This is a genomic window from Novosphingobium sp. fls2-241-R2A-195 (assembly GCF_030209485.1).
Classification (GTDB): domain Bacteria; phylum Pseudomonadota; class Alphaproteobacteria; order Sphingomonadales; family Sphingomonadaceae; genus Novosphingobium; species Novosphingobium resinovorum.
In genome coordinates this window covers 55,684-168,574 of record NZ_JARVRY010000012.1, presented here as the reverse complement: position 1 = coordinate 168,574, position 112,891 = coordinate 55,684, and the positions used below count along the sequence as shown (strand labels likewise).

The window sequence follows — 112,891 nt, the reverse complement described above, 5'->3', positions numbered from 1 at the left end:
GCACCGACTGCAGGCCGGAGAGGTGCGAGACGTCGGGGATGTTGAGGTCGAGAAGCACGAGGTCCACGTCGCCCGCGTCGTCCAGCACCCGCAGCGCCGCTTCGAGGCTGTCCGCTTCGAGGATCGTGCAGTCGGGGAAGGCATCGTCGAAGATCGAGCGTAGCCCGTCGCGAACCAGCGAATGGTCGTCGACGATCAGAACGCGGTCGGGTGCCCCATATTCGCCCATGTTGTTTTCCGTGACGGCGAGTGTTTCCATGTCTTTATCCCGGGGAGGGATGGCGCGCCAGCGGTAACCGGCGCGCCATTTTGGGGTTGCGTTACTTGGGGATCTTGAACACCCAGAGCATACCGCCCTGGCTGATTTCCTTGAAGGTCTTGGCCACTTCGCCGCCCCACAGCGGCACCGCGCCGCCCCAGCCGGACATGACGCCGACGTACTGCTCGCCGTCCTGCTCCCAGGTGATCGGCGATCCGACCACGCCCGAGCCGGTCTGGAACTTCCACAGCTCTTGGCCCGTCTTGGCGTCGAACGCCTTGAGGTAGCCTTCCGGGGTGCCGGTGAAGACGAGGTTGCCGTGGGTGGTCAGCACGCCGCCCCACAGCGGAGCCTTGTTCTTGTATTCCCACACGATCTTGCCGGTCTTGGGATCCATGGCGCGCAGCACGCCGATGTGGTCCTCGGCGATCGGCTTGATGGTGAAGCCCGCGCCCAGGTACGCCGCGCCCTTCTTGTAGGCGATCGGTTCGTTCCAGATGTCCATGCCCCAGTCGTTCGAGGGGACGTAGAACAGTTCGGTGTCCTTCGAGTACGCCATCGGCATCCAGTTCTTGCCGCCGAGGAACGACGGGCTGGAGAACACCGGCTTGCCCTTTTCGGTGCCGCTCGGCGCGCCCGGACGGCCCGCGTCGATCACGTTGGGACGGCCGGTCTTGGGGTTGATGCCGTCGGCCCAGGTGGTCTGCATCACGAAGCGGTTGGCGGAGATGAACTTGCCGGTGGTCCGGTCGAGCACGTAGAAGTAGCCGTTGCGGTCCGCCTTCGCGCCCAGCTTCATCGCCTTGCCCTTGATCGTGGCATCGAAGGGGATGAACTCGTTCACGCCGTCGAAGTCCCAGCCGTCATGCGGGGTGGTCTGGTAGTGCCACTTGATGACGCCGGTGTCGGCGTCGATGGCGAGTGTCGAGGAAGTGTAGAGGTTGTCGCCGGGGCGCAGGTGGCTGTTCCACGGCGCCGGGTTACCGGTGCCGAAGTACACGAGGTTGGTGCCCGGATCGTACGTGCCGCCCAGCCAGGTCGCGCCGCCGCCGGTCTTCCACAAGTCGCCCTGCCAGGTGGCATTCAGCTTGCCGGTCATGCCGTTGGGCTGGCCGTTGAGGGTGCCGATGTGGCCTTCGATGACCGGGCGCTCCCAGATCAGCTCGCCGGTATCGACATTGCGCGCCTGCACCGCGCCGACGACGCCGAATTCACCGCCCGAGTTGCCGGTGATGACCTTGTCGCCGACGATGAGCGGCGCGGCGGTGGCCGAGTAGCCGGCCTGATAGTCGCCGGTCTTCTTGTTCCACACGACCTTGCCGGTGTTGCGGTTGAGCGCCACCAGATGCGCGTCGAGGGTGGCGAAGATGATCTTGTCGCCATGGATGGCGGCGCCGCGGTTGACCACGTCGCAGCACGGCATGATCGCGTCGGGCAGGCGGGCGTTGTACTCCCACTTCTTCTCGCCGGTGCGCGCATCGAAGGCGAACAGGCGCGAGTACGAGCCGGTGACGTAGATGGTGCCGTCATAGACCAGCGGCTGCGCCTCCTGCCCGCGCTGCTTCTCGCCGCCGAGCGAGGAGGCGTAGACCGGGAGCAGCTTGGCGACGTTGCCGGTGTTGATCTGGTCGAGCGAGCTGAAGCGCTGCTGCCAGGGCCCCATGCCATACGTCAGCACGTCGCCGGGGGTGTCGGCGTCCTTGAGCAGATCGGCGCCGGTCGGGCCATCGGCGGCCGAGAGCGGTACTGCCGCGAGGCTGCTGGCTGCCGTCAGGGCTGCGAGTATATGTGTCAAACGCCGCTTCATCCTGTCCCTCCGTTTTTGGGTATTCGGCCGGGGGTGCGTGTCTCGGGAAAATGCCCCCGAACCCCGATCGTCGCCGTGCAGCCTAGGACTGTAAGAGGGGCGGCAAAATTGCACCTTGGGAGGATGGGATTTGCTGCGTCCTAGCGCGCATCCTCGCGGCCCCCTCCGCACATTCCCATACACATCGTCATTGCGAGCGCAGCGAAGCAATCCAGGGCAGTCTTGAACCGCCCTGGATTGCTTCGCTGCGCTCGCAATGACGAAAGGGGGGAGTAGTGACGAGGTGTTAATTGGCGGGCGGAGCGTGATGACCACATGTTCCGGTCATGAAGCGTGATTTTCAGCCTGCGGTCTACATCATGGCAAGCGGGCCGAACGGAACGATCTACGTCGGCGTCACTTCCAACTTGCGCGTGCGGGCATGGCAGCATCGCGAGGGCGTCGCCGATGGTTTCACCAGCAGGTATGGCTGCAAGGCGCTGGTATGGTTTGAACTGCATGCGACGATGGAGCATGCCATTCTGCGCGAGAAGCAGCTGAAAGCGGGGTCTCGTACCAAGAAGCTGGCACTGATCGAAACGCTGAACCCGACATGGCGGGACATGTTCGAGGAACTGGTGCTGTAGTGTCCCGGTCCTCTCTATTCGCTCCCACCCTTCGTCATTGCGAGCGTAGCGAAGCAATCCACGGCGGCCCAATACTGCCCTGGATTGCTTCGCTGCGCTCGCAATGACGAAGGGTGGGGGGATGGCGAAAGGAGGAAGCCAGCACGACAGGCCCCGGTTCGGGGGGCGCCGGTCGCAGTCGGCACCCCCGTCCCCCTCCGGAGCTTTACGCGGTCTGCGAGGCCAGCGCGGGTTTCCACTCGACGCCGTACCGCGCGAAGATCGCCTCCATGCGGCCGTCCTTCGCCATGGCGGCGAACTGTTCCTCGATGGCGAAGCCCAGGTTGCGGCTGTTTTCCTTCACCGCGATGCCGATGTCCCAGCCGGGCGAGAGCATTGCGGGCAGGAAACCCTTGCGGCGCGCGATGCCCGCGTCGGGCGCGTCGTGCAGGGCGGCCTCGATCTGCGCGGTGCTGGCGACGGCGGCGTCCGCCTCGCCCTTGCCGACGGCCATGACCGCCTCGTAGCCGGTGGGGACGTGGACCACGTCCTTCGACAAGGCCCCGCCCGCATGGCCGAGCAGGTAGAAGTCGGGGATCGAATCGAGTTCCGCCGCGATCCGTTTGCCCTTCCAGCGCACCGGCATCGCCTCGCAGTCCGCTGCCTCACCACAGGCCGCGCCGAAACTCTCGCGGTAGTAGGGGGCGAGGAAGGTGACGTTGTCCTCGCGCGCCATCAGCTGGCGGTCGAAGGGGACGTGCAGCATCACGTCGCAGGGCTGGAAGCCGAGCAGCCCGCCGCGCCAGATGACATTGCGCAAGTCGTCGGACAGATCCTCGTCCGCCGTGAACAGCGCGATGTCGGCGCGCACGCCCAGCTTCTCGGCAAGGGCATGGGCGAGATCGACGTCGATGCCGAGGGGCTTGCCCTTCTCCTCCCACGACCATGGGCGGTTGTCGGTGTAGAGGCCGACGCGCAGCGCGCCCAGCGCCTTCACCTTCTCCAGCGGCGCGGCGAGAAGCGACGCGGGCCGCAGGGACGCTATCGCCCCCACGGCTCCCAGACCCCTGAGAAGGGACCGGCGGTCCACCGCTTATTCGTCCGTGTGCTTGGATTCCAGCCAGGCGCGGATCGCCCAGCCGGCCTTCTGGCCCAGCACGTCGCCGAAGGGCGGCATATAGACCTTGCCGTCATGCGCCGAGCCGTGGCGGAAGCGCTCGACGAACCATTCGTCGCCCGACGAGCCCAGTTCGAGATAGCGCAAGTCCGGCGCGATGCCGCCGGAGATCGCTTCGAGGCCGTGGCAGCGCGCGCAGTTCTGGCCGTAGGCGGACTGGCCGATGGCGATCGCCTTCTCGTTCTTCGAGTAGGGGTTCTCGGTCTTCCACACGTCGTTGCCGCCTTCGATGTCGGGCAGGGCAGAGGTGTCGACCGGCTGCGGCACGACGTCGCCGTGCGCGTAGAGATTGGTGCCGATCGAAAGCGAGGTGATGGCGGCGGCGACGGTCAGGACCGCGCGGCCGATGCGAATGGTCATGGATCAGGTGTCCTCTGCGACTTCGGGTTGCGCTTGGCTTCTATTCCCGAATGTTGCTTTCGGATAACCTTGGGTCCGGGCGGGTGACCAGTTGGCCAATGGTACAAGACCAAGGTCGCATTGCCGTACGCACGGGAAGGCGTAGGTTTCGGGCCATGGAGAGAAGCCTGAAGATTGTCGCGCTGGCGCTTTGCGCCCTTTATGCGGCCCCGTCTTACGCGCAGGATGCCGATGGTGCCGTCACGCGCGCCTATGTCAGCAACGAGCGGTCCTCGACCGTCACCGTCATCGATCTGGCGAGCGGAAAGGCCGTGGCGCAGTGGCCGGTGGGCAAGCGCCCGCGCGGGATCACCATAACGCGCGACGGCAAGTACGTGCTCGTCTGTGCCAGCGCCGACAATGCGGTGGAAGTGCGCGATCCCGCCACCGGCGCGCTGGTGGCGACCTTGCCTTCGGGCGCGGACCCGGAACAGTTCTTCGCGTCGCACGACGGAAAATTGCTCTACGCCGCCAACGAGGACGACGGCGCGGTGACCGCGATCGACCTCTCCGCGCGCAAGGTCGCCTGGCAGGTGACTGTGGGCAAGGAGCCCGAAGGCGTCGCGGAAAGCCCGGACGGCAAGTGGCTGCTGGTCACCAGCGAGGAGGATAATTCGGTCGCCTGGATCGACCTCGCCACCCACACCGTGACCGGGGAGACCGAGACCGAGGCGAGGCCCCGCCATGTCGAGTTCACGCCCGATGGCAAACAGGTCTGGATCGCGGCGGAAGTGGGCGGAGTGGTGCAGGTCGCCGATGTCGCTTCGAAGGACGTCGTGAAGACCATCCGCTTCGCCCCGCCGGGTGCGCCGGACTACAAGGTCATGCCCTGCGGCATCCGCTTCACGGCGGATGGCAAGACGGCGGTGGTGGCGCTCGGCCGGGCGGACAGCGTGGCGCTGGTGGACGTGGCGAGCGGGGAGGTGCGCGGCTACGTCAAGGTCGGCGGACGGCCGTGGCATCTCGCGATCCTGCCCGGCGGGGGTAGCGCGCTGGTCGCCAACGGGGCGAGTGATGACCTCTCGCTGGTGGACCTCGCGGCGATGAAGGTCACCGCGACGATCCCGGCGGGCGAGGGGCCGTGGGGCGTAGCGCTGGGGCGGTAATCCCCTCTCGTTCGTCAATTAATCCCCCCGTTTCGTCATTGCGAGCGGAGCGAAGCAATCCAGGGCGATTTGCGCGGCCCTGGATTGCTTCGCTCCGCTCGCAATGACGAGGTGGTGGGAATGACGAGGTGGTGGGAATGACGAGGTGGTGGGAATGACGAGGTGGTGGGCGGGTGCCATCCTCCCAAAGTACCACTGCCCAAAGTCCAATTTCGCGCCGCCCGCCCCGGCCGCATGGTCCACCTCAGTCGCAGGAATAGACGACAACTTCCAACGGGGGACGGATCCATGATTTCGCGGATCATTTTACGCGGCGGTGCCGCGCTGGGCGTACTCGCCCTGGCTATAGCACCTGCCTACGCAGGCAGCAGCGAAGCGCTTCTGAAGCGCCTGCACGAAAAGGGCATTCTCAGCGACGAGGACTACACCGAGCTGCTCGCGCAGGAGCAGGCCGAAGCCTCCGCACCCGCTCCGGCCTCGGCACCCGCCGCAGCCGCACCCGCCGGTGACCCCGGCCTCTACGTCAAGCGTACCGAGAGCGGCATCGGCCTCGAAGTCGGCCCGGCGACGATCAAGTTCTCGGGCTCGGTCAACGGCTTCTACGTCCACGACAACCCGGCGAGTGCATCGGCCTCCACCGCCGTCACCGGCGGCGTCGCCAGCGTCGGCACGCGCAATTCCAGCGCGGTGCGCAACGGTCTGCTGCCGGGCTTCCTCAAGGTCGAGGTGAGCACCAGGCAGGAGGGCTGGGACATCGGCGCCTTCTTCGGCATGTACCCGGGCATCAACTCGGCCGCATGGGGCGCGCTGGGCGCCAACAACGGCGGCCAGCCGACCGCGCTGGCGACGGCGGGCATCGATTTCCGCCAGACGTACCTGACCTTCGGCAAGCCCACCGTCGGCACTTTCAAGATCGGCCGCGACATCGGCCTGTTCGGGTCGGAGGCGATCCTCAACGACATCACGCTGCTTTCATCCGGTACGCCGGGGGGCAACGTGGCGCCGGGCAACACGACGCTCGGCCGCATCGGCGTGGGCTATATCTACACCGACTTCCAGCCGCAGATCACCTATACCTCGCCCAGTTTCGGCGGCGTGCAGGCATCGGTGGGCGTGTTCCAGCCGCTGTCCTCGCTGACCGGCCCGGCGCAGGAGAACTCGCAGCCCGGTTTCCAGGGCAAGATCACCTATGACGCGACGCTCGGCGGCGTGGCTTTGCGCGCCTGGGCGGGCGGCGTGACGCAGCGCCACAACGAGATCACCGGCCAGAGCTACACCGGACAGGGCCTCGACTTCGGCGGCAAGGTCACGGCGGGTCCGATCACGGCGGTCGGTTACTACTACACCGCCAAGGGCCTCGGCACGACGGTACTGGGGCTGCACGACACCGACGGCTTCGGCAACGCCCGCAAGAGCGACGGCTTCTACCTTCAGGCGCTCGCCAGCTTCGGCAAGTTCGCGGTGGGCGGCAGCTATGGCGAAAGCTCGTTGCATTATGCCAACGCCGCCGACGCGCTGGCCAGTCCGAACCTCGTCGACACCAATTCGAGCTGGGTCGGGCAAGTCCGCTACAGCCTGACCAGCTGGGTCACGCTGATCGGCGAATACACCCATTCGAAGGCCAAGGCGCATTCCGGCAACGCGGCGTCGAGCGACGCCCTCGCGCTGGGCGGCATCCTGTTCTTCTGATGCACCGCCTTCGTCATTGCGAGCGACCGCAGGTCGCGCGGCAATCCAGCGGCGGATCAATGCCGCCTTGGATTGCTTCGCTTCGCTCGCAATGACGAACGGAGGGGTAAGCTCGCTGATTTGTTTTCCCATCACCGGAAGTCGCAGCCATGATGGAATATCGTAAGTTACCTCCGGAACGCCCGGCCGAAGCGGGGCCGCACGGGAGGTCAGACCCATGAACACCATGAAGTACAACGCCGGCGCGCGCACGCTGCACTGGATCATCGCATTGCTCATCATCGGCAACCTCGCCAGCGGGCTGCTGCACTTCGCGATACCCGTCCACAAGGCGATCGGGCTGACGGTGTTGGTGCTCTCGCTGGCGCGGCTGGGCTGGCGCGTGGCGTGGAAGGCGCCGCCGTACCCGGCCTCGATGAGCCGCGCGGAAGTCGGCCTCGCCCATGCGGTGCACGGGGTGCTCTACCTGTTCATGATCGCGATGCCGCTGTCGGGCTGGATCATCGCTTCGGCGGGCAAGTACCCGCTGTCGTGGTTCGGGGTGTTCGAGTGGCCCAAGCTCGCGGTCGTCAAGGGCAGCGCGATCTTCAACGCAGGGCACGAGTTCCACGAGATCGGCGGCTGGGTGCTGCTGGCGCTGGTGCTCGGCCACGTCGCGGCGGCGCTGCGCCATCATTTCATGCTGAAGGACGGCGTGCTGCGCCGGATGTTGTAACGGTGCAGACCCTCCCTTCGTCATTGCGAGCATAGCGAAGCAATCCAGGGCGGTCTGCTCGGCCCTGGATTGCTTCGCTATGCTCGCAATGACGAGGTGGGGGTGCCAAACGGGGAGGGCGCCGCAAAGGCGCCACGAGGGATGCGAAAGACAAGTCTTATCATCGCCGGGCTGATGGCCTCGGCCTCGCCAGTTCTGGCCGAGGAAGCGCCCATCGTCGTCACCGCGCCGGGCGGCGCCATCGACCTCGACGAAGCGCGCGAGATCGACCCGCAGGCGCTCGACATCGCGGGCAAGCGCGATCTGGCCCGCGCGCTGGAACGCAGCGTGCCGGGCCTGACGCTGGCCGAATCGACCGGCAACCCGTGGCAGGCGGCGATCACCTGGCGCGGGTTTTCCGCCTCGGCGCTGCAGGGCGCGGAGCAGGGGATGGCGGTCTACCTCGACGGGGTGCGCTTCAACCAGCCGTTCGGCGACGTCGTGCTGCTCGACGCGATGCCCGAAATGGCACTGGCGAACGCGCAGCTCAACGATGCCAACCCGGTGCTGGGCCGCAATGCGCTGGCGGGCTCGCTGCTGCTGACCACGCATGACGGGTTAAGCCTCTCCGGCCTGCGCCTGCAGGCGGACGTGGACACGGTCGGCAGCGTGGGCGGCAGCGCTTCGCTGGGGCTGGGGGACAAGGCCGACAACCTCCTGATCGTCGCCGAGGCGCGGCATGATGACGGCTGGCGCGTCGCCTCGCCCTCGACGCTGAAGCGCGTGTTCGCCAAGGGCGTCCACGATGCCGGGACATGGGGGATCGAGGTGCAGGGCCTCGCCGCCGACACCGATCTTACCGGCAACGGCGTCGCCCCGGTCGAACTGCTCGCCGCCAAGTGGAACGCGGTGTTCACCACGCCGGACGTCACGTACACCCGCTTCGCGCGGCTGGTCGCGGCGCCGTGGATCGCGGCGGGCGAGACCGGCCGCATCGAACTGCGCACCCACTGGCAAACGCTCACCCGCAAGAGCGCCAACGGTGACCTTGCCGACTTCGACGCCTGCGAGGACGATGCAAGCTATCTCTGCCTCGGCGAGGAGCCCTTGCTGGCGAACGGCGCCCGCGTGGTGAACGACCCGGCGGTGGACGACTACGCCGTGTTCAACCGCGGGCGAGAGCGCACCCGCAGCGGCGGTGCCATGCTGCAGTGGCTCGACGAGCGCGAGACCGAGAACGGCACCCGCCGCTTCGCCGTGGGCGCTTCGTGGGAACGCGCGCGCACCGGCTTCACCGCTACCACCGAACTGGGCGAGCTGGAGGAGGACCGCTCGGTCGAGGGCCTCGGTCTGCTGCTGACCTCGGAGGAGGGCGGCATTACCCCGGTCGACGTCGTCACCCGCATGAGCGACCTGGCGCTTTTCGCCAGCGCCGAAGTTCCGCTGACCTCCGCGCTGACGGTCGAGGCCGGGGCGCGATGGTCGCGCAACACGGTCACGCTGGACGACCGGCTGGGCGATGCGCTGGACGGTAGCCACCGGTTCAGCCGCCTCAATCCCTCGATCGAGTTCGACTATGCGCTGGGGGCGGATGTGCATGCGACGGCGGGCTTCGCGCTCACCAGCCGCAATCCGACGCCGGCGGAGCTGTCCTGCGCCGATCCGGAATCGCCCTGCACGCTGGCGAACTTCTTCATCGCCGATCCGCCGCTCAAGGCGATGACCGCGCGCAACTGGCATGCCGGGCTGTCGGGCGGCGCCAATGCTTTTGGGGCAGCGCTGGCATGGCGGGTGAACGGCTGGCGGTCGGACACGAAGAACGACATCCGCATGATCGCCTCGGAAGTACGCGGGCGGGCCTATTTCGCCAACCTCGGCGAATCGCGGCGGCAGGGGATCGAGGCCTCGGCCGATTGGCAGCAGGGCGGCTGGCATCTGTCGGGCAGCTATGCCTTTACGGATGCGAAGTTCCGACAGGACTTCGCGGTGTCGAGCCCGTCCAACCCCGAGGCGGACGAGGACGGACTGGTCGAAGTCCAGCGCGGGGACCGGCTACCCGGCGTGCCGCGTCATTCGGTGAACCTCTATGCGGGGCGGGCCGGAACCGGCTGGGAACTGGGCTTCGCGATGCGGGCGCGCTCCGGGCAGGTGCTGGGGGGCGACGAAGGCAACGACAATGCGAAGACCCCGGCCTACGCGGTGTTCGACATGATGGGCCGGGTGGAAGTCGCGCCCGGGATCGAACTGGCGGCGGAACTGCGCAACATGTTCGACCGGCACTATGTGACGATGGGCACGTTCTCCGAGATCGACGAGATCGACCTCGCCGAAGCCCCCGGTGCGGACAATCCGCGTGCCTATGCTCCGGGAGCGCCGCGCAGGCTGACGGTGTCGGTGCGGGCGCGGTTCTGAGGGCGGCTCGGCCCACCCCGTCCTCACCCCCCACCTCGTCATTGCGAGCGTAGCGAAGCAATCCAGGGCGGTTTACGCGGCTCTGGATTGCTTCGCTACGCTCGCAATGACGAGGGGCAAAAGCGCTCTCTCACAACCTCGGCAGCAACCGCGCTTCAAGCCCCGGATAGAGATGCGAGACGCTGCGCTGCAATTCGTAGCGCGCCGCCTTCAGCCCGGCGAACCGCGCGGGTATCGGCAGTTCCCCCGCCTCGGTCATGTCGAGCCCGTCAGCCACCGCCTGCGTCAGCGTGGCCTCCAGCCAGTCCAGCCAGTCACGCGTCTGCGCGATGGCGCCGCCGTCCCGGTCCAGCGGCCCGTGCCCCGGCAACAGCAGCCCATGCTGCACCGCCGTCAGCCGATCGAGCGCCGCCCGCCACTTCACCAGATCGGCATGCGGGGTCGAGGGCGCCCGGTCGTGAAACACGAGATCACCCGCTAGCAGCGTCCCCGTCGCCTCGTCGAGCAGCACCAGATCGCCCGCCGAATGCCCCTGCATCGCGAACAGCCGGAACCTGCGCCCGCCGAACAGGGCCTCCCCCTCCGCCACGTCGCCGAGCGGCAGGACCACATGGGTGCCCTTCATCCAGTCCGACAGCAGCCGGTACATGGCATCGGAGAACCCCTCGCCGTCGCGCTCCAGATCGGTGCGGGTGGCGGGCAGGGCGTGGACGATGGCCGGGTCGAAGGCCGCCGCCCCCAGCGCATGATCGGGGTGCAGGTGGCTGACGTAGACCCGCCTCACAGCCTTGCCCGTCACCGCCTGCGCCAGCGCGCCGAGCGCCTTGCCATGCTCCAGCGAGACGCCCGGATCGAACAGCACCGCGCCCGCGTCGGTGGCGATGATGGCGCTGTTGGCGATCATGCCGCCGTTGTCGAACAGGATCGGCGCATCGGCGCCGCGCACCATCCATACGCCCTCGGCGACGGGCTCGGCCTTGGGGGCATAGGCTCCGGCGAAAGTCTCGGCGCGGGCGGCGACGGGCAGCGCCAGTGCAGCGCCGATCAGGCTGCGGCGGGTGAGGTTCACTTGGCGGTCAGCGCCGCGCTGCGCGGGGTGACCACGCCGTCGAACTCCAGCCCCGAACTGTCGCGCGCGGCGATCGAGAGCGGCCCCTTCGCATCGTCGACGATGAAGGTGAAGGCAGGGTCTTCGGCCACCGCTCCGAAGACCTGGAGGTCGGCGAGGGGACTTCCGGCGGAAGAGGTCACCGTGACCCGCTCGATGTTGTAGGCGGGGATGTTCTCGACGAGGCCGGTGTCCATCGGGTGCCGCAATGTCACCCTGAGGCGCGTTTGGGTGCCGCCCAGTGCCCATGCCGCACCGTGCATTTCGCCGAGGTGGTCGGCCCAGTCGCCCTTGACCCGGCTGACCGGCGGGGCCGAGCAGCCGCCGCCCGCCGCATCGATCCAGTTCCCCGAGACGTGCCACACCCCGTCCGCCGTCAGCACCGCCGCGCGCACCGGGGTGCGCTGGTCGAGCTTGATGCGCGTCGCCAGAAACGGCGCGGCGGCGCGGGGAGCATAGTCCACCGCGACCGGGATCGGGTTGAGGTCGGCGAAGATCAGGATGCGCTTCACGTCGGGAAGGGCGCGCGCATCGACGGTGACGGGGAAGACGCGCTGATTCTCTGCGATTTCAGGTATTTCGACCTTCACGGCAGGGTCGAAGCGTACTGTGGCGCTGCCGAACAGACGCTCGGCGTGATACTCCCACATCGGCGATTTCAACGGGTCTGCGGGCAGCGCGAAAGCGGCCGGGATCGGCGCGGCGAGGGTGGCGATGAGGGCCAGCAGGATCTTCTTGCGGATCATACCAAGGGCCAATGTAGGCCGGGCCTCGGCTACGTCATATTGGACCTTGGGAGGAGCCATGAAACGCATCGGACGAAGGCTGGCGCTGGGACTGATTCTGGCCGGAATCTGCGCCCCGGCAGCGCGGGCCGCAGACGATTTCGACGCCGATGGTTACCGCGCCGCCCGCTACCGCGCGCCGGTGGACCGGCTGCCCGCGCCCGCCCGCCGGATCGCGTTGGAGGACGCGCTCGGGCTGGACGAAGCGCTGTTCATCGACGTGCTTCCGGTCGAGTCCGGCCACCGTGACCCCGCGACCGGGCAGTGGCGCCTCAGCCAGCCGCACGAGACGGTGCCCGGCGCGCTCTGGCACCCGGAGACGGGGCGCAGTCCGGTCGATCCGGTGCTCTGGCGGGGGCTGGAGGGGGCGGTCGCCACGGCGCGCCGGGGGAGGCCGCGCCTGCCGGTCGTGCTGTTCTGCCGCACCGATTGCTGGATGGGCTGGAACGCCGCGCGGCGTCTGGCGAAAGGCGGCGTGCGCCACGTCTACTGGCTCGCCGAGGGGATCGAGGGCTGGCACGCCGCAGGCCGCGCACTGGTGCAGGCGGAGCCGGTGGTGGTGGCGCCGGGTTCCTGGCTGCCGCAATGATAACGCAGCGTGCGCGTTGACATCCTTCGACAAGCTCAGGATGAGCGGAGTCGCGTGCCGTGCCCCCCTTTATCCCCGCTCAGCCTGAGCTTGTCGAAGGCCCCGCGTGCAGGGATTCGCGCCGTTCACTCAAGAACGATGAGAGATGAAAAACCCGCCCGCCGCTGGGTCGCGGCGGACGGGCCCCTTGAGAGTCGGTCGTGAAACTCAGCGCTGCTTCTTGAGGTAGTCGATGATTTCCTTGCGCTTCGCCGCGTCCTTGAGGCCGGGGAAGCTCATGCGGTTGCCGGGAACCAGCGCGCGCGGATTCTCCAGCCACTTGTCGAGCGTGGCGTCGTCGAGCGTCAGGCCCGACTTCTTCACCGCGTCCGAGAAAGCGAATTTCCCCTGGCCCATCTTGTGACCATAAGTGCCGAACAGGTTCGGGCCGAGCTTGTTCGGCGCGCCCTTGGCAACGTTGTGGCATACCGCGCAGCGTGCGAACGAGACCGGCGGCGCGGCCGGAGCGGCGGGGGCGGCCTCTGCGGTCGAGGTCAGCGCGGCCTGCCCGCCCAGGCAGGCCACCAGCGCCAGCGCTCCCGCAGCGGCGAGGCCCATGCGCTTCTGCCTGATGTTCATGTCGTGTCTCCCGTTATGCCTGTCCTGTGGCCTGTCGCTTTCGCACGGGGCATGGCGGGTCGATATTGGACTTTGGACCGGGCCGGTATTCGACCAAGGGGCATCGTACGAAGCGGCATCGTACCAAGGGTCACTTGTCCGCCTCCGCCCCGCAGGCGCAGTCTGGCGCCGGGCAAAAGGGGGAGCGGACTTGCTGAACGAGCACGAACTGCGCCGCATGGTAGTGAGCGAGATGCACTTGCGACGCTGGCCTCTGGTGCGCGCGCCGGCGTCGATCGTGCAGTTCGTGCGGCTGCTCGATCCGGCCGATCGCGAGGAGGAACTGGTGGCGATGCGCGCGCTGCCCTCGGCCGGGCCGATGGAGCCGTGCAGTCGGCCTCGCCATCTTTCCGGGACCCTCGCGCCGGGGCTCGCCTTCACATGGGAGCGGCACAGCGAGGCGAGCACGACGACGCTGTTCGTGACCGGCGGCGCGGCGATCCGGCCCGCTCTCACCGATGCGCTCGCCTGGGCGGGGAGCCTGCCGGGCAAGGTCATCCGCGCATCGCGCGTGCAGCTGGTCGAGGATGAGGCGGCGGCGCTGGCGCTGCTGCCCGAACTCGGCTTCGCGGCGGACGACCTTGTCACCTGCTACATCGGCGATGCGCCCGGAGAGCGGCAGGCGCGGATCTGGTCGGACTTCCGGCTGCGCGAGGACGGCTTCGGGGTGATTCTCGCGGCGGCTTGCGGGATGGCGCCCATTGGCGGGGGCGGTGCGCTCTCGCGCACGGTGCAGCGGCTGCAGGAGTTGGGCAACTACCGGAACCTCGCGCTGCTCGGCCTGCCTGTTGCGCGTGAGGGCTGGCGCGCGCTCGACCGGATCGAGGCGATGCTGGGCGAAACCAACCGCGCCGTCGCCCGCCCCGAAGTCACCGACGATGATCTGCTGGAGGACGTGACCCGCCTGTCGATGGAACTGGTGGCGCAGGCCAGCGCCTCCGATTTCCGCATGAGCGCGACCGCCGCCTACGCCACCATCGTCGAGGAGCGGCTGGCCGAACTCAACATCGCCGCGATCCCGGGGCAGGTCTCGCTGGCGGACTTCACCCAGCGCCGCTTCCTGCCCGCCGTGCGGACCTGCGCCGCCCACCGCCGCCGGGCCGAGCAGCTGTCGCAGCGCACGTCGCAGGCACTGGCGCTGCTGAGGGTGCGAATCGAGACGCGAATCGAGAACCAGAACGGCCTGCTGCTCGCCTCGATGGAGCGCAGCGCCTCGCGACAGTTGCGCCTGCAACAGCTGGTGGAAGGGCTCTCGGTCGTCGCGGTGAGCTACTACGCGCTCGGCCTGATCGCCAAGGTACTGGAAGGCGTGGAGGAACTGGCGCCACGGATTCACGCGCATGTCGCCATGGCGGCGCTGGCTCCGCTGGTCCTCGCAGGGGTGTGGCTGGCGATCCACCGGATGAAGCGCCGGATACTCGGCCCGGAGGAAGGAAAATGACGTTCGGTGAAAATAATCTGCAAGACTCACTTGCCGGGTCCGGATTCGTGCGCTAGTGGCGCGCTCCTGCCCCGGAGCGGATGCAAATCCAGCTCCAAGATTTAGCGGTCGTGGCGGAATTGGTAGACGCGCAACGTTGAGGTCGTTGTGGGCGAAAGCCCGTGGAAGTTCGAGTCTTCTCGACCGCACCAGGCAGTATTCGAACAGCACTGATCATAGCCTTCGGGCTCCCCTCGCAAGAGGGGGATCAGCTGTTCGCGTGCCTCCTCTCTCTACTCGTCATTGCGAGCGCAGCGAAGCAATCCAGAGCGGTTTACGCGACTCTGGATTGCTTCGCTGCGCTCGCAATGACGAACGTGGGGGATTGAGCTGGGCACGGGCATCATCCCAGCCGATGCTCCGGAATAACCAGCGAAACCCTCAGGCCCGGCTGCGCATCGGCGAATTCCAGCGCCGCGCCGTGAGCTTGGGCGATCGCCGCGACCATGCTGAGGCCCAGCCCGTCGCCCGGCACGCCGCCCGAATCCCTGCCGCGATAGAACTGCTCGGTTATCCGCGCCGCCTCGTCCGCCGCAAGGCCGGGGCCGTCGTCGCGCACGCTGAGGTCCAGCCCTTCTGGCCGCCGCGTCGCTGAAATTTCGATCCGGCGACCCGCTCCGGCATGCTTGAGCGCATTGTCGAGCAGGTTCGACAGCGCCTGGAACACGAGGTCGAGGTCGAGATCGGCCACCAGAGGCCGCCGCGCCGAAAGCACCAGTTCGATTCCCAGCCGCTCGGCCTCGGGCTGGTAGAACTCGGCCAGATCCTCCAGTAGTTGCACCACGTCGGTGCGTTGCAGTTCGAGCGGATGGCGCCCGTTCTCCAGCCGCGAGATGCGCATCAGTGCGGAGAGGATCTGTTGCAGCCGGTTCGCCTCGACGATCGCGTCGGAGGCCGCCACGCGCATCGTCAGGTCGTCGCCCGCCGCCTGCTCCAGCCGTTCCAGCCGCCCGATCAGCCGCGCCAGCGGTGTGCGCAGTTCGTGCGCCGCGTTGTCGGAGACGCGCTGCACTGCCTGGAACAGCGTCTCGATGCGCGAGAGCATGTGGTTCAGCGTCTCGCCCAGCCGGTCGAAGTCGTCGCCGCTGCCGCGCACCTGCACGCGGCCGGTGAGGTCGCCTTCCATGACCTGCCGCGCGGTCAGTGTCACCGCCTCGATCCTGCGGCCGATGGCGAGGCTCATCAGCCAGCCGATGCCGAGGCCGAGCACCACCGTCACGCCGAAGATCCAGATCGCGGCGAAGTGCAGGATCTCGGCCTCGCTGGTCAGTTCCTCGACGTCGCGGCCGACCAGCAGCCGGGTGCCGTCGGGCAGCATCTGGTCGAGCACGAGCGCGTCGTAGTCGATCTCCACGCCGTCGACGAAAGTGTCGGCCTCGATCAGAGACATGCGTTCGATCGAACGGGCGGGCCAGCCGGGCAGGTTGGAGGTGACGACATGGCCTCCGGGGGCCAGCAGGGCGTGGAACGCCTTGGCACCGTCCGAATGCTGCGCGCGGCGGTCGAGTGCTTCGGCCGTGGCGCCGATCCCGTGGGCCTCCTCGATGGCGCGCAAGGTTTGCGCCTCGCGCTCGACCATGTGGCGGGTCTGGTCCATCGGCACGACCACGCGCAGCCAGTACCCGGCCCCCATCAGCAGAGCCACCGAGAGGCAGAACAGCCCCGCATAGATCAGCGTCAGCCGGAACGAGAGCGAGCGCAGCAGGCGGCTCATTCGGCTCTCAGGGTGTAGCCGACGCCGCGCACGGTGTGGATCAGGTCGGCCTCGCCCTCGGCGGTGATCTTCTGACGCAGCTTGCTGATGTGCTGGTCGATGATGTTGGTCTGCGGGTCGAAGTTGTAGTCCCACACGTTCTCCAGCAGCATCGTGCGCGTCACCACCCGCCCGGCATTGCGCGCGAGATAGGCGACGATGCGCAGTTCGCGCAGGGTGAGGGGGATGCGGCGGCCCGCGCGTGTCACCGTGTGGCCGCCGAGGTCGATCTCGAGGTCGGCCACGCGCAGCACGCTGGCCGCTTCCGCCACGGGTGCATTGCGGCGCGCCAGCGTTTCCAGCCGGGCGAGCAGTTCGGACATCGCGAAGGGCTTGGCCATGTAGTCGTCGCCGCCCGCCCGCAGGCCGCGCACGCGCTCGTCGACGTCGCCCAGCGCGGAGAGGATCAGCACCGGCGTCGCGTCGTCAGTGGCGCGCAGGGCGGCGAGCACCTTGAGCCCGTCCAGCGTGGGCAGCATGCGGTCGAGGATGATCGCGTCGTAGCACTCGCACGTCGCCCGCACGAGCGCGTCGCGGCCGTCGGCGCAATGCTCGACGACGTGCCCGGCCTCGCGCACGCCCGCCATGATGTGCGCCGCCAGCGCGGCATCGTCCTCGACCAGAAGTATCTGCATGTGGGGTGAGCCTTATCCCGGAGAGGGCGCGGCGTCGAGTTGGGGTGAGTGCGGCAGGGCGGCGTGGGCAAATTGCTGCGGTGGCTGTTTACGCCCCAAGGCCGTCGTTCATATACCATCGTCATCCCTGCGAAGGCTGGGACCGCTATGACCATGATGAGTGCTGTCGGCTGGGCACTGGGAGCTTCATCCCGCCTCGCCGAAACGCCGCGACATGACGATAGCGGTCCCCGCCTTCGCGGGGATGACAGAGATGGTTCTGGGGTGAACGTTAGTTCCCCACATTTTCCGCCATTCGGGCTGTCGGACCGGCGACCCAACATGGGCAAATCTACATGAAGGCTCCACGGTCGCTCCACCTCGCTACGGCAATGGGGCACAATGCCCCCCAAAAACGCCCATTCCCGCATCCATGTTCTCGCCATCGGCGGTGCGCATCAGTTCGGCCATATCGTGCCGGTCGCCTGTGAACTTGCCCGCCGCCATCCGGGGCAGGTGCGCCTGTTCGTGTCGACCGAGGCCGAAGTGGCGGCAGCCATGGCCTATGCGACACAAGGTGCAGCGCCAGAGGTCGTCGTCATGCACTTGCCCGCCGCAGCCGCGCTGCTGCCGACCTCGATGCACAAGTCCGCGCGCCTCACGCTCTGGGCGAAGCGGCTGCGCGATGCGGCGATGATCCTCTGCGCCGAGCGGACCTCCACCATGCTGAGGCGCCTGCCGGGGGATTGCCCGCCGATCCTTCACATCCCCCACGGAGCGGGCGACCGCGCGGTCGGTTTCGAGCCGCGCTTCCGTCTGTTCGACCACGTTATGCTGGCCGGTCGCAAGGACCGCGACCGCCTCGTCGAAGCGGGCTTCCTGCGGCCGGAGGACTGCACCGTGACCGGCCCGGTCAAGCTGGCGAGCGTGCTGGGCGAAAGGCTGGGGGGCGCGCAGGCGAGGCCGCCGCTGTTCGATAACGCCCGGCCGACGATCCTCTACAACCCGCATTTTTCGAAGAAGCTCTCCTCGATCGAGGCGTTCGGGCGGCGCCTGATCGCGGCGGTGGCGGCGGACGGGCGCTACAATCTCGTCGTCGCGCCGCACGTACGGCTGGCCAAGCGCTGGTCGGCGGCGAAGCGGCGCGCGTGGGAGGCGCTGGCGATCCCGGGGCAGGTGATCGTCGACCTCGGTTCGGCGCGCTGCAACGACATGACGTATACGCTGGGCGCGGACCTCTACGTGGGCGACGTCAGCAGCCAGGTCTACGAGTTCCTCGTCCGCCCGCGCCCGTGTCTGTTCGTCGATGCGAGGGGCGTGGACTGGCGGGACAGCGAGGACTACGCGATGTGGCATTTCGGCGAGGTGATCGCACCGGACGCGGACCCCGTCGCCGCGATCGAGCGCGCCTTCGCCACGCACGGTGCCTACGTCCAGTGGCAGCGCGAACGCATGGCCTATACGATCGACGGCATCGCCTGGCTGGCTGACGGCACGCCGACGTTCGGTGCGCACTGCCCGGTGCAGGAGGCGGCTGACACGGTGGAACGGTTCGCGGGGCTGAGGCCGAAGGCACTCGCGGCGGTGGCCTGATTTCCCTTCGTCATTGCGAGCGTAGCGAAGCAATCCAGAGCGGTTCAGCGCGGCCCTGGATTGCTTCGCTACGCTCGCAATGACGAGGTGTGGGGGACGAAGTTTGGACGAGGTCTGGGAGGGCATCGAAGGGCGCTGTGGACCTGCCTTCAGAATGGGAACATAATAAGAACGTAATTCCCGATTCGTAAGGCCCGTCCCATGTCCCGCCCTCAGGCCCCCGCCTGTATCGAAGATCCGCCCCCGGGCACGCTCCCACGCCTCGCCCGGGCGCAGTTGCACGAGGTCCATGCCAGCGCTGCGGACTGGGCCTCGGCGCTGGCCTTCGCCTTCGGCATGGTGGACGCAGAGAAGGCGCGCCCCGTTCTCCTCCTGCGCCCCCGCGGCAATGGCGCGGGTTTCGTGCCGTGCGGGGAGGGGCTGCGCGCGCTTGGCGTGGACCCGGCGCGGCTGGTGATCGTCGATGCCCGTAATGATGCCGCCCTGCTGCGCGCGGGGTTGGACGCGGCACGCAGCAGCGGTCCGGCCGCAGTGCTGATGGAAAGCTGGGGGGCGATGCGCGAATACGACCTCGTCGCCAGCCGCCGCCTGATCCTTGCGGCGGAAGGCTCGCGCATCCCGGTGGTGATCCTGCGCGGAGATGCCGAGCCGCGCTCCAGCGCCGCACACACCCGCTGGACGGTTTCCAGCGCCCCCTCCGCCCCGCTGGAGATGCGCGCGCCGGGGACTGCGACGCTGCTCGTCGAACTTGTACGCAGACGCGGCGGCCCGGCCGGGCAGCGCTGGCGGCTGGAATGGAATGAAGATCATGGCGGTTTCCGCGAACTCCCCCTCGATACCCGGCCCGCCACCGAAAAGCGCGGGCCGCCGCTACCTGGCGCTGTGGTTCCCCTTCCTGCCGTGCGAGCGCGCGCGCCGCTCCGGCGTACTGCCTGACGCGCAAGGCCCGCAGGCCCAGGTCGCGCGCGATGGGCAGGCGCTGCGCCTTGCAGCAGTGGACGTGATGGCGATGCGGCAGGGCCTGTCCTCCGGCATGACCCTCGCCGACGCCCGCGCGCGCTGCCCGGACCTCGCCACCGCAGCCCACGATCCCGTCGCCGATGCGCGCGTTCTGGAGCAGCTGGCAGGCGCGATGATCGCCTTCACCCCGCTCGTCGCGCTCGATGCCCCCGATGGCCTGCTGCTCGACGTCACCGGCTGCGCGCACCTGTTCGGCGGGGAGGAGGCGCTGGTGCGCCGCGTGGTGAAGGAGGTCGGTCCGACTACCCGCCACGCCCTCGCGCTCCATTCCGCCGCCGCCCGCGCGCTTGCGCGTTTCGGTGGAGGGGCTGACGTGCGCACCCTCCCGGTCGCCGCGCTGGAACTGGACGAAGGCGCGCTTTCCGGTCTGCGCCGCGCGGGCCTCGAGACGCTGGGCGACCTTGCCGCGCGGCCGATGGCGGGGCTGGCGGCGCGCTTCGGGGAGCTTGCGGTCAGCCGCCTGCGCGCCATTCTGGGAGAGACCGGCAGCCCGGTCATCCCCGTGCGCCTGACCGAGCCGATCCGGCTGGAGACGCGCTTTCCCGAACCGCTCGGCCGCACCGACGATGCGCTGGAGGTGGTCGAGGACATGCTCACGCAGGCCGCGCGCACGATGGAGCAGCGCCAGTTGGGCGGGCGGCGCTGGGCGGTGACGCTCCACCGCAGCGACAACCAGCGGCGGCGGCTGGTGGTGGAGACGGGCCTTGCGGTGCGTGATCCCGCCGCCGTCATGCGCCTGCTGCGCGAGCGGATCGACACGCTTTCCGACCCGCTCGACCCCGGCTTCGGCTTCGATGCGATCACCCTGGCGGTGCTCCACGCCGATCACTTGCCCTCGCGCCAGATCCTGCTGGAGAGCGGCAAGGAAGAAAACGCCGATAATGTTTCGGCGCTGGTGGACCAGCTCAGCGTGCGGCTGGGCGAGGACAGCGTGCGCCGCCTGATCCCGCGCGACCGCCACTTGCCCGAGAAGGCGCAAGCCCTCGTCCCCGCGCTGCGCCTGCGCGGTGCCGCATGGCCGGAGCCCGAAGACATGCCGCCCCGCCCGCTGCTGCTACTCGATCCGCCGCAACCGGTCGAGGTGATCGCCGGTGTCCCCGACAGCCCGCCCCAGCGCTTCCGCTGGAAGGGCCGCCTCCACGACGTCACGCTGGCCGAGGGGCCGGAGCGGATCGGCGCGGAATGGTGGCTGAAACGCGGCGGCCACATGCCCGGCGCGGCTGGCGAGACGCGCGACTACTACCGCATCGAGGACGGCGCGGGCCGCCGCTACTGGATTTTCCGCTACGGCCTGTTCAGCGAGAAGCCCGACCCGCGCTGGTACTTGCATGGCCTGTTCCCGTGAACTTCGCCGAACTGGTCACCGCCACCAACTTCAGCTTCCTGCGCGGCGCCTCGCCGGGGGAGGAGATGGTTGCGCGTGCGCTGGCGATGGGCATGACCGGCATCGGCATCGCCGACCGCAACACCGTGGCGGGCGTGGTCCGCGCCCACCGGGCCTGGAAGGAGATGGGGCGGGCGAAAAGCGGGCTGCGCCTGCTCGTCGGCGCGCGGCTGGTCTTCGCGGACGGCACTCCGGACGTGGTCGCCTATCCGATGACGCGCCACGGCTGGGGCCGCCTGACGCGCCTGCTCACCGTGGGCAACCGCAAGGCGAAGAAGGGCGAGTGCGAGCTGCATCTGGCGGATTTGCTTGAATACGCGCAGGATCTCGCGCTGATCGTGATGCCGGGCAGTGGCGATACGGAAGAGACGTTGCTGGCCACTTTGCAGGCACTGGCCGTTCTCTCGCATCCCGCACTCGCATCCGTACCCACACCTCGTCATTGCGAGCGCAGCGAAGTAATCCAGAGCGGTTTACGCGGCCCTGGATTGCTTCGCTGCGCTCGCAATGACGAGGGAGGGGGCCTGAATGCAGGCGATCATGAGGTAAAGCGCGGCGGTCAGGTCAAGCTCTGGCTCGCCGCCACGATGCCGCGCGCGGGCCGCGATGCGCGTCGGCTGGCGCAGCGCATGGCGCTGGCCGCCCGCGCGGGCGTGCCGCTGATCGCCACCAACGATGTGCTCTACGCGACGCCGGAGGACCGCCCGATGCAGGACGTCCTCACCTGCATCCGCGGGGGTCTGACCGTCCAGACCGCCGGCCGCCGCCTCGCCGCCAATGCCGAGCGGCACCTCAAGCCTCCCGCCGAGATGGCCCGCCTCTTCCGCGCCTGCCCCGAGGCGCTGGCGGCGACACAGGACCTCATGGCCTGCGTGCAATTCACCCTCGACGATCTCAAGTACGAATACCCGCACGAACCTGTCCCCGAAGGCTGGGAGCCGCAGCCCTGGCTGGAGCACCTAGTCCTTGAGGGAGCGAAGGAGAAGTTCCCGGATGGCCTGACACCTGAGTATCAAACGGTGCTGGATCTAGAGTTCAGCCTGATCCGGTCGAAAGGCTATGCTTATTACTTCCTGACTGTCCACGACATCGTCCGGCACGCACGCAGCCTGAAACCACCAATCCTGTGTCAGGGACGCGGCAGTGCAGCCAATTCGCTGGTCTGCTACTTCCTTGGTGTCACGCCCATCGACCCGGTCGACCAGAAACTGCTGTTCTCGCGCTTCCTGTCTCCGGGGCGTGACGAACCGCCGGACATCGACGTCGATTTCGAGCACCAGCGGCGCGAAGAGGTGATGCAGTACATCTACAACCGCTATGGTCGTGAGCGGGCGGGAATCGCTGCCACGGTCATCAGCTATCGCCAGCGCAGCGCCATTCGGGAAGTGGGCAAGGTGCTGGGCCTCAGCGAAGACGTCACCGCGCGCCTGTCCGGAACCGTATGGGGCAGTTGGGGAGGAGATGAGCTGCCGGAGAACCGCCTGACCGAAGCGGGCTTCGATCCTGCCAATCCCGAAGTCGAGCGAATGCGCGACATGGTCGGGCGGCTTCTCGGCTATCCCCGTCATCTGTCGCAACATGTCGGCGGCTTCGTGCTCAGTGAGGGACGGCTCGACGAACTGGTGCCCATTCACAATGCGGCGATGCCCGATCGCACTTTCATAGAGTGGGACAAGAACGATCTCGAAACGCTGGAACTGATGAAAGTCGATGTTCTGGCGCTCGGCATGTTGACGGCGATCCGCAAGAGTTTCGACCTGCTGCGCCATCACCGGTTGGAAAATCTGACGCTGGATACCGTCCCCAAGGAGGATGGGAACACCTATGCCATGCTGCGCCGGGGCGACAGCATCGGTACGTTTCAGGTGGAAAGCCGAGCACAGATAGCGATGCTTCCGCGCATGAAACCCAAGAAATTGTACGATCTGGTCATTCAGGTCGCGATCGTGCGACCGGGGCCGATCCAGGGCGGAATGGTCCATCCTTATCTGCGCCGCCGCAACGAAGAGGAAGCGGTCGAGTATCCGGGGCCTGATGGAGAAATAAAAGACGTTCTCGAGAAGACCTTAGGGGTTCCGCTGTTTCAGGAACAGGCGATGCGGCTGGCGATCGTGGCTGCCGGTTTCACGGCCGAGCAGGCGGATCGGCTGCGCCGCTCAATGGGCACCTTCAAGGCGAACGGCACCGTGGAAGAGCACCAGTACGCACTGGTGGAAGGCATGGTCAAGCGCCGCTATCCACGCGAATTCGCCGAGCGCTGTTTCCAGCAGATCAAGGGGTTCGGCGAATATGGCTTCCCCGAAAGCCATGCGCAGGCATTCGCTTGGCTCGCTTACGTTTCGTCGTGGCTGAAGTGCCATTATCCGGCGGTGTTCACATGCGCGTTGCTGAATAGCCAGCCGATGGGATTCTATGCCCCCGCACAGCTTGTGGGTGATGCCAGGGATCATGGCGTCGAGGTGCGTCCGATCGATATTCTGGTGAGTGCATGGGACAACACGCTGGAAGGTGAGCGCATCCTGCGCCTTGGCCTCAGGCAGATCGGCGGGTTCAAGGAGAACTGGGCGGAGGCGCTGGAGAAGGCCCGCAAGATCGCCCCCATCGTCAGCCTCGAAGATGCCGCGCGCCGGGCGAACCTGCCTTCGCGCGCCTTGCGGCTGCTGGCGGATGCCGACGCGCTCGGCTCGCTGGGGCAGAGCCGGCGGCAAGCGGGGTGGGAGGCGCGGCGGGTTCCGGCGGTGCAGCTGCCGCTGTTCGCCGCGCTCGATGCGCCCGAACTGGCGAAGGAGCCCGACGCCGCGCTCCCGGCGATGGCGCCGTCCGAGGAAGTCGTGGCGGATTACCAGACGCAGCGGCTATCGCTGAAGGGCCACCCGATGCAGTTCCTGCGCGCGCATTTCGAAGGGCAGGGTGCGCTGACTTGCGCTGGGGTCAACGCCGCGCGCGACGGTCTCAAGGTGCGCGTCGCCGGCGTGGTGCTGATCCGCCAGCGGCCGGGCAAGGGCAACGCGATCTTCATCACGATCGAGGACGAGACCGGCGTGGTCAACGCGCTGCTGTGGGCGCGCGAGTTCGAGAAGCAGCGCCGCGCGGTGATGGCCGCCCGGCTGATGGTGATCGACGGCGAAGTGCAGCACAGCAAGGAAGGCGTCGTCCACCTGATGGTCGATCGCGTGACCGATGCCAGCGAGGCGCTGTCCCGCCTCTCCGCGCCGCCCGCGCTGAAGCCGGAGCCGATGCCGGGCGATGCGGTGCGCCATCCGGTCTATGATCCGAACCGCCCCACCTCGGGGAATGCGACACGCGGCCACCCGCGCAACGTGCGCATCCTGCCGCGCTCCCGCGACTTCCACTAAGCCGCCCACCCTCGTCATTGCGAGCGCAGCGAAGCAATCCAGGGTAGTTTGACGCCGCCCTGGATTGCTTCGCTGCGCTCGCAATGACGGACTGGGCTCAGTAGATGTCCCGCAGATAGCGGCCGCCCTCGGCCATTTCCTCCAGCAGCGCATCGCCGAGCACGGCCCGCAGCGCCGCATCGACGGCGGGCGCCATGCCCAGCAGGCTGCCGCAGACGAGGATCGTGGCCCCGTGCTCGACCGCCTCGCACAAGGCATCGGCAACTTGCGGGATCACCTCCTGCACGTAGCGGCCGCAATCGGGATCGCGCGACCAGGTGCGCTCCAGCCGCGCCAGCGTGCCGTCCGTCAGCCAGCCTCGCAGTTCGGCGTCGAGGAAGGCATCGTGCTCCCGCGAACGCTCGCCCAGCAACAGCCAGTGACCGGCGCTTCCGGCAGCCTTCGCTTGCCGCAGATGTCCGCGCAGACCCGCAAGGCCGGTGCCGTTGCCGATGAGGATCAACTGCCGCTGCTCTTCGGACACCCGGAAGCCGGGGTTGGCATGGAGCCGCAGCGCGATCTCCGTCCCCAGCGGCGCATGCGCGGTCAGCCAGCCCGAACCGAGGCCGAGGTTGCCGTCCTCGCGGCGGACCTGCCGGATGATCAGTTCGATGCGCCCATCGGTCGGGATCGAGGCTATCGAGTATTCGCGGTGCGGCAGCGGGCGCAATCCGGCGACGATCTCCTCGGGCGTCCTTGCGAGGACTTCAGGCAGTACGGATTGGCCGATGTGGGCGGCCAGAGTGCGGTTGTGGACTTCCTGAGTGCCGTTGAGTGCCGCTGTGTGCAGCAGCGCCGAGACCGCCGCCGGATCGTTGCATGGGCGGATTTCCGCGATGTCTCCGGCCTGCCATTCAAGCGTTTCCCCGTCCAGCGGCTCAAGCACGACGAGGAATGCCGGACCGCCCTGACTGCCCGGATTGAGCAGTTCCCGCCCGGCCAAACGCCAGCGCCCGTAGCGCGCCGGGGCGAAGTCCGCCGCCATCGGATCGGCGCCGAGCGCGGTCAGTTGCTGCTGCCATTGACGCTCGGCATCGACGTCCTCGCCATCGATCTCGATCGTGTCGAACAGGCGGCGTCCTCCGCCCGCGTGAAGCCAGCGATCGACCTCGTGCCCGAAGGCGCAGAACTGCGGATATTCGCGGTCTCCGAGCGCGAGGACGGCATAATCGAGGTCCTGCGTGACGGGCGGCGAAGCCATTGTTTCCCGCGCGAAACGGCGGGCGCGGTCGGGCGGCTCGCCTTCGCCATACGTGCTGACGACGAAGAGCGCGCGGCGGGTTTCTGCCAGCACCGCGCCATCGATCGACGACAGCGGCAGCACTTTCGCACCGCCCAGAACCGCCGCCGTCTGCCGGGCCAGCCGCTCTGCGCCGCCGGTTTGGCTGGCATAGGCGACCAGCATGTCGCCGGTGTCCGCCGCGTCGTTGGCGACCAGCCCCTCGACTTGCGCCAGTGCGCGCTTGCGGCGCCGCCGGGCGATGTAGAGCAGCAGCCCGGTGACGGTGAACAGCGGCATGGCAAGGCTGGTCACGAAGATGGCGATGCGGCCGGGAAGCCCGAAGATGGCGCCGCGATGGACCTCGAACATGCTCGTCGCGACGACCTTGCCGAGCGCGCGGTCGGCATAGCGGTCGGCTTTGAGCAGGCGTCCGTCCGCAAGGTCGATGCTGAGATTGTCAGTCATGCGGTCATGCCGTGCGCCAGCCAGAAGTACGCGGAACGTCGCTTTTCTGCCACTTTCGGGCAGGTTCACCGAGACCGAATCAAAGTGTCCGCCGGTCTCGCGCTCCACCGTCTGCCACGCCCGGGCGAGCAGCAGGGCAGGTTGCGGTTCCGCTTCGTCCTTGTTCGCCCCGCCCTCGCGCTCCGCCGAACCGGTAAGCACGATCTGCGCGCCTTCGCGATACCATTCGTAGGACCACCATAGCCCGGTGAGCGCGCTCAGAAGGTAGGCGATCACCACCCAGCTGCCGATGATCACGTGCAGTTCGCGGTAGAGGTTGCGCCCGCTCTTGCGCCAGTCGAGCACCAGCCAGGCGCGCCAGTCCAGCGCGCGCCGGGGCCAGCGCAGATAGAGCCCGGACAGGGCGAAGAAAATCAGCGCGATCGTCGAGAATCCGGTGATCTGGCGACCCCAGCCCTTCGACCCGCCGGGCAGGGCGAGCCAGCGGTGGATGTCCTCCACGGTACGGAAGAACCCGGCGCCGACCGGCTGGCCAAGCAGGCGGCCGTCACGCGGGTCGACGTAGCTGCGCTCGCCGCGCCGCTCGCCAGGTTCGGGTGCGAACTGCACCTGCCAGGCGCGTGTCGGGTCGGCTTCTACGGTGAGCCGCTCAACCTTCAGTCCCTGACGAAAGGCGGAGGCGCGGCCAATCATCGTGTCGGGCGAAAGTGCGGGATTACGGCCCGTTCCGAGAGTCACGATGCCCGGGCTGAGCACGCGCATGATCTCGTTCTCGAAGCTCAGGGTGGCTCCGGTAAGGCCCATCGCGGCCAGTACGAGGCCTGCGGTGATGCCCAGGAACCAATGGATCTGGAACAGAATTCTGCGCGTCACTTCGACCATGCCCCCTATGCGGGGCACGCGGACCGGCGCTCCCCCTGGAGAAAGCACGTGCCGGTTGGCATTGCGGGCTTTCGTTTCCTCTCGTGCCGCCTTCGCTAATGCGACCCAATTGCAATTTCAAGTAATTTTGGCGCTTTTACGCGGCTTTCCGTTCAGCGGTCGAAGGCTCGGACCAGGCGGCGGACGGGCGTTTCGTTCGCCCGAGAAGAGCTTGGCGGCGCTCGAGATACCGCAGCGGGACATAGGCGTCCTGCCGGGCGACGGCGCGCAAATGCTGGATTTTCAGCAGCAAAACGACTGCTCCCGCAGTAACCACGCAGGCTTGCCAACGCATATCATCCAGACTGCCGAATTTCGCAGCGTGCAGACATTCCAGCAGTGTCGTGAAGGCGAGGAGCGTGCCGACGAGGTCCGCAGTCCGGATTTTCGGCGCCGCCATGGTCAGGATGCAGAGGCTCACGACGAAACCGGCGGCGGCGGCTGAGGCTGAGCAGTCCATCTGCAGCACCGCCCAGGCGAGGCCTCCGGGGCAAAGGGGTGTTGCGGCTCGGGCCGCGATTACCAGATGCCGTGGCGTGATTGTGGGAAAGCTCATGGCTTGTCCCTACCCGCGAATTCTGAAGATCGGGTTTAGTACCCGAATCCTCTTCCAGCTGCTGCAGCAGCTTTGAAAACTGTGCGCCTCGACCCGCTTGTGAGGCCGTGCTAGAAACCTGCGCAGGTATTTATTGGACTGGTATTACGACGTTGCATGGCGGGAACTGCTGATCATGGCGGGTGATGGCCCGAGGGAAGAGGGCGGCGTTGCCCCGCAGTCGCCCGCTTCGTCGGATGTCAGGCCGCATGCCGTGCAGGTCGGGGCGTCGCCGATCGCCTGGAAATGGTGGCTGTTGGCAGGCCTGTTCAGTCTGGCGATGTGGGCAGGGATCATTGCACTCTCCACCTGATCGCGAATGGTGGATCGTTCGATTCTTTCGTGCAGGATGGCCTCTACCCGATCGAGCCAGAGCTTTGGCGTCAAGGCAAGTACGCGGGTTTTTGCATAGCCCGCTTCGCTCATTTCCCGAGTGGCTCTATCGTCTTGCATCAGGCGCCGGATGGCGGCGGCAAAGCCCGGGGTATACCTTGGATCAACCGAGATTCCGGCTCCGCGATCGACGATGTCCGGAGCGAGCAGGGCGGTTTCGGCAAGAATGACCGGCAGCCCGCTCCATGTCGCCTCGATCGCGACGAGTCCAAAGGGTTCCGGATAGCGGCTCGGCATCACCAGCATCCGCGCGCGGGCCGCGATTTCGCTGATCTGTGCGGGAGAGCGCCGCCCCAGAAGACGGGCATGCGGGTGTAGCGCGGCGACGTGATCGGCGAGTGGGCCTTCGCCGATCACGGCCAATGGCGCACCGGCCATCGCCGCTGCTTTCGCCGCAAGGTCTACGCCCTTGGTCTCTTCCAGCCGTCCGACGAACAGCACCTCGCGGTTGTGTTCTGCCGGAATCCGGTTGCGGGAAAAGGGGATGACCGGATTAGGCAGCGGAACGATAGCATCGTCCGGAATACCGCTTCGCTTTAGAAAACCTCGCATATTCTCATGAATCGCGAGTATCGGCGGAGAAGATCGCGGACGAAAGGCCTGGCGGTGGATTGCCTGACGCGCGCTGCGCCACGCCTTTTGCAGCGCGCCGTCGCGATCGCAGGGCGTGACGAGGCAGGCCCGGGACAATGGCATGTGCGGACAAACTTCCCCGGATCTGAGCCAGGCAAAAGCGCCGTTCGGACATGCGAGGAAGAAGTCGTGAGCGGAAATGACCAGCCTGTCGCGTACCGGAGCGAGGGCTCCGAACACGGCAGGCGATAGGATCTGTGCCCAGCCGTGGAGATGATAGACGGTTCCCGGTGTGTCGTTGGTGGCGATCCAGTCTCTGACCATGACCTGTGCGGCCCTGTTCCAGAGGCCGGTCACCATTGCCCGCGCGCGTCCGCCTGCCGTGAGCCGCTTCTGGCTAAGCGGCACCACATCTACTCCAGCGGTGGTCAATGCCGAGCTGATACCATCGTCACCGGTCATGAAGGTGACCCGATGGCCGCGCCCGGCAAGGCCGCAGGCAGCCTCGACTGCAAGCTTGCTAGCGCCGCCTTTGGGGTCGCTGAGATCGTTGATCTGGACGATGCGATCGATCACTGTACGGTGCTTGCTGCACAGTCCATCGCGGCTTGCAGATTAGCTGCAAATGCGCGGATTTCAGCCCTTGCGCGGGCTATGAGGAAGGATGCGTCGAAACGGTCGGCGATTGCGGCGGCGGTACGCGCGCCCAGTTCCTCGGCTGCGACCTCGGCCGGGTCCAACATGTGTTTGGTGCGTCCGGCAAGCTGGAAGAAACTGTCCAGCTTTTCGTCCCAGCGCAACCCCACCGAAGGGACACCGAAGGAGTGGGCCGCGATGCATGCGTGCATCCTATGGCCGACGATGGCGTCGCAGCCTGACACCAGCGCGGTAAGGTCGGCAGGTGTGTCGAAGGATCGTCCAAGCACAACCGGGCCTTTGGCGTAGCGGACCCAGGGATGAAGTCGGCGGTGCAGGTACTCGCGGTCTTCGGGGCTGCCGTTGGTGAACAGGACGACCTCGAAGCCGTGCTCCACCAGCGACCGAAGCGCGGCCGGATACCAATGCTCCAGATTGGCGCTGTAAGCCGGGCCGCTGTGATAGCGCACTGCCAGTGGATCGGTGATGCACACTCCGACCTTACGGGCACCGGGCTGGCGCAGGCTTTCCGGGTAGTGGCAACTGGCGAGTATTCCGGGGTCGACCGATAGGTGCGGGGGACGGATTGCCTGGCCGGTGAAGTGCTTTTGCCAGGCACGTTGCGAGGCCGCGTCGCGTACGGAGGCCCAGATCGGCCGAGCCTGCTTCAGTGCCTGCGTGAAGATTCGCAAGCCTCGGCGCGACCAATGCGATGACACGCCGACGGCGTAGATCGCCACGGGCAATCCAAGCCGGTTCGCCTGCGCCAGTGCTCCTGCAATCTTCATCGGGAAGTTGAGATCGGCGTCGGTGAGGAGGTTGCCTCCGCCCACGACGACCGCCTCGGCGCCTTCGAGGCCGTCCCTGTAGTGTCGCTGCAGTTGCAGCGCGAGAAAGAGGCGAAGCATGGTCCAGGTCGTGAAACGGCGCAAACCAGTCGGTAGCTGTTCGAGGAGCGCGAGTGCGATGCCGCGCATCCGGCCATGTCCGGATGGATAGGAATTGCGCCCGGCAAGATCCACGGAGACGACTTTGGAGCCCGACAGTGCCCGTGCGAGTTCCCGTTCCAGGCATTCGTTCAAGAGCCCGTCGCCGAGGTTGGGACTGTACTTCACATTCAGCAGCACGATCCGCGAGAGCGCGCGGACCTGACCCCGCACGCGGTCATCCGGTGAGGTGGCCTGGCAGATCGCGGTGGGGCTGGCATGCATGCGTGAGAGGCTCCATCGCGCGGCCCAACAAGGTCCGGCAGACGGGAACGCCTAACAGAACGCACCTGAGCTGCGCAGATGGTGAATGGATTTTAACGATGAAGTGAGTGACGGGCGTTTTATCGTCCGGACAAGACCAAGTAATCGCCAGGTATCGGATCGAATCCGAAGCCATTCTTTTGCACGAATTCGGCATTTGCCGAAATGGATTACGAGGAAGCGTCGGTTGCCAAGCATCCATGTCGTGATCGCAACCATAGGCCGCGCGCAAGTGGTACGGCAGACGGTCGATATCCTTGCTGAGCAGACGCGCCATGCCGACGAAATCCTTGTCGTCACTGTAGGGCCGGAAGATGTCGCGGGAATTGACCAGGCACGAAGCAAGGCCCGGGTGCTGTTTTCGGAAAAAGGGCTCTGTCGTCAGCGCAACCGGGCGTTGGATGAGTTGCAGGACGCAGCCGACATCATCGTGTTTTTCGACGACGATTTCGTCCCTGCCGCCGACTACCTCGCCCATGTCGAGGCGCTGTTTGACGCCCATCCCGATATGGTCGGCATAACCGGCGAACTGTGTGCGGACGGCGTGCTGCATGGCGGCTTCACGGTCGAGGAGGCCATGGCGATCCTGGCGAGTCGCTCTGAAGCGCACGCGCCGATGCGGCACCGGCATGAGCTCTACGGTTGCAACATGGCCATTCGCATGAGCGCGGCGCGGGGCATGCGTTTCGACGAGAACCTGCCGCTCTATGGTTGGCAGGAGGACATCGACTTTACCAACCGGCTCGGGCGGAAGGGGCGGCAAGTCTCGACAGGCGCGGTGACCGGCGTGCACCTTGGCGTCAGCGCGGGGCGTACGTCTGGCAAGCGGCTCGGCTATTCGCAGGTTGCAAATGTGGTCTACCTCCAACGCAAGGGGACGATGCGACGCGACTTCGGCAGTCGCCTGATGATGCAGAACCTCGTATCCAATGCGTGGCGCAGTTTACGGCCGGAGCCGTTGATCGACCGGCGTGGCCGCCTGCTGGGCAACATGATCGCGATCCTCGATTGCCTGCGCGGACGGGTTGATCCTCGCCGGATCCTCGAAATGTGAGCGCGCTGACTTCATCCTTCGATACGGCGGGCCTAGATACGACAGGCAGACGTTCCGGCGATCACGTACGGCGGCAGGTCTTCGTTTGCGGCGACCTGCATAATCTGGGCGACCTGAAATTGCTGTTGCAGAATCTCGCCCTGACCGATGGGCGTGGCGGTATCGTGCGCCGCTGGGCGCCGCTTCCGGTGCAAGTGGAGCGGCAGGTGGCGGAGGCCGGCGGAGAACTGGTTTCCGGCCGCGCGTTGCTGGGCTTTGCGTACAAAGCGTTCCGATCCCAGATCGTGCTAGGCGGCGGACAACTGGTGCGGGACAATGTCTCGGTCCTGGCGTTGGTCGGTCTGTTGCTTGCCGTCGTCAGTGCGCGGCTAGGTGGGGGCGGGCTCGTCACGCGCGGGCTGGGCGTGAGCATCATCCGCTCGCCATTGCGGCGGGTCCTGTGGCGCGCGATCCTTGCGCAGTGCCCTCTGGTGAACCTGCGTGACGAGGGCTCTGGTCGCAATCTGGTCCGGTTGCTTCCGGGCAAGGCGCAGGCATGTCACGCCGACATGGTGTTCCTGCCGACGGTCGGCGTGCATGCGATCACGCCTGGGCGGGGATTACGACGATGGATCGTCGTGGCACCTTGCGCCGATGCCAGCGAGGGGCGGTCGATAGAGGGTGCAGCGCTTGACGCCGTGGTCGCCGAGGCCCTCCATCGCTTGCCGAACGCGGGGCTGGCCATCGCCTGCCACGATCCGCGTGCAAACATGGACAACGCCGTTGCTGCCCGCCTGGTCGCGCGCTGGCCGGATCGGGAGATCGTCGTGCTCGACGGTTATGATCTTGCCAGGCTGGTGGAATTGTACCGGGAGGCGGCGCTGGTGGTCACCAATCGCCTCCATGCGCTGATCTTCGCGATCCTGGCGGATGCTCCCGCGCTTGCGGTGGAGGACGGCACCGCCAAAGTGCGGGTGGTCGCCGACCACTTTGCCGTACCTGTAGTGCTTCAGGAGGATCGAACGGCGGTGGCCACTTGTCTCGAGGCGGCGCTGGGATTCGACCGCGTTCTGCGCGCCCGGACGCGGCAGGATCTCGCCCAGAAAGCAGCACGCAACCTGTGATGCGGCAGCTTACAAACCGCTTTCCTACAGCGAATCAGATGGAACATAAATCGAACATCGGTGCGCTGCGAGTCGTGCCGATCCCTTTCGACATCCAGCCGGAGCATGCCATGTCCGATCCTTTCGAGACTCAATCCGACGCCGCTTTCGCCCCTTCGCGCGCGCCTTACGCGATCGTGCCGAATGATACCGAGCAACTGGCACTGGTGCCCAAGGGCATTTACGTCGGCACCGGCGGCGACATCGTCCTTCGCGGCATCGACGGCACGACCGACGTGATATATCGCAATCTTCCCGATGCCAGCTTCGTTGCCGTGCGCGCCCTTTACGTGCGGGCGACAGGCACCACTGCCGCCGACCTCGTCGGGGAGGCATGAATATGGCCCGCCTCGTTTCCGGCGGCCGCTCCGGCGGCGTCTTCAACCGCGTAAGAACCGTGTCCGGCAGCGGTGCGCTCCTGACGCTCGGGCGCTCGCTCGGTGTTGGCTCGACCTTTGCCTTGCGCTCGGGCAGTGATGCCAACCTCCAGCTTTCCGGGAGCAGCTTGATCGCCGCTACTGCCCTTTCGGCGGGAACGAGCCAGGTTGCGCTGATCCGGGAGAGCGTCGGGCTGGGCCAGTCGGCGCGAGCGGTGGAGTATGCCGTTACGCTCACCGGTGCGGCATCCGATCCGGTGGAAGGAGCCTGGCTCCCGGCCAATCCCGCGCTTGCGGGCGCTTACGGCCTTGGCAAGCTCGTCGCCGGGTACGATGGACCTGCCCTGCGGGTACGCCGTGCTTCCGATGGTGCCGAGCAGGATATCGGCTTCGCGGGTCAGGCGTTTGATGCCGAGGCCGCGGCTGCCTTCAAGGGCGTGTCTACGCTGGGCGTCGCGGTCGTCTACGACCAGACCGGGCAGGGCCGCCATCTCACGCAGCCAAGCACATCCGCACAACCATCGCTGTGGCTGGGCGAGGGCGGTCCGACCGTCACCAACTACGATACCGACTGCCCGATGCTGATCCCCGCGACCTTGGCGATCCCGCGTGCGAACTGTGCGGTGTTCATGGCCGCGCGCACGCCGGGGCAGGCCGCGACTTGCGGCTATTGGGCGTTTGGTTCGACGACCACCGACTATGGCCTCACCAGTCCGCGCACCGCCGGGAACCTGGCGATGCAGCCGATGGTCGCGAGCACCTCGATCCCGGCCACGGCCACCAATGCGCAGGCTTTGGGGGTCAGCAACATGGCCGTGCTCGGCCTCGTGTCGAGCGCATCCAGGCAGGTCGTCCACCGCGACGAGCAGACCGCGACATACCCGGCTGCCGCAGTTGCGATGCTGAACGTCGGGGGTGAGGTCGGTGAGGCGATCGAATACGGCGGGCGCACTGACTGGCGCGGCTTCGTGGTCTACGGGGCGGCTCCGTCCGATGCCGAAGTCACGGGCATCAAGGCCGTGCTCAAGGCGGTATTCGGCACTTGCGAGCCTGCCACGCTGTCGTTCCTCGGCGGAGGCGATAGTATCGTGTTCGGCACCGGGGGCGCGAACAACCGCACGATAACGGCGGCCATGCACCATCGCTCGGCGGCCTCGGTGCTGCTGCGCAATATCGGCATCGCCGGGCACCGGCTCGACCAGCATTACAACGATTTCGATACCGTTTCGGCCGCCCATATCACGCCGGGCGTGCCAAACGTCTATTTCGCAGACTACGGTCACAACGACATCAAGACATACGTGACTGACGCCGCGACCGCGATCTCGGCGGTGGAGGCGATGAAGGTCCAGGCGCGGAGCATGGCCGCGCGGCTGCGCATTTACGGATTCTCGATGGTCGTGTGGCAGGAGGCCTATGCCGACACCAGTTTCACCGTGGCGCAGGAAAACGCGCGCGATGCGTGGAATGCCTGGCTGCGCTCGAACCCGGTGGCCGATGACGGTTTGCCTTGCTTCGATGCGGTCGATCTCGTGGCGAGCGATGCGGGCTTCGTGCTGTCCGATGCAGAGACCGATGCAGGGCGCGGTATGGCGATGACCGCGAATTCCTCGGACGGGGTCCATCCGAACGAAGTCCATGCCGGTGCCCGCGCGGCGCACTTGCTGGCGGCATACGAGGCGATCCCGTTCACGCTGAAATATGCCACGCGGCCAGCGCAGCAGGGCCTCGCTTACACGGGTTACCTGCCTCGGCTGGTCAAGGGGACGGGACCTTTCACGTTTGCGTTGGCGTCGGGCTCATCGCCACTGCCGACGGGGCTGTCACTGGATAGCGGGACGGGCGTGATTTCGGGCACGCCGACGGTATCAGGCACGACATCCGGCGTGGTCCTGCGCGTGACGGACAGCCTTGGCGCTGCGGCGCAGGCGAGCTTCGACCTGACCGTCGCGGCATCGGCGACGATCGCGGTGACCGACCAGACCGAGACTTGGAACACTGTCGACGCCACGGCCGTGACCGTCGCCATGCCCGCTGCCGTAAATGTCGGGGACATTCTGGTCGCGGTGATGAGCGTCGATGGTACCGTCACCGTGACGTGGGACAACGCGACGGCAGGCGCATGGACCCAGCGCGCCACCTATGCGGCCAATTCCAATCAGCATCTCCTGACGATCTTCACCAGGACGGCAGACGGCACCGAAGGGGGCAAGGTGCTCAACGTGGGACTGTCGGGCTCGCAGCAGGCCGTGACGCGGGTGATGCGGGTGACGGGCGCGAGCGGTGCGGTGGAAATCTCGACTTATGCACGCGGCAATGCCGTCGCCGCCGATCCGCCCGCGCTGACGCCGAGCTGGGGCGGTGCGAGTCTGTATATCGCCGCGCTCGGTCTGGATGGGACGGCGACCATCGCGTCGGGACCGACCGGCTATGCGGGCTTCATGTCGCGCGTATCGAGTGCGAGCGGCCAATCGACCAACGCGACGGCCTGGAAGCTGGCATCGGGGACGGAGGATCCCGCTGCCTACACGATCTCGGCAACCTCGAACTGGGTCACGGCTACGCTGGCGTTGCAGGCCAGCTGACGGATCCGATGCGGCGGGGCCGTCCTCAGGCGGTGCGCAGCGACCGCACCAGGGCGGCCCCGATCAACAATGGCAGGCGGCGGAAGCGGGCCGAAGCGAGCGCGGCGGGCATGACGCTGCACAGGCTCGCCAGCATGGCCGGCCACATCGCTCGCGTCCTATCCCGCGAGATCGCACGGTAGCGTCGGAAGATTCGCAACCGCGTATAGGCATCCACAACCAGGCGAGGGGGCCGGGTGCCGCCGGTCCGCGCGATCGCGTCAAGTTCCGCGCGGACGGCGGAGCGTTCCTGTTCCTCGACATTTCCTACCGAGAGCGCCGCTTCGTGGCGGCGATAGAACAGGACGTCCACCGGTGGATTGTCGATACGGCCGAACGCTCCGGCGCGAATGAACAGGTCGTAGTCCTCGGCATGGCGGTAGTCGTCGCGGTATCCGCCCATGGCTTTGAGTGCTGCGGCCCGGATCATGATCAGCGGATGCATCGAGACCGCGACGCGCGGCGGAAAGACGGACAGGTCGGTTACTTCGTGACGTCCGCCGCTGGTGCGCGTGCTGGACGAAGTGGGATGGCGATCCGCAACGGCCTGCCCGCCGACGATGACGGTCTGCGGGTTGTCGTCCAGCCAGGCGACCTGGAATGCGAGACGCTCGGGAAAGGACACGTCGTCCGCGTCCATACGCGCGATGTATTCTCCGCGCGAATGGTCGATCGCGGTGTTGAGTGCCGCCACGATCCCGCCATTGGGCTGGCGCACCACCCGGATACGGCCATCGCCTTCCGCCATGCGCGCAAGCAGGACCGGCGAAGCGTCAGTGCTGCCGTCATCGACGATGACGAGTTCAAAATCGGTGAACGTCTGGTCCAGGATCGATCGCACGGCTTCGCGCAGAAACGCCTCACCATTGTAGCACGGCAGGATCACGGAGACGCGGGGAGGCAGCAACCTCATGCCGCTTCTCGCCATGAACGGTCGCTGAGAGCGAGGATGATGTCGAGCAGTTCGGCCCCGGCGCGGGCCCAAGTGAACTGGCGCGCCCTGATATATCCCACATCGACCTTGCTCGCAAAAAGAGGGCCGGCCGGATCGAGCGCGGCGATCGCCTGCGCCCACGATGCCGGATCATCGACGTCTGCATAGAGAACGGCATCACGACATACCTCGGGGACAGCACCGGCAGGCGCCACCACGGCAGGTGTGCCGCAGAGCATCGCCTCCAGTGGCGGCAGGCCGAAGCCTTCCGTGCGGGAGGGACACAGCAGGCACCGTGCGCCGGCGTAGAGCGCGCGCAGGGCCTGGTCATCGCACGAGCCGACGAACACGGCATCGTCCGGAACCGCCAGTCCGGCTGCGACCAGCGCGCCTCGCTGCGCACCCACGACGACCAGCGGCACGCCCGCCGGCGCCTTTTGGGCATAGGCAGCAAAGACCACCGCGTTGTTCTTGTAGGCCTTGGAACTGCCGAACATCAGCGCGTAGCCGCGCGCGGCAAGGCCATGCACGGCAAGCACTGTGTCGTTCGCTGCGTTCTCCAGGATATGGTCCACGCCGTTGTAGAGCACTTGCGTGCGGGTGGCCGGGGAGACGCCCATAATATCGAGCATGCGCCGGGAGTAATCGCTGACGGTCAATACGGTGCTGCTCGACCGGGCCATGCGCGGGGTCAGCAACCGATAGCCCAGGCGCTGGCGGAGCGGGTAGGAACTGTCGGGAAAAAGGAACTGTGCATCGTGAATCAGCGTCACCTTGCGGCGATGGCGCAGCGGCGCAAGGTTGGCGAGGTTCACCAGAACTCCGTCGGCGGCGAGCGTCGGCAGCCTTGCCTGTTCCCAGACTTGCGAGGGTCTTTCATCCAGTTCGCGCACTGCGATGTTGCGCAGCAATGGCTTCCAGTCGCCACTGTGGCGCATCGGCAGCAGCAGTGTCACCCGGGGCGCGCCGGGAACGCCCAGACGTGTATCGATCTCCCGGACAAGCCGGTCGGCGACGCGGTGAACGCCATTGAGACCGCCTGCGTAGAACTTCCCGTTGATATATACCGGTAGCATCGACATTCCCGAACAATCGAGCCGCAACATAATATTGCGTTGCAGCGAACTCGACGGTCGATCCTTCGCCTTGCCAAGTTTTAATGGTCGTCGGGTGCCGGCCCATCTTCCCCGTACTGGCAGCGCAAGCCATTCAAGGCGAAGAGAGGGGGGCTTCGATGTCGCGGCCTGGTGATGCGATACTGGTCAATGGGCGATTCCTCATGCAGCCGGTAACAGGCGTGCAACGGGTCGCGCGCGAACTGGTGGCCGAGATGGACCGGCTGGTGGGCGCCGGAGAAACTCCGCTGCATCTGGCGCTTGCCTGCGAACCGGATGCGGACACGTCGGACCTGGACTTGCGGCATATCCGGGTGGAACGGCGCGGCGGGGCGAGCGGGCATGCCTGGGAGCAATTCGTATTGCCGCGTATGGTCGCCGATCGTCGCCTGTTGTGCCTGGGAAATACTGCACCGCTTGCGTCGGCGCTGGGCGGGCAGCGCCTGTCGGTGATGATCCACGACGTGTCGTACCTGCCCCTGCCGCGCGCCTATTCCCTGCGCTATCGCGCAGCGCATCGCGCACTGCTGCCGATACTCCTGCGACGTTCCGAACCCCTCTTCACCGTCTGCGATGCCGAGGCGGAACAGCTGCGCCGCCTGCATCGCCGCACGCACGTCGTTGCAGTGCAGAATGGCGCCTGGACCCGTGACAGGGTCGACCGGACGGCAGGCCACGAGCGGGAGCGCATGGTCCTTTATGTCGGGTCGCTGTCGCGCAGGAAGAATGTGGAACGGGTGATCGAGGTCGCCCAGCACCTTGCCCGGGAAGACGGCGTGCGCACCGTTCTCGTGGGCTCGAGCCATAAGATCCTCGCGCCCATTCGCGCCGGCGTGGCTTCCGATGTAGCGCATATGCTCGAATTCATCGGACAGGTCCCGGATCTGGAGATCCTTGCAGATTATTATCGCCGCGCCGCCTGCCTGCTTTTCCCGTCGCTCTACGAAGCGTCGCCGCTGCCGCCGGTAGAAGCGATGAGCCATGGCTGTCCGGTGATTGCCTCGGCAATCCCGTCGATGACCGAACGCTGCGGTTCCGCCGCGCTCTATTGCGATCCGCTCGACAGCGGGGACATCCTGTCTGCGGTGCGCCGCGTCCTCTACGATCCCGGCAAAGCCGATGCGCTGCGCGAGGCCGGTTTCGAGCGCGTCGCCCGCTTTACCTGGCGCGATCAGGCAAGAAGCCTTCTGGCAGCCATGACCGGGAGTTAATTTGTCCCGTCCAGGAAGCCCGGCAAAGATCGCGTCATGAGCCAAGCGCACGCTACCAATGCCCGTCGCAGGCAACCCGTCCATGGGCTGGACCTCGTGCGCTTTGCGGCGGCGAGCCTTGTCGTGCTCTATCATCTCGGCTTCAAGGCATGGGCGCTGGAAGGCAGCAGCTTGCATGCAGTTCTAGGCCGTCATCAGGACTTTCCGATCGGCTATGCGTTGAGCTGGTGCGGCTGGATCGGCGTGCAGGTGTTCTTCGTCGTTTCCGGGGCAGTCATCGCCTATTCCGCACGCGGCGTCAGCGCACGCGGCTTTGCGCGCCGCCGCGTGGCCAGGCTGCTGCCGGCGGTGCTCATCGCCGTGGCCATCGCGCTGCCGGTCGCGGTATTCGTGTTCGGCAGCGCACCGGGGCAGGCGATCGTGCTGACTCTGAAGACCTTGGCGTTCGTCCCCTTGGGACCGTGGATCATCGGCCAGTTCTGGACGATCCCGATCGAGTTGGCGTTTTACGCCCTCGTCTGGGCGATCCTTGCATCGGGCGTGCCCGAACGCACGATGCACGCGCTGGCGTGGCTGCTGGGTGTCGCCAGCGCGAGTTACTGGCTGACCGTGACATTGGGCGTTCGGGGCACCGGGGGGCGGCTTGGTGAACTTTTGCTTCTGCAGCATGGGATATATTTTGCGCTCGGAATGCTCTGCGCGCGGTTGGGCGGCAGCGGCCTCGGGTTACGCCACGTCGGCCTGTCGATTGCCTGCATCTTTGCCGCATCGGTGCAGGTGCGCACGACCGCACAATGGGAGATGGGCGCGCGGGTCGATCTGTCGGCCGACTGGCCTTGGGCCTATGTGCTGTGGCTTTGCCTGACCGCGATGATCGCGGCGGCATTCCGGTGGCAGGCGCAAGTCGCGACCATCCTGGGGCGCTTCGGCGAAGCGCTGCGCCTTGCAGGGCTGGCTACCTATCCTCTCTACCTCGTTCACATCCACGTGGGCGGTGCGATCCTGCTGCTGACGGCGGAACTGGGCATCATTCCGGCGCTCACTCTCGCATATGCAAGTTCGGTGGTCGTTGCTCTCGCCATCGCCAGATGGCTCGAGCCGCCGCTCCATGCTGCAGTCGATATGGGGCTGCGTCGACTGGGGCGAGGGATGCCGCGTTATCGGCGGACGGGGTAGCCTCCTTTCATAGCGGCTCCAGCGAGGCGGACGCTTCGGATCGTGAAAACTCCCAAGTGTCGTAATGGTTTGATCGCCCCCCCCCCGATGAGCCGGGCGCATCGGGGGGGCGATATCAGGCCGCCACGCGCTCGGCGCTTGCCGAGCGTGCCCAGGCGACTGCTTCCTCGATGTCCTCGGCGCGGTGCACCAGCGCAGACCCTTGCGTGAACGCATCCAGGAAGCGGGCAATTTTTCCGTAGTGGTTGTCCAGCACGGCATGGGGACGGCCGAGAAGCAGCGAAAGAATATGGACATGGAGTCGGTCGGTGACGATCGCCCGCCCTCGCGCCAGTTGTCGAAATCCGCGCTCGACCCGATGGCGCGCCGCAGCCTCGTAGGCGGATGCACGCGCGCCAGCGGGGGAAAGCGAGGTCCACGCGCGCATCACGCCACCGGCCTTGGCGCGGCGCACGGCTGCCGTATCGTCGATCAGCCAGTCCTCGACGGTTGCATGATCGGGAAGCTTGACGGATTGCGCACGTTCCTTGTCGGTGCGCAGCATGGCGAGCACGTCGATGGAGGGCGCCGCGCCGGATCGCGCCCCCATGGCAAAGGCACTGTCGGGGCAGAGTTCCACCGTGCAGTCGAAATGGCGGCGGGCCAGCTCCAGAGAGGGAACGTCGCGCACCAGCAGGGTGAAGTCGGGGTGCGCGGCGATGATGCGCGCAGTCCGGTCTATCCTTGCCGGGTCGCCATAATGGATCGATTGGGGCAACTGGACGATCCGGCGATCCCGCAACCGCGCGATCACGTCCTCCCGAAATGTCTGGTGATGGTTCCAGATGTCGCCGAAGTTACCTCCTCCATGCAGGAATACGGTGCCTTCAGGCACCGCTGTACGCATCGCCTGTTCGTCGAAATTGTCGAATGCGCAGACGTAGCCGGGGCCTGCGCCACCAAGCGATTTCAGCAGTTGCACTTCACCCAGCCAGATGGCGGAATCTCCGACATTGGCATGGTTTGGAAAGTCCAGAAGTGAGAAACTTGAAGAAGCGTAAGGAGCTATCGTCGTCCACAGTCGTTTTTCGAGATGATCGATTGATGGATTAAAAGAATTTAATCGAGTATTCACGCGATTCAAATCCCAATTACATGAACTGGGTATTGTCTCGCATCTGCGGCAATTCTATTCAAGTCCGTTATGGCAGGGCATCCGGAAATCGCAGGTGGCACTCGTTTGAGCCGGCGCGCCGCTGGTGCCGTGGGGTGGAGCGTCGTCCGTTTCGGTGGAGATCAGGTGTTCGGCTTCGTGGTCTTCGCCGCGTTAGCGCACCGACTGGATCCGGCGACCTTCGGTGTCTTCATCGTCGGTCTCGCCGTGGCGGAAGTGGGCAAGATAGTAGCGCAGGGCGGATTGGTCAGCAGCCTCTACCGTGCGCCAGAGATCACGCCGCGCCTTGCTGACACCGTGTTTTGGGGCAACCTCGGCATGGGAGTTCTGGTTGCGATCGCCTGCTTCGCGCTGCGCCATCCGCTGGCCAATGCCATGGGCAGTCCCGCCGCTGCGCCTGTCATTGCTGCGCTTGGCTGCGTTGTGCCGGTTTCTGCGGCAGGCGCTTCGCATATGAGTCGGACGCTTCGCGCCTTTGGCCATCGTGCGCTGGCGATCCGTTCGTTCGGCGCGGGGCTGATCGGTGGGACGCTCGCGCTGCTGGCAGCCCAGGCGGGGTGGGGGGTGTGGGCGCTGGTTGTACAGCGCTTTGCAAGCGAGGCGGTCGGTACGCTCGTTGCCTGGCATGCGTTTCGCTGGCGGCCGGGACTGCACTTCTCGTGGACGACGCTGCGGGCACAATGGCGACTGGGCGTAGGCGTCGCCACTTCGCAATTGTTGCTCGTAGCGCTCAACCGCACGCAGGACATGATCCTGGGGCGAGTGACCGGGCCCGTAGGCGTGGGCGTCTATCGCACGGCGTGGAAGTCGATCGAAGTCGTCGCGCAGGGCGTGATCAGCCCGTTTGCCACTGTCGCGGTGCCGACGCTGGCCAAGCTGCGGCATGACATGCCTGCGTTTCGGCGCGGCTATGTGGAGATGGTTTCGGCCAGCGCGATGGTCGCCTTTCCCGCTATAGCGGGGATAGGCGTGCTCGCCGACGCGCTGATACCCTTGTTGTTCGGCCCGCAGTGGGGCGAAAGCGTGCCGGTTGTGCGGGTACTGTGCCTGCTGGCACCGCCGTTCGCATTGAATTTCTTCGCCGATCCTGCACTGACGGTTCTCGGCAAGGCCGGGATCATGGTCAGGCTGGCCGGGATACAGCTTGCCCTTACCCTGCTGTTCTGCCTTGTCGCGGCGCCATACGGGCTTGTCTGGTTCGCGGTCGCCTACGTCATGCGGGCCTATGTGACGCTCGCGTTGCAACTGGCCCTGCTGCAGCGCGCCACCGGCGTTCTTGCACGAGAGGTGCTGGGCGGGATCGCTCCGGCACTGGGAGCAGCGCTGGTCATGGCGATCGTCGTGTGGGGGACAGGCGATACGATGCCCGTGGAGGGAGATTCCAGGAGCCTGGGTTCCCTGGCTCGCATAGCGTTCCTGGTGACGCAGGGCGGGCTTGTCTACGTGGCCGTCGTTCTGGCGTTCATGGGACGCTCGCGGCGCATGCAACTGGCGGCCTTCCTGCGTCGACTGCGCCCGCAGCGGCAACCGACCTGAAGATTCAGGCCGTAGCCGCCGGGTAAGGCCACGGACCTTGGATGGCAGCCTTCCCGGAACGATGCCTGTCCCCGGGCTTGCCCCCGGTGCGTAACGCGATCGCGCTGCCGGACAGGACTGCGAAGGCAAGCCCGGGATCGCAGCTTGGCGACGACACCGAAGCGACGCCGATAGCCACGACGACCGACCATGCCGCGGCGGCTGCGACGTCGCGATCGCGATCCCCGCTGCGGCTCCAGGTCGATGCCGCGAGCGGGGCGACGGCCCGAACGGCGTGGAGCACGAATGCGCAGGCGCCGACGATGCCGGTCGATCCCAGTATCGCCGTGGCAAGGCTTGACGAGCGGAACGAGCCCGGACCAATGCCAAGCCCGTGCGAGGTGATGAACGCTGTTATCCCTTGCCCCGCCCAGAACAACCGCTGCCTGCCGGAGAAGGATTCGGCTTTGTCCAGCGTCATGTGCTCCAGCAATCGGCGCATCGCTGCCGCAAGAGCAGGTTCGAGCACCAACAGCGCGCTGGCGAGGATACCGGCGGCGATGCCCGCGAGCGACAGCCACGCAAGCCGGTCGAGAGGCAGCAGGCGCGGGGTCGTGAGGGTGCGCAGCGCCATGAGCGCGCCGAACAGCACAAGCCCGACGTAGGCCGTAGATGAAGTGCTGGTGACCAGGGCTACGACGAGAAGCAACGCGGCCGCTCCGGTCCAGCGGGGCTCGACGCGGCGTAGCCAGCACTCGAAGGCGAAGACGAACCAGACTACGGCGAAGCTCGCAAAGGAGGACGCTTCGGGCCACAGGCCATTCATTCGCACGAAGCCGCCCCATTCGTGATCGAGTTGCGCGTAGTTGTTGTTGCGGAAGAAATGGAAAGCAGCTTCCGCAGGCGTCCCGCGCAGGATGATACCGGCAAAGCCGGACAGCGCATGGATAATGCCTATCACGGCGCCGGTGCGAGCCAGTATGCGCCCGCCATCCGGCCTGTGGCGCATTACTGCGTGGGTCGCCAGCGCCATCACCATCGTGCCGACCATGTACACGGCGGTCGTCAGGTTCTGCGTGGTGAAGCGCAGGGGTTCGGCGGCGAGGATCCGGCCGAGCTGGGTTCCGTACCGGGCGCGAATCTGGCCGCGGAGAGGGGTGACGTCGATCTCCCCGGCAAAGATACGCGGCAGAAGCAGTGCGGCAAGGACGCTGTAAGCGACGAAGACGATCAGCCAGACATTGCCGCGCAACGCCGAGCCGAGATCGGCCGTCCCGACACCTCCGGGAGCCAGGCAGCGCAGCAGCAGGAAACCCAGCGCGAAGTGCGCGGGCGAGACCGACGATCCTCCCAGCGCCGTGAGATTGATCGCTGCCGAGCCGCCCAGCAGCGTCGCGCATATCACCAGCACGAACAGTGCGCGCACCGATCCCAGGATGAACAGGGCGAGCGCGATGATCAGTTCGATCGCCCCGATGAGGGTCAGTTGCATGTCCGCCTCTCCGTCACATCAACGATCGCAGTATCCCGGCGTCGAAGGCGGCGGGGGCAAAGCGGCGGGCCTGCAGCATGGCCAGTTCGGGTTCGAAGGAAGGTAGCCAGTCCTCAAACCTCGATACCGCTTCGGTCAGTGCCTCGACGGTCTGCTCGTCGAAGAACAGTCCGGTCTGGCGGTCGACGACCGTGTCGAGAGCGCCGCCTTTCCCGAAGGCCAGCACCGGCCGTCCCGAGGCCATGACCTCTACCGGGACGATCCCGAAATCCTCCTCGGCGGTGAAGACGAATCCGCGGCAGCGCGCGTAGTGTCGGCGCAAGTTCGCGAAATCGAGCCGGGGGATGATCGTTACCGTAGGGCCCGCCATGCGGCGCAGGCTCGCGGCCATGGGCCCGTCCCCCACCACGGTCAGTGGCAAGCCGAGGCGGTTGAACGCTTCTACCGCAAGGTCCGGGCGCTTGTAGGGCACCAGTTGGCCCACCCACAGGTAGTTGTCGTCGACTTCGCGGGACAGGGCGAAGAGGTCCACATCGACGGGAGGGTGAACCACGGTCGAAGGCATTCGCCAGGCGCGTTCGATACGGCGCTGAATGAAGTGCGAGTTGGCGACGTAGCGGTCGACGCGCGAGGCGGATGCGACGTCCCAGGTGCGCAGGCGGTGGAACAGGAAGGGCATCACCGCACGGTTCAAAGGCCCGGTCCCTTCGCGATACTGGTGGTAGTGGTCCCACAAGTATCGCATCGGCGAATGGACGTAGCACACGTGAAGAGCGTCGGGATCGGTGATGACGCCCTTGGCCGGGCCGCTCTCGCTGCTGATGACCAGATCGTAGCCGCGCAGGTCCATTTCCTCGAGCGCCATGGGCATGAGCGGCAGGTATTTCTGGTAGTGCCGGCGCGCTCCGGGCAGCTTCTGGATGAAGCTGGTGGTCACCTTGCGCCCGGCGATGGTGCGCGAGACGCGCGCGGGATCGTAGACGTGGGTGAAGATGTCGGCTTCGGGGAAAAGGCGCAGCAGCCGTTCGATTACCCGCTCCCCGCCGCGCATGGTGACCAGCCAGTAGTGCACGATCGCCACCTTGCGGAAGCGCTGGCGGACATGGTGGAGCAGGCTGTCGTCGCCGTCCTCCGAGACCGGGCGCAGGTTAAGCATAGTAGTCCTTGTACGCCTTGTAGAATGCGTTCTCGTCGAGGCCGAACGCGGCCTGCTTGCGCACGTCCACGCGGGTGAGGATTACCCCGGCAAGGCCGACCGCACCTTCCGGCAGCAGCCGGAGAAGCGAGCGGATCGCGGCTTCCGGTGTCCGGCGCCAGCGCGCGGCGATGACGGCGGCGTCGGCCTTGCCCAGCAGCAGCCGGGCATCGGCCATCGGCAGTACCGGCGCGGTGTCCATGATGACGGCGTCGAAGCTCTGCGCGGTCGTAGCGAGCAGGGCGTCCATCGCGGGACCGGTGAGCAGCGCGTGGTCTTCTTCGCGCCCGGCGCTCAGCGGCAGGATCGAGAGCCTTGTACGCGGGTCGGTGACGATCGCGTCCTCCAGCCTGGCATCGCCGCGCAGCACTTCCAGCAGCCCGATGTCGCGCGTGCCGCCGACCCACCGGCTGACGCCCCGTCGCCGCACGTCGCAGTCGATGAGCAGGATCGCGTCCGTGGCCCCGTTTCCGTCGCCCGCCATCGACCGGGCGAGGCACAGGGCCACGGTCGTCTTGCCCTCGGCAGGCAAGGCGGAAGTCACCGCTATGATCCGTGGATTCTCGACCGCGAAGGCGATCGAGGCGCGCAAGTTGCGGAATGCCTCCGCGAAGGCCGAGCGTGGCTGATCGACGATTGCCTCAACAGGGGCGGCCAGCGCCCTGCGACCCGTGACCGAAGCCAGTTCGGGGATCGAGCACAAGTAGCGCAGCCCCAGACGCCTCTCGATCTCCTCGCCGGTGGCAAAACCGCTGAACATCAGTTCCGCCGCGATGGCGCAGGCAAGGCCAAGGCCGAGGCCGATCGCGCCGGCCAGCACCATGTTGAGCAGGACGTCGGGGCGGGCCGGCCTGTCGCTGGGCTGTGCCGGATGGAGTACCCGGGCTTCCGGCTGACGGATGCCGATGCGGGCGGCAAGTTCCTTGTAGCGGCCGAGGTAGCTTTCGTAGAGCTGGCGCGAGGCCTGTGCCCGTTGATCGAGGTCCTGGAGGTCGACCATGGCCATATTGTCCCGCCGAAGGGCGCCTTCGGATGCGTGCAGCGAACCAGAGAGCGAAGCCAGGCGACGCTCGGAAACCGCTGCCCGGGCGGAGAGGTTCGACACCACGCGACCAATCTCCTCGGCGATCCGGGCATCCACAGATGCGAGCTGATTGCGCGCGCGAGCGAGGTCGGGGTGGCGCGGGCCGTACTTGCCGGAAAGCGAAGCGATCTCGGCGGCATATGCGGCCTGCTGCTGGCGCAAGGACGCGATCACAGGCGAGCCGAGCGATTCGCCGACATCCTCGCCGCTCGATCCCGAACCGAGTTGCTGTCGCGCTGTCGCCAGCCGGGCGGCATCTTCCGCCGCCTGCGCGCGGGCTGAAGTGACTTCCTGGTTGTAGGTGGAGATTTCCTGTTCGGTGAGCGAGCGGTCGCTGGTGCTCGGTAGGTCGTGCGCGAGGCGGTAACGGGAAAGCGTGGCGGCGTCGGCGGATGCCTGTGCGCTTGCCTTGTTCATCCGTGCGCCGATTTCACGCAGGGCACGGGTGTCGGCGGCATCCTTCTCGGTGACGCTGCCTTGCGTATACTGCGCAGCGAAGGCGTTGGCGATGCGCGCCGCTTCCCGGGCATCCTCGCTCTCGAAACTTATCGAGAGCGTATAGGTCGCGCCGGAGCGGAAGGCGGAGACTCCGTCGGCGACATAGTCGATCGCTGCCTGTCGCGCTTCGGCGCCGCTGCGCCCGTCAGTGGCGAATCGGCGGGTGAGAGCCAGGCGATCGACCACGGCCGCGATGTTGGCGCTGGACGTGATGACCTCTACTTGCGTGTCGATCCAGGTCTCGCCCATGCCGCCCTGAGCCGCGAGACGATCCTCTTCGGTAAGGGGGGCGATCGGCTCGACTTTCGGGTCGAGCGTGACCTCGGCGGTCGAAAGGTAGGTGGGCGTCTGGGTTGTTGTGAAGGCAAAGCCGGCGGCGAGTGAAGTCAGGAGCGCTCCCAGTATGATGGGCCATCGACGACGCAGAAAGCCGATCAGGGCGCCGGGATCAATCCGGTCTGTATCGATGGCAAGGGCCGGTCGCGACACGGGAACGAGGGCGCCGGGCGGCGGCGCAAGGACGATAGGTTGATTCACGCTGACACCACCCCTGTTTTCCGGCGGCGCTGCAATGGCCTGCTGGAATCGAGTGCAATTTCGGCTGGTTTGCACTGGGCGCGCAAGTAACAGTTGCGCGATTTCAAAAATGTAACGGTTTCAAATTTGAAATTAACGAAGTTAATGGCGAAATAAATTATTTATAACCTGAATTTCATTTTTGTAATTGGAGTATTCTGTGAGGGCCGGTTTTCATCGCCGTACTTGGTGCGATGCACGGCGAAATGGAGATTGGGCAAGTGTCGAAGGTCTGCAATCCGCATCGGCGCTTGATCGATGCCGTCGTGGCAAGCGTATTCGCTGTGCTCGTGCAGGGGTGCGCGACTTCGGGCGCCTCGCCCCTGACTGCGGCCGAAGCCCGCATGGGGATGGAGGCGTACCGCCTTGGAGCCGGCGACAAGGTGCGTGTCACCGTCTACAACGAACCTAACCTCTCCGGTGAGTACGCCTTGTCCAGCGCGGGCAGGATCGCTTTTCCGCTGGTCGGGACGATCGATGCCAACGGACAGACGGTGGAAGACCTGTCACGCATGCTGACGAACCGGATCGCGGATGGTTACATGACTGACCCCAAGGTCAGCGTCGAAGTTCTGACCTACCGGCCCTACTATATTCTGGGTGAAGTCCAGAGGCCCGGGCAATATCCTTATGTCGCTGGCATGTCGGTCGAACAGGCCGTCGCAGCGGCGGGTGGTTTCAGCTATCGTGCGAATGCGCGGCGCGTGAACCTGCGTCGTGGGCCGCAACCAGGCGAAAAGTCGGTAGAACTCAACGCCGGACTGGTTGTTATGGTAATGCCGGGCGATACCATACGTATTCTGGAGCGGTACTTTTGATATTTTGAAATGGGTTCTTCGGGTAAGTAAAGCCTAGCCAAGGCGTCGTGAATCGTGATCGATCGGTCTCGAGCAGGACTTGAATGTAATTTCAGTAACGATCCGTTGTGTCCGTTGGGCAAAGGGGCATGCGCCACTGTATCGAGCCGTGAGATGCAGTTTGAGCCAAAGCCCATGATGCTACAGCATGTGCTCAGGCGAGCTATGGGATGCCACACATAATTCCCGGCGGATTAAGGGCGTGAAACTGGCGGATGGTCATAGGGACGTCGTGTGACGTTCAGGAACGGAGTTTCTGCTGACGGCAAGCAAAGCCTTGGCTTGGCTTGCCGTCAGCAGATGCTGGAGTGGAGCCGCCAGTAGTCGGATCAACGTGCCGGGGTCGCCTCTGTCCGCATCACGGCCATCGCCAACCGCATGCTTGTGGATTTACTGGTAACAGCGGGTCGGCATCATAGGGTGTACCTAAGCGACACCGACATCCGCCTGCGATCAAACTCACGCCCGCCAGCGCCATTGCTGCGGGTGCTCTGTAAGCCCAACTGGGCTGCAAGCCGCAAGTTGCGACGGAGAAGCCAGTCGGCGCCCAGGCTGCCCGAGAGATCGCTTTGTCTACGCTCGGTCCCCGCATATTCGCTGACGGTACGATCCAGGCGCCCCCACATGAGCAGATTGCGCCGGGCTTCGTAGTCAATGCGGGTGCCATATCGGCTCTGCCGGATGCCTGCGATGCCGACGAGGGGCGAGCGCTGGATCGACCGGCGTGCCTCGATCGTCCAGGTCATCAGGCGGGTTGGGCTCCATTCGAGACCGGCGCTGAAGTCGAGCCCCTTGATGTGTGGAAAGGCCGTGTCGTCGTAGCGCTGGTCCTGGTAGCCGACTGCGGCACGGCCCCGGATCAGGCGCGTGACCCCGAAGGCGAGGCCGCCGCGCAGCGACCAGCCGCTGGAACTGCGGTCGAACGTGCCCGTATCGTCCGGATAGCGGGCTTGATTGTAGCTGCCCTCCACGAATGCCGCGACGCCGGGCGCCACGGCATAGCCCGCACTCGCGCCAAGGCTCCAGGTCCGATAGTCGCGGTCGCCCTGCCCGATTTGCACGCTGTCGGTTCGATAGGGCGCGTAGCGGTAGGAATCGAGACTTGCCTGAGTTCCGAGGATCAGGCGTCCTGCGGTGTGCTCGGCCTCCAGACCCAGTTCCAGTGCATTGTAAGCGATGCGCGGGCCGCGCAGCGTGGTGTCCCCGATCGTGCCGCGCGCTTCGTAGGCGCGCGAATAGCTCGCGCGGGCGGACAGGCGGGTCCGGGTGCCCAGATCGAGGCGGCCGCCAAGCCGGGCGTCATAGGTTTCGGTATGTTCGTTGGTCTGCGACAGGCCGCGAGCCAGCGCTGCATCGGTGTCCAGCGAGAGGGCGTGGCGGCTCCAGGTGGAGTGCGCGGAGAAGCTGCCCGATACCACCGCCAGCGCATCGTGCACCCTGTCATTGCGCGTGGCATAGATGTTGTCGTCCCAGGCGATGCGCGCTTCGCTTGAGGCCAGGCCTTCGAAACTGCCGACGCGGATGTGGACTGGATCGAACTCGGGACGGGCGCGCTTCTGGACGGAGATCGCCACATCGCCGTAGAGGTGGTTTGTGGAGGCGTCCTGCGCCTGCACGTTCGGCGCCGCACAGGCGCCGATCAGGCCCAGTAGATACGGCATCAGCGCCGGATTCGTTCCGAACCGACCCAGCCTGTTCGCCGCTTTTCGCCTCAAGGTCGCCCGCGCTCCAAGATTCGTGCCCCCGCGAGAGTTGATGCCCGCTTGACGGTGTTTGCGGGCACGGCACGCGCGCAGCAAATGAACCATTTGTCACGGGTGAAGCATTCGCCACGGGCTGGGCGCGTCCTCCTGCGAGGAGGGCGTTCAGATCAGTCGGGCTTCCAGCCGATCTCTGCAGCGGAAGCGGACTTGGGGATGTCGGTCAGCGCTTCGTTGACGGTGATCGTCTCGCCGGGTGCAAGGCGGTTCTTCGCAGGCACCACTTCCTTGGCGTAGACGACGGTTTCGCGCCGGTCGCGCAGGACGACGAGAAGCGAGGGGACCTTGCGGGTCTCGGCGCCGATGTTGGTGATCGTGCCGCTGACGCTGAAGAACTCGGTGCCGTCGGGCAGCGGCTTGCGGTCCTGGCGGCCGCGCGGGAAGTCCAGCTTGAGGTCGGGCTGGGCCTGGCTGAACGTCGCGCGCGGGATCGGCAGCCAGTCGGGCAGCCCGCCCACGGCGACGGCGACGGCAAGGCCCAGCGTCGCGACGGCGAAGGCGATCGCGGCGAACGTGCCGATCCGCGACCAGTTGCGGCGCGGACGGAACGGGGGCGAAAAGTCGAAGCTCGATGGGCCTTCGTCGGAATAAGGCTTGATCGAGGTGTCGTCGTAGTAGACCGGACCGGGGCGCCGCGAGGGTGCCGGCGGCGGCATCGGTTCGGAGCGCGGGGCCTCGGCAGCCGGTTCCGGGGCGCGGGGAACCACGACGGCGGGGCGCGGCGCCGGTCGTGCTGCAGCCTGAGGGATCGGCTGGGAAACCGGCTCCGGAGCTGGCTGCACGGGCGCGGCATGTACCGGCGACGGGCTGACGGCCGCTTCGGCCTCGACCGGCGCGGCGAAAGCGCCTTCGGTTTCCAGTTCAGCTGGTTCCTGGAACCAGCTGTGCCGGCACTTGGCGCAGCGCACGGTCCGACCTTCCACGCCGATGGCGCTGTCGGGGACAGCGTAGCGCGTGGAACAGGCAGGGCAGGCGATGATCATGATCGCATTCATAAGCACGGCTTGCTCGCGCGCGACAAGCGCCTCGCCTGTGGGTTCGCGCCATGACGCTCTTTTTTCCACATGCATGGATGGCTATAGGCATGAAGGTCGCCCGTTCGGTCCGACTGTGCAACACGATCCTTGACGAGCATGACCAGCGACGGGGAAATCATCCACTTCGACAATGTCGGCCTTCGCTACGGCACCGATCGCGAGGTGCTGAGCGACCTGACGTTCACGCTCTATGCGGGGCGGTTCTATTTCCTCACCGGCGCGAGCGGCGCGGGCAAGACTTCGCTGCTGCGGCTGCTCTACCTTGCGCAGCGGCCCTCGCGCGGAGCGATCCGCATGTTCGGGACCGACGCCATCACTCTTCCGCGTGCCCGGCTCCCTGTGATGCGGCGGCGGATCGGCGTGGTGTTCCAGGACTTTCGCCTGATCGAGCACTTGTCCGCCTTCGACAACGTGGCGCTGCCGCTGCGCGTGGCGGGCCATGCCGAGAAGGACATCGCCGGGCCGGTGCGCGACATCCTCGAATGGGTGGGTCTGACCGACCGTATCGACGCCAGCCCCGCCACGCTTTCGGGCGGCGAGCAGCAGCGCGTTGCCATCGCCCGCGCCGTCATCGCCCGCCCCGCCATGCTGGTGGCGGACGAGCCTACCGGTAACGTCGATCCGGACATGGCTGCCAAGCTGATCCGCCTGTTCGAGATGCTCAACCGGCAGGGCACGACGGTGGTGGTCGCCACCCACGACCTCGACCTGCTGCGCAAGGTGCCCGACAGCCTCATCATGCGGCTGGACAAGGGGCGGCTTTCCGATCCCACCGGCGCGCTGCGCTATCCGCCAAGGAAGCTGACGTGAGGCGCTCGTCGGTTCTGGGTCGATGGTTCACCGCCGGAAGCCGGGTCGAGCTGATCCCGCAGGGACGCATGTCCGGGCCGATGCCCTGGGTCATCGCGATCATGGTGGCGATGACCGCTATCGCCCTCGCGGCCGGGCTGGCGCTTGGCAATGCGGTCTCGGCGGCAAAGGCCGAGATCGACGGCGGCGTCACCGTGCAGATCATCGAGCCGCGGGCTGACGTGCGTGAAGCGCAAGCCGCGCGCGCGGTCGAGGCGATCAAGACGATGCCCGGCGTCGCGGGGCTGCGGCAGGTTCCGCAGGCGGAATTGGACGCGCTGATCGAACCCTGGCTGGGCACCGGCATCGCGGCGGCGACCGGCTCGGCGATCCCAGTTCCGGCGCTTATCGACGTGCGCCTGAACGGCCCTGCGAGCGCGGCGCAACTGGCCGCGATCGCGAAGCGGGTGACGCCGGTGGCGCCGTCTGCCCGGATCGATGCGCAGTCGAACTGGCTGAGGCCGGTGTTCGACGCGATGGTGTCGCTGCAGGTCTTGGCGATGGTGATCGTCGCGCTGCTGGCGGGCGCGCTGGCGGCGGCGGTGCTGCTGGCGGCACGTTCGGCACTGGGCGCGAACCGCGACACGATCGAGATCGTCCACCTGCTCGGCGGCACCGACGCGCAAGTGGCGCGGGTGTTCCAGCGCTCGATCGGCTATGACGCAGCCGGCGGCGGCGCGGTAGGACTCGCGCTGGCGATGGTGGTGATCCTCACCCTTGGGCGACGCTTCGAGGGGCTGGGTGCGGGGCTGGTTGACAGCGGCGCGCTGGTGTGGAGCGACTGGCTGATCCTTGCGGTGGTGCCGGTGCTGGCGACGCTGCTCGCCATGCTGACGGCGCGGCTCACCGTGCTGCACGCCCTGCGAAAGATGCTGTAACCGGCGCAAACCCCTATATAGCTATTCATCTATGTTTCGTCGCTTCACCGCCTCTGTCGTGCTGCTCTGGGCCTTCGGGTTCCTGTGGTTCGCCGTTTCCCTGCCCGGGCCTTTGCCCGCGAGCGTGAAGACCGACGCGATCATCGTCCTCACCGGCAGCCAGGGCCGCATCGAGCATGCGGTCAAGGTGCTGGAGGCGGGCAAAGCGCCGGACATGCTCGTCTCCGGCGTCGATCGGGAGGTGCGTCCCCGCGAATTCGCGCACCAGTTCCGCGTACCCGCGCGCTTGATGCGCTGCTGCGTGACGCTGGGCTACCGGGCCTACGATACCCGCTCCAACGCCGTCGAGGCGGTGCAGTGGGTGACCGAGCATAACGCCAAGTCGGTGCGCCTCGTAACCGCCGACTGGCATATGCGCCGCGCCGCGCTGGAGATCGCGCGCGAATTTCCCGATGACGTGCGGCTGGAACTGGACGGCGTACCTTCGCATCCCAGCCTGAGCACGCTGTTTCTCGAATATCACAAGCTGCTGGCCCGTGCCGCGCTCAACCTCTGGGAAGCCCTGCGATGAATTCCGAAAGGGCGAACCCGCTCGACGTTGTGCGTTCTCTGTTGTTCTATGTCGTGTTCTATCCGGGCACGATCGTGATGGTGACCGCCTGTTTCGTGGGGTCGCTGTTCGGCGAGGAGTCGCTGCGCCGCGCCGTGCGCGGCTGGGGCCTGTTCCACCGCTGGTGCGCCCGCTGGCTGCTCGGAATCCGCCTTGTCATCGAAGGGGAACTGCCCAACGAGGGCGTGCTCGTCGCGATCAAGCACGAGAGCTTTTACGAGGCGATCGACCTGCCCGCGCAGATGCAGCGTCCGGCGCCCTTTCCCAAGGCGGAACTGGCCGAAATCCCCGGCTGGGGATGGGCCTTGCGCCGCTATGGCGCGGTCGTGGTGGAGCGTGGCGAAGGCGCCAAGGCTCTCCGCACCATGGTGTCGAGCGCACGTGGTCTAGCCGCGCAGGGGCGCCCGCTGGCGATCTTCCCCGAAGGCACCCGCGTGAAGACGGGCGAGCGGCCGCCGCTGCAGTCGGGCTTCGCGGGTCTCTACAAGCTGCTGGGGCTGCCGGTGGTGCCGGTGGCGGTCGATAGCGGGCGGCTCTACCACCGCCGCTGGAAGAAGCCGGGGACCATCACCCTGCGCGTCGGTGAACGCATCGCTCCCGGCCTCCCGCGAGACGAGGTCGAGGCGCGCGTCCACGCCGCGATCAACGCGCTGAATATCTAGAGTGCCGCGCTGACCCGGACGGTCTGCGAGAGCATTTCCACCTCGCCGAAGCTGGAGAGGAACGAGACGTCCGCCGCGTCGCGCCCGACGCCGATCTTGGCGACGCGGTCGGGCGTCGTCATGCCGGTGGCATCGACGAGGTGCCAGGCGCCGTCGAGGAAGACTTCGGCGATGGCGTGGAAATCCTGCGGCTCGACGCCGATGCCGTAGGCACTTGCGAAGCGGGCCGGGATGGCACTGGCGCGGACCAACGCGATCATCAGGTGCGCGTAGTCGCGGCAGACACCCTTGCGGCTCTGGAACGTGTCGGCGGCAGTGGTGAAGGCGTCGCTGGAGCCTGGTTCGTAAGTCAGCGTGCCAGCGATCCAGTCGCGGATCGCGCCGACGCGCGCGCCTCCCTGCAATCCGGCGAACTCGCTCTCCACGAAGTCGTGGAACGTGTCGGAGGTGCAGTAGCGCGAGGGCATCAGGTAATCGACCGTCTCGCCCGGGAGCCTGTGCGGGGGCACGGCCGGGAGCCCGTCCACCGGGGCGAGGAAGCGATCGACCTCTACCGTGGCCTCGTAGCGGACCGTCAGCGGCGCGGAGGTGCGCAGCCAGATGCGTTCGCCGATGCAGGCCTGCGCGGGAACGCGGGCGAAATGTTCGAGCGGCGGCAGCTCGATGTGAGCGTGCAGAACGCGCTGCTCGGGGATGATCGCCGCCTCGATCTGGAGCAGGACGTCGACGGGGCCGGGCACGGCGTATTCAAGCATGGTCTGGATGGATAGCTGCATGGCGTCGGGCTCTCGAGCAGGAGGTTCGCCCGCTCAAAGCACGAGATGCCCGGTAGCTCCAAGCCCCAATAGACAAAGTGGCCGTCATCCCCGCCTTCGCTGGGATGACGTGCTTTACCGGCCTTCGTGATCCCCGCGGCCGAAGTCCGGCCGCGCGTCGTCCTGGCCTTCCTCGATGATCGAGCGGCGGATCGCGCGCGTGCGAGCGAAGGTATCGAACAATTGCTCGCCGTCGCCGACGCGGATCGCGCGCTGGAGGGCGGTCAGGTCCTCGGTGAAGCGCTGGAGCATCGTCAGCACCGCGTCCTTGTTGGACAGGAACACGTCGCGCCACATCGTCGGGTCGGAAGCGGCGATGCGGGTGAAGTCGCGGAAGCCGCCGGCCGAATACTTGATGACCTCGCTCTGCGTCACGTCTTCCAGATCGGAGGCCGTGCCGACGATGGTGTAGGCGATGAGGTGCGGCAAGTGGCTGGTGACCGCGAGCACGAGATCGTGGTGCTCGGGCGTCATGATCTCGACGTTGGCGCCCAGCGCTTCCCAGAAGCCGACGAGCTGCGAGAGCCGCACCATGTCTACCTTGGCGGGCGGGGTGACGATGCACCAGCGGTTACGGAACAAGTGCGCGAAGCCTGCGTCCGGCCCCGAGTTCTCGGTGCCGGCGACGGGGTGGGCGGGGATGACGACGTGGTCGGGCAGCGCTTTGCCCAATGCCTTGGCGATGGCCTGCTTGGACGAGCCGACGTCGCTGACCAGCGCGGTCGCGGGCAGGGCGCCGCGCACCTGCTCGGCGGCGATGCCCATCGCGCCCGGCGGCACGCAGAAGATCACGAGATCAGCCTCGCGCACCGCTTCGCTGACGGTGGCGCAGACCTTGTCGACGAGGCCGCGTTCGGTGGCGCGGGCGCGGTGGTCGGGGCTGAGGTCGAAGCCGGTGGTGCGCGCGTCGGGCAGGAACTCGCGCACGGCGAGGCCGATCGAGCCGCCTTGCAGGCCGAGCCCGATGATGGCGATTTTCGCGAAGCTCATTTCGCGGCTTCCGCCATTTCGCGCAGCGCTTCGGCGATCGCGTCCATGTCGGCGCTCTTGCCGATGGTGATGCGCAGCGCCTGAGGCAGCCCTTGGCCGGGCAGCCAGCGTACGATGTAGCCGCGATCCGCGAGGCCCTCGAACGCCGCTTCGGCGGTGAGGGCGCCTTCGAACAGGGTCAGCACGAAGTTCGCCTGGCTGGGCAACGGGCGCAGGCCGTGGTTTCCGAGCGCCTCCAGCTTCGCGACGAAACGGGCGCGCTCGTCGCGGTTGTGGATGCGGCTGGCTTCGACGAATGCGGCGTCGGCCAGCGCGGCCTCGGCCATCGCCTGTCCGGTGGAGGCGACGTTGAACGGCCCACGGATGCGGTTAAGCGTGGCGATGATGTCCGGTGCACCGGTGCCCCAGCCGATGCGTTCGCCGGCAAGGCCGAAGATTTTGGAGAAAGTGCGGGTGACGAGCACGTTGTCGTGCGCGGCGGCCAGCGCCAGCGCGCCGTCCTCGTCCTCGGGCGCGACGTATTCGCCGTAGGCCTGGTCGAGCACCAGCAGCACGTCGGAGGGCAGGGCGGCGTGCAGGCGCGCGATCTCGCCCTTGGGAAGATAGGAGCCGGTCGGGTTGTTGGGGTTGGCGACGAAGACCACGCGGGTCCGCTCCGTCACCAGCGCCAGCAGCGCATCGACATCGGTGCCGTAATCGGCATCGGGTGCGACAACCGGCGTTGCGCCGCAGCGGCGGGCGGCGATGTCGTAGACCGAGAAGCCGTAGCGCACGTAGATCACCTCGTCGCCGAGGCCCGCATAGCCCTGCGCCGCAAGGTTGAGCAGTTCGTCCGAGCCCGTGCCCATGACCACGCGCGGCGGATCGATGCCGTGGCGCGCGCCGATCGCGGTGCGCAAGGCGGTGCTGTCGGGGTCCGGATAGAGCGCGGGCGCGGCGGCCTTCGCGGCCAGCGCGGCCTCGCTGGTGCCCAGCGGGTTCTCGTTGGCGGAGAGCTTGATGAGCGGGCGGCCGTCCTTGCCCTTGGACTTGCCGGGCACATAGGCGTGGATCGCCTCGATCCAGGGCTTGGGAGTCGGGGCTTTCGGAGTGGTGATCGTTTCGCTCATGACGGCCGGCCCCATAACGCACCATGGCGGCTAATGACAGAGCCCGATTGAGCCTCTATTGGGGCTCGGATCATGGCAACCGTGCTCAATCCCCCCATCGAGAACCGCCACCTCGACCTCGACATGCCGCTGCTGCTCGACGGCGGGCAGATGCTGCCCTGCGCGCGCATCGCCTACGAGACCTGCGGCACGCTGAATGCGGCCAAGGACAATGCGATCCTGATCTGCCACGCGCTGACCGGGGACCAGCATGTTGTGTCGAACCACCCCAAGACCGGCAAGCCCGGCTGGTGGGTGCGCATGGTCGGCCCCGGCAAGCCGATCGACACCGACCGTTTCTTCGTGATCTGCGCCAATGTGATCGGATCGTGCATGGGCTCGATCGGCCCGGCGAGCGATGGCCCGGACGGCACGCCCTGGGGGATGCGCTTCCCGGTCATCACCATCCGCGACATGGTACGGGGGCACATCGCTGTGCTCGATTCTCTGGGGATCGACAGCCTTCATGCGCTTGTCGGCGGATCGATGGGCGGGATGCAGGTGCTCAGCCTTGCCGCCAACTTCCCGGAGCGTACGCGCGCGGTGCTGGTGCTGGCCTCGACTGCGCGGCATTCGGCCCAGAACATCGCATTCCACGAAGTCGGGCGTCAGGCGATCATGGCCGACCCCGAATGGCGCGAGGGCGATTACTACGCCTTCGGGAAGGGGCCGGAGAAGGGCCTCTCGGTCGCCCGCATGGCCGCGCACATCACGTACCTGTCGGAAGCGGGCCTGACCGAGAAGTTCGGCCGCCGCCTGCAGAACCGAGAGGAAAAGACCTTCGGCTTCGACGCGGATTTCCAGATCGAATCGTACCTGCGCTATCAGGGTTTATCGTTCACCGACCGCTTCGATGCGAATTCGTACCTCTACATTACCCGCGCGATGGACTACTTCGACCTCGCCGAAGAGCACGGCGGCATGCTCGCCAATGCCTTCGCGAAGTCGAAGGCGCGGTATTGCCTCGTCAGCTTCGATACCGACTGGCTTTATCCCACGGCGGAATCGCGCAATGTCGTCCACGCGCTCAACGCGGCGGGCCTGCCGGTGAGCTTCGTTGAGCTTTCCGCACCGTTCGGGCACGACTCGTTCCTGCTCGACGTGCCCGCGCTCGACCGTGTGGTGCAGGGGTTCATCGGATGATCCAGCTTTCCGACGACAAGACCCGCCTCGACGTGGCGCGCGTGCATGGCTGGCTCGCTTCCAGCTACTGGACGCCCGACATCGCGATCGAACAGGTCGAGCGCCAGATCGCGGGCTCGCACTGTCTCGGGGCCTATCACCCCGAACATGGGCAGGTCGGTTTCGCCCGCATGATCACGGATTACGCCAGCTTCGCTTGGCTCGCCGACGTCTGGGTGGATGAGCCTGCACGCGGGGCGGGCCTCGGCCGCCGCATGGTGCAATGGTTCCTCGACCATCCTGGCTACGAGACGGTGCGCCGTTTCGCGCTGACCACCGCCGACGCGCACGGTGTCTACGCCGCGCTCGGCTTCAATCCGCTGATGCGGCCCGAGCGGCTGATGGAGCGTCTCTCGCCCGCCTTCGCCGCGCAGTTGCAGGTGGCGTCATGACCCCCGCGATGAAGACCGGCCTGCGCCCGGACCTTGCGATCATCGCCGAGAACGTCGCGCTGGATTCCAGCGTGCTCGACGTCGGCTGCGGCGACGGCACCTTGATGCAGGCCCTGCGCGACGGTTCAGGCTGCGCCACGCGCGGCATGGAGATCGACGCGCTGAACGTGGGCGCCTGCGTGGCCAAGGGCCTCTCGGTGATCCAGGGCGATGCCGACAAGGACCTTGCGTTCTATCCCGACAAGTCGGTGGACTACGCGATCCTGTCGCAGACGCTGCAGACGACGATGCGGCCGGACATGGTGCTGGAGGAACTGCTGCGCATCGGCCGCAAGGCCTTCGTCAGCTTCCCGAACTTCGCGCACTGGCGGGTCCGCACCTCGCTGCTGTGGAACGGCCGCATGCCGGTGACGCGGCTGCTGCCGATCGCCTGGTACGAGACGCCCAACATCCACCACCTGACGGTAAACGATTTCCGCGCGCTGCTGCAGGAACGCGGGATCACGGTGGAGGGGCGCTGGTTCCTCTCAGGCGATACCCAGTGCAGCGCGGCGGCGGCGAACTTCCGCGCCGAGCATGCGGTGTTCCTGCTCTCGCGCGGGGGCTGAGCCGCGAGGGTTGCCTTGCTGGGCGAGGCATGATTCTCTCTCGGAGCCGGCGGGCCGGGTTGCCCGCGCTCTTCCGGGAGACGACCCTTGCGAATTGACGCCTCGAAAGCCGTCGGAGCCTATGCCGCGGTGATGACGATGGCGACGGTGTGGCTCGGCCTCACCGCCGTTTCGGCGCCTGCCGCCAAATTCGACACCATCGACGTCCAGCGCATCAACGTGCGCGAACCCGACGGCACCTTGCGCATGACGATCTCCGGCAAGGCCCGCATCCCCGGCCTGATCCTTGGCGGGGTCGAGCATCCGCATCCGAACCGGCAGGAAGCGGGGATGATCTTCTTCAACGATCAGGGCGACGAGAATGGCGGCCTCGTTTTCGACGGCGGGATGAAGAACGGCGTGCCCACAAACGGCGGCAGCCTGACCTTCGATCGCTATCATCAGGACCAGACGTTGCAGATGGTGAGCACCGAGGACGGCAAGGCGCGCCGTGTCATCGTCATCGTCACCGACCGCCCGGACAGGCTGATGGACGTGGCGGCGGGGCGCCGCCTGCGCGACATGGCGCCGGGGCCGGAGCGGGCCCGGCTGCTGGCCGAGGCAGGCTTCGAATCGGCCCGTCGCGTCTGGCTCGGCCGCGATGCGAAGGGTGAGGCGTCGCTGGTGCTGAGCGATGCCGAAGGCCGCCCGCGCCTGACGCTGGGCGTGGGTGCGGACGGGACGCCGGGGGTGAGGCTGCTCGATCCCGCAGGCAAGGTCACCCGCGAGATCAAGTGAGCGTCAGTGCGGCCGCGCTTTCAGCAGCGCCAGTCCGAAGCCGATGAAGAACACGCCGGTCACCCGGTTGAACGCCTGCTTGATCGCGGGGCGCGTGAGGTAGCCCGCCAGCGAACGGCCGCCCAGCGCATAGGCGCAGTACCACCCGGTTTCGATGACGGCGAACGTGCTGAGCAGGATTGCGAACTGCGGCACTTTGGGCAGCGCGGGGTCGATGAACTGCGGGAAGAAGGCTGCCGCGAAGAGGATCGCCTTGGGATTGCTGATGGCGATCGTGAAGCCGCCCCGGAACACCGCGAGGCTCGAAGGAGCGGGCGGCAGTTCGCCCTCGGTGGGGTCGAGCGGTGCCACGGGCGAGCGCCAGGACTTCACCCCGAGGTACACCAGATAGGCCACACCGGCATAGCGCAGCACTTCGAACGAACCCGGGAGCGCCAGCAGCAGCGTCGTCAGTCCGGCGGCGGAGGAACCCATCAGCAGGAAGATCGCGCAGAGGCACCCCGCCATCGCGATTGTGCTGCGCCGCGCGCCCATCTCGACGCTGCGCGACAGGACGTGGAGCATGTTCGGCCCCGGCGTACCGGAAACCACGAAGACGGCGGCGACGAAAAGCCACCAAGTATGAAGCGTCACGGTGCGCAGGTCCTTGCACGGGATTGAAGAAGGCGCGGCTTATGCCCGAGGTGCGGACAAGGCAACACCAGTGGCACAAGCTGCAAGATAATCGCTGCCCTTTCGCTTGACCGGAGCCTGCGCGCCTGCGAGGTGCGCTGCCTTCTGACGGGCAGCCTTGCCGTCCGCAGCTGACAGACCGGCCACGGGCGCAGCATTGCCCCCTCCATGCCGAGCCGGTCGTCCATCCCGTGGAGACGATTCCCGACCAGGCCGACGGCCGCGCATTTGCGCGTCCGGCGACCGTGACCCGAATCGACGAGTATGACATGACCCTGACGACCACGCCCGCGCGCCACGCGGTGCAGCTTATCGACGCCGTCTTTCCCGGAGACACCAACCACCACGGCACCCTGTTCGGCGGCGTTGCGCTGGCGCACATGGACAAGATCGCCTTCCTCGTCGCCGCCCGCCATGCCCGCGCGCCTTTCGTGACGGCGCGTTCGGAGCGCATCGACTTCGAGAACCCCGGCCGCATCGGTGACCTGATCGAGGCGACCGGCCTGATCACCCGCGTCGGCACCCGATCGGTCGATGTCGAAGTGGAACTGGTCGCCGAAAACCCGCTCACCGGCGAGCGCCGCCTTTGCACGCGCGGCCTTTTCGTCCTCGTCGCGCCCAAGGGGCCGGATACGAAGCTCCCGTTCCCGCCGCTGCCCGAGCCCGCGCCTTCGGTCGAGACCGGGCGGCTGCACATGGTCGACATGGTGTTTCCGGCGCAGACCAACCACTACGGCTCGCTGTTCGGGGGAGACGCGCTCAAGATGATGGGACGCGCCGCCTTCATCGCATCGAGCCGCCACATGCGCCGCCCGATGATCATGGGCACGTCCGACCGCATCGATTTCAAGTCGCCGATCCGCGAGGGCGAGATGATCGAGCTGATCTCCGAGGTCGTCATGGCAGGCCCCGATTCGGTGCTCATCCGCGTCGAACTCTGGGCCGAGAACCTGATGAACGGCGAACGCCGCCACTCGGCGACCTCGACCTTCACGATGGTCGTGGTGGACCGGGCGGCGTGATCACCCTCTTCGACATGCTTCCAATTTTCGTCATCCCCGCGAAGGCGGGGACCCAACTGATGCCCGTGCTGGCATGAAGCATCGGGAGATGGGTTCTCGCCTTCGCGGGGATGACGGCGGCATAGTCGCAGGCGATCACATTTCAGCCCATGCTCAGCCCGGAATAGACGCCGAGCTTGTTGCCGTCGGGGTCGCGCAGGTAGGCCCCGAAGGCGCCGCGCGCCTGCGGCTTGGCCTCGGGGGCGCCTTCGTCGGTGCCGCCGTTGGCCAGGCCCGCCGCGTGCCAAGTCCTGACCGCATCCTGATCCGGCGCGTCGAACAGGATCGTGCCGCCATTGCCGTGCGTGCACGCCTCGCCGTCGCGCGCCGGGCCGAGCAGGAATCGCACGCCGCCAAGGTCCCACATCACGATCGGGTACTGGTCCGGCGTCGAGCAGGGTGCGAGGCCCAGCGCACCGAAGGTCGCGTCATAGAACGCGCGGGTTCTGGCAAGGTCGTTCGACCCGAGGCGGATTGACTTGAGCAGCACGGTTTCCTCTCCCTTTCCCGTTTGCGGAGAGAGTGTCGGCGCGCACGGCGGGGGTCAACGAGCGGAGACGCAGGGGCGCAAGATATCGCGCAACGGATGGAGCGCGGACTTATCCACCTGATTCCCGCCTCCGTGAAATGGACGGGGCCGTGCCCTTTCGGCATTCCGGATCGCCATGTGGCACATCTATCAGTTCCCGCTCTGCCCCTTCAGTCGCAAGGTCCGGCTGCTCATGGCAGAGAAGGGCATAGCGTATGAACTCCAGACCGCGCGACCATGGGAAGGCGAGGATCGCCTCTTCGCGATGAACCCGGCCGGACGCACGCCGGTGATCCGTGAAACCGACAAGGGCCTCGTGCTGTCGGACAGTCGCGCGATCTGCGAATACTTCGAGGAGACGGTGGATCGCTATCCGCTGATCAGCGGCACCGCCCAGCAGCGGGCCGAGATCCGCCGCCTGATCGCGATGTTCGACGAGAACTTCTACAACGACGTTTCCGGCCCGCTGCTGCTGGAGCGGATGAAGAAACGCCTCGTGTTCCGCCAGGCGCCCGATGCCAAGGCGTTGCGCGAATCGATGAAGCTGGCGCACGACTACCTCGACTATATCGACTACCTGATCGACAACCGGCCCTGGCTTGCCGGCGCGACGATGACGCTGGCAGACCTCGCGGCGGCGGCGCAGCTGTCTGTGGCGGACTATCTCGGCGGCCTCGACTGGTCGAGCCACGAGCAGGCGCGCGGCTGGTATCTAGTGATGAAGTCGCGGCCCTCGTTCCGGCCGCTGCTGTCGGAGCGCATGGAAGTGATCCAGCCGCCCAGCCACTACGCTGAAGTCGACGCCTGATCGGTTGTGGCACGTTCGTCATTGCGAGCGAAGCGAAGCAATCCAGGGCGGCACTACGCCGCCCTGGATTGCTTCGCTTCGCTCGCAATGACGAAGTGAGATTGAGAAAGCTAACCGGTCCCCGCGAAGGCCGCAGGGACCGGGCTTGCATTACTTGTCGAGGCGAACGGTGCGCTCTTCCTTGGGCACCTGACGCACCGGCACGGCGGCGAGCCACTGCTGGAACGCCTCGTTGTCGATCATGCCGCGCGTGATCTCGGTGCCCTGCTTGAAAGTCGCGAAACCATCGCCGCCTTCCGCGAGGAAGTTGACCACCGTGACGCGGTACGTCGCCGCAGAGTTGAGCGGCTTGCCGTTCAGCGTCAGCGAAACCACGCGGCTGCCCGAGGGACGGCGCATGTCGTACGAGAACTTGAGCCCGGCCGAGGGCGCCAGCGCCTGCTTGTCGCCCGCGTCGTCGAGCCCGTCCTCGATCACCGCGCGGACCTGTGCGCCGGTCAGCGTCATCGTCACCAGCTCGTTGTTGAAGGGCTGCGTCGCGTAGACCTGCCCGAAGGTGACGGTGCCGTCCGGCGCCGGATCGATCGGGGCGCGGATGCCGAAGGGGTTGGTGAAGGCGATCTGCGCGCCCGCAGCCCGGGTGCCCGCGAGCTGCGAATCGGCAACCAGGTTGCCAAGGTCGCCGCCGCTGGCGCTCTCGCTGCTGCCCTTTGCCGCCGGGCCTGACATCTTGCCGACGGGGCGCTGGATCAGCCCGGCTGCATCCTTCACGTAGCCCGCGACATAATCGGCCACGTCCGCGCGCGGCTGGAACTGCGGGTAGGCGGTGGTATTCGGCACATCGCCCCGGCCGCTGGTGTAGCCCGGCGACTGGACGATGACGTTGCGGGCCTTCTTGGCGATGACCTTGTGGCTGGCGGGGTCGATGGTGAGGGTGATGTCGGTCACCAGCTTGCCGTAGACGCCCGCGCTGGTCAGCAGGATCGGCGAGCCGTCGCCCGACTGGCCGTACTGGCACACGTACTGCCAGTGCGTGTGCCCCGAGACGACGAGATCGACGCCGGGGTTCAGCTTGTCGAGGATCGGCTGGATGTCGCCCGCGAAGCCCTCGCACGAATTGGGGTCCTTGGCAGCCGTCTTGCCGCCCTGGTGGATCAGCACGACGACGGCGTCGGCGCCCTCGGCCTTGAGCACGGGAATCGCCTTGTTGATCGCCTCGGCCTCGTCACCGAAGGTCAGTCCCTTGACCATGTCGGGCTGGACGAGCGTGGGGATCGACTTGAGCGATAGGCCGACGAAGCCGATGGTCACTTTGCTCGCGCCCTCACCGAAGGTCTTCAGGCCGGTGGCGGGGAACAGTGTGGTGCCGTCGTCCCTGTAGGTCGCAGCGGCGAGGTACTTGTAGCTGGCGCCCTTGAACTGTTCGAGCTGGCAGGGCTGGAGGCGCGTGTTCTTCTCGCAGCCGCCGTTCTGGAGGCGCTGGAGTTCCTTCCAGCCGCGGTCGAACTCGTGGTTGCCGACCGCGTTGAACTCCAGGCCGATGCGGTTCATGACGCCGACCGCCGGCTCGTCGAGGTGGAGCGAGGAGGCCAGTTGCGAGGCGCTGGTCAGGTCGCCTGCCGCGACGACGACGTTGTTCGGGTGTTCGGCCTTGAGCGAATCGACCGCCGAAGCCAGCCACGCGCCGCCGCCTGCGGGCACGTTGACAGTCTTGCCGTCAGGACCGGGTGCCTCGACCGAAGCCTTGGGCGGCTCCAGCGCGCCGTGGAAGTCGTTGATGGCGATGATGCCCACTTCCACCGGGGCGGCCGCCGTGACGGGCGCTCCCGGGCGGGTTGCCTGCGGTGCAGCGCAGGCGGCGGTGAAAGCGAGAGCGAGGAGCGGCAGAGCGCGTAGACGGGGGGAAGTCATGACCCGGTTCTATCGCACTGCAATATGACGGGCCAAGGGACAATTTCGCCGACGGCCTGTGCGAATTGTCAGCGCACCTGATCCTCCAGCGCATGCATGGCGTCGTCGGACAGGCCGAAATGGTGGCCTACCTCGTGGATCACCACATGCGCGACGAGGTCTTCCAGATCCACCTCGGTCTCGCACCATTCGGCGAGAAGGGGTTGGCGATAGAGCGTGATGCGCGGCGGGAATTCGCCCGAGATCCACACCGAATCGGTGTCCATCGACCGGCCGTGATAGAGTCCGGTCAGTTCCCAGGCATCCTCGATGCCCATGGCGCCCAGCGTTTCCTCGTCCGCGAATTCCTCGATGTGGACGGTGATCCCGTCGAGGTGCTGCGCGAAGGGCGCAGGAATCCGCGCGAAGGCGGCGTGGGCGAGGCGCTCGAACTCGGCGGCGGAGGGGGGAGGGCCGAATGTGCGGGTCATGGGTGGAGGTATGCCCACCCCCGGCCCCTCCCGCAAGCGGGGGGGGGCAACACAGGATCGCCCTCCCGCAGGCGGGAGGGCCGGCAGGCTCGGCGGTTTACCGCCTAGCCGGACGGGGTGGGCATCACACCATCCACACCCGCATCGTCCCGCATTCTTGCGAAACCGCCGCCATTCTGCGACCAAAACACGCATGGTTCCGGCAATCTTCGGCCTCTCCGGCCTGACCCTCGGCGACGACGAACGCGCCTTCTTCCGCGACGCCGATCCGGCGGGCTACATCCTGTTCGGCCGCAACGTCGAAAGCCGCGCGCAAGTCCGCGCCCTGACCGACGAACTGCGCTCCATCCACGGGCGCGAGCACCTGTTCGTCTGCATCGACCAGGAAGGCGGCCGCGTCGCGCGAATGAAGCCACCGACCTGGAGCGCCTACCCGCCCGGCGAAGCCTTCGACCGGCTCTACGATCTCGCCCCCGCCAGCGCCATCGAGGCGGCGCGGGTGAACGCGCAGGCGCTCGGCCTCGACCTTGCCGAAGTCGGCGTCAGCGTCGACTGCCACCCCTCGCTCGACGTGCGCCAGCCGGGCGCGCACGACGTGATCGGCGACCGCGCGCTGGGCGCCGAGCCGATGCGGGTGGCGGCGCTGGGCCGCGCGATCCTCGACGGCTTCGCGCGATCGGGCGTCGCGGGCTGCATCAAGCACATCCCCGGCCACGGCCGCGCGATGGCGGACAGCCACAAGGAACTGCCCACCGTCACTGCCTCCGCCGAGGAACTGGAACTCGACCTCGCCCCGTTCCGCGCGCTGGCCAAGGCGCCGATCGGGATGACCGCACACGTGCGCTACACCGCGTGGGATGCCGAGAACCCTGGCACCCTCTCGCCTTTCGTGATCGGCGAGATCATCCGCAAGACCATCGGTTTTTCGGGTCTGCTGCTGACCGACGATCTCGATATGCAGGCCCTTTCCGGCAGCGTGCCGGAACTGGCGGCGCAGGCGATCGCGGCGGGCTGCGACATCGCGCTCAACTGCTGGGCGAAGATGGACGACATGGTCGGCATCGCCAAGGCCCTGCCGGTCATGGCCGAGGAAGCCGCCGCCCGTCTCGACCATGCGCTGGCCGGAACCGGCCCCGCGACAGCGGCCGATCACGCCGAACTGCTGGCGAAGCGCGACGCCCTGCTGGCGCTGCGGGCGGCCTGACGTGGCCAGTAATCCCGGCCTCTTCGACGACTGGGACGGCGAGGACCGCCAGGGCGCTCAGGCCGACAAGCTGTACCTCGAGATCGACGGCTGGGAAGGGCCGCTCGACCTGCTGCTCGACCTCGCGCGGCGGCAGAAGGTAGATCTGCTGCGCATCTCGATCCTCGAACTGGTCGATGCCTACCTGACGTACATCGAGGAGGCCGAGGCGCTGCGGCTGGAACTGGCGGCCGATTACCTCGTGATGGCGGCGTGGCTGGCTTATCTGAAGTCCGCGCTGCTGCTGCCGCGCGACGAGCAGGAGGACCCGAGCCCCGAGGAAATGGCCCTGCGCCTGCAGATGCGCCTGCAGCGCCTGGGTGCGATGCGCGAGGCTGCGGCGCGGCTGATGGGGCGCGACCGGCTGGGGCGCGATGTGTTCGAACGGGGTGCGCCGGAGGGCCTGCGCGTCGATCGCAAGTCGCGCTGGCAGGTCGAGTGGTTCGACCTCGTAAGAGCTTACGGGGACGTGAAAATCCGCTCACAGCCGGTAGTGCACATGGTGCGCGAGCGGATGGTGATGACGCTCGACACCGCGATCGCCCGGGTCGCCTCGATGCTCGGCGTGGCGATCGACTGGATGGAACTGCGCGACTTCCTTCCGGCAGCGCATGGTAGCTGGGAAAGCCCGCAATTGCGCCGTTCCGCGCTGGCCTCGAGCTTCGTCGCGGCGCTCGAACTGGCCCGTACCGGCAAGGCCGAACTGGCGCAGGACGAGACGTATGGCCCCCTGCGCCTAAGGGCACTCAAAGGCACTCAAACGTGACACAAGACGTCCAAAGCGCCCCCGACGATGTCCTTCGCGCCGTCGAGGCGACCCTCTTCGCCTCCACCGAACCGCTTACTGCGGATCAGGTCGCGCTCCACCTCGGTTTCGGCGAGAAGGGCGGCGAGGTCCGCCCTGCGCTCGCCGATCTGCAGCGCCACTACGAGCGACGCGGCATCCACCTCGTCGAGCGCGGCGGGCGCTGGCATTTCGAGACCGCGCCCGACCTTGCCCACTTGCTCCGCCGCGAGAAGGAGGACGTGCGCCGCCTCAGCCGCGCCGCCACCGAGGTGCTGGCGATCGTCGCCTACCACGAACCCGTCAGCCGCGCCGAGATCGAGGCGATCCGCGGCGTCCAGACCGCCAAGGGTACGCTCGACGTGCTGATGGAGGCGGGCTGGGTGCGCGTCGCCGGTCGCCGCGAGGTGCCGGGGCGGCCGGTGATCTACGCGACGACGCCCGCGTTCCTCGACCACTTCGGGCTGGGCTCGCTGAAGGAACTGCCGGGCATCGACGAATTGCGCGCGGCGGGCCTGCTCGACCCGGTTGACGAAGACATGATCGAGACGGCGCTGGGCAGCAAGAATCCTCGCATACCGGACAACGGGGATTCCGAAGATGACTGACGTGCGACCGGTGAAGGACATAACCATGACGGGCTGGCAACTTGGCATCAAAGCGCCTACATGCCCCCTATGACCGGTCGGAATCGACCGCGCTTTTGGAGTTGAGGTTATGGGTAGCTTCTCGATCTGGCACTGGCTGATCGTTCTCGTGATCGTGCTCGTGCTGTTCGGACGCGGCCGCGTTTCGGAAATCATGGGTGACTTCGGCAAGGGCATCAAGAGCTTCAAGGACGGCATGAACGAGGAAGAGGCCAAAAAGGCCCAGGAAGCCTCGGCTCCCGCCGCCCAGATCTCGTCGCAGAAGGCCGATCCGGCGCCGACCGCGACCGAAGTGAAGAACGAACAGGCCTGAGCGCTCGGGGCTGATCGGGGATGTTCGACGTCGGTGCATCCGAACTGTTGATGATCGTCATCGTGGCGGTCGTCGTCATCGGTCCCAAGGACATGCCGATGGCGCTGCGCACGGCTGGCCGCTGGATCGGCAAGATGCGCAAGATGTCGAACCATTTCCGGTCCGGCATCGACGCCATGGTGCGTGAGGCCGAACTGGAGGAAATGGAGCGCAAGTGGCGCGAGCAGAACGAGGCCATCATGAAGGCGAGCCCGCAGCTCCCCTCGATGAACCCTTCTGCCGACGACATGAAGGCGCCCGCCTTTTCGGAGCCAGTTGCGGAGGTTGCCGTGGCTGGTGACACGGAAACGCCCAAGGCCGAAGCGCCGAAGCAGGCTGAATTCCACTTACCCCCGCCGCCGCCTTGAGGCGAAATGACATGAGTTCCAATCACCTTCGTCATTGCGAGCGTAGCGAAGCAATCCAGGGCCACGAAGACCGTCCTGGATTGCTTCGCTACGCTCGCAATGACGATTTGGGGTCAGGCCCTCCCGCCTCGCACTCTGGCCTGAGGCCGAAATAAATGCAGCCCTTCCGCATTTCCGACATCGACGACACCCAGGCGCCGCTACTCGATCACCTGATCGAGCTTCGGGGCCGTCTGCTGCGTGCCTTCATGGCTTTCGCGCTGGCCTTCGCGGTGTGCTTCTACTTCGCGGGCGACATCTTCGCGTTCCTCGTCCGCCCGCTGACCGAGGCGTTCCCGCCCGGACAAGGCAAGCTGATCTACACCAAGCTCTACGAGGCGTTCTTCGTCGAGGTGAAGATCGCGATGTTCGCGGCGTTCTTCGTCAGCTTCCCGGTGATCGCCAACCAGATCTGGCAGTTCGTGGCGCCCGGCCTCTACGCCAAGGAAAAGAAGGCGTTCCTGCCGTTCCTGATCGCGACGCCGGTGCTGTTCACGATGGGCGCGGCGCTGGCCTACTACGTGGTGATGCCCACCGCGTTCCACTTCTTCCTCACGTTCGAGGGGCAGAAGGGCGGCCTCAAGCTGGAGGCGCTGCCGGGCACGGGCGACTATCTCGCGCTGGTGATGCAGTTCATCCTGGCGTTCGGGATCAGCTTCCTGCTGCCGGTGCTGCTGATGCTGCTCAACCGGGCGGGCATGGTGACGCGCGCGCAGTGCGTGGGCGCGCGGCGCTATGCGATCGTCGGTATCTTCATCGTCGCCGCCGTGGCGACCCCGCCGGACGTCGTCTCGCAACTGCTGCTGGCGGTGCCGCTGCTGCTGCTGTTCGAAGGCACGCTGGTCCTGATGTGGTTCACCGAACGCCGCGACGCCAAGGACCGCGCGCGCGAGGAAAAGGCCGTCGAGGAAGCGGCCAAGGCTGCCGGACACGCTGCGGCGGAGTAATGGGCGGCGGAGTGACGCCGGGCTCGCTTGCCAGCGTCCTCGATATTCCACTATATTGGGGCGAAAGGTGCGTGTGATGAACAAGCCCATGACCCTCAATGTCCGGATCGGCGGCGCGCTGGGCGACTTCGTGGCCGCCAACGTGGGCGAGCATGGCTCCTACGAAAACGTCAGCGAATATGTCCGCGACCTGATCCGGCGGGACAAGGCGCGGCTCGAAGCGGAGCAGTTCCAGCGGCTCGAAGCTGAACTGCACCGGGCGTTCGCCGCGCCCGAATCGAGTTATGCTCCGCTGGATGCGGAAGCGGTGATCGCACGCAATCGCCCCAGTTGAGATGGCGGCTGAAATGGCCGGCTTCACGGTCTCTGCGATCGCCGGCCGGCGGCTCGACGAAATCTTCGTATATACACGCGACACATGGGGCGAGGCGCAGGCGGAAGCCTATATTCGCGGCCTGTTCGCCTGCTTCGAGCGGATCGCGCGGCGCGGCCAGCCATGGCGCGCGATTCCGGTCGAATTCGGCTTGGACGGCTATTACTGCCGCCATGAGCATCACTACGTCTACTGGAGGCTACTTGGTCACGATACCGTCGGCATCGTCACCATCCTGCACGAACGGATGCACCTGATGGACCGCTTTCGTGAAGACAGCGGAGCCTGAAGGTTACCGCCGAACCCCGGCCTTGCCGCCGTCCTGCGCGGCGGACCACGCCAGCCGCCCGCCGATCCAAGTCTCCAGCACATGCGTTCCGCGCAAAGCCTGCGGGGCGGCGGTCATCGGGTCTTCGTCCACGAACAGGAAGTCCGCGCGCATGCCCGGCGCGATGCGGCCGAGGCGGTCCTCGGCGAACAGCGAGTAGGCCGCGCCGGTGGTGTAGGCGCCCAGCGCCGCCTCGCGGGTCAGCACTTCCTGCGGCTGCCAGCCGCCGGTGGGCTGGCCGTCCGCACCGGTGCGGCTGATCGCCACCGCCAGCCCCTCGAAGGGATGCGCGGGCTCTACGGGCGTGTCGGAGCCGAAGGCCAGCTTCGCACCGGTCGCCGCGATCGACTTCCATGCATAGGCGCCCGCCAGCCGCTGCGGACCGAGACGCGCCTCGGCCATGACACGGTCCGAGGCCTCGTGCTGCGGCTGCATGCTGGCGATCACGCCGTTGCGGCCGAAGCGCGGGATGTCGGCGGGATCGACCACTTGCGCATGCTCGATGCGCCAGCGGCGGTCGCCCTTGTAGGTCTGCGACAGTTCCTCGATCGAATCGAGCACCGTGGCATTGGCCTCGTCGCCGATGGCGTGGACCGCGACCTGAAAGCCGTCCATCGCCGCGCGGCTCATCAGATTGCCGATCTGCGTCTGGCTCATCTGCGGCAGGCCCTTGGTGCTGGCGTCGTCGGAGTAAGGCGCCTTGAGCCATGCCCCGCGCGAGCCCAACGCGCCGTCGAGGTAGAGCTTCACGCCGTTCATCTTGAGCCGGTCGTCGTCGATCCACGGCGTGGGGCCGGGGCCGCCGATCAGCGTCATCGCCTCGATCCCGCCCGCGTAGGCGACCACGCGCATGCGCAGCTGGTGCTTGTCGGAGGCGCGGCGGAAGGTCTGCCAGTCCTCGATCGAGGTGCCCATGTCCGCCACGGTGGTGACGCCCGCGGCAAGGAACTGCAGCTGCGCCTCGCCGAAGGCGGTGTCGGCATCCTCGGGGCGGGGCTTGGGGCGCTTCTTCTCGACGAGCGCGGTGGCGGCGTCGACCAGCACGCCCGCCGGGGCCTTGGAGCCTGCGATGCGCAGCACTTCGCCGCCCGCCGGGTCGGCGGTGGACGAGGTGACGCCCGCTGCGGCCAGCGCGGCGGAGTTGGCCCAGCCGGCGTGCCCGTCGATGCGGGTGAGCCAGGCGGGCTTGCCGCCGGTCACCGTGTCGAGTTCGGCGGCGGTGGGCATGCGGTCCAGTCCCCAGCTCGCCTGGTTCCAGCCGCCGCCGAGGATCCACGGCGCCTCGGGATGCGCGGCGGTCCATGCGGCGATGCGCGAAAGGGCCTCGTCGAGCGACTTCGCCATCGACAGGTCCAGCGTCATCTTCGCGAAGCCGGTCGCCATGACGTGGCCATGCGCATCGATCATGCCGGGCACGAGGATGCGGCCCTTGCCGTCGACCTTATAGTCCACCTTCTTGGGTCGCTTGTCGCCCTTGTGGAAGACTTGGGCGATCTTGCCCTGCGGGTCGATCAGGAAGCCCTCGAAGCGCTCCACGCCGCCCTTGCCGTCAGGGGTGATGCCCTCGACGTTGTCCACCAGCACATCGGCGACGGCGGGAGTTGCCAGCACCGTACCCGAAAGCAGCGTGGCCGCTGCCGCAATCCATGACTTCACGATTTACCCTTCTGGGGGAGCCGCTTGATGATGGCGCTCGTATCGAGCCGCCCGCCGCCCGTGGCCTGCACGTCGGAGAAGAACTGATCGACCAGCGCCGCCACCGGCAGCGAGACGCCCAGGCCCCGGCCTTCCTCGAGGCTGAGGCCCAGATCCTTGCGCATCCAGTCGATCGCAAGGCCGAAGTCGAATTCGCCCGCGTCCATGGTCTTCCAGCGGTTGTCCATCTGCCACGACTGCGCGGCGCCGCCCGAAATCGCCTCGTAGACTTTGTCCATGTCGAGGTGCGAGGCCTGCGCGAAGCGCACCGCCTCCGCCAAAGCCGCGACGTTGCCGGCGATGCAGATCTGATTGGCCATCTTGGCGATCTGGCCCGAACCCGCCTTGCCGACGTGGACGATGCGGCTGGAGTAGCTCTCCATGATCGGCCGGGCGGCTTCGAGCGCATCGTCGCGCCCGCCGCACATCAGGGTGAGGGTGCCGTTCTCCGCGCCGATCTGCGATCCGGTCATCGGCGCGTCGACGCAGTGGATCTTGAGGTCGCGCGCCTCGACCGAAATCTGGCGGGCGATGCGCGCCGAGACGGTGGTGTGGTCGATGAAGGTGCCGCCGCGCTTGAGCATGCGGAACACCCCGTTGGGGCCGAGCACGACGTCGGCAAGGTCGTCGTCGTTGCCGACGCAGGTGATGACCACGTCGGCGTCCTGCGCCGCGTGGGCCGGGTTGGCGGCGATGCGGTGGGCGAGGCCGGGGTTGGCGTCGCGCCACTTGCGTGCGCGCTCGGGCGTGCGGTTGTAGATCGTCAGTTCGTGCCCGGCCTGCGCGATGTGGCGCGCGATCGCGCCGCCCATGGTGCCGAGGCCGATCATCGAGACCTTGCGCGGGGGTACGGCCGGGGCGGCGGGGGCTTCGGAGGCGGTCTCTTCGGTCATGGCCCGTTCTTAGCGCCTTTTGGCCAAAAGCAAACCGCCATAGGCGCCGTCATGAGGCGACTTTGCTTTCCATCCGTCGCCGTTTCCGGTAGGCGCGCGGGTCTATGGACCAGACTTTGCTCAACATCGCTCCCGCGGGCCTCGAAGACGCCCCGCTGACCGCAGCCGACGTACGCGCGGCGGGGATGCGAATTTCGGGCAAGGTCGTGCGCACGCCCACGCTCTACAGCTCCACGCTGAGCGCGATCACCGGCGCCGACATCTGGCTCAAGTTCGAGAACCTGCAGTTCACCGCCGCCTACAAGGAGCGCGGCGCGCTCAACGCGCTGCTGCTGCTGACCGAGGAGCAGAAGGCGCGCGGCGTCATCGCCGCCTCGGCCGGCAACCACGCGCAGGGCCTGAGCTACCACGGCACCCGCCTTGGCGTGCCCGTCACCATCGTCATGCCCAAGACCACGCCGACGGTGAAGGTCATGCAGACCGAGAGCGTGGGCGGCAAGGTCGTGCTCGAAGGCGAGAGCTTCGACGAGGCCTATGCCCACGCCCGCAAGCTGGAGGGCCAGCTGGGCCTTACGTTCGTCCACCCCTTCGACGACCCGCACGTCGCCGCCGGACAGGGCACCGTCGCGCTGGAAATGCTGGAGGACGTGCCTGACCTCGACACGCTCGTCCTTCCGGTCGGCGGCGGCGGCCTGTCCACCGGCATGGGCACCGTGGCGCGCGACATCAATCCGGGAATCCGCCTGATCGGCGTCGAGGCGCAGCTCTATCCCTCGATGTACAATCTGCTCAAGGGCACCAGCCTGCCGATCGGCGGCGATACCCTGGCCGAAGGCATCGCGGTGATCGCGCCGGGGCTGATGACCTCGAAGGTGCTGCGCTCGCTGCTCGACGAGTTCCTGCTGGTCAGCGAATCGCAGATCGAGAGCGCGCTGGCGCTGCTGCTGCAGATCGAGAAGACGCTGGTGGAAGGCGCGGGCGCATCGGGCCTTGCCGCCGTGATCAACAACCGCGAGCTTTTCGTCGGCCGCAAGGTCGGCCTCGTGCTGTCGGGCGGCAACATCGACACCCGCCTGCTGGCGAACGTGCTGCTGCGCGACCTCGCCCGCTCGGGCCGCCTCGCCCGCCTCAAGATCGGCCTGCAGGATCGCGCCGGCGCGCTGTTCAAGGTCGCCAAGATCTTCCACGAACACAACGTCAACATCATCGAAGTCTTCCACCAGCGCATCTTCACGCACTTGCCCGCCAAGGGTCTCGTCACCGAGATCGAGTGCGAGGCGCGCGACAAGGAGCAGCTGCAGGCGCTGATCGCCGGGTTGCGCCGCGAAGGCTACGAAGTGAAGCTGGTCGAGACCGACTGATTCGAAAGAGGCTGGCCTTGGGCGATATCGAGGTATATCGTTCGAGGTAACGATTACATCGACCCATCGCCCCGAATTGGTACGGCGATGGGCCGATACCGCCAGTCCGGCGCGATTTCACCGCAGACCGGTCGGTTTTTGTGGTTAAAAGACTCGCAAGACGCTGCAGCGCTATGCATATTTGGGAAAGCAGACGGACATAAGGCCGGCCGCAACGCTAGAGGAAGATCCAGTTAGGTGACGGCTCCCGTTCGATTTCCCCGCTTCTTCGTGACGAGCCCGGCTCCGTGCCCGTACCTGCCGGGCCGTAGCGAGCGGAAGGTATTCACCGAACTCAAGGGACCGCACGCCGATTCGCTGAACGATGCGCTGGGTCGTATCGGCTTCCGTCGCAGCCAGACTGTCGCCTATCGCCCCTCCTGCATCGACTGCAACGCCTGCGTCTCGGTGCGCGTGGTCGCCTCCGAATTCCGCGCCTCGCGCACGCAGAAGCGCACGCTGGAGGCGCATTCGGACCTTGTGGCCACCGTCTGCCGCCCCTGGTCCACCAGCGAGCAGTTCGAACTGCTCCAGCGCTATCTCTCGGTTCGTCATCCCGAAGGCGGCATGACGACGATGGACGAGGTCGATTTCGCCGACATGGTGGAGCACACGCCCGTCACCAGCTACGTCATCGAATACCGCGAACCCTCGATCGACGGCGTCGTGCCGGGCCGCCTCGTCGGCGCCTGCCTGACCGACCGCCAGTGCGACGGCCTGTCGATGATCTACTCGTTCTACGATCCCGATAGCGAGCGGCAAGGGCTGGGCAACTACATCATCCTCGACCACATTCGCCGCTCGCAGGACATGGGCCTGGGCTTCGTCTACCTCGGCTATTGGGTTGAGGGTTCGGCCCGCATGCAATACAAGGTGCGTTACCGCCCGATGGAGAAACTCGGCCGCGCCGGGTGGGAACGCATCGACACCGCTGAACACGACCGCCTGATCGCCGCAGCCGTCTCAACCCCCCGTTGCGACGCCGCCGCGACCGGTCCCAAGGACGGGATGCCCTCTGTCACCAAGGGGTGAGGGGCAAGCTGGTCACGCACGGCTGATTGACCACTATTGTCGGGCATATGGTGGGAAACCGGTGGATTCGGAATTTCAGGTATGAATAGATATCTTCCGAAAGCTTCTTCAGAAAATTTTGTTACAAGGAAGCGTCGCGTTGTGATCTGAGGTCTAAGTTATTCAAGACTTGGTAAGTCAGAATGGCCGATAGTTATTTCGATTGTCATCAATTTTTACTGATGGGTCGTTATAATGATTTCATTTTATCATGTTGGTCAGCATAACGATTGAGATTATGCGATTGCAGCATAAAGCCGTTGACTGTTTGGGTATCTCGCTCGATTAGATGTTCAATCGGAAGCAGTGGACCGAGCCGAGCCTTCGCGAGGCAGGGATTTCTGTCTCGAAAGCACATGATTCACGCGGGTGATCTGGATGAAAATTGCCGTCTTCGGCTTAGGCTATGTTGGGTTGTCGAACGCAGTGCTATTGGCGCAGCACAACGAGGTTGTTGCCGTCGACATATCGCCCGAGCGGGTTGAAATGCTCAATGCCCGAAAGTCGCCGATCATAGATGCGGAAATCGAGGATTTTCTTGCGACAAGAAATCTCAATCTCACGGCGACCCTGGACCCTGCGGAAGCCTTGATTGGAGCGGACTACGTCATTGTCGCGACACCGACCAATTACGATGCCGAGACCAACAAGTTCGATACCTCCTCTGTCGAGGTGGTCATTCGTACCGCGATCGCAGAGAGTTCGACCAGCACGATCGTCGTGAAATCGACGATTCCGGTCGGTTTCGTCGATGATGTCCAAGCGAAACTGGGCACCTCGCAAGTCATTTTCAGTCCTGAATTCCTGAGGGAAGGCAGGGCGTTGTACGACAACCTGCACCCTTCGCGCATCATCGTCGGAGAGCGTTCCGAACGCGCGAAGGTTTTCGCGGAACTGCTGCTGGAAGGTGCCGAAAAGAAGGATGTCGACCTGCTTTTCACGAATGCTCGTGAAGCCGAGGCGATCAAGCTATTCGCGAACACGTATCTTGCGATGCGAGTCGCCTTTTTCAACGAACTGGACAGCTATGCCATCGCCGGCGGCATGGACACGCGCCAGATAATCGACGGCGTCGGATTGGATCCGCGTATCGGCAGTCACTACAACAACCCGAGCTTCGGTTACGGCGGTTACTGCCTGCCGAAGGACACCAAGCAGTTGCTGGCGAACTACACCGATGTGCCGCAAAACCTGATACGCGCCATCGTCGATGCCAATCGCACCCGCAAGGATTTCCTGGCCGACCAGATCATCATGAAGAGCCCCCGGAAGGTTGGCGTGTTCCGGCTCGTCATGAAGGCAGGTTCGGACAATTTTCGACAGTCCTCGATCCAGGGGATCATGAAGAGATTGAAGGCGAAGGGCATCGAGGTGGTGATCTACGAGCCGGCGATGGAGGCGGATGAATTCTTCGGTTCCAAGGTGTTGCGGGATCTGTCGACCTTCAAGCAGGATTGCGACGTCATCATCGCCAATCGCATGACAACGACGATTGCGGACGTGGCGGATAAAGTATTCACCCGTGACCTGTTCGGTTCCGACTGATCCTTCTGCCTTCTCGGCGCGAACTGCGTAGGGAGCTTCCGTCTTCGGCTATCAAGTAACGATCCGAAGGCATATGGCGTCTTTTCATTTGATAGACAGGTCATCATCCATGACCTTTTGGCGATGGCAGCGCGGTGCAGCAGTTTCGCGTGACGCAGGCGCAGAGCGAGGCGTCCGTCATTTCGGTATGTGGCCTCGTAGCCAGCGGCAGCGCCAGCCATTCGGCATGAACCAAAGGCTCTAACGGCAGCGGCTTGAGGTTCGGAACATCGACTTCATCGAACAGCTGACGGCGCGCCTTGCCAAACTGGCACAGCGCTCGTCGGTCATTGCGATCGGCAAGGCTCTCGGCAATCGCTGCATTGAGCTAGGCGAGGCTGTGGAAGATTCGGTTGCGCAATCGGCCCAAAAGCCAGCGCTCGACGATACCGGCGCAGGCCTCGAGCTTGGCTTTGTCTCGCAGCTTGCGCGGCGGCTTCGGCAAGATCGCCGTACCGTAATCGCGAGCCTATCGGTGCAACTGTGGTTCACCTGGCGATCAAAGTGATAGGCCTTGATCACCGCCACCTTGGCATTGTCGGGCACCAGCAGCTGGGGAACGCCGCCGAAGAAAGCGAAGGCGGCATTTCTGCCTGTGATCCAGTCGGAGAACCGCTCGGTCCATGTCGCGAGGGCAAACGACAGGCTCGATCGTCCATCACGGCGACGAAAATGTGGGCACCGCGGGGCTCACCGGTCCGTCGATCCACCACGATCGGCACCGTACCGCCAGCGCAATCGAGGAACAGCTTCTCGCCGCCGGCATGGCTTTGGCGCATGACCAGCGGCAGGCGGCCAGCGTCGGAACAGATCGCAGAAGCGGCTGTAACGATAACCGTCCGGATGCTCGGCACGGTACTCTTCCCAGAGCACCTGCAGGTTCACGTGTTTGCACTTCAGTTCGCGCGTTACCACCGGCCAATCCGGCTCGGGCAGCTTACGCCGCCCAGGTTTGGCGCCCAAGGCGCCATACAGGCCTCCCTCCAGATTTATGTCGCCAATCTTGGACGGACCCGGCGACTCCAATCCCGAGCGCTCGAAGCGCACGACCATGTCGCGCACTGTGGGCCGAGTAAGGCCGGTCAGCCGGGCGATCTTGCGCATCGGGACACGAGCCTCCCGATGCATTCTCACTACTTCGCGCACATGGCGCATCTTCGGCCTCCTCGTCGGCATCTCCATCCTCCGGCTTCTACGCCGATAGGATGAACCCAACGATCGGGCTTCTCACTCCCTCCCGGGTGGCCGGGCTGACCTCGGAATCCGCAGCCCTCCTGTTACGAAGGGGGCGGCCTGCCTGTCTCTAGGCACAACCGGCACCCGTGATGCCGTCATGGTGCATTGTCGCCGGGCTTTCAGATCAGATGGATTCGCTCGTGGCGCCTGCGTTAACGTGCTTTCTTTGCCTGATTGAGCGCCGCTGCCGCGCGCAACAGTGTCGAGAGAGCGGCCTCGTCGATTGTCGCACCCTCATAAATGTCGATGGCGCGGCGCACGTTGCCGTCGAGGCTGGCGTTGAACAGGCCCGCCGGGTCGGGCACCGAGGCGCCCTTGGCGAACGTCAGCTTCACCGCCGCCTTGTAGGTCTCCCCGGTGCAGACGATGCCGCCGCCCGCGTACCACGTGGGCACGCCGCGCCATTTCCATTCCTCGACCACCTCGGGTAGCGCGGCGTGGACGACGGCCCGCACTCTTGCTAGCGCCTCCCCGCGCCAGTCGCCGAGTTCGGCAATGCGTTCGTCGATCAACTGAGCGGGGGTTTTCGTGTCGGTCATGCTGTCCCGTAGAGTTTCGCTTCATCCGCGCGCCGGTTCTTGAGGCCGGTCATCGGCTTGCCGTCGTTGTAGATCCACTTGCCGAACTGGGCCTGTGCCCCGGCGAAGTCACCCGCCTTGTGCAGCTTGCCCAGCGTCGAACTCGTAATCTTGCCGGTGTTGTAATGAAACGAGACGAGCGCGTCGAACTGGTTCTGCGAGGTCGCGGCCGAACCGATGAAGGCGGCCACTTCCTTCACGTAATCGACCATGTCGACGTCGAAACGCGCATCGCACTGCGCCTGCGTCCAGACGACGCCTTTCCTGACGTCCGGGCCGGTCGAGCCCCAGCCGATCGTCCAGGGCTTGCCGTCGACGCTGCCGGGGTCGGGATAGGCTGCGAAGGTGCCGTCCGCGAGGCGCCTGGCGCAGCCCTCCCACTTCTTGATGAGCTTGGCCCCGGCGGCGCCCAGCACGCGCCCGGTCGCCGCAGCGGGGCTTGCGGGGGCTGCGACCGGCTCGGGGGCGAGGCTTGCGGTCAACGCGCCGGTGGAAAGGTCGATCGCCTTGTCCAGCGCGTTGACTTCGGCCTGTGTGAACGAACGGTCCAGCATCTTGCGGACGGCATCAAAGATCGGCTTGCGATTCATGTACGTGCCCTTTCGCTACAGACGGCGCACGCAGTATCGCGTGCAGAACAACTACACTTCGTGCACCCGAATACGTGTGAATACGGAAATCATACCGCCAGATACGGCCCCATCTCTTGCGGGGTGCGCATGAGGTACATCCACGCCGGTGTTGTAGGAAAGCGGATTCTTGAGGAGGAGCGGCGCTATCCGGAATTGTCATCGAGCCCGAACGCGAAAGGGGCGCCCGGATTGCTCCGGACGCCCCCTCTCGGCGAACTGCCAAACTGGCGAATATCGCCAGCGCTGATCGGATGGATCAGGCGCTGTAGTACATGTCGAACTCGACGGCCGACGGCGTGGTTTCCCAGCGCAGCACTTCGGGCCACTTGAGTTCGAGGTAGGCTTCGATCTGGTCCTCGGTGAACACGCCGCCTTCGAGAAGGAAGGCGTGGTCGGCCGCGAGGGCGTCCAGAGCTTCACGCAGCGAACCGCAGACGGTCGGCACTTCGGCGAGTTCGGCCGGCGGCAGATCGTACAGGTTCTTGTCCATGGCTTCGCCCGGGTGGATCTTGTTCTTGATGCCGTCGAGGCCGGCCATCAGGAGCGAAGCGTAGCACAGGTAGGGGTTGGCCATCGCGTCGGGGAAGCGGAATTCCACGCGCTTCGCCTTGGTGCCCGCACCGTAGGGGATGCGGCACGAGGCCGAACGGTTGCGCGCCGAGTAGGCGAGCAGAACCGGTGCTTCGTAACCCGGGACCAGGCGCTTGTAGCTGTTGGTGGTCGGGTTGGTGAAGGCGTTGAGGGCCTTGGCGTGCTTGATGACGCCGCCGATGAAGTACAGGCAGGTCTCCGACAGGCCGGCGTAGCCGTTGCCGGCGAAGGTGTTCTCACCCTCGTTCCAGATCGAGATATGCGTGTGCATGCCCGATCCGTTGTCCTTCATGATCGGCTTGGGCATGAACGTTGCGGTCTTGCCGTAAGCCTGTGCGACCATGTGCACGACGTACTTGTAGATCTGCATGCGGTCGGCGGTGGTGACCAGCTTGCCGAAGGTCAGGCCGAGTTCGTGCTGGGCAGCCGCCACTTCGTGGTGGTGCTTGTCGCAGGGCAGGCCCATTTCGAGCATGGTGGTGACCATCTCGGCGCGGATGTCCACGGCCGAGTCGACCGGGGCGACCGGGAAGTAGCCACCCTTGGCACGCGGGCGGTGGCCCAGGTTGCCGGTGTCGTATTCCTTGTTGGTGTTGCCCGGCAGTTCGATGTCGTCGATCTTGAAGCCGTTGCCGTCGTAGCCGTCGTAGAACTTCACGTCGTCGAACATGAAGAACTCGGCCTCGGGGCCGACGAACACGGTGTCGCCGAACCCGGCCGACTTGACGAACGATTCCGCACGCTTCGCGGTCGAGCGCGGGTCGCGGGCGTAGAGTTCACCGGTCGAGGGCTCGACGATGTCGCAGAACAGGATCAGCATCGGGGTGGCCGAGAACGGATCGGTGTAGACGGCGTCGAGGTCGGGCTTGAGGATCATGTCCGACTCGTTGATGGCCTTCCAGCCTTCGATCGACGAACCGTCGAACATCAGGCCGTCTTCCAGCTCATCCTCGCCGAGGACGGTCGAAACCATGGTCAGGTGCTGCCACTTGCCCTTGGGGTCCGTGAAGCGAAGATCGACCCACTCGATCTCCTCGTCCTTGATCTTCTTGAGGACGTCCTTTGCACTAGCCATTTTCTTGGTTCTCCAGCGTTACTCTTCCGATCCCGAAAGAGGATAGGGTTGATTTCATTGCGGCAATGCGACGGCCCCCACCGTCGCGGCCCGGTCCTGTGTCGTTACAGCGCGTCGTCGTCGCGTTCGCCGGTGCGGATCCGCACGGCGGTCTCGACGGGGACGACGAAGATCTTGCCGTCGCCGATGCGGCCGGTCTGCGCGGCGTCGGCGATCGCCTCCACCACGCGCTCGGCCAGAGCGTCGGGCACGACGACCTCGAGCTTAACCTTAGGGAGGAAATCCACGACGTATTCGGCGCCGCGGTAGAGTTCGGTGTGGCCCTTCTGGCGCCCAAAGCCCTTGGCTTCGGTGACGGTGATGCCCGAGACGCCGACTTCGTGCAGCGCTTCCTTCACTTCGTCGAGCTTGAACGGCTTGATGATGGCTTCGATTTTCTTCACGCCTGCCTGGACCCCTGCACTTGCACCCGGACTGTATCTTGAGGGAACCGGTCCGGGAACCAGAAGCCTCGCGCGCGATTCCCATCAAGAATCGTGCCAATGCGGTGGCGCTACTGATAGGCCGAGTGTGCGCCTGCGAAAAGACCGCATTTGGGCGATTTACCCGGTCAGTAAACAATCTGTCGCATATGATGCGTCGGATTTGGGAAATGTTGTGTTCAATTTTCAGGCAGTGGGTGCCTGAAAATTGTGCATGAAGTTGTGTGCGGTAGGGGCGGACCCTCCCATTGGTCCATGATGGCTAGCGAAGCAAAGACCCCCGGGGCAGCATATGCTGCCCCGGGGGTCTTTGCTTCGCTAGCCATGACGAATTTGACGGGTTAGAGGCGCAGGCCCGCCGTCTCGTCGAGACCGGCCATGATGTTGAGGTTCTGCACCGCAGCGCCGCTCGCGCCCTTGCCGAGGTTGTCGAGGATCGCGACGAGGCGCGCCTGCGTGCCGTCCTTGGCGCCCAGAACGCGCAGGGTGAGGGTGTCGACAGGCTCCATCGAGGCGCGCAGCAGCAGTTCGTCGGGCTGGTCGGTCTCCACCTTCACGACTTTGCTGCCGGCGTAGAACTCGGCCAGAGCGGCGCGCAGGGCGTCGGGCGATCCGGCTTGCGGCATCATCGAGAGGTGCAGCGGCACCTCGACGAGCATGCCGCGATGGGCGGGCACCACGGCGGGGGCGAAGATCGGATCGTGGCCGATGCCGGTCTGTGCCTTCATCTCGGGCACATGCTTGTGGCCGAGCGCGAGGCCGTAGGCGCGGAAGGCGATGTCGGTGTCGTCCTCGAAGCGCGCGATCAGCGCCTTGCCGCCGCCCGAGTAGCCCGACACGGCGTGACACACGTAGGGCCAGTCGGCAGGCAGCAGCCCGGCGCGCACCAGCGGGGCGACGAGGGCGATGAAGCCGGTGGGGTAGCAGCCGGGATTGCTGACGAAGCGGGCCTGCGCGACCGTGTCATGGCCGACGATCTCGGGAAAGCCGTAAGTCCAACCTGCCGCGACGCGGTGGGCGGAGGAGGCGTCGATCACGCGGGTGCGCGGGTTGGCGATCATGCCGACGGCGGCCTTGGCGGCATCGTCGGGCAGGCACAGGATCACGACGTCCGCGTCGTTCAGCGCCTCGGCCCGCGCGGCGTCATCCTTGCGGCGATCATCGCTGAGCGTGATCAGCGAGAACTCGCTGCGCCCGGCGAGCCGGTCGGCGATTTCGAGGCCGGTGGTGCCTGCCGCACCGTCGATGAAGACGCTGGTGGTCATGCCGCTTCCAGATCCGAGAGAGCTACGTAGCCGACCGCGCCGTCCTCGCCGAGCTGGCCCCAGGACCACTTGCCGGCGATATCCAGCACGTTGAAGGTTTCCCCCGCAGGCAGGTCGGCGATGACTTCCGCATCGTCGCGGCCGAAGACGCGCAGGATCGCGCCGGACTTGAGCGCGCGCGGCATCGGCACGGCATAGTGCGGCACGAAGTAGCGGCCCGCCAGCTTGATGTGGGCAAGGTCGCCGCGCACGGGCAGGCAGCCGGGATCGGCGCTCACGCTGGGGCCGGTCATGGCCAGCATTTTCTGGGACCCCATGCCGTCCGTCTGGTCAGGGCGAGTATACGAATCCACAGATGCCAACGCGGGTGCGTCTCCAAAGTCAAAGATGGGCGCGCCTAGCCGAGACACGGGATTTTCGCAAGGTTACGAGTCGGGACGCCGTCCTTCGCGAGCGAAACGGGCTGCTGAACCTTCCCCTCGTCATTGCGAGCGTAGCGAAGCAATCCAGGGTCGCGCAAACCGCTCTGGATTGCTTCGCTACGCTCGCAATGACGAAGTCAGGTCATCGGTTTTCAGCCGTAGCGCGCTTTCAGCATGTGCCATGCCGCGCGCAGGCCGAGCGCTTCGCCGCCCTTCGGACGGCCCGCCTTCGCGGTGGGGCGCCAGGCGAAGGTGTCGAAGTGCGCCCATTCCACGCCCTTGGGGACGAAGCGGTCGAGGAACAGCGCCGCCGTGCTCGCGCCCGCGAAGCCGCTGGACCCAGCGTTGTTGATGTCGGCGACGTCGGACTTGAGGTACTCGCGGTAGCCTTCGTGCAGGGGGAGGCGCCAGCACGGGTCGTCCACCGTCTTGCCCGCCGCGAGCAGGGCGTCGGCCGTCGCATCCTCGCGGGTGAAGAGCGCGGGCAGGTCGGGGCCGACCGCGACGCGGGCCGCTCCTGTCAGAGTGGCGAAGTCGATGATGAATTCAGGGCCGGCCTCACCCGCGCGGGTGAGCGCATCGCCCAGGATCAGGCGGCCTTCGGCGTCGGTGTTGCCGATCTCGACGGTGATCCCGGCACGGCTGCGCAGGACGTCGCCAGGGCGGAAGCTGTTGCCCGAGATCGCATTCTCCACCGCCGGGACCAGCACGTGCAGGCGCACCGGGAGGTTGGCGCTCATGATTAGGCGGGCGAGGGCGAGGGCGTGGGCCGCGCCGCCCATGTCCTTCTTCATCAGCAGCATGCCCGCGGAGGGCTTCACGTCGAGGCCGCCCGAATCGAAGCAGACACCTTTGCCCACCACGGCGATGCGCGGGTTTTTCGGGTCGCCCCATTCCAGTTCGATCATGCGCGGCGCGTGGCTGCGGCCCGCGGCGCGGCCGACCGCGTGGACCATCGGGAAGTCGCGCTCCAGCACCTCGCCGCGCGTGACGCGGATCTCGGCGCGGAAGGCCTTGTGCAGCGCCTCGGCTTCGGCCTCCAACTGGGCAGGCCCCATGTCCTCGGCCGGGGTGTTGACGAGGTCGCGCACCAGCATGACCGCCTCCGCCTCGGCGGTGAGGGCAGCGATCTGCGCGGGTTCGCCGGTCAGGAGCAGGCGCGGGCCGTGGTCCTCGGCGTCGGCCTTGTAGCGGTCGAAGCTGTACTGGCCGAGAATCCAGCCGAAGATCGCCGCGCCCGGCTCGCCGCCAGCACGGCGGTATGTCCCGGCGGGCAGTTTCTCGGCGAGTTTCGCCATGCACCAGCCGCCGAGCGTTCCGGCGTCGGCCACGCCTGCGGCCACGCTCCAGCCGTCACCCTCGGGGAGAATGACGTATTCCCCGGCACTTGCGTCGAAGCGGGCGGCCTCCAGCACGGCGCGCTGGGGAACGGTGAGGCCTTTCGTGAATTTCTCCAGTCCGTCCTTGTCGACGAGATGGATGGAGACGGCCTGCTGGCCGCGATCGGGCTGGATCAATGCGTTCTTGTCGCTCATGGCCTGATTCTCTAGCCTCCACCCGAGCCTGAGTGCGAGAGGAATTTTGATGCGATACTCCGGTATGGTTGTTGTTCTGGCCTTTGCCGCCGCTGCGTGCAGTGGATCGGGCGACAGCGATCCACAGCCGAGCGCCACGGCGGTTGCCAGCGAAGAGGCGCTGCCGATGGCCTCCACCGAAGCGCCCTCGGAAGCGCCCGCCGTGAAGGGGCGCTCGGAAAAGGAGGAGAACGACCTTTACGAGTTCGGCTATTCCTATCCCGACGCGGCGGCGGCGCTACCCGGCCTGCGGGCGATGCTCGACAGGAAGCTGGATGATACCAAGGGCGAACTGGTCTCCTCCGCGCGCAGCGACAAGGCGGAGATGACCAAGGACGGCTTCCCCTATCACGCGCATTCGATGCAGGTGGACTGGAAGGTGGTCACCGACTTGCCGGGCTGGCTGTCGCTGTCCTCGGAGATGTACCAGTACAGCGGCGGCGCGCACGGGATGAGCGGGTTCGATACCCTGCTGTGGGATCGCGGCGCCGACACGGCGCGCAAGCCGATGGACTTGTTCACCAGCCAGGACGCGCTGCGTGATGCCTTGCGCACGCCGTTCTGCGACGGGCTCGACAAGGCCCGCGCGGGCAAGCGGGGTGAGCCGGTCCAGCGCGACAGCGGGCAGATGTTCACCGAATGCATCGACCCGACCGCGCAGACGCTGATCCTGGGTTCGACCAACCGCAAGACCTTCGATCGCATCGGCGTACTCGTCGCACCCTACGAGGCGGGGCCTTACGCGGAAGGCAGCTATGAAGTGACGGTGCCGGTGACGGGCAAGGTGATGGCCGCGCTCAAGCCGCAGTATCGCTCGGCCTTCTCGGTGAAACCCTGATCTCGCAATTTCACCCCGGATGCGCTATCTGGGGCGGATGACCGAATACCAGATCGTAGAGCCCGGCCAGGAAGCGCTGCTGCGCGACGGCACCATCAAGCTGCATGGCCCCGACGGCTTCGAGGGCATGCGCCGCGCCGGCGCGCTCGCCGCGAAGATCCTCGACGAAATCGCGCCGATGGTGCAGCCGGGCGTCTCCACCGCCGAGATCGACGACAAGGTGCGCGAACTGACCCTCGCGGGCGGCGCGGTCCCGGCGACGCTGGGCTATCGCGGCTATGCGCATTCGTGCTGCATCTCGATCAACCACGTCGTGTGCCACGGCATTCCGTCGGAAAAGACGCTCAAGGACGGCGACATCGTCAATATCGACGTGACCCCGCTGCTGGACGGCTGGCACGGCGATACCAGCCGCATGTACCTGGTCGGCGACGTGCCGCTGAAGGCGCGCCGTCTGGTCGACGTGACGTATGAGTGCCTGATGATCGGCATCGAGCAGGCGAAGCCCGGCAACCGCGTGGGTGACATCGGCGCTGCTATCCAGGCTTATGCCGAGGCGAACCGCTACGGCGTCGTGCGCGAGTTCTGCGGCCATGGCCTCGGCCGCCTGTTCCATGACGCGCCCGAAGTGGTCCATGCCGGTCGCCCCGGCACCGGCCCGCTGCTCAAGCCGGGCATGTTCATGACGATCGAGCCGATGATCAACCTCGGCAAGCCGCCGGTGAAGCTGCTGAACGACGGCTGGACGGCGGTGACCCGCGACAAGTCGCTCTCGGCGCAGTTCGAGCACTCGATCGGCATTACCGAGGACGGCTGCGAGATCTTCACCACCAGCCCCAAGGGCCTGCACAAGCCACCTTACGCCTGACACCTCGTCGTCCCGGACTTGATCCGGGACCGCTGGCCATGAACGGCCTCCCTTGCTGCGCGTGGCTGCGATCTATCGCTTCAAGATTTGCCAGCGGTCCCGGATCAAGTCCGGGATGACGAGGTATCGCCCCGGCGGGGGCCTGCCGGATGACCCGGCGCGTATGGCGTGACAGTCTCCCTCGAAACGAGGAGGGAGAGTGATGGTGGCTGACCTGTCGGGCGGTATCCCGGTCGAGCGCGAATTCGTCGTGGCCGAAAAGCCCGACGACGGCATCCGCGATGCGGTCAACGTGTGGATCGAAGAGGAGAACGGCCTCTTCGCCATGCGCGTGGGCGTCGAGGCGGTCGGCGCGCAGTGGGACCGGCACGAGCTGTGGCTCGACATCGCCTTCACCGACGGGCACCTGTGGTCGCGGCGCGGCGCGGGCGAGCCGCATTCCCCCTACGACGCGCAAGGCAGGCCCTCGGTGCGCGGGACTGGCCCGGTACGCTTCGCATGCGCGGAGCCGTTCCGCCGCTGGACGGCTGCCTTCGAAGGCCCGGTGGCGCGGACCAGCGCGCAGGAAATCCTCGACAACCCCGATTTCGCCGAAACCGCGTGGAGCGAGGTCGCCTTCACCGTCGATATGGAGATGGCCGCGATCCCTTGGGAGCCGGGCACGATCCTTCCCGAAGCAGCCGAGGCGCTCGGCGGCAAGCAGGGCGACTACATGAGCCCGCGCTACGAGCAGCTGTTCCGCTGCAGCGGCACCCTCGTCATCGATGGCGAGGAGCGCGCGTTTCGCGGCAATGGCCTGCGCATCCGCCGAACGGGTTTCCGCGCCTTCGCGGGATTCTGGGGGCACTGCTGGCAGTCCGCCGTGTTCCCGGACGGCCGCGCCTTCGGCTTCAATTCCTACCCTGTGCGCGAGGGCGAGCCGCCGAGCTACTCGGAAGGCTGGATCATCGAGGACGGGGTGCGCACCGGCGCGCGGCCGGTGGTGATCCCATGGCTGCGGCGACTGGTGACCGGCGGCGAGGACGTGTCCTGCGTGCTGGAGACGGTGGACGGGCGCCGGGTTAAGATCGGAGGGCGGACTTTCGCCAATACCCGCTCTCGCGGCGGGCATGTGCTGCCGCCGGACTGGCCTAAAGACTGGCCGATCGTCCAGCAGGCGCACGCGGTCTATACGTGGGACGGCGTCGAAACGACCGGTATGGTCGAACGATCGAGCAAGCCCAGCGCGATGGACATATCCTGATCGCCACCCGCGAGCGAAACGAAGCAACCGGCAGGAGCGCCGCAGCGCCCCTGCCGGCATGTGTCTTAGAAGTCGGCCGAGATCGACGCCTTGATGGTGCGCGGCTGGCCCTGCAGCACCGAGTTCGCGAACGTGTCGAAGGCCGAAGCCCAGTAGCGCTTGTTCGCGACGTTATCGACGTTGAGGCGCAGCGTGACCGGCACGTCGCCCGCCGCCAGCACGTAGCGGGCGCCGAGGTTGAAGATCGTCCAGTCGGGGATGCTCAGGGTGTTCTGCGCATTGACCCACTGCTTGCCGGTATGCGTGACGCGCCCGGTCAGGGTCAGGCCCTCGACCATCGGGGTGTCCCATTCGAGGTTGGCGTTGGCGGTCCAGTCGGCGACGCCCTTGGCATCCTTGCCCTCGGTCAGCGGATCGTTGGTGCGGCGCTGCTTGGCATCGTTGACCGCGACGCCCGAGATCAGCCGCAGGCCGGGCGCCAGTTCGCCGTTGACGGTGAACTCGACGCCGCGATTGCGCTGTTTGCCGAACAGGCCGTAGTATACCAGCGTGTCGTCCGGGTTGTCCGGGGTTGCGTCGATCGACAGGATGTTGGGCTTGTCGATCTGGTAGAGCGCCAGGCTCAGGAACACCGGGCCAACCTTCAGCTTGCCCCCGAACTCGTACTGCTTGGTCTTGTAGGGCGGGATCACGTCCGGATAGTTCACCGCCGTCACCGGCGCGCTGGAGCCCTGCTGCAGCGCCTCGATGCGGTTGGCGTAGAGCGACAGCCCCTCGAATGGCTTGACGACGATGCCGACGATCGGGGTGATCGCGTCATCCTCGTACGTCGAGGTCAGCGAGCCGCCGTCGTAGGCGTTGTAGCTCTTCACCTTGATGTTCTGGAGGCGCAGGCCGCCGGTGATCTGGATCCGGTCGTCCCAGAAGCCGACGGTGTCGGAGGCGTAGATGCTCCAGAGGCTGGTGCGCGAGATTGGGAACGGATCGTCGAGATCGCCGCCGACGAACACCGAGTTGGGCAGGGAAACCTGCTGCACGTCGTAGAAGTTGTTGGCAACGCCGGTGAAGTCGCTGCCGTAGCGGAAGTCGAAGGCGTTGCGGTTGACCTGCCAGCTCATGCTGGAGCCGAAGTTGAACTCATGCGTGACCGCCGAGCCCAGCTTCACGCGGCCGCCGAAATCCACCGCTTCGTTGTTGTCGGTGCGCGGCACGTAGAGCGCGGTGAGGAAGCCCGCACCGGTCGTCGCGTTGCTGACCGACTGGCCGCCGTAGATGCCTTCTTCCGAGCCGTCGCGCGCGCCGGCCTTGGCATAGAGCATGAATTCGTCCGACACGTCGTATTCGACGTTCAGGATGCCGAACAGGTCGCGCAGCTTGGTGTAGGTATAGTCTTGCGCGTAGTTCGCATCGGCCTTGGGCACGCGCGGCATCGTCGCCGAGTTGATCGTTACCTTGGGGCGCAGGTTGTCCACGCGAACCTGCTGGTAGGCGAGGTCGAGCGAGACGCGCAGCGGGCCGCCGTCATAGTCGAGGCCGACGCCCAGCACGCGGGTGCGGCGGTCCTCGCCGTCGATGCCGAGCTGGCCGTCCTGATAATTGCCGTTAACGCGCACGCCGAACCGGCCGTCGCTGGAGCGGCGGGCCACGTCGAAGCTGCCCGACCAGTGCGAATCCGAGGTGTAGCCGAAGGTCACGCGGTTGAGCGGCTGGTCGCCGGCGCGCTTGAGCATCAGGTTGACGCTGCCGCCAAGGCCGGAGCCGCCCGGCGCGGCGCCGTTGAGGAAGGCGCTGGCACCATTGAGAACCTGCACGCTCTGGAAGAGTTCGGGTGCGATCAGCTGGCGCGGGGTGATGCCGTAGAGGCCATTGAGGCCGACGTCGTCGCCGTAGAGTTCGAAACCGCGGATCACGAAGCTTTCGGCGGCGTTGCCGTAACCGTAAGTGGTGCGCACGGTGGGGTCGTTGTCGAGCACTTCGCCCAGCGAGCGCGGCTGCTGGTTGAGGATCAGAGTCTCGTCGAAGCTGCGCACGTTGAAGGGCAGGTTCTCGGCCGCGTTGTTGCCGAGCACGCCGGCGCTGCCGCCGTCATCGACATGGGTGGCGTTTACGCGCTGCGCGAGGACGATGATGTCATCGCTTGCGGGCTCCCCACTTGCGGTCTGCGCCATGGCAGGCGCCGCGACCAGCATGCCGGTGCACCCCAGCATCAGAGCGAACTTGAACTTCATGAGAATTTCCCCTGCTTGCGATCGTGCCGCACTCGATTGCATCGGCGGCTAACGGGAATGCGGATCATTCGCAATAGCAACATTTTGCGACAGGTTCGTTTTGACGGAAATGTTGTAAAACGGCATCGCAGGCAGGAGGCGTCTGAAGTCGCCGGAAAGCGGGGGTTGAAGGGCCATGGAGCACAAAGGATTTGCGCTGCTCACCGATGTTGCGGTCGCGACAAAGCTGCCGGGCGGCTCGGCTCCATTCGCAATTGCGAAAGCTTACGCCGCCTAATTTCAGGCCACTAGAACGAGACGACGGCCTCGCCGATGGCGTTCCACACTTCGTCGAGCTGGTCGTCGGTGATGCAGTAGGGCGGCATCACGTAAACCGTGTTGCCCAGCGGGCGCAGCAGCACGTCGCGGCTGCGGAAGAAGGCCATGAGTTCGGGCGCGAGGCTGTCCATGTAGCCGCCGGTGCCCATCGTGCGCATGTCCAGCGCGGCGATCGTGCCGAGCGTGCGCGGGTTGTCGAAGTGGCAGAACCGGCCCAGCTTCTCAAGCCAGGCCGACTGCCTGCGAGCGAGGTCGTCGATGCATTCGCGCACCGGCTCCTCGGCCCAGATCGCGAGGTTGGCGGCGGCGGCGGCGCAGGCCAGCGGGTTGGCGGTGTAGCTGGAGGAATGGAAGAACATCTTCGCGCGGTCGGTGGACCAGTGCGCGGCGAAGATGTCCTCGGTCGCCATGGTTACCGCCAGCGGCAGCGAGCCGCCGGTCAGTCCCTTGGACAGGCACAGGATGTCGGGGACCACGTCGGCCTGTTCGCAGGCCAGCAGGGTGCCGGTGCGGCCCCAGCCGGTCATCACCTCGTCGGCGATGAACAGGACGCCGTAGCGGGTGCAGATTTCGCGCATCGCGCGCAAGGTTTCCGGGCCGTAGACCAGCATGCCGCCCGAGCCGAGGATCAGTGGTTCCAGGATCAGCGCGGCGATGTCGCCCTCGCGACACAGGGCCTCCAGCGCGTCGAGCGTTTCCTGCTCGGCCCCGGCGGCGGGGTAGGGGATGCGGCCGACGTCGAACAGCAGCGGCGCATAGGGCTGGTTGAACACCCCGCGCGCGCCCACCGACATCGCGCCAATGGTGTCGCCGTGGTAGGAATGTTCCATCACCACGATGCGGTGGCGCGCTTCACCTTGCGCATGCCAGTAGCCGAGCGCCATCTTCAGCGCGACCTCAACGCTGGTGGAGCCGCTGTCGGAGAAGAACACCCGCGTCAGTTCGCTCGGCATGATCGCGGTCAGTCCGGCGGCGACCTGCTCGGCGGGTTCGTGCGTCCAGCCCGCGAAGATCAGCTGGTCGAGCTTCTGGGCCTGTTCGGCTACGGCGGCCATGATGCGCGGGTGGCAGTGGCCGTGCGTGGTCACCCACCAGGACGAGATCGCGTCGATCACCGTGCGCCCGTCCGCCGTGTGCAGCAGCGCGCCTTCGGCATGGGTGACGAGCGGGATCGGCTCGCCGAGGCCATGCTGGGTGAAGGGGTGCCAGACAGGAGAAGCGGCGGGCGGAAGTGTCACGCGAAGTCCTCCAGCCGGAAGTTTGCGGCGAAGGCGGCGGCCAGCGTCTGTGGCGTCAGCGGATCGAGGCGGGGCAGGCGGCCGAGGCGCTTGACGTTGCCCATCGCGCAGATGGTGGCCTCGCTGTCCTCCACCGGATCGCCGACGAAGGCCACACCGAGCACCTCGACGCCCCGCGCGCGCAGGGCCTCGATCGAGAGCAGCGAGTGGTTGATGGTGCCCAGCATCGTGCGCGCCACCAGCACCACCGGCGCGCCCCAGCGGGCGAACTGGTCGGCGTAGGTTTCCGTGCGCGAGATCGGCACCAGAGCGCCGCCTGCGCCCTCGACCACCAGCGGGCCATCGATGTCCGGCAGGGCGAGGCGGGCGGTGTCGATGGTCACGCCGTCGATCTCGGCGGCGAGGTGGGGGGAGCAGGGCGTGGTCAGGCTATAGGCCTCGGCCAGCACCTTGCCTTCGGGCAGTCCGCCGAGGAAGCCGACGCGCTGGGCGTCGGGGCCTTCCTCCTCGATTCCGGCCTGCACCGGCTTCCAGTAATGCGCGCCCAGCGCCCCCGCCAGCGCGGCGGCCAAGACGGTCTTGCCGATGCCGGTATCGGTGCCGGTGACGATCAGGGTGCGCTGGGTCATTGGGGGCTCACGTAAGGAAATGTCGGGGCGCGGCGCAAGTGGCAGGTCACCACCTCGTAAGTGACGTTGCATCCGCTTTGGGCGAACCGCGCCATCACCGCGCGCAGCTGCGCCGGGTTGAGAGGCCGGTGCGAAGGCGCGGAAGTGCCTGCGCCGATGGCCTTGACTGCACGCACGAAGGCGCGCGGATCGAGGTGGGTTTCGGTCATGTCCTCGACCAGCAGCGTCTCGGGGGAGAGTGTCGCGAAGGCCTCCACCGGGGGGTAGGCGGGGGTGCCGGGAGTTATCCCCTCGGCTTCGTGCGCGGCGCGCCATTCTTGGAAACTGCGCGGTCCCAGCGTGGTGACGACGAGGTGCCCGCCGGGCGCCAGCCACTGCGACAGGCGGGCGAGGGCGGCGGGCGTATCGTCGAACCACTGCACCGCAAGGCTGGAGCAGATGAGGTCGAACGGGGCGCCCTCGGGCGTGCCGTGCTCGCCGTCGAGGGTGGCGAAGCGAAGCGTTCGCGCATCGTCGGACGTGGGAAGGGCGGCGCAGCAACGCTCCACCATTTCGGGCGCGATGTCGGTGACCAGCCAGTCGCCGCCGATGCCCTGATCGATCAGCGCGGAGGTCAGGAAGCCGGTGCCGCAGCCGATCTCCAGCACGCGCGGGGCGGGCGGAAGGTCGAGCGCGGCGATGCGCGCGGCGAGGGTCTGGGCGACCTCGCGCTGGATGCGGGCGTGGCCGTCGTAGTCGGGTGCGGCGGCGAAGGCGCTGCGGATGCGTTCCCGCCTGCTCACGACAATAGCCCGCGAACGGCGGCGGCGCACAGCTCCGGAGCTTGCAGCGGCAGGAGATGGCCGCCCGCTTCGTGGTCGATGCGGCGGACCTGTGCTCCGGTGAACGTGGCGGCGCGCATCTCGGGCGGGAGCAGCGGGTCGGCCCCGCCGTGGATCGCCAGTATCGGCACGTCCGGCAGCGACGGGGCGGCGTCGCGCAGGCGCAGGAGGTCGGCGGCGAGCGCTTCGGTGGCGATTTCTCCGAAGGCCTCGGCGGAGCCGCAGGTCTTGCGGAACTCGGCGAGCACGCCGCGCGGGTCGGTCTCGAAGCGGCGCAGCATGCGGTCGAGTACGCGGACCGGGACGCCCGGTCGGCCCGGAACGGCGGTGAACCGCTCGAACCCGTTGATCGCCACGATTCCCATGAGGCCCGGCGGCGGGGCGGCGAGGACGCGCATGGTGCCGAAGGAATGGGTGATTGCGATGCAGGGGCCTTCGACGGCAGGCTCATGCGGCGTGCCGAAGTAGCCCCGGTCGTCGATGACCTGCGCCCGCTCGGGCAGCAGCGCGGCGAGCGGTTCCCAGAAGCGGTGGTCGAAGCCCCAGCCGTGGGCGAACAGCAGCTTCACCCCCGCTCTCCGGTGATTGCCTCGATAGCGGCGAGCAGGGCGTCGATGTCGGCCCCCGAATGCCCGGCGCGCAGGGCGAGGCGCAGGCGGCTGGTGCCGGCCGGCACCGTCGGCGGGCGGATCGCGGAGGCGAGGAAGCCTGCCGCCTCCAGCCTTGCGGAGAGCGCCATCGCCCCGTCCTCCGGTCCGATCACGGCGGGCACGATCTGGGTCGAGGACGCGCCGTGATCGAGGCCGAGGCGGGCCAGTCCTTCGCGCAGCCGGTCACCCAGTGCGGCGAGGTGCGCGCGCTCGGCGTCCATGCCCGGCAGCAGGTCCAGCGCTGCGTCCACTGCGCCCAGCACGGCGGGTGGCGGGGCGGTGGTGAAGATGAAGCCGCTCGCTGCGTTGGTCAGGTAGTCGATCAGCACCCGCGATCCGGCCACATAGGCGCCGAAGCCGCCCAGCGCCTTGCTGAAGGTGCCCATCACAAGGTCCACCTTGCCCGGCACCAGCGCCGAAAGCCCGCGTCCCTCGGGGCCGAGCACGCCGGTGGCATGGGCCTCGTCGACGAACAGCGCGGCGTCGTGGCGCTCGGCGATATCGGCGAGGCGCACCATGTCGGCGCGGTCGCCGTCCATCGAGAACACGCTCTCGGTCAGGATCAGGCGGGCGGGGGCATCGGCACCCTTTTCCGCCAGCAGGGTTTCGAGGTGGCCCAGGTCGTTGTGGCGGAAGCGGTGCTGGCGCACGCCCGCCATCGCGATTCCCGCGTGCATCGAGGCATGGATCAGGCGGTCGGTGAATATGGCCACGCCCGGGATGGCCGCGAGCAGCGCCGGGATCACCGCCGCGTTGGCCTGCCAGCCACTGGCGAAGATCAGCGCCGCCTCGCAGTGCTTGAACGCAGCGATGCGCGCTTCCAGCGCGAGGTGCGCCGCGCTCGTCCCGGTCACCAGCCGTGAGGAGCCGGAGCCGGAACCGTCCCGCGCGGCCCACTCGGCCGAGCGTTCCACCAGCAGCGGATGGCGGGCGAGGCCAAGGTAGTCGTTGCTGGAGAAGTCGAGCATCGTGCGCCCGGCGCGCTCGATCCGACCGCCGGGCAGCAGGGTCGTAGCGCGCAAGGTCCGGCGCTGTCCGGCGCGGGTCACGCGCTCCAGCGCTGCCTCGAGGTGTGAATCGAGCCGGCTCATGCCTCGCCCGGTATGGCAAGCGGGTCCTTGGCACAATGGGCGGTTTGTCCGGGGGGAGGTACGAAGGGGCGTCCGGCGAGGTTTCGGCGATCGTTTCCTCTCTCCCACGGGGCCTTGCCGGATCCCTTTTTCGTCATTGCGAGCGTAGCGAAGCAATCCAGGGCAGTTGAACGCCGCGCTGGATTGCTTCGCTACGCTCGCAATGACGGGGGTGGGGGAGAGTGGAACCACTCGACCCCGGCCACCCCGCGCGATAAGGCGCATTCCATGGACCTCGAAATCGACATCGAAGAACCCTGGGACGCCGCGACCGACTGGGCCGATCTCGCGCAGGCGGCGCTGGAAGCCCTCGTCACCCTCGCGCCCGAGCTGGACAACGAGCGCCTCACCACCAGCCTGCTGTTCACCAGCGACGCCGAAGTCCACGTCCTCAACCGCGAATGGCGGGCCAAGGACAAGCCGACCAACGTGCTCTCCTTCCCCATGCTGGAGCGCGAGGCCCTGCTCGATCTGGACGAGGACGGGCCGCCCGAAATGCTCGGCGACCTCGCGCTGGCGTGCGAAACCTGCACGCGCGAGGCGGCCGAAAAAGGCATCCCGGTCGAACACCACGCCACTCACCTCATCATCCATGGCCTGCTCCATCTGGCGGGCCACGATCACGAGACCTCGGACGAGGATGCCGAGGCGATGGAAGCGCTCGAAACAAAGTCACTTGCAGTTTTAGGCATTCCCGACCCATATGGGGACCGCACTGCAGCAACAGGGATTTAACCGTACGATGGCCGACAATGGCCGCCACGCCGACTCCGGTTTCGGAGAAGGGGACAGTACCAACACGCTTTGGCGTGCATTCAAGCGGCTTTTCCACGCAGAGGGCGACCAGTCCCTGCGCGCCCAGCTTGAGGAAGTCATCAACGAGCACGAAGGTGAGGCCAGCGGCGCGCTGACCGGCGATCTCTCGCCGATCGAGCGGCAGATGCTGCGCAACCTCCTGCATTTCAGCGAGCACGATGCCGACGACGTCGCCATCCCGCGCAGCGAGATCGTGGCGATCCCCGCCTCGGCCAGCTGGGCCGAAGTGGTGGAAGCCTTCGCAGAGCACGGCCACAGCCGCATGCCGGTCTACGGAGAGACGCTCGACGCCATCAAGGGCATGATCCACATCAAGGACGTGTTCCCGCTGCTGGCCCGCAGCGCCCCCCCGCCCGAGGACTGGACGACGCTGATGCGCCAGCCGCTCTACGTGCCGCAATCGCGCGGCGCGCTGGATGTGCTGGCCGACATGCGCGCCCAGCGCATCCACCTTGCGGTCGTGATCGACGAGTACACCGGCACCGACGGCATCATCACCATCGAGGACCTCGTGGAAGAGATCGTCGGCTCGATCGAGGACGAGCACGATGATGCGCCCGAGGAATTGCTGGTTGCAATCGACGCAGGTATGTGGGACGCGGACGCCCGAGCCGAACTGGACGATGTGGCCGAGCGGATCGACCCGCGGCTGGCCGAAGTCGAGGAAGCGGTTGATACTCTCGGCGGCCTGGCTTTCGTGCTGGCCGGACAAGTGCCCGAAGTGGGCGCGGTCCTGGACCACGAAAGCGGCTGGAAGATCGAGGTGACGGACGGCGACGAGCGACGCGTGACGCGCCTGCGCCTGCATCCGCCCGTGGAAGAGTTGGAGAGCGAGGCCGAATAACCGCTGTCGCCGGACCCTCCGGCGGCGGCCATAACCGAGTGAAAAGACCGCAATAGTGCCAGTACGTCGTCTACCTCCCCTGCGTGCGCTCGAAGCTTTCGTGCGCGTGGTGCGTCTCGGTTCCGCCAAGGCGGCAGCCAACGAGCTGGCGCTCAGTCCCTCGGCCCTGTCGCGCCGCGTCGCCGCGCTGGAGGACTTCACCGGCAAGCGCCTGTTCACCCGCCAGCACCAGGCGATGAAACTGACCGACGAGGGGCAGGCGTTCTACACCGCCATCGCGCCCAAGCTGGAAGAACTGGCCGAAGCGGTCGAGGCGCAGATCGATCGCGGCCAGGTGCTGCGCCTGCATCTGGGCGTGCCTTCGCTGTTCGGCGGCCAGCGGCTGTTCCCGCGGCTGCCCGAACTGCGCAAGCTGCATCCGCGCCTGCACATCGACATCGATACCGGCGCGCATCTGGAAGACCGCGTCGGCGATACGCTGGACGCCGCGATCATCCTCGCGAAGGAGCCGGACCCGCAGTATTACCGGGTGCAGCTCGATCACAACAAGGTCTACGCGATCACCTCGCAGGCGCTGGCCGAGGAACTGGGCCCGGTGCCGGACGAGGCGAAGCTGTCGCGCCAGACGTTCCTGATCCATCAGGACCTGCCCGACAGCCTTGATGCGTGGAAGCGCGCGATCGACCTGCCCGATCTCGACCCGGCCTCGGTGGACCGCTTCGATTCCGGCCAGCTGGTGCTGGAGGCCGCGGCGCAAGGTCTGGGCATCGCGATCATGCACGACGACCACTTCCGCCGCTCGCACGATACCCGCCTCGCGCGGGTCTACGACATCGAGGTGGAGAGCCCGTACCGCTACTGGTTCGTGTGTCGCCCCAAGTCGCTGGAAGCGCGGCCGGTGCGCATCTTCCACGAGTGGCTGCTGCAAGCGGGGCTTTGACGCCCTCCGCACACTGATCGTCATTGCTTCGCTACGCTCGCAATGACGGGGCTATCGCGACCAACCATCATTTTCATTTTTCCCATAGCGGCGAACGGGATATGCCCTGCGGCGTCCCGTTAGAGCGGGCCTGTGGGAGTATCTCAGATGCGTTTCGTCCTTACCGCTTGCGCCGCCCTGCTGGCGTCCGCTTCGCCTGCTCTTGCAGCCGAGCCCGTAGCTGCCACCGACCCGGCGCGTCTTGCCGCTGCGAAGCAGACGGTCGACTACGTGTTCCCACTCGGGACCTATGGCCGGATCATGAACGGCACGATGGACAAGATGATGGATTCCATCATGGATTCCATGATGCAGATGCCGCTCAAGGACCTTGCCGGGATCAGCGGCGTCGATACCGAGAAGCTGGGCAGCGGCACCATGGCGCAGATCATGGAGATCTACGACCCGGCCTTCAAGCAGCGCATGTCGGCCACCACCCGTACGATGATGACCGACATGATGGGCCTGATGACCCAGTTCGAGCCCGACATCCGCGACGGTCTGGCGAGCGCCTACGCCGGACGGTTCGACGCGAAGCAGCTGCAGGAGATGAATGCCTTCTTCGCCACGCCGACGGGCAAGGCCTACGCGGCGGATTCCTACATCATCATGATGTCGCCCGAGGTCATGAACAGGATGCAGGCGCTGATGCCCCGGCTGATGAAGGAAATGCCGGCGATCATCGACAAGGTGAAGGCCTCCACCGCCGATCTGCCTGCCCCGCGCAAGTACGCGGACCTCAAGAGCGCCGAGAAGGACAAGCTGGCCGGGCTGCTCGGCATCTCGCGCAAGGAGCTGGACGAGGGCGAGGCGAAGAAGGCGGCGGAGTAACAAGCCCACCCCGTCCGGCTAGGCCCTGCGGGCCAAGCCTCCCGGCCCTCCCGCAGGCGGGAGGGCAATCACGACCTTCTCCCCTCCCGCTTGCGGGAGGGGTTGGGGGTGGGCCTTTCTCTTAAGCGTCCGGCCCCTCGTAAGCCTCGACGATGCGGCCGACGATCGGATGGCGCACCACGTCCGCCGCGGTGAAGCGGGTCACCGCGATGCCGTCCACGCCCTCCAGCCGGGCGACCGCGTCGGCTAGGCCCGAGTGGCGATCGCCGCCGGGGATATCGACCTGGCGCGGGTCTCCGCACACCACCATGCGGCTGTTCTGGCCGAAGCGGGTAAGGAACATCTTCATCTGCTCGCGCGTGGTGTTCTGCGCCTCGTCGAGGATGACGAAGGCATCGGCCAGCGTGCGGCCGCGCATGAAGGCGATCGGGGCGATCTCGATCTCGCCGTTGGCGAGGCGGCGTTCCACCTGCTCGGGCGGCATGCAGTCGTAGAGCGCGTCGTAGAGCGGACGCAGGTACGGATCGACCTTGTCCTTCATGTCGCCGGGCAGGAAGCCCAGCTTTTCGCCCGCCTCGACCGCCGGGCGCGACAGGATCAGGCGCTGGACCGAGCCGGTCATCAGCTGGCTGACCGCCTGCGCCACCGCCACGTACGTCTTGCCGGTGCCTGCCGGGCCGAGCGCGAAGATGACGTCCGACTTGGCGAGCTGGCGCATGTAGTCGATCTGCGTCGCCGAACGCGGCACGATCGTCTTCTTGCGGGTGCGGATCATGATCGGCGGCGCGCCCGCGTCACCGGTGATGATGCCTTCGAGGGTGGGTTCGGTGCTCATGGCGATCAGGGATTCGATGGCGCCGGAATCGAGCGCCTGCCCCATCTCCAGCCGGTGATACATGCCCTTGAGCGTGTCGCGCGCGCGGGCGACGGCATCGTCCGGCCCTTCGATCTGGATCTTGCTGCCCCGGGCGGAGATGTACACGCCGAGGCGGTTCTCCACCTGCACCAGATTTGAATCGAATTGCCCGAACAGGGCTCCCAGCAACACAGGTTCGTCGAAATCTATTTCGACACGCGCCCGACGGTGGGTTTCGGGGCGGAATTGTGCCGGATCGACGGCACGGGCTGCTTTGCGGGCCATGTGCTCCTTTCATGCGAGATTGATGTCTCGTTCTACCGTGAAGATGGCTCCACAGGGCGCGCCCCGCAAGGAGGTTTCTGCAAAATTTCCTGCGTTTCGTCGGGGATAACTGCGCGTTTCGGCGCTCCGGCATGCAACTGTCGCAAGGGTGCGACACTTATGTCCCCACGCTGCACGCCGCATTCCCGGATCGTTCAGGAGCGCGCGGGCAGTTTCCAATCAGAAGGCCGGATACGGCTCTTGAGAAGAAGGAGAATACAGGTGCGCAAGTTCTTCATGATTGCCCTGGCTGCCGGTGTAGCCCTGCCGACCGTCGCGGTCCCGAGCATGGCCTCGGCACAGAGCGCCCGCGAAGTCCGTGACAGCGCCCGCGAGGTTCGCCGCGACGAGCGCGACTTGCGCCAGGCCCAGCGCTACGGTGACCGCCGCGACGTCCGCGATGCCCGCCGCGATGTGCGCGACTCCCGCCAGGAACTGCGCGAGGACTGGCGCGACTATCGCCAGTCGCATCGCAACGACTACCGCCGCCCGGCCTACGTCGGCCCGCGCGGCTATCGCTATCGCCCGGTGGCGGTCGGCTACCGCTTCCAGCCCGCCTACTACGGTGACCGCTACTGGGTGCGTGACTATGCCCGCTACCGCCTGCCCGCCCCGCGCGCCGGCCATCGCTGGGTCCGCTACAACAACGACGTGGTCATGGTGAACACCCGCACCGGCCGCGTGGTCACCGCGCACAACGGCTTCTTCTGGTAAGAAGCACACCCCCTTGCAGGAAGAGCCCCGGAGCGCGAGTTCCGGGGCTTTTTCGTGGATGCCCGCCTTTCGTCATTGCGAGCGCAGCGAAGCAATCCAAGGCGGTTTGCGCTGCCCTGGATTGCTTCGCTGCGCTCGCAATGACGAACCTGTGTGATCTTGACTCGCCGTTGGCGGACAGGCTCGACTACGCCGAAAGCCACTCACGCAGCGCCGCGTTCACCGCTTCCGGCCGCTCCATCGGCGCCATGTGGCCGCATTCGGGGATCGTCACCAAGGTCGCACCCGGCACGGCCTGCGCGATCGTGCGCGAATAGTGCGGCGGCGTGGTGCGGTCGTCCTCGCCGACCAGCACCAGCGTCGGCACCGAGATCGCGGCGAGGCCCGGCAGCGGATCGGCGCGGGCGATGATCGCGCCCTGCTGGCGCTCGAACGCCTCGATCCCGACCCGCAGGGCCATCGCCACCACCGCATCGCCGATCGCCGGATTCGCCTGCGGATGGACCAGCAGCCCGAGACTGCCGCGCAGCACCTTTTCGAAGCCGCGTTCCCGCGCGGTCCTGACGGCGGCGCGGCGGACGGCGGCATAGTCGGGCGCATCAGCCGTGGCGCTGGTGTCGAGCAGAGCGAGCCGCGTGACCCGCTCCGGCGCGCGGGCGATCACTTCCATCGCCACGTAGCCGCCCATCGAGAACCCCGCGAGCGCGAAGGTATCGGGCGCATCGTCGAGCAGCCGCTCGGCCATGGCGGCGATCGAGCCGTCGCTGAGCGTATCGGCGACGGTCATGTCCGCCACGTCCGCCAGCGCGGCAGTCTGGGCGCGGAAGACCTCCGCGTCGCAAGTCAGGCCGGGGATGAGGACGAGTGGCTGGCGGCCCGAATTTACAGCGTTCACGCCACCTCTGCGGTCAGCGGCACCGCACCGAGGCTGTTCGGCCCGGCGCTGGTGACCTCGACGCGCACGATCTGGCCGACCTCTGCCTCTCCGGTGAAGTGAACCGACTGCAGCCACGGCGACTTGCCGAGCCACTGTCCGGCATGCTTGCCCTTGCGCTCCACCAGCACGTCGCAGGTCTTGCCGACCGTCGCGGCGTTGAACGCCAGCTGGTCGCGGTTGAGTGCGGACTGGAGGCGTTGCAGCCGCTCGTCCATCACGGCGGCGGAGACCTGGTCGCCCATCGTCGCGGCAGGCGTGCCGGGGCGGGGCGAATACTTGAAGCTGAAGCACTGCGCATAGCCGACCGTGTCGACGAGCCCCAGCGTATCCTCGAATTCGGCGTCGGTCTCGCCGGGGAAGCCGACGATGAAGTCGCCCGACAACGCGATGTCCGGCCGCACCGCGCGCACCCGGTCGAGGATCTTCAGGTAGCTCTCGACCGTGTGGCTGCGGTTCATCGCCTTGAGCACGCGGTCGTTGCCCGCCTGCACCGGCAGGTGGAGGAACGGCATCAGCTTGGCGTTCTCGCCGTGGGCGTCGATCAGGCCCTGCGTCATGTCGTTGGGATGGCTGGTGGTGTAGCGGATGCGCGCCAGCTCCGGGATCGCCGCCAGCTCGCGCGCCAGACCGTCGAGGCCGACCGTCTGCCCCTTGGCGTTCTCGCCGGTCCAGGCATTGACGTTCTGGCCGAGCAGCGTGATCTCGCGCGCGCCGGCCTCGACCAGCAGCTTCGCCTCGTCGATCAGCGCGGCATAAGGGCGCGAGACTTCGGCGCCGCGGGTATAGGGCACCACGCAATAGGTGCAGAACTTGTCGCAGCCTTCCTGCACGGTCAGGAACGCCGTGGGGCCGGACCGCTTGCGCCGGGGCAGGGCGTCGAACTTGGTCTCGGCGGGCATGTCGGTGTCGGTGACGCGCTCGCCCGCGCTGGCGGCGCGGACCATCTCGGGCAGGCGGTGGTAGGCTTGCGGGCCGACGACCATCGTCACGGCGGGCGCGCGGGCCATGATCTCCTCGCCCTCGGCCTGCGCGACGCAGCCGGCGACGGCGATCATCGGTGCCGATCCGTCCTCGCGGTCCCAGTTCTTCACGAGGCGGCCGATGTCGGAATAGACCTTCTCCGCCGCCTTCTCGCGGATGTGGCAGGTGTTCAGCACGACAAGGTCCGCCTCCTCGCCTTCCGGCGCGGCGGTGATGCCCTGTTCGGCGAGCAGTTCGGCCATGCGGTCGCCGTCATAGACGTTCATCTGGCAGCCGAAGCTCTTGACGCGGTAGGTCCGGGGAGTCGCAGTCGTTTGCATCGCGCGCCGTTAGCGCAAAAGGGTGGGTTTGGACAGGGGGACTGCTCCGGGGTGGAGAGCGATGGTGCGGAAATAGCCCGTCATCGCCGCGAAGGCGGGGGCCATCTGATGCTGGTGCAACACGAGCCGTCAGGAGATGGGTTCCCGCCTTCGCGGGAATGACAATGAGGGGTGGGGAGCGGCCATCTACCGCTCATTTACCAATTTCGTCATTGCGAGCGTAGCGAAGCAATCCAGGGCTGTCTTGAGCCGCCCTGGATTGCTTCGCTACGCTCGCAATGACGAACCGGGGGTAGCCGTAAAGGGTGGTGAGCTGACTGTCGGCTGTCAGCCAAGCAGTGAATGAAGAAGACGTTCATCTTTTTCCGTCAGATGAGTCCCCTAGCAAGTGTTCTAGTTTAGGCCACCGATCATGATGTCTCTTTTATTGCTTGCGGCGATTACCCAGTACCAGATGCCTCCAGTGCCTCCAGCCCCATCTACAGGGGGAGCGGCATTGGAAAGCGAACTAAGCCGAATGGCCGAACGCTACCGCACACAATGCTATTCGGAGAAGGCTATCAAAATCATCATCGACAGCACCCGTCGCGCGAGGATGACCGTTCGGCCTCATGTCGCTGCAATCCAAGCGACGAACAAAGAGCTAGCCGATGCGGCTTACGCAGAACCATATGATATGGATAGGATGGTGCTGGCGATGCGAGCCCGTGCACAAGCTCAAGCTGAATCAATGACGCACTATCCAGATAACAGTATCGCTATATTGGAGCAGTTACCGAAACCGGATCAGGTGATATTTGCCCGATCCAATTCAGGCGCGACTCCGATAGTTCCACCTAAGTCTTGCCGCTGAAAGCGGAATTACAGTGCTTCCGAATAAGGCAACAACGTCCTCTCTCAATTTCTTGAAGATCAAGCCGGAACGGCAACAAAGGGGCGCTTACGGACCGCCGGCTTTCCTACAGACCGCCCGCTCCGATACATTGCGCCCATGCCCCGCTCGAACCTTCCCCGCCGCACAAGGTTACACCACAAGGTGACACATCCCGCTCACAAGGTGACACATCCTCCGCAAAATGTGTCACCTTACCTCCGCAAGGTGACACTTTCCGGCCCAAGGTGACACCTTTCCCCTCTGGACCGTGTCAACGGTGTAAACCTGTCACCTTGCAGCGCCCTGTTTCCCTTCTTCCATACTTGGGCTATCCGCGCGCGTCATGAGCACTACGCAGACCCTTTACGCCGCCTTCGCAGGCCACCTTTCCGCCGCGCTCGATGCGCTGGAAGCAGCGGGCACGCTGCCGGGCGGCCTCAAGCGAGGCGCGATCACCGTCGAGCCGCCGCGCGATCCCTCGCACGGCGACCTCTCGACCAACGCCGCGATGGTGCTGGCCAAGCCCGCCGGCCTGAAGCCGCGCGATCTCGCCGAGGCGCTGGTGGCGGAGCTGTCGAAGCTCGATTCGGTGACGTCTGCCGAGATCGCAGGGCCGGGCTTCATCAACCTGCGCCTCTCTTCCGCCACGTGGCTGGCCGAACTGCGGGCGATCGCCGATCTCGGCGCGGATTACGGCCGCTCGACGATGGGCGGCGGGACGACGGTGAACGTCGAATACGTCTCGGCCAACCCGACCGGCCCGATGCACATGGGCCACTGCCGCGGCGCGGTCGTCGGCGATGCGCTGGCGACGCTGCTGGAGTTCGCGGGCCACAAGGTCACCAAGGAATACTACGTCAACGATGCCGGCGGGCAGGTGCAGGTGCTCGCCCGCTCGGCGCACGTGCGCTACCGCGAGGCGCTGGGCCAGGATGTCGGCGCGATTCCGGAAGGTCTGTATCCGGGTGAATACCTGATCCCGGTCGGCCAGCAACTCGCCGCCGAGTTCGGCGAGACGTATGCTGACGCGCCTGAATCGGAATGGCTGGCGCTGTTCCAGAAGAAGGCCGTCGCCGCGATGCTGGTGATGATCAAGGACGACCTCGCGCTCCTCGGCATCCACCACGACCTGTTCTCGTCGGAGGCGGAACTGCAGGCCAGCGGCAAGCCCGACGAGGCCGAAGCCTGGCTGCGCGCCAAGGGCCTCGTCTACGACGGCGTGCTCGAAGCGCCCAAGGGCAAGACGCTGGAGGACTGGGAAGCGGTCGAACTGCCGCTGTTCAAGTCCACCGCGTTCGGCGACGATCAGGACCGCCCTATCAAGAAGTCGGACGGCACCTGGACGTACTTCGGTGCCGACCTCGCCTATCACTTCCAGAAGGCCCAGAGCGCCGACGCCCTCGTCGATATCTGGGGCGCGGATCATGCGGGCACCGTCAAGCGCATCAAGGCCGCCGTCGCCGCCATGACCGGCGCCGATGGCGAACCAACCCCGTTCGAGATCAAGCTGGTCCAGATGGTCCAGCTGCTGCGCGACGGCGAGCCGGTGAAGATGTCCAAGCGTTCGGGCAACTTCGTCACGCTGGCCGAAGTCGTCACCGAAGTGGGCAAGGACGTGGTGCGCTTCACCATGCTGACCCGCAAGCCCGAGGCGCAGATGGACTTCGACTTCGCCAAGGTCGTCGAAGCCAGCAAGGACAACCCCGTCTTCTACGTCCAGTACGCCAATGCCCGCGTCCACTCGACGCTGCGCAAGGGGCTGGCCGAGGGCGGCTTCACCCCCTCGGGCGAGCACGTCGAACTGCTGGGCGAAGAGGAGCTGGAACTGGTCAAGCTGGCCGCGCAGTTCCCCCGCATCGTCGAGGCGGCGGCAGCAGCGCGCGAACCGCACCGCATCGCCTTCTACCTCGGTGACGTCGCGGCGGCGTTCCATGGCTACTGGAACCTCGGCAACGACAGGGTGGAAAAGCGGTTTGTTAACGCGCAGGATGCAAAGCTGACGGGTGCGCGGCTTTTCCTGGCGGCGCAGATCGGGCAACTTGTCCGCAACGGCCTGGCTCTGCTCGGGGTCGAGGCGGTGGAGGAAATGTGATCCATGGCAGGCGCTGACGACGGCTATTTCCCGAAACCTGAGAAGAAGAACCCGGTGTTCGGTTCGGGCAAACAGGGCAGCCCCTACTTCGAGGAGGACGGCGATGCCTCCGCCTCGGCCGCGTTCGGCGCCACCGCGCAGCAGTTGCAGCTGGAGGAGGACGTGCGCCTCCCTTGGCTGGAAGGCGACGACGAGGGTTATGAGGAAGAGCGCTCCGGCATCGGGCAGGGTGTGCTGCTGGGCGCGCTCGGCCTCGTCGCGCTGGTGGTCATCGGGGGCGGTGTGGTCTGGGCGATCAAGAGCCGTCCCGAGCAGCCGCTGGTCGCAGACGGCGGCGTGATCGCCGCGCCCAAGGCCCCCTACAAGGTCAAGCCCGACAACCCCGGCGGCGAAGTCGTCGAGGGCACCGGCGACACCAGCTTCGCGGTGGCCGAGGGTCAGTCACGCCCGGTCCAGATCGACAAGAGCGACGATATGCCCGCGCCGGGCTTCCGCACGACTGCCGAGCCTGCCGAACCCAAGCCGACCGACAAGGCTTCCGCGGCCGCTCCGGTGGTCAGCGGTGTCGGTGTGCAGGTCGGCGCCTATGCCTCTAAGGAGGCGGCGGAGGCCGGGTGGAACACGCTCAAGACGCAGTACGAACCGCTCGGCAGCATGAGTCACCGCGTGGTTCAGGGCCAGGCGGACATCGGCACCGTCTACCGCCTACAGGCCGTCCCCGGCGACGGTGCGGCGGCGCGGGCCTTGTGCTCGGGTATGAAGGCCGCAGGGATGAGCTGTCAGGTCAAGAACTGACATACCCCCTTTCGTCATTGCGAGCGTAGCGAAGCAATCCAGGGCAGTTTAACGCCGCCCTGGATTGCTTCGCTACGCTCGCAATGACGAAGATTGGGGTCGGGAGGTTTGCACTCTCTCCGCTCACCCTGAGCTTGTCGAAGGGTCAAGCCCCCTCCGAAGCCTCCGGCGCCGGTTCTTCCGCAGGCGCGGTCGGCGCGAGCGGGCTGGGCTGGTCGACCGAATGCCCGGTCGAATCCTGCAGCCTGTTCGGCTCCAGCATCGCCGTCGTCTCCAGCAGGTCGAGCGCCTTCTGCGCGGCTTCGTAGCGGCGCGCATCGGCGATCCAGTTATCGGCCGCTTCGGCGCCGGGAAGCCGCTCGACCTCGCCGATGGCCGAATCGATGCGCTTGGCGGTGAGCATCAGGCGGGCGCGTTCGATCCGGGCGGTTGGATTGGCGAGCGCGGCCGAATCGCGGCGTACCACGAAGAGCGAGGTGATCTCCTGCCGTGTCCGCTCCCACAGGCTGCGGTTGGCGGTGCTGACCGTCAGTTCCGGCGACAGCGCTTCCAGCCGGGCGCTCAGCGCGTCGATGGTCACCGGGTTGGCGGCGAAATCCACCAGTGTCTGCACCGCGCGCGGCTGGGCGTTCATGAAGCGCAGGCGCAGCTGGTCCGCAAGATAGCCGAGCGGCTCGCCGCGATCGACCATGCGGCGGGCGGCGAAGGCGATCAGCAGGCCCTCGGCGCGCCCGGCGTTGCCGGCGGCGGCGCTGGTCTGCAGGTCGATGCGCGACATGCGGTCCTCGATCATGGCGAGGCGCCCCTCGACGGTGGCGATCTGCGACATTTGGGCGGCGGGCGGCGCGGCGGCGGGCCGGGGGCCAGGCGCGGGCGTGGCCGTCAGGGTAGAGGTGTTCGCGGCTTGGAGCAGGGTCGGCAGGTAGCCACGCGTCGCCAGCCAGGCGACGAGGCCGGCGCCGATCACGAAGGCAATGAGCGCAACGAAAAGCGTCATGCCCGCCGAGCGGCGCTGCGGAGGAACGCCGGGAGGGGCGGAAGGGATGTCCTGCATCAAGTCCTTGTCGTCGCGGTTGCTGTCCGTGGGCCGGTGTCTTGGCACATCTGCTGCGCCAAGGCCAGCAATGCGGCGTCGTCAGGCCGGGCGGCGCTGCGCACTTGCGCCCAGCCTTCCCCGGCGCGCGCGGCGACCCTCGGGCCGATCGCGGCGAGGCGAATTCGCCCGCGTGGGATTCCCGCATCGTTGCAGACTTGTGCGAACCGCAGGGCCGCCTCTCCGGAGTGGAGCAGGGCGAGGGCGGGGCTGGCCAATGCTGCGATCAGCGCGGGCGAAGCGGGCAGGGCCTCGCTGGCGTAGACCTCGCGTGTGACGATCGCGATGTCATCTGGCACATCGACGGCGGTGCGTTCCCGCCCGGCGAGGCGCAGCAGGCGGCGGTGTCCGGGCTGGAGTACGCCGAGCAGGTTCTGCAGGCCACCGTGGCCGGTCGCTGCGACCTCCATGCCCGCCTCTCGCGCGGCTTGAGCCGTGGTTTCGCCGACGCAGTAGGCGGGCAGGCCGCGATAGGCCGCCAGCTGAGGCCCACCATGGCGCAGCGCATTGGCGCTGCCGAGCAGGAGCGCGTCGATGGCGTCGCGCGCGACCGGCTCCCATGCGAGGGGGCGCACTGCGAACAGCGGGAAGGCCAGTGCCTCCAGCCCGCGTTCACGCGCTGCTGCCAGCGTGGCCGAGGCACCGGGCTCGGGGCGGAGGATCAGGATCATCGCCTTCGTCGTCCCGGACTTGATCCGGGACCGCTGGCAGTCTTTAGCCGCGAACTCGCCGCGCGCGCTGCAAGGTGGGCGGGTCCCGGCCACCGGTCCCGGATCAAGTCCGGGACGACGAAAGGCTCACGCTCCGGCAAAATGCACCGTGATGGCGGGAACCGCGCGGGCGAGCAGGTCGGCGGCGAGGCGGCCCGGACCTTCCGCGTCGGCGGCGGGGAAGCGGGCCTCACCCGTAACGTGCTCGGCGCCATCGGGGCTGTAGAGCGCGGCGCGCATGACGAGATGGCCGCCCTCGTTGCGGGTCAGCACCGCGATCGGGCTGTGGCAGTTGCCGCCGAGGCCCGCCAGCAGCGCCCGCTCGGCGAGCACTTGCGCGCGGCTGGGCGCGTCGTCCACGGCGGCGAGGAAAGCGCGGGTGCGTTCGTCGTCGGCGCGGCACTCGATCATGATCGCGGCCTGCGCCGGGGCGGGCAGCCAGTCCTCGGCGTCGAGGGGGTGGCCGGTGCCGGTCTCGCCGAGCCGCACGAGGCCCGCCCGCGCCAGGAACGTCGCGTCGGCCTCCCCCGCCGCCAGCTTGGCTAGGCGGGTGGCGACGTTGCCGCGGAAGGTCACCACCTTGCAGTCCGGCCGGGCGTGGAGGAGCTGTGCGGCGCGGCGCGGGGCGCTGGTGCCGACGACGGCGCCGGGCGGCAACGCGGCGATGCTTTCCGCGCCGACCAGCACGTCGCGCACGTCCTCACGCGGGAGGATGGCGCCGATCGTGAAGGCCCCGGGGCGGATCGTCTCGACATCCTTGGCCGAGTGGACCGCGAAGTCGATCTCGCCGCTCGCCAGCCAGGCGTCGAGTTCCTTGGTCCACAGCGCCTTGCCGCCGATTTCGGCGAGCGCGCGGTCCTGGATGCGATCGCCGCTGGCGGTGACGGCAACGATCTCTATATGCGCCGGATCGATTCCGTGCGCCTGGGCGAGCCGGTCTCGCGCCTCATGGGCCTGCGCCATCGCCAGCGGCGAACGGCGTGTGCCCAATTTGTAACGCTCAGGGCGGAAGGTCTGGTCTTGTTTATCGTTGGTCATCGGCGGCTTGTGCTACCGGGCATTGTCGTTCAGGGGAAGGCCGGATGAGCATAGTTCTCGGCATTGAATCCTCGTGCGACGAGACGGCGGCGGCGCTGGTCACCGACGGCAGGGTGATCCTCGCCCAGCGCATCGCCTCGCAGGACGAAGAGCACCGCCCCTTCGGCGGCGTCGTGCCGGAGATCGCCGCGCGCGCCCATGCCGAGCGGCTTGCCCCGCTGATCGAGGCGACGCTGGCCGATGCCGGGATGACGCTCGATCAGGTGGACGCGATCGCCGCGACCGCCGGGCCTGGGCTGATCGGCGGGGTCATGGTCGGCCTCGTCACCGCCAAGGCGCTGGCGATGGCCGCCGACAAGCCGCTGATCGCGGTCAACCATCTCGAAGGGCACGCCCTGTCGCCCCGCCTCGCCGATGCCAGCCTGGAATATCCCTATCTGCTGCTGCTGGTCTCGGGCGGGCACTGCCAGATTCTGCTGGTCGAGGACGTGGGCCGGTTCCGCCGCCTCGGCACAACCATCGACGACGCGCTGGGCGAGGCTTTCGACAAGTCCGCCAAGGTCCTCGGCCTCGGCTATCCCGGCGGCCCGGCGCTGGAGCGGCTGGCGCTTCAGGGCGATGCGAAGAAAGTGCCGCTGCCGCGCCCGCTCAAGGGTTCGGCCGAGCCGCACTTCTCCTTCGCCGGGCTCAAGAGCGCGGTGCTGCGGGCGAAGCAGTCGGGCGAGTACACCGATGCCGACATCGCCGCCTCGTTCCAGCAGGCCGCGATCGACTGCCTGATCGACCGCACCCGCCGGGCGCTCGCCAAGTGCGGGCCGGTGAACGCGCTCGTCGTCGCGGGCGGCGTCGCGGCGAACAAGGCGATCCGCGGCGCGCTGGAAGCGCTGGCGGCAAGCCATTCGCTGCCTTTCATCGCACCGCCGCTTAGCCTGTGTACGGACAATGCGGCGATGATCGCCTGGGCCGGTGTGGAGCGGTTCGAACGCGGGCAGTCCGACCCGCTCGACGTGGCGGCGCGCCCGCGCTGGCCGCTCGATCCGGAGGCCGAGGCGGTACGCGGTGCGGGAGTGAAGGCATGAACGCGAAGATCGGTGTTATCGGCGCAGGCGCATGGGGCACGGCGCTGGCGCAGGCATTCGCCAGCGATGGCAGCGACGTGCTGCTCTGGGCGCGCGAGGCGGAGCTGGTCGAGGAGATCAACCGCGACCGCCGCAACGGCCTCTACCTGCCGAGCGCCGCGCTGGCGTCCACCATCCGCGCCACCAGCGACCTGGGCGAATTCGCCGCACTTCCGGCGCTGCTGGTGGTCGTGCCCGCGCAGTTCCTCGCCTCGGTGATCGCGGGCCTGCCTGCAGGCGACCGGGATCTCGTGCTTTGCGCCAAGGGCATCGAGGCCGGAACCGGCCGCCTGATGGCCGACGTCGCCGCGAGAGCCTGCGCGCCCGAGCGGCTGGCAGTGCTCTCCGGCCCCACGTTTGCGCATGAAGTCGCCGCCGGGCTGCCGACCGCCGTGACGCTCGCCTGCGGTGGCGGGCGTGCGCAGTGGGACCGGCTGGCGCCGCTGCTCGCCCGCCCGGCGCTGCGGCCTTATTATTCCGATGACGTCGTCGGCGCCGAGATCGGCGGTGCGGTCAAGAACGTGCTCGCCATTGCCTGCGGTGTGGTCGAGGGTTTGAACCTCGGCCAGAACGCCCGCGCGGCGCTGATCGCGCGCGGCTATGCCGAAATGCTGCGCTTCGGGCTGGCGAGGGGCGCCCGCGCGGAGACACTGTCGGGCCTGTGCGGCCTTGGCGATCTGGTGCTGACCTGCTCCTCCACCTCCAGCCGCAACTTCTCGCTCGGCCTTGCGCTGGGCAAGGGGCTGACCGCCGCCGAGGCGCTGTCGGGCAAGAACAGCGTGGCTGAAGGCGCGGCGACCGCTCCGGTGCTCGCCGACCTCGCCCGCCGCGACGGCATCCAGATGCCCATCGTCGAGGCGGTCGAGCGGCTGCTGAAGGGCGAGGCTCCGGCGAGCGCGGTCGTGAGCGATCTCCTGTCGCGCCCGCTGCGCGACGAGCAGGAGCCGCTTTCTTGAGCACGCCATACGGCGATCCCGCCCACGCACCGCAAGGCGACAAGGAGCGCGACGACATCGCCGCTCTCGCCAAAGGCGGGCGCACCAACCTGTTCGGATTCTTCCTGCGGCTCGCCGCGCGCATCCCGTTCCTGTTCATCGCCGGGCGCGCCGCGTCCTACGGACCGGCCGCGCTGGGCCGCTTCGCCTCGGCGCTGGTGCTGATCGAACTGACCTCGATGCTCTGCACGATGGGCGAGAAGCGCGGGCTGGCGCAGCGGCTGTCGGAGACCGAGGGGCAGGTGCGGCCCGCCAACGTCATCGCCGACGGCTCGATCCTCGCGATCATCGCCAGTTGCACCGCCGCCCTGCTTTTCTGGTTCGTGCCGGGCGTGCTGTTCCCGGGTGGCCATTACACGCAGATCGACCGCTTGATGGTGATCGCGCTGCCGCCCTTCACGATGACCGAGATCTGGCTGGCCGCGCTCGCCTATCGTCTGCGGGTGACGCCGACGGTGTGGTCGCGCGCGATCGTGGAGCCGTGGACGATCTCGATCATGGCGGGCGCGATGATCTGGCTGGCGCCCGAGAGCGGGCTGTCCATCGCCTATATCGCCTCGATCTATGCCGCCGCGCTGACGGCGGCGATCCCGTTCTTCCGCGAATACGGCCTGCCGCGCGGGTGGAAGCCCCGGCCCGGCGCGATGCGCAAGCTGGCCTTGCGCTCGCTGCCGATCGCGCTGGCCGACGCCATCGAGTGGGGCACCCGGCGCGTCGACATCTTCCTGCTCGGCTTCCTTGCCCCGGCTTCGGCGGTCGGCGTCTATTACGCGGCGCAGCAGGTCGCGAGCCTGCCGCAGAAGCTCAAGACCAGCTTCGAGCCGGTGCTCGGCCCGGTGATCACGCGCAACCTGAAGGAAAAGGACTATGCCGCCATCGCCCGGCAGGTCTGTCAGGTGGGGTTCTGGATCACCGCCTCGCAAGCCGGGATCGCACTGGCGCTGGGCATTCCCGGCAACGGCGTGATGGGCCTCGTCGGACGCGAGTTCGTCGGCGGCACCGGCGCGCTGGCCTTCCTGCTCGCCGCCGAAGTGGTTGCCGCGACCGCCGTAGTGAGCGAGGCGGCGCTGATCTACGTCGCGCGGCTGCGCAACTTGTGGGTCTCGATCGGCACCATCGCGCTGCAGGCGGTGCTGACGCTCTTCGGCATCCTGCTGATGCAGCGGCTCGGCTTCAATCCGCTGTTCCAAGCCGCCGCTGCCGCCTGCGCGCTGATGCTGGCACTGGGGCTGTCCTCGATCGTCAAGTCGGTGATGCTGGCGCGCATCCTCAAGGAGCCGATCAACAAC

Annotated in this window: 104 protein-coding genes and 1 tRNA gene (2 of these 105 running past the window's edge); 55 read left to right on the top strand and 50 right to left on the bottom strand. The window is 66.7% G+C overall.

Annotated features, from left to right (window positions below):
- Positions 1-259 carry the start of a response regulator transcription factor gene (locus QRN25_RS10730; protein WP_285019512.1) on the bottom strand. It extends 422 nt beyond the left edge of the window, so only the first 259 of its 681 coding nucleotides appear in the window; it begins with the start codon at positions 257-259; the stop codon falls past the left edge of the window.
- A 61-nt stretch (positions 260-320) separates the two neighbouring features.
- On the bottom strand, positions 321-2,066 hold the full coding sequence (locus QRN25_RS10725; protein ID WP_285019511.1) for a methanol/ethanol family PQQ-dependent dehydrogenase: 1,746 nt from the start codon (positions 2,064-2,066) through the stop codon (positions 321-323).
- Positions 2,067-2,392: 326 nt separating this feature from the next.
- Between QRN25_RS10725 and QRN25_RS10720 the strand changes: the two genes are divergently transcribed.
- Positions 2,393-2,692: a GIY-YIG nuclease family protein gene (locus QRN25_RS10720; protein ID WP_285019509.1), complete on the top strand. Its 300-nt coding sequence runs from the start codon at positions 2,393-2,395 to the stop codon at positions 2,690-2,692.
- A gap of 205 nt (positions 2,693-2,897) precedes the next feature.
- Here QRN25_RS10720 and QRN25_RS10715 read toward each other — a convergent pair whose 3' ends face one another.
- Together QRN25_RS10715 and pedF are read right to left on the bottom strand one after the other, a co-directional pair.
- The gene (locus QRN25_RS10715; RefSeq protein ID WP_502910461.1) at positions 2,898-3,761 is read right to left on the bottom strand and encodes a substrate-binding periplasmic protein; all 864 of its coding nucleotides are present in this window, start codon (positions 3,759-3,761) and stop codon (positions 2,898-2,900) included.
- Positions 3,762-3,764: 3 nt separating this feature from the next.
- On the bottom strand, positions 3,765-4,208 hold the full coding sequence (gene pedF / locus QRN25_RS10710) for a cytochrome c-550 PedF (RefSeq protein ID WP_008831070.1): 444 nt from the start codon (positions 4,206-4,208) through the stop codon (positions 3,765-3,767).
- 155 nt (positions 4,209-4,363) lie between these two features.
- On the opposite strand from pedF, the gene QRN25_RS10705 reads away from it, so the two are divergent.
- From QRN25_RS10705 to QRN25_RS10690, 4 genes are all read left to right on the top strand, one after another.
- On the top strand, positions 4,364-5,353 hold the full coding sequence (locus QRN25_RS10705) for a PQQ-dependent catabolism-associated beta-propeller protein (RefSeq protein ID WP_285019507.1): 990 nt from the start codon (positions 4,364-4,366) through the stop codon (positions 5,351-5,353).
- Between the two features lie 288 nt (positions 5,354-5,641).
- A complete protein-coding gene (locus QRN25_RS10700) occupies positions 5,642-7,042 on the top strand; it encodes a porin family protein (RefSeq protein WP_285019505.1) in 1,401 nt (466 codons plus the stop codon).
- Positions 7,043-7,259: 217 nt separating this feature from the next.
- Complete coding sequence (locus tag QRN25_RS10695; RefSeq protein ID WP_285019504.1) at positions 7,260-7,757, top strand: cytochrome b; 498 nt, start codon at positions 7,260-7,262, stop codon at positions 7,755-7,757.
- Between the two features lie 141 nt (positions 7,758-7,898).
- Positions 7,899-10,148: a TonB-dependent receptor gene (locus tag QRN25_RS10690; protein ID WP_285019503.1), complete on the top strand. Its 2,250-nt coding sequence runs from the start codon at positions 7,899-7,901 to the stop codon at positions 10,146-10,148.
- A 130-nt stretch (positions 10,149-10,278) separates the two neighbouring features.
- On the opposite strand, the gene QRN25_RS10685 is transcribed toward QRN25_RS10690, so the two are convergent.
- Together QRN25_RS10685 and QRN25_RS10680 are read right to left on the bottom strand one after the other, a co-directional pair.
- On the bottom strand, positions 10,279-11,217 hold the full coding sequence (locus tag QRN25_RS10685) for a quinoprotein relay system zinc metallohydrolase 1 (RefSeq protein WP_285019502.1): 939 nt from the start codon (positions 11,215-11,217) through the stop codon (positions 10,279-10,281).
- Positions 11,214-12,002 carry a quinoprotein dehydrogenase-associated SoxYZ-like carrier gene (locus tag QRN25_RS10680; protein WP_285019499.1) on the bottom strand — a complete coding sequence of 263 codons (789 nt, stop codon included), beginning with the start codon at positions 12,000-12,002 and terminating at the stop codon, positions 11,214-11,216. The genes QRN25_RS10685 and QRN25_RS10680 overlap by 4 nt, the downstream gene beginning before the upstream one ends.
- A gap of 58 nt (positions 12,003-12,060) precedes the next feature.
- On the opposite strand from QRN25_RS10680, the gene QRN25_RS10675 reads away from it, so the two are divergent.
- Positions 12,061-12,630 (top strand): rhodanese-like domain-containing protein, encoded by a 570-nt coding sequence (locus QRN25_RS10675; protein ID WP_285019498.1) that lies wholly within the window; start codon positions 12,061-12,063, stop codon positions 12,628-12,630.
- Between the two features lie 207 nt (positions 12,631-12,837).
- Here the strand turns inward: QRN25_RS10675 and QRN25_RS10670 are convergent, their stop codons facing one another.
- Entirely contained in the window at positions 12,838-13,248 is a 411-nt protein-coding gene (locus QRN25_RS10670; protein ID WP_285019496.1) for a c-type cytochrome, read from the bottom strand.
- Positions 13,249-13,438: 190 nt separating this feature from the next.
- Between QRN25_RS10670 and QRN25_RS10665 the strand changes: the two genes are divergently transcribed.
- Together QRN25_RS10665 and QRN25_RS10660 are read left to right on the top strand one after the other, a co-directional pair.
- Positions 13,439-14,728 (top strand): DUF3422 domain-containing protein, encoded by a 1,290-nt coding sequence (locus QRN25_RS10665; RefSeq protein ID WP_285019494.1) that lies wholly within the window; start codon positions 13,439-13,441, stop codon positions 14,726-14,728.
- Positions 14,729-14,832: 104 nt separating this feature from the next.
- Positions 14,833-14,919 (top strand) — tRNA-Leu (locus tag QRN25_RS10660).
- Positions 14,920-15,110: 191 nt separating this feature from the next.
- Here the strand turns inward: QRN25_RS10660 and QRN25_RS10655 are convergent.
- Both QRN25_RS10655 and QRN25_RS10650 read right to left on the bottom strand, forming a co-directional pair.
- Positions 15,111-16,481: a sensor histidine kinase gene (locus tag QRN25_RS10655; RefSeq protein WP_285019492.1), complete on the bottom strand. Its 1,371-nt coding sequence runs from the start codon at positions 16,479-16,481 to the stop codon at positions 15,111-15,113.
- Positions 16,478-17,155 carry a response regulator transcription factor gene (locus QRN25_RS10650; RefSeq protein WP_271180906.1) on the bottom strand — a complete coding sequence of 226 codons (678 nt, stop codon included), beginning with the start codon at positions 17,153-17,155 and terminating at the stop codon, positions 16,478-16,480. The genes QRN25_RS10655 and QRN25_RS10650 overlap by 4 nt, the downstream gene beginning before the upstream one ends.
- Positions 17,156-17,536: 381 nt before the next feature.
- Here QRN25_RS10650 and QRN25_RS10645 point away from each other — a divergent pair, with 381 nt between their 5' ends.
- The 4 genes from QRN25_RS10645 to QRN25_RS10630 all read left to right on the top strand — a co-directional run bounded on the left by QRN25_RS10645 (position 17,537) and on the right by QRN25_RS10630 (position 24,487).
- Positions 17,537-18,727, top strand: coding sequence for a CDP-glycerol glycerophosphotransferase family protein (locus QRN25_RS10645; protein WP_285019490.1), 1,191 nt, complete (start codon positions 17,537-17,539; stop codon positions 18,725-18,727).
- A gap of 201 nt (positions 18,728-18,928) precedes the next feature.
- Complete coding sequence (locus QRN25_RS10640) at positions 18,929-19,663, top strand: ImuA family protein (RefSeq protein ID WP_285019488.1); 735 nt, start codon at positions 18,929-18,931, stop codon at positions 19,661-19,663.
- Positions 19,656-21,092 carry a Y-family DNA polymerase gene (locus QRN25_RS10635; RefSeq protein ID WP_285019527.1) on the top strand — a complete coding sequence of 479 codons (1,437 nt, stop codon included), beginning with the start codon at positions 19,656-19,658 and terminating at the stop codon, positions 21,090-21,092. The genes QRN25_RS10640 and QRN25_RS10635 overlap by 8 nt, the downstream gene beginning before the upstream one ends.
- Positions 21,089-24,487, top strand: coding sequence for an error-prone DNA polymerase (locus QRN25_RS10630; RefSeq protein ID WP_285019487.1), 3,399 nt, complete (start codon positions 21,089-21,091; stop codon positions 24,485-24,487). The genes QRN25_RS10635 and QRN25_RS10630 overlap by 4 nt, the downstream gene beginning before the upstream one ends.
- Before the next feature lie 97 nt (positions 24,488-24,584).
- On the opposite strand, the gene QRN25_RS10625 is transcribed toward QRN25_RS10630, so the two are convergent.
- The 4 genes from QRN25_RS10625 to QRN25_RS10610 form a co-directional block, all read right to left on the bottom strand.
- Entirely contained in the window at positions 24,585-27,095 is a 2,511-nt protein-coding gene (locus tag QRN25_RS10625) for a PepSY domain-containing protein (RefSeq protein WP_285019526.1), read from the bottom strand.
- A gap of 136 nt (positions 27,096-27,231) precedes the next feature.
- Entirely contained in the window at positions 27,232-27,690 is a 459-nt protein-coding gene (locus QRN25_RS10620) for a hypothetical protein (RefSeq protein ID WP_285019485.1), read from the bottom strand.
- 144 nt (positions 27,691-27,834) lie between these two features.
- The gene (locus QRN25_RS10615) at positions 27,835-29,271 is read right to left on the bottom strand and encodes a glycosyltransferase family 4 protein (RefSeq protein ID WP_285019484.1); all 1,437 of its coding nucleotides are present in this window, start codon (positions 29,269-29,271) and stop codon (positions 27,835-27,837) included.
- On the bottom strand, positions 29,268-30,542 hold the full coding sequence (locus QRN25_RS10610) for a polysaccharide pyruvyl transferase family protein (RefSeq protein WP_285019483.1): 1,275 nt from the start codon (positions 30,540-30,542) through the stop codon (positions 29,268-29,270). The genes QRN25_RS10615 and QRN25_RS10610 overlap by 4 nt, the downstream gene beginning before the upstream one ends.
- Positions 30,543-30,768: 226 nt before the next feature.
- Between QRN25_RS10610 and QRN25_RS10605 the strand changes: the two genes are divergently transcribed.
- From QRN25_RS10605 to QRN25_RS10590, 4 genes are all read left to right on the top strand, one after another.
- Entirely contained in the window at positions 30,769-31,635 is an 867-nt protein-coding gene (locus QRN25_RS10605; RefSeq protein WP_285019482.1) for a glycosyltransferase family 2 protein, read from the top strand.
- Positions 31,632-32,738: a polysaccharide pyruvyl transferase family protein gene (locus QRN25_RS10600; protein ID WP_285019481.1), complete on the top strand. Its 1,107-nt coding sequence runs from the start codon at positions 31,632-31,634 to the stop codon at positions 32,736-32,738. Before QRN25_RS10605 ends, QRN25_RS10600 begins: the two co-directional genes overlap by 4 nt.
- Positions 32,739-32,848: 110 nt before the next feature.
- The gene (locus QRN25_RS10595) at positions 32,849-33,115 is read left to right on the top strand and encodes a spike base protein, RCAP_Rcc01079 family (RefSeq protein ID WP_417629279.1); all 267 of its coding nucleotides are present in this window, start codon (positions 32,849-32,851) and stop codon (positions 33,113-33,115) included.
- A gap of 2 nt (positions 33,116-33,117) precedes the next feature.
- Positions 33,118-35,739, top strand: coding sequence for a putative Ig domain-containing protein (locus tag QRN25_RS10590; protein ID WP_285019480.1), 2,622 nt, complete (start codon positions 33,118-33,120; stop codon positions 35,737-35,739).
- 25 nt (positions 35,740-35,764) lie between these two features.
- Here the strand turns inward: QRN25_RS10590 and QRN25_RS10585 are convergent, their stop codons facing one another.
- Together QRN25_RS10585 and QRN25_RS10580 are read right to left on the bottom strand one after the other, a co-directional pair.
- Positions 35,765-36,691, bottom strand: coding sequence for a glycosyltransferase family 2 protein (locus tag QRN25_RS10585; RefSeq protein ID WP_285019479.1), 927 nt, complete (start codon positions 36,689-36,691; stop codon positions 35,765-35,767).
- Positions 36,688-37,788: a glycosyltransferase family 4 protein gene (locus QRN25_RS10580; protein ID WP_271180918.1), complete on the bottom strand. Its 1,101-nt coding sequence runs from the start codon at positions 37,786-37,788 to the stop codon at positions 36,688-36,690. Before QRN25_RS10580 ends, QRN25_RS10585 begins: the two co-directional genes overlap by 4 nt.
- 203 nt (positions 37,789-37,991) lie before the next feature.
- Here QRN25_RS10580 and QRN25_RS10575 point away from each other — a divergent pair, with 203 nt between their 5' ends.
- Positions 37,992-39,038: a glycosyltransferase family 4 protein gene (locus QRN25_RS10575; RefSeq protein ID WP_285019476.1), complete on the top strand. Its 1,047-nt coding sequence runs from the start codon at positions 37,992-37,994 to the stop codon at positions 39,036-39,038.
- Between the two features lie 36 nt (positions 39,039-39,074).
- Positions 39,075-40,214 carry an acyltransferase family protein gene (locus QRN25_RS10570; protein WP_285019475.1) on the top strand — a complete coding sequence of 380 codons (1,140 nt, stop codon included), beginning with the start codon at positions 39,075-39,077 and terminating at the stop codon, positions 40,212-40,214.
- A gap of 115 nt (positions 40,215-40,329) precedes the next feature.
- On the opposite strand, the gene QRN25_RS10565 is transcribed toward QRN25_RS10570, so the two are convergent.
- Positions 40,330-41,328: a polysaccharide pyruvyl transferase family protein gene (locus QRN25_RS10565; protein WP_285019525.1), complete on the bottom strand. Its 999-nt coding sequence runs from the start codon at positions 41,326-41,328 to the stop codon at positions 40,330-40,332.
- Positions 41,329-41,493: 165 nt separating this feature from the next.
- On the opposite strand from QRN25_RS10565, the gene QRN25_RS10560 reads away from it, so the two are divergent.
- Positions 41,494-42,903: a lipopolysaccharide biosynthesis protein gene (locus QRN25_RS10560; RefSeq protein WP_285019474.1), complete on the top strand. Its 1,410-nt coding sequence runs from the start codon at positions 41,494-41,496 to the stop codon at positions 42,901-42,903.
- A 4-nt stretch (positions 42,904-42,907) separates the two neighbouring features.
- On the opposite strand, the gene QRN25_RS10555 is transcribed toward QRN25_RS10560, so the two are convergent.
- The 3 genes from QRN25_RS10555 to QRN25_RS10545 are packed head-to-tail and all read right to left on the bottom strand — an operon-like array spanning position 42,908 to position 47,688.
- On the bottom strand, positions 42,908-44,374 hold the full coding sequence (locus tag QRN25_RS10555) for a hypothetical protein (protein WP_285019473.1): 1,467 nt from the start codon (positions 44,372-44,374) through the stop codon (positions 42,908-42,910).
- 13 nt (positions 44,375-44,387) lie between these two features.
- Positions 44,388-45,530 (bottom strand): glycosyltransferase, encoded by a 1,143-nt coding sequence (locus tag QRN25_RS10550; RefSeq protein ID WP_285019471.1) that lies wholly within the window; start codon positions 45,528-45,530, stop codon positions 44,388-44,390.
- A complete protein-coding gene (locus QRN25_RS10545; RefSeq protein WP_285019469.1) occupies positions 45,523-47,688 on the bottom strand; it encodes a GumC family protein in 2,166 nt (721 codons plus the stop codon). The genes QRN25_RS10550 and QRN25_RS10545 overlap by 8 nt, the downstream gene beginning before the upstream one ends.
- Positions 47,689-47,948: 260 nt before the next feature.
- On the opposite strand from QRN25_RS10545, the gene QRN25_RS10540 reads away from it, so the two are divergent.
- Entirely contained in the window at positions 47,949-48,545 is a 597-nt protein-coding gene (locus QRN25_RS10540) for a polysaccharide biosynthesis/export family protein (protein WP_285019467.1), read from the top strand.
- Positions 48,546-48,997: 452 nt separating this feature from the next.
- Here QRN25_RS10540 and QRN25_RS10535 read toward each other — a convergent pair whose 3' ends face one another.
- Both QRN25_RS10535 and QRN25_RS10530 read right to left on the bottom strand, forming a co-directional pair.
- Positions 48,998-50,245, bottom strand: a complete 1,248-nt coding sequence (locus QRN25_RS10535; RefSeq protein WP_285019466.1) for an outer membrane beta-barrel protein — start codon at positions 50,243-50,245, stop codon at positions 48,998-49,000.
- 209 nt (positions 50,246-50,454) lie between these two features.
- Entirely contained in the window at positions 50,455-51,327 is an 873-nt protein-coding gene (locus QRN25_RS10530) for a zinc-ribbon domain-containing protein (RefSeq protein WP_285019465.1), read from the bottom strand.
- Positions 51,328-51,477: 150 nt separating this feature from the next.
- Here QRN25_RS10530 and ftsE point away from each other — a divergent pair, with 150 nt between their 5' ends.
- Genes ftsE through QRN25_RS10510 form a run of 4 tightly spaced genes read left to right on the top strand, consistent with a single transcriptional unit; the run spans position 51,478 to position 54,380 of the window.
- Positions 51,478-52,191: a cell division ATP-binding protein FtsE gene (ftsE, locus tag QRN25_RS10525; RefSeq protein ID WP_211149623.1), complete on the top strand. Its 714-nt coding sequence runs from the start codon at positions 51,478-51,480 to the stop codon at positions 52,189-52,191.
- Entirely contained in the window at positions 52,188-53,108 is a 921-nt protein-coding gene (locus QRN25_RS10520) for a cell division protein FtsX (protein WP_036525963.1), read from the top strand. Before ftsE ends, QRN25_RS10520 begins: the two co-directional genes overlap by 4 nt.
- 31 nt (positions 53,109-53,139) lie before the next feature.
- The gene (locus QRN25_RS10515; RefSeq protein WP_008829997.1) at positions 53,140-53,679 is read left to right on the top strand and encodes a YdcF family protein; all 540 of its coding nucleotides are present in this window, start codon (positions 53,140-53,142) and stop codon (positions 53,677-53,679) included.
- Positions 53,676-54,380, top strand: a complete 705-nt coding sequence (locus QRN25_RS10510; RefSeq protein ID WP_285019463.1) for a lysophospholipid acyltransferase family protein — start codon at positions 53,676-53,678, stop codon at positions 54,378-54,380. The genes QRN25_RS10515 and QRN25_RS10510 overlap by 4 nt, the downstream gene beginning before the upstream one ends.
- Here the strand turns inward: QRN25_RS10510 and QRN25_RS10505 are convergent.
- From QRN25_RS10505 to hisC, 3 genes are all read right to left on the bottom strand, one after another.
- Positions 54,377-55,156, bottom strand: coding sequence for a transglutaminase-like domain-containing protein (locus QRN25_RS10505; RefSeq protein ID WP_285019462.1), 780 nt, complete (start codon positions 55,154-55,156; stop codon positions 54,377-54,379). The two genes, QRN25_RS10510 and QRN25_RS10505, sit on opposite strands and share 4 nt — an antisense overlap.
- Before the next feature lie 114 nt (positions 55,157-55,270).
- Positions 55,271-56,185, bottom strand: coding sequence for a prephenate/arogenate dehydrogenase family protein (locus QRN25_RS10500; RefSeq protein WP_285019460.1), 915 nt, complete (start codon positions 56,183-56,185; stop codon positions 55,271-55,273).
- On the bottom strand, positions 56,182-57,309 hold the full coding sequence (hisC, locus tag QRN25_RS10495) for a histidinol-phosphate transaminase (protein ID WP_502910458.1): 1,128 nt from the start codon (positions 57,307-57,309) through the stop codon (positions 56,182-56,184). The genes QRN25_RS10500 and hisC overlap by 4 nt, the downstream gene beginning before the upstream one ends.
- 57 nt (positions 57,310-57,366) lie before the next feature.
- Between hisC and metX the strand changes: the two genes are divergently transcribed.
- From metX to QRN25_RS10475, 4 genes are all read left to right on the top strand, one after another.
- A complete protein-coding gene (gene metX / locus QRN25_RS10490) occupies positions 57,367-58,476 on the top strand; it encodes a homoserine O-acetyltransferase MetX (protein ID WP_285019456.1) in 1,110 nt (369 codons plus the stop codon).
- On the top strand, positions 58,473-58,907 hold the full coding sequence (locus tag QRN25_RS10485; RefSeq protein WP_285019455.1) for a GNAT family N-acetyltransferase: 435 nt from the start codon (positions 58,473-58,475) through the stop codon (positions 58,905-58,907). The genes metX and QRN25_RS10485 overlap by 4 nt, the downstream gene beginning before the upstream one ends.
- The gene (metW, locus tag QRN25_RS10480; RefSeq protein WP_008829326.1) at positions 58,904-59,515 is read left to right on the top strand and encodes a methionine biosynthesis protein MetW; all 612 of its coding nucleotides are present in this window, start codon (positions 58,904-58,906) and stop codon (positions 59,513-59,515) included. Before QRN25_RS10485 ends, metW begins: the two co-directional genes overlap by 4 nt.
- An 87-nt stretch (positions 59,516-59,602) precedes the next feature.
- Complete coding sequence (locus QRN25_RS10475) at positions 59,603-60,292, top strand: hypothetical protein (protein ID WP_285019454.1); 690 nt, start codon at positions 59,603-59,605, stop codon at positions 60,290-60,292.
- Between the two features lie 3 nt (positions 60,293-60,295).
- On the opposite strand, the gene QRN25_RS10470 is transcribed toward QRN25_RS10475, so the two are convergent.
- The gene (locus QRN25_RS10470) at positions 60,296-60,925 is read right to left on the bottom strand and encodes a LysE family translocator (RefSeq protein WP_008829328.1); all 630 of its coding nucleotides are present in this window, start codon (positions 60,923-60,925) and stop codon (positions 60,296-60,298) included.
- A 308-nt stretch (positions 60,926-61,233) separates the two neighbouring features.
- Between QRN25_RS10470 and QRN25_RS10465 the strand changes: the two genes are divergently transcribed.
- On the top strand, positions 61,234-61,986 hold the full coding sequence (locus QRN25_RS10465) for an acyl-CoA thioesterase (protein ID WP_285019453.1): 753 nt from the start codon (positions 61,234-61,236) through the stop codon (positions 61,984-61,986).
- 142 nt (positions 61,987-62,128) lie between these two features.
- Here the strand turns inward: QRN25_RS10465 and QRN25_RS10460 are convergent, their stop codons facing one another.
- On the bottom strand, positions 62,129-62,515 hold the full coding sequence (locus QRN25_RS10460; protein ID WP_008829330.1) for a VOC family protein: 387 nt from the start codon (positions 62,513-62,515) through the stop codon (positions 62,129-62,131).
- Positions 62,516-62,690: 175 nt separating this feature from the next.
- On the opposite strand from QRN25_RS10460, the gene QRN25_RS10455 reads away from it, so the two are divergent.
- Complete coding sequence (locus QRN25_RS10455; RefSeq protein WP_008829331.1) at positions 62,691-63,362, top strand: glutathione S-transferase family protein; 672 nt, start codon at positions 62,691-62,693, stop codon at positions 63,360-63,362.
- 150 nt (positions 63,363-63,512) lie between these two features.
- Here the strand turns inward: QRN25_RS10455 and QRN25_RS10450 are convergent, their stop codons facing one another.
- Entirely contained in the window at positions 63,513-65,273 is a 1,761-nt protein-coding gene (locus tag QRN25_RS10450; RefSeq protein WP_285019449.1) for a bifunctional metallophosphatase/5'-nucleotidase, read from the bottom strand.
- A gap of 68 nt (positions 65,274-65,341) precedes the next feature.
- A complete protein-coding gene (locus tag QRN25_RS10445) occupies positions 65,342-65,743 on the bottom strand; it encodes a metallopeptidase family protein (protein WP_008829333.1) in 402 nt (133 codons plus the stop codon).
- Between the two features lie 193 nt (positions 65,744-65,936).
- On the opposite strand from QRN25_RS10445, the gene nagZ reads away from it, so the two are divergent.
- From nagZ to QRN25_RS10405, 8 genes are all read left to right on the top strand, one after another.
- Positions 65,937-66,947: a beta-N-acetylhexosaminidase gene (gene nagZ, locus QRN25_RS10440; RefSeq protein ID WP_285019446.1), complete on the top strand. Its 1,011-nt coding sequence runs from the start codon at positions 65,937-65,939 to the stop codon at positions 66,945-66,947.
- Position 66,948: 1 nt separating this feature from the next.
- A complete protein-coding gene (locus tag QRN25_RS10435; RefSeq protein ID WP_069708938.1) occupies positions 66,949-67,752 on the top strand; it encodes a segregation and condensation protein A in 804 nt (267 codons plus the stop codon).
- Positions 67,749-68,378 (top strand): SMC-Scp complex subunit ScpB, encoded by a 630-nt coding sequence (gene scpB / locus QRN25_RS10430; protein WP_285019444.1) that lies wholly within the window; start codon positions 67,749-67,751, stop codon positions 68,376-68,378. The genes QRN25_RS10435 and scpB overlap by 4 nt, the downstream gene beginning before the upstream one ends.
- Positions 68,379-68,487: 109 nt before the next feature.
- On the top strand, positions 68,488-68,730 hold the full coding sequence (locus QRN25_RS10425) for a twin-arginine translocase TatA/TatE family subunit (protein WP_008829337.1): 243 nt from the start codon (positions 68,488-68,490) through the stop codon (positions 68,728-68,730).
- A 20-nt stretch (positions 68,731-68,750) separates the two neighbouring features.
- A complete protein-coding gene (tatB, locus tag QRN25_RS10420) occupies positions 68,751-69,137 on the top strand; it encodes a Sec-independent protein translocase protein TatB (RefSeq protein ID WP_271180940.1) in 387 nt (128 codons plus the stop codon).
- 155 nt (positions 69,138-69,292) lie between these two features.
- Positions 69,293-70,123: a twin-arginine translocase subunit TatC gene (gene tatC / locus QRN25_RS10415; protein WP_008829339.1), complete on the top strand. Its 831-nt coding sequence runs from the start codon at positions 69,293-69,295 to the stop codon at positions 70,121-70,123.
- A 76-nt stretch (positions 70,124-70,199) separates the two neighbouring features.
- Positions 70,200-70,457, top strand: coding sequence for a ribbon-helix-helix domain-containing protein (locus QRN25_RS10410; RefSeq protein WP_285019439.1), 258 nt, complete (start codon positions 70,200-70,202; stop codon positions 70,455-70,457).
- Between the two features lie 13 nt (positions 70,458-70,470).
- Complete coding sequence (locus QRN25_RS10405) at positions 70,471-70,785, top strand: type II toxin-antitoxin system RelE/ParE family toxin (RefSeq protein WP_285019436.1); 315 nt, start codon at positions 70,471-70,473, stop codon at positions 70,783-70,785.
- 3 nt (positions 70,786-70,788) lie between these two features.
- Here QRN25_RS10405 and QRN25_RS10400 read toward each other — a convergent pair whose 3' ends face one another.
- Together QRN25_RS10400 and QRN25_RS10395 are read right to left on the bottom strand one after the other, a co-directional pair.
- Positions 70,789-72,480, bottom strand: a complete 1,692-nt coding sequence (locus QRN25_RS10400; RefSeq protein WP_285019434.1) for an amidohydrolase — start codon at positions 72,478-72,480, stop codon at positions 70,789-70,791.
- Positions 72,477-73,412 (bottom strand): NAD(P)-dependent oxidoreductase, encoded by a 936-nt coding sequence (locus tag QRN25_RS10395; RefSeq protein WP_069708942.1) that lies wholly within the window; start codon positions 73,410-73,412, stop codon positions 72,477-72,479. Before QRN25_RS10395 ends, QRN25_RS10400 begins: the two co-directional genes overlap by 4 nt.
- A gap of 104 nt (positions 73,413-73,516) precedes the next feature.
- Here QRN25_RS10395 and QRN25_RS10390 point away from each other — a divergent pair, with 104 nt between their 5' ends.
- From QRN25_RS10390 to QRN25_RS10380, 3 genes are all read left to right on the top strand, one after another.
- Positions 73,517-74,773, top strand: coding sequence for a threonine ammonia-lyase (locus QRN25_RS10390; protein ID WP_285019431.1), 1,257 nt, complete (start codon positions 73,517-73,519; stop codon positions 74,771-74,773).
- 237 nt (positions 74,774-75,010) lie between these two features.
- The gene (locus tag QRN25_RS10385) at positions 75,011-75,844 is read left to right on the top strand and encodes an arginyltransferase (protein ID WP_271180945.1); all 834 of its coding nucleotides are present in this window, start codon (positions 75,011-75,013) and stop codon (positions 75,842-75,844) included.
- Between the two features lie 417 nt (positions 75,845-76,261).
- The gene (locus QRN25_RS10380) at positions 76,262-77,428 is read left to right on the top strand and encodes a nucleotide sugar dehydrogenase (RefSeq protein WP_271180946.1); all 1,167 of its coding nucleotides are present in this window, start codon (positions 76,262-76,264) and stop codon (positions 77,426-77,428) included.
- Between the two features lie 729 nt (positions 77,429-78,157).
- Here the strand turns inward: QRN25_RS10380 and QRN25_RS10375 are convergent.
- The 8 genes from QRN25_RS10375 to QRN25_RS10340 all read right to left on the bottom strand — a co-directional run bounded on the left by QRN25_RS10375 (position 78,158) and on the right by QRN25_RS10340 (position 85,283).
- Complete coding sequence (locus QRN25_RS10375; protein ID WP_373877732.1) at positions 78,158-78,571, bottom strand: hypothetical protein; 414 nt, start codon at positions 78,569-78,571, stop codon at positions 78,158-78,160.
- Between the two features lie 284 nt (positions 78,572-78,855).
- The gene (locus tag QRN25_RS10370; protein WP_271180948.1) at positions 78,856-79,242 is read right to left on the bottom strand and encodes a DUF1801 domain-containing protein; all 387 of its coding nucleotides are present in this window, start codon (positions 79,240-79,242) and stop codon (positions 78,856-78,858) included.
- A complete protein-coding gene (locus tag QRN25_RS10365; RefSeq protein ID WP_271180949.1) occupies positions 79,239-79,871 on the bottom strand; it encodes a lysozyme in 633 nt (210 codons plus the stop codon). The genes QRN25_RS10370 and QRN25_RS10365 overlap by 4 nt, the downstream gene beginning before the upstream one ends.
- A 298-nt stretch (positions 79,872-80,169) precedes the next feature.
- Positions 80,170-81,579, bottom strand: a complete 1,410-nt coding sequence (gene glnA / locus QRN25_RS10360; RefSeq protein ID WP_271180950.1) for a type I glutamate--ammonia ligase — start codon at positions 81,577-81,579, stop codon at positions 80,170-80,172.
- A 104-nt stretch (positions 81,580-81,683) separates the two neighbouring features.
- Positions 81,684-82,022 (bottom strand): P-II family nitrogen regulator, encoded by a 339-nt coding sequence (locus QRN25_RS10355; RefSeq protein ID WP_008832116.1) that lies wholly within the window; start codon positions 82,020-82,022, stop codon positions 81,684-81,686.
- 380 nt (positions 82,023-82,402) lie between these two features.
- Entirely contained in the window at positions 82,403-83,326 is a 924-nt protein-coding gene (gene argC, locus QRN25_RS10350; protein WP_285019423.1) for an N-acetyl-gamma-glutamyl-phosphate reductase, read from the bottom strand.
- A complete protein-coding gene (locus QRN25_RS10345; protein ID WP_285019421.1) occupies positions 83,323-83,619 on the bottom strand; it encodes an SH3 domain-containing protein in 297 nt (98 codons plus the stop codon). Before QRN25_RS10345 ends, argC begins: the two co-directional genes overlap by 4 nt.
- Positions 83,620-83,900: 281 nt before the next feature.
- On the bottom strand, positions 83,901-85,283 hold the full coding sequence (locus QRN25_RS10340) for a leucyl aminopeptidase family protein (RefSeq protein WP_285019419.1): 1,383 nt from the start codon (positions 85,281-85,283) through the stop codon (positions 83,901-83,903).
- Between the two features lie 64 nt (positions 85,284-85,347).
- Between QRN25_RS10340 and QRN25_RS10335 the strand changes: the two genes are divergently transcribed.
- From QRN25_RS10335 to QRN25_RS10325, 3 genes are all read left to right on the top strand, one after another.
- Entirely contained in the window at positions 85,348-86,160 is an 813-nt protein-coding gene (locus tag QRN25_RS10335) for a DUF4163 domain-containing protein (protein WP_008831601.1), read from the top strand.
- A gap of 37 nt (positions 86,161-86,197) precedes the next feature.
- Entirely contained in the window at positions 86,198-87,028 is an 831-nt protein-coding gene (gene map / locus QRN25_RS10330; protein WP_008831600.1) for a type I methionyl aminopeptidase, read from the top strand.
- A 202-nt stretch (positions 87,029-87,230) separates the two neighbouring features.
- Positions 87,231-88,271 carry a DUF7064 domain-containing protein gene (locus QRN25_RS10325; protein ID WP_285019524.1) on the top strand — a complete coding sequence of 347 codons (1,041 nt, stop codon included), beginning with the start codon at positions 87,231-87,233 and terminating at the stop codon, positions 88,269-88,271.
- A 65-nt stretch (positions 88,272-88,336) separates the two neighbouring features.
- Here QRN25_RS10325 and QRN25_RS10320 read toward each other — a convergent pair whose 3' ends face one another.
- The 6 genes from QRN25_RS10320 to QRN25_RS10295 all read right to left on the bottom strand — a co-directional run bounded on the left by QRN25_RS10320 (position 88,337) and on the right by QRN25_RS10295 (position 95,246).
- Positions 88,337-90,499: a TonB-dependent receptor gene (locus QRN25_RS10320; protein WP_285019415.1), complete on the bottom strand. Its 2,163-nt coding sequence runs from the start codon at positions 90,497-90,499 to the stop codon at positions 88,337-88,339.
- A gap of 287 nt (positions 90,500-90,786) precedes the next feature.
- Complete coding sequence (locus QRN25_RS10315; protein ID WP_285019413.1) at positions 90,787-92,055, bottom strand: adenosylmethionine--8-amino-7-oxononanoate transaminase; 1,269 nt, start codon at positions 92,053-92,055, stop codon at positions 90,787-90,789.
- On the bottom strand, positions 92,052-92,684 hold the full coding sequence (gene bioD, locus QRN25_RS10310) for a dethiobiotin synthase (protein WP_285019410.1): 633 nt from the start codon (positions 92,682-92,684) through the stop codon (positions 92,052-92,054). Before bioD ends, QRN25_RS10315 begins: the two co-directional genes overlap by 4 nt.
- Positions 92,681-93,466, bottom strand: coding sequence for a methyltransferase domain-containing protein (locus QRN25_RS10305; RefSeq protein WP_285019408.1), 786 nt, complete (start codon positions 93,464-93,466; stop codon positions 92,681-92,683). The genes bioD and QRN25_RS10305 overlap by 4 nt, the downstream gene beginning before the upstream one ends.
- A complete protein-coding gene (locus QRN25_RS10300) occupies positions 93,463-94,074 on the bottom strand; it encodes an alpha/beta fold hydrolase (RefSeq protein ID WP_285019405.1) in 612 nt (203 codons plus the stop codon). The genes QRN25_RS10305 and QRN25_RS10300 overlap by 4 nt, the downstream gene beginning before the upstream one ends.
- Positions 94,071-95,246 carry an aminotransferase class I/II-fold pyridoxal phosphate-dependent enzyme gene (locus tag QRN25_RS10295; RefSeq protein WP_285019403.1) on the bottom strand — a complete coding sequence of 392 codons (1,176 nt, stop codon included), beginning with the start codon at positions 95,244-95,246 and terminating at the stop codon, positions 94,071-94,073. The genes QRN25_RS10300 and QRN25_RS10295 overlap by 4 nt, the downstream gene beginning before the upstream one ends.
- 267 nt (positions 95,247-95,513) lie before the next feature.
- On the opposite strand from QRN25_RS10295, the gene ybeY reads away from it, so the two are divergent.
- From ybeY to QRN25_RS10275, 4 genes are all read left to right on the top strand, one after another.
- Entirely contained in the window at positions 95,514-96,020 is a 507-nt protein-coding gene (gene ybeY, locus QRN25_RS10290; RefSeq protein WP_285019401.1) for an rRNA maturation RNase YbeY, read from the top strand.
- Positions 96,021-96,027: 7 nt separating this feature from the next.
- Positions 96,028-96,945 (top strand): hemolysin family protein, encoded by a 918-nt coding sequence (locus QRN25_RS10285; RefSeq protein ID WP_008831117.1) that lies wholly within the window; start codon positions 96,028-96,030, stop codon positions 96,943-96,945.
- 55 nt (positions 96,946-97,000) lie between these two features.
- Positions 97,001-97,885: a LysR substrate-binding domain-containing protein gene (locus QRN25_RS10280; RefSeq protein ID WP_172705104.1), complete on the top strand. Its 885-nt coding sequence runs from the start codon at positions 97,001-97,003 to the stop codon at positions 97,883-97,885.
- Positions 97,886-98,032: 147 nt separating this feature from the next.
- Positions 98,033-98,755 (top strand): DUF2059 domain-containing protein, encoded by a 723-nt coding sequence (locus QRN25_RS10275; RefSeq protein WP_285019396.1) that lies wholly within the window; start codon positions 98,033-98,035, stop codon positions 98,753-98,755.
- A 121-nt stretch (positions 98,756-98,876) separates the two neighbouring features.
- On the opposite strand, the gene QRN25_RS10270 is transcribed toward QRN25_RS10275, so the two are convergent.
- Complete coding sequence (locus QRN25_RS10270; RefSeq protein WP_036525997.1) at positions 98,877-99,896, bottom strand: PhoH family protein; 1,020 nt, start codon at positions 99,894-99,896, stop codon at positions 98,877-98,879.
- Positions 99,897-100,157: 261 nt separating this feature from the next.
- Between QRN25_RS10270 and QRN25_RS10265 the strand changes: the two genes are divergently transcribed.
- On the top strand, positions 100,158-100,649 hold the full coding sequence (locus tag QRN25_RS10265; protein WP_502910455.1) for an RcnB family protein: 492 nt from the start codon (positions 100,158-100,160) through the stop codon (positions 100,647-100,649).
- A 187-nt stretch (positions 100,650-100,836) separates the two neighbouring features.
- On the opposite strand, the gene QRN25_RS10260 is transcribed toward QRN25_RS10265, so the two are convergent.
- The gene (locus QRN25_RS10260) at positions 100,837-101,544 is read right to left on the bottom strand and encodes an alpha/beta fold hydrolase (RefSeq protein WP_285019392.1); all 708 of its coding nucleotides are present in this window, start codon (positions 101,542-101,544) and stop codon (positions 100,837-100,839) included.
- The gene (gene miaB, locus QRN25_RS10255; RefSeq protein ID WP_285019390.1) at positions 101,541-102,887 is read right to left on the bottom strand and encodes a tRNA (N6-isopentenyl adenosine(37)-C2)-methylthiotransferase MiaB; all 1,347 of its coding nucleotides are present in this window, start codon (positions 102,885-102,887) and stop codon (positions 101,541-101,543) included. The genes QRN25_RS10260 and miaB overlap by 4 nt, the downstream gene beginning before the upstream one ends.
- A gap of 517 nt (positions 102,888-103,404) precedes the next feature.
- Here miaB and QRN25_RS10250 point away from each other — a divergent pair.
- The 3 genes from QRN25_RS10250 (at position 103,405) to QRN25_RS10240 (ending at position 106,648) form a co-directional block, all read left to right on the top strand.
- The gene (locus QRN25_RS10250; RefSeq protein WP_285019388.1) at positions 103,405-103,740 is read left to right on the top strand and encodes a hypothetical protein; all 336 of its coding nucleotides are present in this window, start codon (positions 103,405-103,407) and stop codon (positions 103,738-103,740) included.
- Between the two features lie 364 nt (positions 103,741-104,104).
- Entirely contained in the window at positions 104,105-105,853 is a 1,749-nt protein-coding gene (argS, locus tag QRN25_RS10245; RefSeq protein WP_285019386.1) for an arginine--tRNA ligase, read from the top strand.
- 3 nt (positions 105,854-105,856) lie between these two features.
- Complete coding sequence (locus QRN25_RS10240; protein ID WP_285019384.1) at positions 105,857-106,648, top strand: SPOR domain-containing protein; 792 nt, start codon at positions 105,857-105,859, stop codon at positions 106,646-106,648.
- A gap of 145 nt (positions 106,649-106,793) precedes the next feature.
- Here QRN25_RS10240 and QRN25_RS10235 read toward each other — a convergent pair whose 3' ends face one another.
- The 3 genes from QRN25_RS10235 to hemC form a co-directional block, all read right to left on the bottom strand.
- Positions 106,794-107,702: an MICOS complex subunit MIC60 gene (locus tag QRN25_RS10235; RefSeq protein ID WP_285019382.1), complete on the bottom strand. Its 909-nt coding sequence runs from the start codon at positions 107,700-107,702 to the stop codon at positions 106,794-106,796.
- Positions 107,702-108,412, bottom strand: a complete 711-nt coding sequence (locus QRN25_RS10230) for a uroporphyrinogen-III synthase (RefSeq protein WP_285019379.1) — start codon at positions 108,410-108,412, stop codon at positions 107,702-107,704. The genes QRN25_RS10235 and QRN25_RS10230 overlap by 1 nt, the downstream gene beginning before the upstream one ends.
- 126 nt (positions 108,413-108,538) lie before the next feature.
- Positions 108,539-109,489, bottom strand: coding sequence for a hydroxymethylbilane synthase (hemC, locus tag QRN25_RS10225; RefSeq protein WP_285019377.1), 951 nt, complete (start codon positions 109,487-109,489; stop codon positions 108,539-108,541).
- Positions 109,490-109,533: 44 nt separating this feature from the next.
- Here hemC and tsaD point away from each other — a divergent pair, with 44 nt between their 5' ends.
- The 3 genes in view from tsaD to QRN25_RS10210 are tightly spaced (each overlapping or abutting the next) and all read left to right on the top strand, a layout consistent with a single transcriptional unit that may run on beyond the window.
- Complete coding sequence (gene tsaD / locus QRN25_RS10220; RefSeq protein WP_211149658.1) at positions 109,534-110,568, top strand: tRNA (adenosine(37)-N6)-threonylcarbamoyltransferase complex transferase subunit TsaD; 1,035 nt, start codon at positions 109,534-109,536, stop codon at positions 110,566-110,568.
- Positions 110,565-111,563, top strand: coding sequence for an NAD(P)H-dependent glycerol-3-phosphate dehydrogenase (locus tag QRN25_RS10215; protein WP_285019374.1), 999 nt, complete (start codon positions 110,565-110,567; stop codon positions 111,561-111,563). Before tsaD ends, QRN25_RS10215 begins: the two co-directional genes overlap by 4 nt.
- Positions 111,560-112,891, top strand: partial view of a lipopolysaccharide biosynthesis protein gene (locus QRN25_RS10210; RefSeq protein WP_285019371.1) — the 5' portion only. 222 nt of this gene lie beyond the right edge of the window; only the first 1,332 of its 1,554 coding nucleotides appear in the window; its start codon is at positions 111,560-111,562; the stop codon falls past the right edge of the window. The genes QRN25_RS10215 and QRN25_RS10210 overlap by 4 nt, the downstream gene beginning before the upstream one ends.

Coding starts and splice junctions, on each gene's coding strand:
- QRN25_RS10515 (WP_008829997.1), top strand. CDS start 53,140: ATGTTTCGTCGCTTCACCGCCTCTGTCGTGCTGCTCTGGGCCTTCGGG.
- QRN25_RS10620 (WP_285019485.1), bottom strand. CDS start 27,690: ATGAGCTTTCCCACAATCACGCCACGGCATCTGGTAATCGCGGCCCGA.
- QRN25_RS10570 (WP_285019475.1), top strand. CDS start 39,075: ATGAGCCAAGCGCACGCTACCAATGCCCGTCGCAGGCAACCCGTCCAT.
- QRN25_RS10640 (WP_285019488.1), top strand. CDS start 18,929: ATGTCCCGCCCTCAGGCCCCCGCCTGTATCGAAGATCCGCCCCCGGGC.
- QRN25_RS10325 (WP_285019524.1), top strand. CDS start 87,231: ATGGTGGCTGACCTGTCGGGCGGTATCCCGGTCGAGCGCGAATTCGTC.
- QRN25_RS10405 (WP_285019436.1), top strand. CDS start 70,471: ATGGCCGGCTTCACGGTCTCTGCGATCGCCGGCCGGCGGCTCGACGAA.
- QRN25_RS10720 (WP_285019509.1), top strand. CDS start 2,393: ATGAAGCGTGATTTTCAGCCTGCGGTCTACATCATGGCAAGCGGGCCG.
- QRN25_RS10645 (WP_285019490.1), top strand. CDS start 17,537: ATGCCCCCCAAAAACGCCCATTCCCGCATCCATGTTCTCGCCATCGGC.
- QRN25_RS10705 (WP_285019507.1), top strand. CDS start 4,364: ATGGAGAGAAGCCTGAAGATTGTCGCGCTGGCGCTTTGCGCCCTTTAT.
- QRN25_RS10230 (WP_285019379.1), bottom strand. CDS start 108,412: ATGATCCTGATCCTCCGCCCCGAGCCCGGTGCCTCGGCCACGCTGGCA.
- map (WP_008831600.1), top strand. CDS start 86,198: ATGACCGAATACCAGATCGTAGAGCCCGGCCAGGAAGCGCTGCTGCGC.
- QRN25_RS10585 (WP_285019479.1), bottom strand. CDS start 36,691: ATGAGGTTGCTGCCTCCCCGCGTCTCCGTGATCCTGCCGTGCTACAAT.
- QRN25_RS10390 (WP_285019431.1), top strand. CDS start 73,517: ATGGACCAGACTTTGCTCAACATCGCTCCCGCGGGCCTCGAAGACGCC.
- QRN25_RS10690 (WP_285019503.1), top strand. CDS start 7,899: ATGCGAAAGACAAGTCTTATCATCGCCGGGCTGATGGCCTCGGCCTCG.
- ftsE (WP_211149623.1), top strand. CDS start 51,478: ATGACCAGCGACGGGGAAATCATCCACTTCGACAATGTCGGCCTTCGC.
- pedF (WP_008831070.1), bottom strand. CDS start 4,208: ATGACCATTCGCATCGGCCGCGCGGTCCTGACCGTCGCCGCCGCCATC.
- argC (WP_285019423.1), bottom strand. CDS start 83,326: ATGACCACCAGCGTCTTCATCGACGGTGCGGCAGGCACCACCGGCCTC.
- QRN25_RS10370 (WP_271180948.1), bottom strand. CDS start 79,242: ATGACCGACACGAAAACCCCCGCTCAGTTGATCGACGAACGCATTGCC.
- QRN25_RS10455 (WP_008829331.1), top strand. CDS start 62,691: ATGTGGCACATCTATCAGTTCCCGCTCTGCCCCTTCAGTCGCAAGGTC.
- QRN25_RS10655 (WP_285019492.1), bottom strand. CDS start 16,481: ATGAGCCGCCTGCTGCGCTCGCTCTCGTTCCGGCTGACGCTGATCTAT.
- argS (WP_285019386.1), top strand. CDS start 104,105: ATGAGCACTACGCAGACCCTTTACGCCGCCTTCGCAGGCCACCTTTCC.
- QRN25_RS10240 (WP_285019384.1), top strand. CDS start 105,857: ATGGCAGGCGCTGACGACGGCTATTTCCCGAAACCTGAGAAGAAGAAC.
- metW (WP_008829326.1), top strand. CDS start 58,904: ATGACCCCCGCGATGAAGACCGGCCTGCGCCCGGACCTTGCGATCATC.
- glnA (WP_271180950.1), bottom strand. CDS start 81,579: ATGGCTAGTGCAAAGGACGTCCTCAAGAAGATCAAGGACGAGGAGATC.
- tatB (WP_271180940.1), top strand. CDS start 68,751: ATGTTCGACGTCGGTGCATCCGAACTGTTGATGATCGTCATCGTGGCG.
- QRN25_RS10320 (WP_285019415.1), bottom strand. CDS start 90,499: ATGAAGTTCAAGTTCGCTCTGATGCTGGGGTGCACCGGCATGCTGGTC.
- QRN25_RS10610 (WP_285019483.1), bottom strand. CDS start 30,542: ATGCATGCCAGCCCCACCGCGATCTGCCAGGCCACCTCACCGGATGAC.
- QRN25_RS10625 (WP_285019526.1), bottom strand. CDS start 27,095: ATGGTCGAAGTGACGCGCAGAATTCTGTTCCAGATCCATTGGTTCCTG.
- QRN25_RS10465 (WP_285019453.1), top strand. CDS start 61,234: ATGACCCTGACGACCACGCCCGCGCGCCACGCGGTGCAGCTTATCGAC.
- QRN25_RS10295 (WP_285019403.1), bottom strand. CDS start 95,246: ATGAGCCGGCTCGATTCACACCTCGAGGCAGCGCTGGAGCGCGTGACC.
- QRN25_RS10530 (WP_285019465.1), bottom strand. CDS start 51,327: ATGATCATCGCCTGCCCTGCCTGTTCCACGCGCTACGCTGTCCCCGAC.
- QRN25_RS10675 (WP_285019498.1), top strand. CDS start 12,061: ATGAAACGCATCGGACGAAGGCTGGCGCTGGGACTGATTCTGGCCGGA.
- QRN25_RS10375 (WP_373877732.1), bottom strand. CDS start 78,571: ATGCGCAAGATCGCCCGGCTGACCGGCCTTACTCGGCCCACAGTGCGC.
- QRN25_RS10345 (WP_285019421.1), bottom strand. CDS start 83,619: ATGACCGGCCCCAGCGTGAGCGCCGATCCCGGCTGCCTGCCCGTGCGC.
- QRN25_RS10500 (WP_285019460.1), bottom strand. CDS start 56,185: ATGAGCTTCGCGAAAATCGCCATCATCGGGCTCGGCCTGCAAGGCGGC.
- QRN25_RS10550 (WP_285019471.1), bottom strand. CDS start 45,530: ATGCTTAACCTGCGCCCGGTCTCGGAGGACGGCGACGACAGCCTGCTC.
- QRN25_RS10285 (WP_008831117.1), top strand. CDS start 96,028: ATGGCCGACAATGGCCGCCACGCCGACTCCGGTTTCGGAGAAGGGGAC.
- bioD (WP_285019410.1), bottom strand. CDS start 92,684: ATGACCCAGCGCACCCTGATCGTCACCGGCACCGATACCGGCATCGGC.
- QRN25_RS10670 (WP_285019496.1), bottom strand. CDS start 13,248: ATGAACATCAGGCAGAAGCGCATGGGCCTCGCCGCTGCGGGAGCGCTG.
- QRN25_RS10575 (WP_285019476.1), top strand. CDS start 37,992: ATGCAGCCGGTAACAGGCGTGCAACGGGTCGCGCGCGAACTGGTGGCC.
- QRN25_RS10275 (WP_285019396.1), top strand. CDS start 98,033: ATGCGTTTCGTCCTTACCGCTTGCGCCGCCCTGCTGGCGTCCGCTTCG.
- hisC (WP_502910458.1), bottom strand. CDS start 57,309: ATGGGGCCGGCCGTCATGAGCGAAACGATCACCACTCCGAAAGCCCCG.
- QRN25_RS10395 (WP_069708942.1), bottom strand. CDS start 73,412: ATGACCGAAGAGACCGCCTCCGAAGCCCCCGCCGCCCCGGCCGTACCC.
- QRN25_RS10505 (WP_285019462.1), bottom strand. CDS start 55,156: ATGCAGCTATCCATCCAGACCATGCTTGAATACGCCGTGCCCGGCCCC.
- QRN25_RS10580 (WP_271180918.1), bottom strand. CDS start 37,788: ATGCTACCGGTATATATCAACGGGAAGTTCTACGCAGGCGGTCTCAAT.
- miaB (WP_285019390.1), bottom strand. CDS start 102,887: ATGCAAACGACTGCGACTCCCCGGACCTACCGCGTCAAGAGCTTCGGC.
- QRN25_RS10380 (WP_271180946.1), top strand. CDS start 76,262: ATGAAAATTGCCGTCTTCGGCTTAGGCTATGTTGGGTTGTCGAACGCA.
- QRN25_RS10450 (WP_285019449.1), bottom strand. CDS start 65,273: ATGACTTCCCCCCGTCTACGCGCTCTGCCGCTCCTCGCTCTCGCTTTC.
- QRN25_RS10445 (WP_008829333.1), bottom strand. CDS start 65,743: ATGACCCGCACATTCGGCCCTCCCCCCTCCGCCGCCGAGTTCGAGCGC.
- nagZ (WP_285019446.1), top strand. CDS start 65,937: ATGGTTCCGGCAATCTTCGGCCTCTCCGGCCTGACCCTCGGCGACGAC.
- tsaD (WP_211149658.1), top strand. CDS start 109,534: ATGAGCATAGTTCTCGGCATTGAATCCTCGTGCGACGAGACGGCGGCG.
- QRN25_RS10270 (WP_036525997.1), bottom strand. CDS start 99,896: ATGGCCCGCAAAGCAGCCCGTGCCGTCGATCCGGCACAATTCCGCCCC.
- QRN25_RS10425 (WP_008829337.1), top strand. CDS start 68,488: ATGGGTAGCTTCTCGATCTGGCACTGGCTGATCGTTCTCGTGATCGTG.
- QRN25_RS10335 (WP_008831601.1), top strand. CDS start 85,348: ATGGTTGTTGTTCTGGCCTTTGCCGCCGCTGCGTGCAGTGGATCGGGC.
- ybeY (WP_285019401.1), top strand. CDS start 95,514: ATGGACCTCGAAATCGACATCGAAGAACCCTGGGACGCCGCGACCGAC.
- QRN25_RS10700 (WP_285019505.1), top strand. CDS start 5,642: ATGATTTCGCGGATCATTTTACGCGGCGGTGCCGCGCTGGGCGTACTC.
- QRN25_RS10725 (WP_285019511.1), bottom strand. CDS start 2,066: ATGAAGCGGCGTTTGACACATATACTCGCAGCCCTGACGGCAGCCAGC.
- QRN25_RS10365 (WP_271180949.1), bottom strand. CDS start 79,871: ATGAATCGCAAGCCGATCTTTGATGCCGTCCGCAAGATGCTGGACCGT.
- hemC (WP_285019377.1), bottom strand. CDS start 109,489: ATGACCAACGATAAACAAGACCAGACCTTCCGCCCTGAGCGTTACAAA.
- QRN25_RS10485 (WP_285019455.1), top strand. CDS start 58,473: ATGATCCAGCTTTCCGACGACAAGACCCGCCTCGACGTGGCGCGCGTG.
- QRN25_RS10535 (WP_285019466.1), bottom strand. CDS start 50,245: ATGCCGTATCTACTGGGCCTGATCGGCGCCTGTGCGGCGCCGAACGTG.
- metX (WP_285019456.1), top strand. CDS start 57,367: ATGGCAACCGTGCTCAATCCCCCCATCGAGAACCGCCACCTCGACCTC.
- QRN25_RS10650 (WP_271180906.1), bottom strand. CDS start 17,155: ATGCAGATACTTCTGGTCGAGGACGATGCCGCGCTGGCGGCGCACATC.
- QRN25_RS10680 (WP_285019499.1), bottom strand. CDS start 12,002: ATGATCCGCAAGAAGATCCTGCTGGCCCTCATCGCCACCCTCGCCGCG.
- tatC (WP_008829339.1), top strand. CDS start 69,293: ATGCAGCCCTTCCGCATTTCCGACATCGACGACACCCAGGCGCCGCTA.
- QRN25_RS10250 (WP_285019388.1), top strand. CDS start 103,405: ATGGCCGAACGCTACCGCACACAATGCTATTCGGAGAAGGCTATCAAA.
- QRN25_RS10695 (WP_285019504.1), top strand. CDS start 7,260: ATGAACACCATGAAGTACAACGCCGGCGCGCGCACGCTGCACTGGATC.
- QRN25_RS10510 (WP_285019463.1), top strand. CDS start 53,676: ATGAATTCCGAAAGGGCGAACCCGCTCGACGTTGTGCGTTCTCTGTTG.
- QRN25_RS10235 (WP_285019382.1), bottom strand. CDS start 107,702: ATGCAGGACATCCCTTCCGCCCCTCCCGGCGTTCCTCCGCAGCGCCGC.
- QRN25_RS10215 (WP_285019374.1), top strand. CDS start 110,565: ATGAACGCGAAGATCGGTGTTATCGGCGCAGGCGCATGGGGCACGGCG.
- QRN25_RS10410 (WP_285019439.1), top strand. CDS start 70,200: ATGAACAAGCCCATGACCCTCAATGTCCGGATCGGCGGCGCGCTGGGC.
- QRN25_RS10590 (WP_285019480.1), top strand. CDS start 33,118: ATGGCCCGCCTCGTTTCCGGCGGCCGCTCCGGCGGCGTCTTCAACCGC.
- QRN25_RS10555 (WP_285019473.1), bottom strand. CDS start 44,374: ATGCAACTGACCCTCATCGGGGCGATCGAACTGATCATCGCGCTCGCC.
- QRN25_RS10595 (WP_417629279.1), top strand. CDS start 32,849: ATGTCCGATCCTTTCGAGACTCAATCCGACGCCGCTTTCGCCCCTTCG.
- QRN25_RS10340 (WP_285019419.1), bottom strand. CDS start 85,283: ATGAGCGACAAGAACGCATTGATCCAGCCCGATCGCGGCCAGCAGGCC.